We start from the raw sequence: 112,344 nt of genomic DNA on the forward strand, positions 1-112,344 counted from the left end.
TCTGGCGACGGATTTCGATCCGGCGCTGTTCGACTCAGTGCTGGCCGAGCAGGTGCGTTGCGTCGATCAACTGGATTGGGATGAGCGCGAAGGTGTGCTGCGGGCCGAGCGTCAGCGCAAGGTTGGTGAATTGATCCTCAGCCGTGAACCGCTCACCGGCCTCGACGAAAGCGCCCGCAGCCAGGCGCTGGTGAATCTGGTGCGGCGCAAAGGCCTGGAGCTGTTGCCATGGACCCCGGAGCTGCGTCAGTGGCAGGCACGAGTAGCGTTGTTGCGGCAGCTGGACCTTGCCGGCAAGGGCGAGAGTGAGTGGCCGGATGTCAGCGATGCAGCGTTGCTCAAAAGCCTGGAACACTGGCTGATGCCGTATCTGGGTAAAGTGTCGCGTCTCAGTCACTTCGCCAATCTGGACCTGTCGAGCATCGTCCACAACCTGCTGCCGTGGCCGCTGCCGCAGCGGCTGGACGAGTTGGCGCCGCATCATTTGAGCGTGCCGTCGGGCTCGTCGATTCGCCTGGACTACAGCGAACAGCCGCCGATTCTGGCGGTGCGTCTGCAGGAGTTGTTCGGCCTGGCCGAAACCCCGCGCATTGCCGGCGGGCGGCAAGTGGTCAAGCTGCACCTGCTGTCCCCGGCTCGGCGGCCGGTGCAGGTGACACAGGACCTGGCGAACTTCTGGCGCAGCACCTACGCCGAAGTGAAGAAGGATTTGAAGGGGCGGTACCCGAAGCATTACTGGCCGGATGATCCGCTGGTGGCCGAAGCGACTGCGCGGATCAAACCGCGTAAATAGCGGTTAACACCGTACTCTGTGGCGAGGGGGCTTGCCCCCGTTCGGCTGCGAAGCAGTCGCAATACATTGCATGCGGAGGATCTGACAGAACGCGGTAACAGGTTTTGGGGCCGCTTCGCGACCCAACGGGGGCAAGCCCCCTCGCCACAGGGGATCAGTCTGAGCTTTCGGACTTGGCGGTCAGTTGCTCGCGGCAATAGTCGGCGAACAGCTGCGCCGGCTTGGTCAGTTGCCCGCGCTTGAGCCAGGCGGCCACCAGCCCGGAGCCGGTGACGTCTTCGGCGATGTCCACGCACACCACTTTCTGCCCGTCGTAGGTGCACTCCGAATGTGGTTTGGTCACCAGGATCGAGAAACCAAAGCCTTGTCCGACCATGCCGCGCACCATCTCGATCGATGGCGAGCTGAAGGCAATGCGCGGGGTCAGGTCCAGCTCTTCGAACAGGCTGACGAAATAGGTCCGGCTCGGCTGCACGTCCAAAAGAATCATCGGCTCCAGGCATAGGTCCCGCAGTGAGACTTGTGCCTGCTGGGCAAAACGGTGATCGGCCGGCAGCAGCGCATAAGGCCGTTGCGCCGGCATCAAGGGTTCGGTTGCGATGGTGCCGTCGAGATCGTGCTCATAGAGGATCGCCAGATCGAAGGCGCCGGAGGTCAGGCCCTGCACCAGTTCTTGCTGCTCGCCGTCGCGGATGCGGATTTCCACTCCCGGGTACAACGCCGAAAATCCGGCGATCAATTGCGGCAGGTACAGCGGCGCGACGGTTTCGAAGCAGCCGATATCGATCTGCCCGGACACCACATCGTTGTCGGCCAGGGCGTTCTGCTCGAACTCCTTGGCCATACGCAGCAGTTCCTGGGCCTTGCGGTAGAAGCGTGCACCACTGGGCGTCAATGACACGCCCTGGGCGTGATGGCGAATCAGCAATTGCACACCGAAGCTGTCTTCCAGCCCTTTGATGGCCGTGGAGATCGACGGCTGGGCGATGTACAGCTTGCGCGAGGCCTCGGCGACGCTGCCGCACTCGACGGTGGTGATGAAGTATTTCAGTTGACGCAGATTGTAGGCAGCCACAGCAGACCTCGGGGGAGAACGAATCAGGCATCCAGGCAATTTGCGCGCCACCCCTATCCGCTCGGGTAGCGATTTGTTGTGGTTGAACAATAACCACATGCTGCGCCAGAAGGGAGATTGGCTACGTAGTTTTTTCTTGGCCTGCGAACACATTTTTACTGGTTTTCCACCGCTCGGGCCTGAGCGACTATCCAATACACAAGAATGTCCTCTGGAGCATCCGAACGTGTTCGAGCTTGAGTATTGGCAACGCAAAGCCGCTTCCCTGCGGTTTCCCGACCAGGCCGTGATCGATGGCCAGCGCCGAGCTGCGCAATCGTGGCAGACTTTCGCGGCGATCAACCCCGCCACCGGGCAATGCCTGGCCAATGTCGCGGCCTGTGGCGAGGAAGATGTGAATGCGGCGGTGCGCAATGCGCGGCAAGTGTTTGAAGCCGGCACCTGGTCGGCACGTTCGCCGACCGAACGTAAACAAGTGCTGCTGCGCCTGGCCGACTTGATCCTCGAAAACCGTGAAGAACTGGCGCTGCTCGATTCGCTGAACATGGGCAAGCCCGTCACGGATGCCTACAACATCGATGTGCCGGGTGCTGCCGGGGTGTTCCGCTGGTACGCCGAGAGCCTCGACAAACTCTACGATCAGGTCGCACCGAGTGCGCAGAATGTGCTGGCGACCATCACCCGCGAAGCCCTTGGCGTGGTGGCTGCCGTGGTGCCGTGGAATTTTCCGCTGGACATGGCCGCGTGGAAACTCGCCCCGGCCCTGGCCGCGGGTAACTCGGTGATTCTCAAGCCGGCCGAGCAGTCGCCGTTTTCGGCCTTGCGTCTGGCGGAGCTGGCGCTTGAGGCTGGTGTGCCTGCGGGTGTGTTGAACGTACTGCCGGGCCTGGGCGAGCAAACCGGCAAGGCCCTCGGCCTGCACCCGGACGTCGATTGCCTGGTGTTCACCGGCTCCACTGAGGTCGGCAAATATTTCATGCAGTACTCAGCCCAGTCGAACCTGAAACAGGTGTGGCTGGAGTGCGGCGGCAAGAGCGCGAACCTGGTGTTCGCCGATTGTCAGGACCTGGATCTGGCTGCCGAAAAAGCCGCGTTCGGCATCTTTTTCAATCAGGGCGAAGTCTGCTCGGCCAACTCGCGATTGCTGGTACAGCGCTCGATTCATGACGCGTTCGTGGAACGCCTCAAGGCCCAGGCTGAACGCTGGTTGCCGGGCGATCCGCTGGACCCGTCGAGCGCCGCCGGTGCCATCGTCGACAGCCGTCAGACCGCGCACATCATGAAGTTCATCCAGCAGGCCGAGCAGCAGGGCGCGACCAAGGTTTGTGGCGGTCGGCAGTCGATCTTCAACGGCTCCGACAACTTCATCCAGCCGACGATCTTTACCGGCGTGACGCCGGACATGCCGCTGTTTCGCGACGAAGTATTCGGCCCGGTTCTGGCCGTCACGGCGTTCGACGACGAGGCCCATGCATTGCAATTGGCCAACGACAGCGTCTACGGTCTGGCGGCTTCGCTGTGGACCGACGACCTCAACCGCGCCCACCGCGTGGCGCGACAATTGCGAGCGGGCACGGTGTCGGTCAACAGCGTCGATGCACTGGACGTGACCGTACCCTTTGGCGGCGGCAAGCAGTCCGGTTTCGGCCGCGACCTGTCCCTGCATTCATTCGATAAATACACCCAGTTGAAGACCACCTGGTTTCAATTGCGCTGATAACAAAACGGAGAACAGGCGATGACCACACCACGTGAAACCCGCGACTACCAGGCCGCCGACGCTGCGCACCACATCCATGCGTTCGTCGATCAGAAAGCCCTCAACGACGAGGGGCCACGGGTGATGGTCCGTGGCGAGCGCCTGCACCTGTGGGACAACGATGGCCGCCGTTACCTCGACGGCATGTCCGGGTTGTGGTGCACCAACCTCGGTTACGGGCGCAAGGACCTGGCGGCCGCGGCGAGCCAGCAACTGGAACAGCTGCCGTACTACAACATGTTTTTCCACACCACCCACCCGCAGGTGATCGAGCTCTCCGAGCTGCTGTTCAGCCTGCTGCCGGGTCACTACAGCCACGCGATCTACACCAACTCCGGCTCCGAGGCCAACGAGGTGTTGATCCGCACGGTGCGTCGCTACTGGCAGGTGCTCGGCAAGCCCGAGAAGAAGATCATGATCGGCCGCTGGAACGGTTACCACGGTTCGACCCTGGCCGCGACGGCGCTGGGCGGCATGAAGTTCATGCACGAAATGGGCGGCATGATTCCGGACATCGAGCACATCGACGAGCCGTATTTCTTCGCCCACGAAGGCAACCTGACGCCAGCCGAATTCGGTCTGCGCGCGGCCCGGAAACTGGAAGCGAAGATTCTCGAACTGGGTGCGGACAAGGTCGCAGGCTTCATCGCCGAACCCTTCCAGGGTGCCGGCGGGATGATCTTTCCGCCGGAAAGCTACTGGCCGGAAATCCAGCGCATCTGCCGCAAGTACGACGTGCTGCTGTGTGCCGATGAAGTGATCGGCGGCTTCGGTCGTACCGGCGAATGGTTCGCCCACGAGTACTTCGGATTCGAGCCGGACACCCTGTCCATCGCCAAGGGCCTGACCTCGGGTTACATCCCCATGGGCGGCTTGATCCTGTCGAAGAAAATGGCCTCGGTGCTGGTGGAGCAGGGCGGCGTGTTTGCCCACGGCCTGACCTATTCCGGACACCCGGTGGCGGCGGCGGTGGCGATTGCCAACCTCAAGGCCCTGCGCGATGAAGGCGTGGTGACGCGGGTCAAGGACGACATCGGCCCGTACCTGCAACAGTGTTTGCGCGAAGTGTTCGGCAAGCACCCGTTGGTGGGCGATATCCAGGGCACCGGCATGGTCGCGGCGCTTCAATTGGCTGAGGACAAATCCACTCGCAAACGCTTCGCCAATGAGAACGACATCGCCTGGCGCTGCCGGACGATTGGCTTTGAAGAAGGGGTGATCATTCGTTCGACATTGGGCCGGATGATCATGGCGCCGGCGTTGATTGCCAGCCGTGAAGAGATTGACGAATTGATCGCCAAGACCTTGAAGGCGGTGGATCGTACGGCGCAGGAATACGGCCGGCTCTGACATTCTCGCAAGGGCAATAAGCATAAAAGATCGCAGCCTTCGGCAGCTCCTACAGGGGATCGTATTCCAATGTAGGAGCTGCCGAAGGCTGCGATCTTTTTGCTGTTCTCAAGCTTTGCACCGACCTCGGGCATCCCCGCCCACAACGCCCTTTCGCAGTGCGCGCTAACGAGTTTTTTCATCGTTCGCATCCACATATTTCCTCATTTTCCTAATCCCGCCCTTGGGCCAACATCGATCTCGCCAGCCCGCCGAATGCTGCCCGCCGAAGGGTCCCTCAGAGACCACAGGTTGCAGCCGATTCAGGGCTCGCCGTACTGCCCATGACAAAACTAAATCAACAGCTTTGGGAGTGCTCCATGATCAAGTCCTTGCTTACGCGCGTTGTCCATCCACTGGCGGTCACCGCCATCGCCGCGACGGTCGCCACCAGCGCCCAGGCCGGCACCCTGTCCATCGGCCATACCACCTGGGTCGGCTACGGTACCCTGTACCTGGCCCAGGACCTGGGCTACTTCAAGGAAAACGGTTTGACCGTCGAATTGCCGGTGGTCGAAGAGGCGGCGATGTACATGGCCGCACAAGCGTCCGGCGAATTGTCCGGCTCGGCGTCGACCATCGACGAGGTGCTCAAGTACCGTCCGCAGTTCTGCTTCAAGGCCGTCGCCGCGCTGGACGACAGCCATGGTGGCGACGGCGTGCTGGTGGGCAAGGACGTCAAGAGCCTGCAGGAGCTCAAAGGCAAGGCCGTGGCGGTCAACGAAGGGTCGACCTCGCAATTCTGGTTGTCGTATCTGCTGAAAAAGAACGGCATGAAAATGAGCGACATCACCGTGCAGAACATGACGGCTGACGATGCCGCCACCGCGTTCATCGCCGGTCGCGTACCCGCTGCCGTGACCTGGGAGCCGCACTTGTCGATGGTGCGCGACAAGCAACAGGGCAAGGTGCTGGTCGACAGCAGCAGTACACCGGGGGTGATTGTCGACGTGGTGGCGCTGAACTGCACCGTCATCGAAAAACAACCGGAAGACGTCAAGGCACTGGTGGCCGGTTTGTACAAAGCCGTGCAGTACACCAAGGATCATCCGCAGGAAGCCTACAAGATCATGGCCAAGGGTGTCGGCGGGTATCTGGCCGATCCGAAGGAGCTCGAAGCGGCCGCCCAGGGCGTGCGTTTCTACGATCAGGCCATGAGCGAAAAACTGTTGGGCGCGCCGGGCAAGCCGGGTGACAGCGCACCGCTGATCAAACTGGCCAACGAGACCGCCAGCGAGCTGCAAGGCAAACCCTACAACGTCAGCAATGACGACCTGATCGACAACCGTTTCGTCACCCCGCTCTAGGAGGCTGCATGTTCAAGCGCAATTCGTGGCTGAGCCGCTGCATCACGCCCAAGACCGGTCTGCCGGTCTCGGTGATCTGGAGCGCGAGCGGCCTGGCCTGGGTGCTGTTGGTCGGTCTGTGGGCCGGGTTGTCCTACGGCGGTGTGGTGCCGGGCATGTTCCTGCCGACGCCGGGCGCGGTGGTCGAGGCCGCCGTACGCCTGGGTCGCGATGGCACCCTCGGCCAGCATGTGTGGGCCAGCGTCGAAGTGGTGATGGTCGGCTTCATCGTGTCGTCCCTGGTGGCGGTGCCGCTGGGGCTGTTGATGGGCAGCTTCCGCATCGTCCAGGCGTTCCTGGAGCCGATGGTCAACTTCATTCGCTACCTGCCGGTGACTTCGTTCGTACCGCTGTTCATCCTGTGGATCGGCATCGGCCTGGAGCAGCGGGTCTCGGTGATCATTTTCGGCGTGTTCTTCCAGCAACTGGTGATGATCGCGGACGTGTCCAAAGGCATCTCCAAGGACCTGATCAACGCCTCCTACACCCTCGGTTCCAATCGTCGCGATGCGGTACTGCATGTGATCGCCCCGGCTTCCCTGCCAGGCGTGCTCGACACCCTGCGGGTGACCATGGGCTGGGCCTGGACTTACCTGGTGGTGGCTGAACTGGTCGCCGCTTCCAGTGGCCTGGGCTACCTGAGCCTCAAGGCCATGCGCGGCTTCCAGGTGGATGTGATTTTCCTCGCCATCGCGATCATCGGCCTGCTGGGCCTGGTCACCGATCAACTGTTCCGCTTCCTTCGTCTGAGGATTACCGCATGGGCTCAGTAACCGCCGCCACTCATCGTTTTGTCGCCCCTCAGGCTGCCCCGGTGAACGCACCTCGGCTGCAGGTGGACAAGGTCAGCCTGCGTTACCAGAAACCGGATGGCGGGACCTTTACCGCGTTGGAAGAAGTGTCGTTTGAGGTGCCGGACCAGCAATTTGCCGTACTGGTGGGGCCGTCGGGTTGCGGTAAATCGAGCCTGCTGTACCTCACCGCCGGCCTGGCCGAACCGACGTCGGGGGAGATCTACGTCGGCGGCCAACAAGTGGAGGGCCCCGGCGCGGATCGCGGCATGGTGTTCCAGAGCTACACGCTGTTCCCGTGGCTGACCGTGCGGCAGAACGTCGAGTTCGGCCTCAAGCGGCGCGGCATGCCGGCGGCGCAGCGCAAGGATATTGTCGACTACTACGTCAATGAAGTGGGCCTGAGCGGCTTTGCCGACAACTACGCCAAGCAGTTGTCCGGCGGGATGATGCAACGCGTCGCCATTGCCCGCGCGCTGGCCAACGACCCACAGATCCTGTTGATGGACGAACCCTTCGGCGCCCTCGACAGCCAGACGCGCCTGCAAATGCAGCAGTTGTTGCTGCGGGTGTGGGGCAACAGCAAGAAGACCGTGTTGTTCGTGACCCACGACATCGACGAGGCGATTCTGCTCGGCGACCGGGTTTACGTCATGGGCGCCAGGCCGGGGCGGATCAAGCAGATCCTCGATGTGCCGATCGAACGACCGCGCAACCTGGACATGGTCATGGAGCGTTCGTTCATCGAGATGAAGCGCGAGATCTTCGGGCTGCTGCATGATGATCTGGAGGAGGTGCACTAAGTCAGGTTTGCACAGACCCTGTGGGAGCGGGCTTGCTCGCGAAAGCGGTGTATCAGACAACATTGATGTCGGATGTACTGGCCTCTTCGCGAGCAAGCCCGCTCCCACAGGATTTGCATCTGACTTGAGTGAGTCGCTACGGCGCAACCGGCAACAGGAACCGCGCAATCACCGGCAAGTGATCGGAGATACGCAACGTATCGTCCTGCCGCACCATGGCCTCCACCCGTTTGATCCGCGGACTGTAGAACAGGTAGTCGACGGTCCGGTCCGGGCCGTTCAGCCCGGGGTCGTTCGGATAGTGGGTCAGCCAGCGGTCGCGGTCGATCCCGCTGGCTTCGTTGTTGGTCGGGATCATCGGGTATTTGTCCCACAGCAGGTGCAACGGGCTGTCGGCGGAGTAGGGTGCGCGTTGCGCATCGGACAGGCGTCGATACTGACCCAGGGGCAACAGGTTGAAATCCCCGCCGATCAACCACGGCGTGCCACGGCTTTCGAGTTTATCGAGGGTCCTGGCCACGGCGTTCACCTGGTTTTGCAGGGTGTTGTCGGCTTGGGTCGCACGCTCCAGATGGGTATTGAGCACCGCCATCTGCCCATCGTCACTCAACGGCAAGTAACTCACCAGCAAGGCGTTTCTGGGTTTGAACTGGCGGCTGAGCGGATTGCCCGAGACAACGGGCAGTTGCAGGCGCTGGGCATGTTCGATCCGGTAACGGCTCAGGGTTGCCAGTTGCCGGCCGACGCTGCCGAAGATATGCGGGTCCGGGATGAAATCGGCCTTCCAGTCGAAAGCGCTGACGTTGCAGGGGTACAAATCGGCGAGCCGCTCCTGCAGCAGTTTGAACTGGTGCTGGTAATCGCTCGCCTTGGCGCCGTCGTCCATCTCCTGCAACAGCACGATGTCCGGTTGTTCGTCGCGAATCACCCGCGCCACTTCGTCGAGGCTGAAGGCAATGTCTTCCGCTGTGGGGCGTTCGTCGGTACCGGCGGCCAGGTCATTCCAGAACACGTAACGCTTGCCGGCCAGGAACTGGACGTTCCAGGTCATCACTTTCAGTGCCTGCCCGGGAACCAGGGTGGGTGCCTGGGGACTGCAACTGACGGGCAACTCTTCTTTGGCGTCGGGGCGCCAGGTCAGGCTGTAGGTTGTCACGGCGATCAGGCCGATCACGATCAGCAGGCCCAGCAGGGTGTGGCGCAGTAGACGGGTCATGGCTCGGCTTATTGGCGTTGCAAAATTGTTCCCGAGCATACCCGAGAGCAATGGGCGCACCCAAGGTCAGAGCGAGTTGTCATTGCTCTCAGGCAACGGGTTGATCAGCATGAACAAACGGAACAGCACCACGCTGGTAAACAGCTGCAGGAAACTGTGGGCGCTGTCGATCAGCAACGAGATCACCGGGTTCTGCGGTTCAGGGTACACCGCCAGTGTCGCCCCCTTGAGCAGCCACAGCGGGCCCATCACACACAGAATGCACAGCAGGATGCGCAGGAAGTGACCTTGGGTCATGCGCAGGCTTTCCTTCATGGCCGCCAGCGGCGCCATGCCGCGCAACACCAGCAGATATTCGCCAAACGCCAGGGTCACCATCAGATAGATGCCCGGCAGGAAATACAGCGACAGGCCCAGCAGAATCAGTACGGTATTGAGCGCCGTCAGCAGGGCGAAGCGTGGCCACAGGCTCGCCGCCATCGCAAGCAGGTCGCGGTTGCGCGGCGATTCGCCCCGGCTGCGGGCGTCAAGAAACAGAATCAGCGCGGCGGTGTACAGCGGGTACACCAGCAAGCCGACAATCACGCTGATGCCGGGGAAACTGTCCGGCTCCGTGGAGTGGTCGACCACTTGTTGCAGCAGCGCCTCAAAAATGACCAGCGGCAGGCACAGTTGCACGATCTGGCCCAGATTGCGCTTGAAGAAATACAGGGAGTCACGCAACACATCTAACGGATTCATCGGTTGGTATCGCAGGTTGAAAGCAGTGGTCCACTTTAACCGATCAAGTGCCGGGAGACGCAAACGTAAACGTTCAGTAAAGGTCATTGAAACAGTTTGTTTCAGCCTCCATTAAGGTCGGGCACCTTATCCTCATTGGATAAAGGCAACGATTTTCCCGGCAATCTACGAGGTCGCCATGAACAGCGAAGAACAAACCCTGATCGATGGACTGTTTTCCCGGCTGCAACAGGCCGAAACGGACTCAGCCCCGCGCGACGCCCAGGCCGAGGCGCGGATCAAGGAGCACCTGACGCGCCAGCCTGCGGCAGGATATTTCATGACCCAGGCGATTCTGGTGCAAGAGGCAGCGATCAAGAGCCTCGATGAGCAGAACCAGCAACTGACCCGGCAAGTCCAGCAATTGCAGGCCGAACTGCAACAGGCCAAGGCCCAGGCGACCCCGGCTCCAGCGTCGAGCGGCGGTGGCTTTTTGTCGAGTATCTTTGGCGGCGCTTCCCGTGATCCACAACCGGCACCGACCCAGAGCTCGGCGCCATCGAGCGGTGGCTGGCGTGAACCGGGGCGCTCGTCGTTCGGTTCGCAAGCGCCACAGCAGAACTTCGGTGCCCCGCCACAGAATTTTTCACAGCAGGGCTATGCCCCGCAGCAGCAAGCACCGGCAGCGGCCGGCAGCAGTTTCCTCGGTGGTGCGCTGAAAACTGCCGCTGGCGTGGCGGGTGGCGTGATGCTGGCTCAAGGCATCAGCAGCCTGTTCCATCACAATCAGCAACCGGAAGTCGTCGAAGTCATCAAGGAAGAGCCGGCCCAGGTCAATGACCAGGGCAACAATGGCTGGGGCGATGACCAGCGCATGGCCGGCAATGATTCCTGGAGCAATGATCAGGGCGGCTTCAGCGACGCTGACTACAGCGATGACTCGTTGTTCGGCGGCGACGACGATTCCTTCGTCTGACACCCAGTGGCGAGGGGGCAAGCTCCCTCGCCACATAGCCGATTATTCGCGGAACCATCCTCTGGGCTGGCATACTGGGCGACCTTTCGGGCCTGGTGCCTGATTCAGCCTTGAGGAAAGCCGGTGAAAAAAATCGCAGTGTTCGCCGATGTCCAGAACCTCTACTACACCGTGCGTCAGGCTTATGGTTGCCACTTCAACTATGCCGCGCTGTGGGCTGATATCAGCCAGCAGGGCGAGATCGTCGAAGCTTATGCCTACGCCATCGACCGTGGCGACAGCAAACAGCAGCAGTTCCAGCAGATCCTGCGTAACCTCGGTTTCACCGTGAAACTCAAGCCGTTCATCCAGCGCAGCGATGGTTCGGCCAAGGGTGACTGGGACGTTGGCATCACCCTCGACATCATGGATGCCGCCGACCATGTCGACGAGATCGTGCTGGCCTCTGGCGATGGCGATTTCGACATGCTGCTCGAACGCATTATCAGCAAGCATGGTGTGCAAGCCGTGGCCTATGGCGTGCCAGGCTTGACGGCCAACTCGCTGATCCGCGCCGCCAGCCGCTACGTGCCGATCGAAGGCGCGTTGTTGCTCAAGAATTGATTTTTACGGAGTTGAAACAGGTTTGGAACGCATCGCAGTCATCGACTTTGAAACCACCGGGATCTCCCCGAGCAGCAGCTGCCGAGCCACGGAAATTGCCGTGGTGATCCTTGAGCAGGGGCGCATCGTCGAGCGTTACCAAAGCTTGATGAACGCCGGCGTGCGCGTCCCGGCTTTCATCGAGCAGCTCACCGGCATCAGCAACGCCATGCTGCGCACCGCGCCGTCGGCGGAGCAGGTGATGAACGAAGTGAATGAGTTCGTCGGCACCACACCCTTGCTCGCGCACAACGCCGCGTTCGACCAGAAATTCTGGGACTTCGAACTCGGGCGAATCAAGCGCACCCGTTTGCAGAACTTCGCCTGTTCGCTGCTCTTGGCCCGCCGTCTGATGCCCGCCGCGCCGAACCACAAACTCGGCACCCTCACCACGTTTGCCAACCTGCCGCACACCGGCAAGGCCCACCGGGCCATGGCCGATGCCGAGATGGCGGCCAACCTGACGGCGCACCTGGAGGAAGAGTTGCTCCAGAAGCATGGCCTGCGCGAGCTGTCCCATGACTTGCTGTGCAAGTTGCAGAAGGTCCCGGCGGCGAAGGTGGGTGAGCATCTCAAGCGCTATCGCTGATCCCGAACTCACCACAAATCCCCTGTAGGAGCTGTCGAGTGCAACGAGGCTGCGATCTTTTGACTTTGATTTTTTAAGATCAAGATCAAAAGATCGCAGCCTCGTTGCACTCGACAGCTCCTACAGGGGGGAGTTATTTGCCGTTGCCTTCGATATGCCCCAACGGCACTCGCTTCTCTATCGCACTCGACAACACGATCGACGTCTTGCTGAACCCGAACGTGGCGATCCGGTTGATCAGATCCTCCAGCTCCGGCATCGAGCCCACCGCGGCTTGCATGATCACGCACGGATCGCCGGTCACCCGATGGCATTCGGTCAATTGCGGGATTTTGATCAGGTCGTCGTAGGCCTTCTGGTTGCCGTGCTGGTTCAGGCGCAGTTCGATCACGCACTGGATCGGCAGGCCGAGCTTGGCCATGTCGACCTTTGCCTGATAGCCGGTGATTACGCCACTGGCTTCGAGCTTGGCCACGCGCTCGGCCACCGCCGGGGCGGACAGGTTGACCTTGCGTGCCAGGTCGGCGTAGGACGCGCGACCGTTTTCCAGCAGGGCGCTGAGCAGCATGCGGTCGTATTTGTCCATGGTGCGACTCCTGAAAGTGGTCGACTTTCGAAAACACGGTTTATAGCGCTGAACTCCGTGTTTTGAAAAGTGTACTGGCGCTTTAAACAGGTTTTGTAACTTATTTTCCGTCACCAGCCTTTCTAGAATAGCCGTTCACTTGTCCTTGCCTGTGAGCTGCCCCCATGTCCGGCCTTCGTCGCTTTCCCTTACCTTTGATCGCTGCCTTTTTCGCCTTGTACGTGATTTGGGGCTCGACTTACCTGGTGATCCGTATCGGCGTGGAATATTGGCCACCGCTGCTGCTCGCCGGCATCCGTTTCGTCATTGCCGGGATCTTGATGTACGCCTTCCTGCGCTGGCGCGGGGCGCCGGCACCGACCTGGGCACAGTGGAAAGCCGCCGGAGTCATCGGGATTTTGCTGCTGGCGTGTGGCAACGGCGCGGTCAGTGTGGCCGAGCACACGGGCGTGGCCTCCGGGGTGGCGGCTTTGGCGGTGGCGACGGTGCCGCTGTTTACCCTGCTCTGTGGGTATTTCTGGGGTGCGCGCAATACCCGCCTGGAGTGGGCCGGGATTGTGCTCGGGCTGATCGGCATAGCCATGCTCAACCTGGGTTCCAACCTGCAATCGAGTCCATTGGGTGCGGCGTTGCTGATCTTTGCGGCGGCGACCTGGGCGTTTGGCTCTGTTTGGAGCAAACATTTGCCGTTGCCTCAGGGCGCGATGGCCAGCGCTGTGGAAATGCTGGTGGGTGGCGTAGTGCTGCTGATCGCCAGTGCGGTCAGCGGTGAACACCTGGACAAGGTGCCGCCCATCGAAGGTTGGGCGGCCCTGGCGTACTTGACCGTGTTCGGCTCGATCATCGCCTTCAACGCTTACATGTACCTGTTGAAGCACGTGCGCCCGGCGGCTGCTACCAGTTATGCCTACGTCAATCCTGCGGTGGCGGTGTTGCTGGGGATCGTGTTCGTCGGCGAGACCATCGGCATCGAAGAAGCGCTGGCGATGGCGGTGATCATCAGCGCCGTGGTCTTGATTGGCCTACCGCAGTGGCGTCGCGCGCCAGAGCGGCCGGTGGTGACGTCGGCAGTACCGACAGAATCCCGAGTGAATTAGGGTAAACTGCGCGGCATTGCATCTTGTTTTGCACACTTGTTTGAACAACCCGCGCAGAATTTTCCTACGGTACTCCCATGACTTTCGCCACCCTTGGCCTGATCGAACCCTTGCTGCGCTCCCTTGAGACGCTCGGCTACCAGACTCCGACGCCGGTTCAGGCGCAAGCTATTCCGGCGGTGCTGGCCGGTCGCGACCTGATGGCCGCCGCCCAGACCGGCACCGGCAAGACTGCCGGTTTCGCCCTGCCGCTGTTGCAACTGCTGGCCATGGAAGGGCCGAAAGTCACCGCCAACTCGGTCCGCGCGCTGATCCTGGTACCGACCCGCGAACTGGCCGAGCAAGTTCACGAGGCCGTGCGCCAGTACGCCGAAAATCTGCCGCTGCGTACTTACGCGGTGTACGGCGGCGTCAGCATTAACCCGCAAATGATGAAGCTGCGCAGCGGTGTCGACCTGCTGGTGGCAACCCCGGGCCGCTTGCTCGACCTGTTCCGCCAGAACGCATTGAAGTTCAACCAGCTGCAAACCCTGGTGCTGGATGAAGCCGACCGCATGCTCGACCTGGGCTTTTCCGAGGAGCTGGCGAACATTTACCGCGCGCTGCCGAAGAAACGCCAGACGCTGCTGTTCTCCGCGACCTTCTCCGATGACATCCGCCTGCTGGCCGGGCAGATGCTCAACGACCCGCTGAGCATCGAAGTCAGCCCGCGCAACGTGGCGGCCAATACGGTCAAGCAATGGATCGTGACGGTGGACAAGAAGCGCAAGCCGGAACTGTTCGTGCACCTGATGCGCAAGGGCAAGTGGAAGCAGGTACTGGTGTTCGCCAAGACCCGCAATGGTGTGGACGCGCTGGTGGAAAAACTTCAGGGCCTGGGCATCAACGCCGACGGCATCCACGGCGACAAGCCCCAGGCGACTCGCCAGCGCGCACTGGACCGTTTCAAGGCGAGTGAAGTGCAAATTCTGGTCGCCACCGACGTGGCCGCCCGTGGCCTGGACATCGAAGACTTGCCGCTGGTGGTCAACTTCGACCTGCCAATCGTCGCCGAGGACTACATCCACCGCATCGGTCGTACCGGCCGTGCGGGCTCGACCGGCGAGGCGATTTCCCTGGTGTGCGCCGACGAAGTGAATTTGCTGTCGGCCATCGAGATGCTGACCCGCCAGACCTTGAAGCGGCAGAACGAGCCGGACTTCGAGCCGGAGCACCGCGTACCGGACACCGATGCCAGCGGTCAGGTGATCAAGAAGCCGAAGAAACCGAAGAAGCCCAAGGCTTCCGGCGGTGGCGGTGGTAAGCGCAATCTTGGCAAGTGGGTGGATAGCGGAGAGGTTGCGCCGGCGGAGCCTTCGATCAAGCCAGTGCGCAAGGTGCCGGTTTTCAATACCGGGCCGCGTAAGCGCAAGCCTTAAGATACGCAGCGTTAATTAAGCCGCCTTCGCGAGCAAGCCCGCTCCCACAGGGGATTTGTGTCATGCACAAATCCCCTGTGGGAGCGGGCTTGCTCGCGAAGGGCGCGCCTCGGTCTTCAGCCCTCGCGCCGCAACCACTCCACCATCCCCAACCCCGCCGCTCGCCCACTGGCAAAACACGCGGTCAGCAGATAACCGCCCGTCGGCGCTTCCCAATCAAGCATTTCCCCGGCGCAAAACACGCCAGGCATTTGCTTGAGCATCAAGCGCTCATCCATCGCCTCGAACAACACACCGCCCGCGCTGCTGATGGCCTCGTCCAGCGGACGGGTTTTCACCAGTGTCAGTGGCAATGCCTTGATCGCCTTGGCCAGCAAGGCCATATCGGCAAAGCAATCGGCGCTGGTCAGTTCACGCAACAGCGCCGCTTTTACCCCATCGATGCCCAACTGACTGTGCAGATGCTTGGCCATCGAGCGTGAACCTCGTGGTTTGCTCAACGCCGCCAGAACTTTATCCACAGGCCGGCCCGGCAGTAGGTCCAGATGAATCGTTGCCGAACCTTGCTGGTTGATTGCATCGCGGATCGGTGCCGACAGGGCGTAGATCAAACTGCCCTCGATCCCGGTGGCAGTGATCACACATTCGCCGAGCCGGGGCACATCATCATTGAGACCGATGGCGATATTTTTCAGCGGCGCGCCGGCGAATTTACTGACCATCAATTCGCTCCAGGCCTGCACCTCGAAGCCGCAATTGCTCGGTTGCAACGGCGCCAGTCCTACGCCGTGCTGCTCCAGTGGCAGCATCCATGCACCGTCCGAGCCCAGGCGCGACCAACTGCCACCACCGAGGGCGAGCAGGGTGGCATCGGCCTGAACGGTTTTTTCGCCTTCCGGGCTGTCGATGCGCAAACCGCCATGCTCGTTCCAGCCGAGCCAGCGGTGGCGGGTGTGGATAACTACGCCGGTGTCGCGGAGGCGCTTGAGCCAGGCGCGCAGAAGCGGAGCGGCTTTCATGTCGGTGGGGAACACCCGGCCGGAGCTGCCGATAAAGGTTTCGATGCCCAGGTTGTGAATCCACTGGCACAACGCATCGGCACCGAAGCCGCGCAACAGTGGGGCGATTTGCGGGGCGCGTTCGGCGTAGCGCGAGAGAAACGCCGGGTAGGCTTCGGAGTGAGTGATGTTCATGCCGCCGACACCGGCCAGGAGGAATTTTCGTCCAACCGAAGGCATGCCGTCGTACAGGTCGACCTTGATTCCGGCCTGGCTCAGCACTTCAGCGGCCATCAAACCGGCAGGACCGCCGCCGATGATGGCGACGTGAGGGAGGAGGGCTGGTGAAGGTTGAGTCATGGGATGCACTGCGGTCTGGCGGGATAAGCCGGGCATTCTACCAGCCAGAATCCCTGTGGGAGCGGGCTGCTCGCGAAAGCGGAGTGTCAGTCGAAATCCATGAATCTGATGCACCGCCTTCGCGGGCAAGCCCGCTCCCACAGGGTTCGGTGGTGTTTGCCAGTGCTGGTTAAAAAACAACCACCGCTCTGTAGCCTTTACACCGTGTGGGCTGCAGGCCCTTTCACTCAGGTTATCCACAGGCAGCTCCACAGGCATTGTGGGTAAAGCATCCACAACTCAGTGACAGCCTGATGACTGCCAGACGCGCTGCGCGCTGTGATGGAGGATGCCGTGGCGCCGGGCCAGGGCCTGGCGGTCCTTGCTGTAGCCGCCGCCGATCACCCCGACTACAGGGATGTCGCGGCCCAGGCAATGGCGCATCACGCTTTCATCGCGGGCGGCGACGCCTTCGTCTGTCAGCTTCAGATAACCCAGGGCGTCGTCCTTATGCACATCGACCCCGGCGTCATACAGCACCAGATCCGGTTGGTAGAGCGGCAGCAGGTAGTTGAGCGCATCGTCCACCACCTTCAGGTAGTCGGCATCGCCCATACCGTTGGGCAGCGGAATGTCCCAGTCACTTTCGGCTTTGCGCGCGGGAAAGTTCTTTTCGCAGTGCAGGGAAACAGTTACCGCTTCCGGAGTGTGGTGCAGGATTCGTGCGGTCCCGTCGCCTTGATGCACGTCGCAATCGAAGATCAGCACCCGGTTCACCCGACCACTTTCCAGCAGGTAGTGGCTGATCACCGCCAGGTCATTGAAGATGCAGAACCCGGCCGGGTAGTCGTAATGCGCATGGTGGGTGCCGCCCGCGAGGTGACAGGCCAGGCCATGCTCCAGCGCCTGCTCGGCCGCCAGCAGCGAGCCGCCGACTGCGCGCACCGTGCGCCGGGCCAGGGCTTCGCTCCAGGGCAGGCCGAGGCGGCGCTGGTCTTCGCGGGACAATTCGCCACTCATGTAGCGTTCGATATACGAAGGGTCATGGGCGAGGGCGAGAATGTCCGCCGGACACAGATCCGGGCGCAGCAGGTCGGCGTCGCGGGTCAGGCCGCTGTCCACCAGGTGATCGCGCAGCAGGCGGAACTTGTCCATGGGGAAGCGGTGATCCGCCGGAAATTCGGGACTGTAGTCTTCGTGATAAATCAGCGGCAGTGGCATGGTCATTTCATGTAGGAATGAGAGAAGGATCCTACCAGCGTTGTAGACTGGCGACATTGTAATGGAGGGGCGGGGCACGATGGAGCCAATACTGGAGCTTGAAAGCGCTCGGCTGCTGTTGCGCCAGTGGCGCGATGAAGATTTGGCAGACTTTGCGGCGATGTGTGCCGATCCGCAGGTGATGCGCTATTTTCCAGGCACCTTGAGCCGCCTGGAAAGTGCGTCATTGATCGGGCGAATCCGTGGTCATTTCGCCGAGCATGGTTATGGGCTCTGGGCCTTGCAGCGAAAGGACTCTGGCCAGTTCATCGGGTTTACCGGGCTCAATGTGGTCGGATTCGACGCGCCATTCACTCCCGCGACGGAAATCGGCTGGCGCCTGGCCCGCGAGCACTGGGGCCTAGGTTACGCCAGTGAAGCGGCGTGGACCGCTCTGCGCTGCGGGTTCGACCGCTTGCCGCTGAAAGAGGTGGTGGCCTTCACGACGCAAACCAACCTGCCGTCAGAGAAAGTCATGCAGGCCATCGGCATGCACCATGACCCGGCGGATGACTTCGATCACCCGCGACTCGAGGCCGATCATCCGTTGCGTCGGCACGTTCTGTATCGCATCAGCCGCGAACAATGGCTGAAAACCTTGCATGGATAAGCTGGCACGGACGTTTACAATGGCCCCATGCTGGCCCGGGCCGGAAACTGAATCGACCGTTGCAGCCAAGACTGCGCGGCAATGTTTTGCGTGAGGAGAGTCTGAATGAGCCAAGTGTTGGAAGATCTGGTCGACTTGCTGACCCTGGAACCGATCGAAGAAAACCTGTTCCGCGGCCGTAGCCAGGACCTGGGTTTTCGTCAGCTGTTCGGTGGCCAGGTACTCGGCCAGTCGCTGTCGGCGGCGAGTCAGACGGTAGAAGAGGCGCGCCATGTGCATTCGATGCACGGCTATTTCCTGCGTCCGGGTGATGCCGGTTTGCCGGTGGTGTATCAGGTTGACCGGGTGCGTGACGGCGGCAGTTTCAGCACGCGCCGGGTGACGGCGATCCAGAAGGGTCACCCGATCTTCACGTGCAGTGCGTCATTCCAGTACGACGAGGAAGGCTTTGAGCACCAGAGCAAAATGCCGGTTGTGGTTGGCCCGGAAAATCTGCCTTCTGAGCTGGAAATCACCCAGCAGCGCGCGCACCTGATTCCCGAGAAAATGCGCGAAAAGCTGTTGTGCCCCAAGCCGATCGAATTCCGCCCGGTGACTGAAAAAGATCCCTACAACCCGCTGCCGTGCGATCCGGTCAAGTACGTCTGGTTCCGCGCCGACGGGGCCTTGGCCGATTCGCCGGCGCTGCATAAATACCTGCTCGCCTATGCATCGGACTTCGGCTTGCTGGTCACTTCGATGCAGCCCCACGGCAAGTCGGTCTGGCACAAGGACATGCAAGTCGCCAGCCTCGATCACGCACTGTGGTTCCACCAGAATCTGCGTGCCGATGACTGGCTGCTCTACGCGATGGACAGCCCGTGGGCCGGCAACTCGCGCGGATTCTCCCGAGGCAGTGTGTTCAACCGCGCCGGACAACTGGTGGCCTCGGTCACCCAGGAAGGCTTGATCCGTCACCGCAAGGATTGGGCGTGAGCCTGGCTGACGTGCGTCACTGGGTGTTCGACATGGACGGCACCCTGACCGTGGCCGTGCACGACTTTGCGGCGATTCGCGTAGCCTTGGCGATTCCTGCCGAAGCCGACATCCTGACCCACCTCGCCGCACTGCCGGCCGATGAAGCCGCTGCCAAGCATGCGTGGCTGCTGGAACACGAACGGGACCTGGCCCTCGGTTCGAAACCGGCGCCGGGCGCGGTGGAGTTGGTGCGCGAGCTGGCCGGGCGCGGTTATCGCCTGGGCATTCTCACGCGCAATGCCCGGGAGCTGGCGCATGTCACGCTGGAGGCCATTGGCCTGGCCGACTGCTTTGCGGTCGAGGACGTGCTGGGGCGTGATGAAGCACCGCCGAAGCCGCATCCGGGCGGGCTGCTGAAACTGGCCGAAGCGTGGAGGGTGCCGGCAAGCGAGATGGTGATGGTCGGTGATTACCGCTTTGATCTGGATTGCGGACGGGCGGCGGGGGCGCGCACGGTGCTGGTGAACCTGCCGGATAACCCGTGGCCGGAATTGACCGATTGGCATGCGGCGGATTGTGTCGAGTTGCGGCAGATGCTGTCGGCTTGAGGAAATGGTTGGCTGATCTGACGCCTTCGCGAGCAAGCCCGCTCCCACAAGGGATTAGTGAACGACACAGATCCAGTGTGGGAGCGGGCTTGCTCGCGAAGAGGCAGGCCCAGGCACTACAAGAGTCATTCCCCAAACAATGCCTTCTGCCCCTCCGGCGAGGTAAACATCCCGTCCCCGCTGTGCCCGACTCCGGGTACTTCAATCAGTTGCTGCTTCAACCCTTGCGGTTGCAGCCGCTTCAGATAATCAAAGTAAAAACGCCCGCGCGCCAATCGGTACGGCCCTTGCGCCATGGCCTCGCAGCTCTTGTCCAGCGCCGGATGATTCGGGTCTGTGTCCTGCTGGCCCAGTAGGTAAACGATGTCACGCTTAAGGTACTTTTCCTGCAGTTGTGCGGGCGTTTGTCCTTCGGCGTAGGCGGGCAAATCCGCTAGCCCATACTTCCAGCGATTGAATTGCGGGCAACCGGCGTGGCTGAACGCCACGGGCCGGCGCTCATCGAAATAGGCGTAGGACGACGGGTTGGCAATCACGTATCGAACCTGTACGCCGGCTGACTCGAGGGCTGGCTGATCATGACCGAGCACTGCATAGCGCTGAACCACCTGCGCGCCACCGGAGTGCCCGGCGATGACGATTTGCTTCACATCCGGAAACTGCTGGCGGTCACCCAAGCGAGCGATGATTTCGTCGAGCGCCGCATAGGAACTCAGCCGAAACGGTGCCGTGGATTCGCCCCCGGACATCCATTCATTGCCTTGCCAGCGCAATACCGTGTCGGCCACCGGATGAGCCGCAACATCGGTTTCATTAAGGAATTGCGGGGCGATCACCAGGGTCGTTGCGCTTTGCCCGGCCAGTTCGGCCGAGTGCTCACCGCTCTGCAGATAGGTTTGCGCGTTGCGCAAGCGACCGTGGAGGATGATCAGCACCCGTTCTATTTTTGCCGGGGCGGGGCTGATGCCCACCGCGATTTCACCTGATTTCAACAGCAGGCGTCCGGGACTGAGCTCCTTGACCTCATGCTCGGCGGCCTGGGACGTTGCGCAAGTAAACAGAACAACCAACAACCACTTCTTCATTTACAGATTTTTCGTCGCAAAGGTATCGCACTGGCTTACCTGGCCTTGGGCGAAACCGGTTTTGAACCAGCGCACCCGTTGCGCCGACGTACCGTGGGTGAACGAGTCCGGGACCACGCGGCCCTGACCCTGTTGCTGCAAGCGATCGTCACCGATGGCGTTCGCTGCGTTCAGTGCTTCTTCGATGTCGCCCGGTTCCAGCCAGTTCAGGCGTTTCTGCGCATTGTTGGCCCAGACACCGGCCAGGCAATCGGCCTGCAGTTCCTGACGAACCAGCAAACCGCCGTCGCCTTCCATCTGCCGGCCTTGTTGGCGGGCTGCCTGGATTTTTGCGGACACTCCAAGCAGGGTCTGCACATGGTGTCCGACTTCGTGAGCGATGACGTAGGCCTGGGCGAAGTCGCCCGCGGCGGAAAAACGTTGGGACATTTCCTGGAAAAACGCCATGTCCAGGTAGACCTTCTGGTCCGCCGGGCAATAGAACGGCCCGGTGGCCGAGGTGGCCAGACCGCAGGCCGAATTCACGCGGTTGCTGAACAGCACCAGGGTCGGCTCTTTGTATTGACGGCCGGCCTGCTGGAATATCGCGCCCCAGGTGTCTTCAGTGTCGCCGAGGATCGAGCGCACGAACTCCGCGCCTTCGTCATTGGCCGGTGGTGCCTTGCGGCTCTGGTTAGTGGCGGGTGCCGATTGCTGGCCCATTTGCCCGGTCAGTTGTCCGAGGATTTGCAGCGGATCCTGGCCGGTGATCCAGCCGATGCCGACGATCAGCAGGATCGCCGTCAGGCTCAGGCCCTTGCCCCCGCCGAAGCGCATCCCGCCGCCGCCACTGCCGACATCATCACCACGGGCATCGACCACGTTGTCGCTGCGTCGGCCTTTTTTCCATAGCATGTGCGAATCCTCTTCTGTTCCGGGTCACGAGCCGTGCGATGAGTGTTGCTGCCAAGTGGGAGCCGCGCCAGTCCGGTCGTCAGACTGCCGGTTGAGCGACTGGTTCCACATTTTGCTTCGTGGGGCTTCTCTTCTAGAATCAGCCAAATTTTGTTTGGGACATACCATGGCTGGCAGTCAGATCGAACGTGTCTTCAGCGTGCTGGAAAGCCTGACCGGTGAACCGCAGGGTTTGCCGATGCAGACGTTGGCCGAGCAACTGGGAATCCCTAAAAGCGCGACTCATCGTTTGCTCGCTGAACTGATTCGCCTGGGGTACGTGCGGCAGAATCCGGACAACCTGCGCTATCACCTGTCGACCAAGTTGGTAGCCATGGGCTTTCGATACTTGTCCGGCAGCGGCGCGGATATCATCCAGCCGGTGCTCGATCGTCTGGCCGGGGAAACCGGTGAGCTGGTGCGTCTGGGGGTGATCCAGGGGGAGCGCCAGGTGTGGATCGCCAAGTCCCAGGGGGCCCGTTCCGGTCTGCGCTACGACCCGGACATGGGGCGCGATGCGCCTTTGTTCTACACGGCTTCCGGGCACGCGTGGCTGGCGTGCATGAGCGATGCCGAGGCGCTGTTGCTGGTCGAGCGGCAAGGGACCGAGTTGCCTCAAGACGTCGGGCCTAATGCACCGCGTTCGAATATTGAACTGCTGGAGCGCTTGCGTCTGGCGCGGGAGCAGGGTTATGCCTGGGTCGAGGAAAGTTCGGCGGTGGGCACCTCGGCGATTGCCTCCGTGGTGCGTCATCCACTGGATGGCCGGGTCATCGGCGTGCTCAGTATTGCCGGGCCAAGTGCGCGAATGCCCGGCGCGCGATTGCATGAATTGGCGCCGACCTTGTTGGAATATGCCGATGAGCTTTCACTGGCGAGCCAGGCATCAGAGTTGTTCAGTTGAACCTGAAGTCTGCTTGAATAAACAGTGTGCGGTATTCGCCCACTTTCTTGAGTCGTAGATTTCATAAAATGGAACCAGGTTCTAAATTATTCATGTCTCGCCTCAACCCATAAAAGGACTTTGTCTTGACGTCGCCCAGCAGTACCCCGCTTTCCGGCGTCAATCAGCCCTTCAAAGGGATCCTGCTGATCGTTGTCGCGACTTTCCTGTTTTCCAGCCACGACGCCTTTTCCAAATACCTCTCCGGTTTCTATCCCATTGTCATGGTGGTCTGGGCGCGTTACGTGGTTCACACCTTGTTGATGGCCGGGATTTTCCTGCCGCAGTCCGGGCTGCGAGTGCTGCGTACCAAGCGGCCATTTCTGCAATTGATCCGGGCATTGTGCCTGCTGGGCACCAGTCTGTTTTTCACCACGGGGCTGATGTACATCCCGTTGGCGGAGGCCACGTCGGTCAACTTCCTGGCGCCGGTGTTGGTGACCGCGCTGTCGGTGCCGCTGCTTGGCGAGCGTGTGACGCGGGGGCAATGGCTGGCGGTGATCTGCGGTTTTATCGGGGTGCTGATCATCGTTCACCCGGGGGGAGATCTGTTTACCCCGGCAGTATTGCTACCGTTCTGCTCGGCGCTGTTTTTCTGCTTCTATCAACTGCTGACGCGCAAGCTCAGCGAGATCGACAGCCCGACCACCAGCAACTTTTTCGCGGGCCTGTGCAACACGCTGGTGATGAGCGCGCTGGTGCCGTTCTTTTGGCAGACACCGACCCTGGTGCATGGCGCAATGATGCTGGCGCTGGGGGCCTGCGGGATGACGGCGCACCTGTTCCTGACCCAGGCGTTCCGACTCGCCGCACCGGCGCTGCTGGCGCCGTTCAGCTATTGCCAGATCATCTTCGCCGGCCTGCTGGGCTGGCTGCTGTTTTCCCACACGCCGACACTGACCACCATGCTCGGCATTGCCGTGATCTGCTGCAGCGGGTTGGCAGCGGCCTGGCAGCAAAGCCGCCGCTAAGCTGCGGTAAAACGCAGGCAAAAAAAAGCGCAGACCCGAGATCGGGCCTGCGCCGAGGGAACATCAGTCTTCTACTTTCGGAATCTTGCGCGGTGCCATGAAGTACATCCAGGTCAGCGCAATGAAGTACATCGCCGGAATCAGTGTGAACAGCACGGTGTAGTTGTTGTTGGTGACGGTCAGGATATGGCCGACCAACTGGGTCATGAACATCCCGCCAATCGCGGCACACATACCGCCGAAGCCGAATACCGTGCTCATCATGTGCTTGGGCGTGTAGTCCATCACCAGGCTCCAGATGTTTGCAGTCCAGGCCTGGTGCGCGCCGATGGCCAGGGAGATGGCGGCTACGGCGACCCACAGATTGCTGGAGCCGGCCGCCATGACCACGCCGATGATGCAGCAGGCGAACAGCAGCATCGACATCAGCCGCGCCTTGATCGGGTTGACGCCGCGACCGATCAGGAACGAGGAGAGGATGCCGCCGCCAACGCTGCCGAAGTCGGCGGTGAGGTAGATGATGATCAGCGGAATGCCCATCTGGGTGACGTTGATGCCCAGGTTGTATTGCTGATTGAGGAACGGCGGCAGCCAGTACAGGTAGAACCAGAACACCGGCGCGGTCATCGAATAGGCGAGGGCGAAGGCCCAGGTGCCGCGCATGCGCAGGATCTTCGAGAACGGCACGCGGGTTTGTTCCGGTTCGACTTCGTTCTGGATGTAGTCCAGTTCCGATTGTTTGACGCTTGGATGCTCTTCCGGGTTGAAGTACTTCAAGGCCCAGCACACCAGCCAGATCCCGCCCAGTGCCGACATGCACAGGAACGCGGCCTGCCAGCCCCATGCGTGGAGGATCAGTGGCAGCAACATCGGGGTGAACATCGCACCGACGTTGGTCCCGGCATTGAATATCCCGGTGGCCACGGCGCGCTCGCCGGCCGGGAACCACAGGCGGGTGGTTTTCACGCAGGCCGGGTAGTTGGCGGCTTCGGTCAGGCCGAGGATGAAACGGCAGACCATGAAGCCGGCCGCCGAAGTGGCCAGGCCATGGGCGCCGGTCGCCAGGCTCCAGAGCAACACGGCGCAGAAAAACACGCGCTTGACGCCGACCCGGTCGATCAAGCGGCCTTGCAGCACGAAGCCGATGGCGTAACCGACCTGGAACCAGAAGTTGATGTTGGCGTAATCCATCGCCGTCCAGCTCATTTCCTTGGCCAGGATGGGCTGCATCACACCCAGTGCGGCGCGGTCGATGTAGTTCAGGGTCGTGGCGAAAAACACCAGCGCCAGCATGCCCCAACGGGTTTTACCGACCGCCATGGCGCCGCGGATCTTGTCGCCGATACCACCGGCAGTGACGCTCATGGCCGGAGCCATGCGTGAGCTTTGGGAAGGAAGCATATGTACCACCCGTTTTTTGAATTTGTTATTTGGTGTTTTGGACATCGCGGCCGGTGCTGCGAGTCCGGACTCAATGTGGGGTCGATGTTGGGCAGTGGACAAAAAATCGTCAATTCGCCAACCACCATTTTGTTCGATAATCGAACACAAAACTAACCGGATAGTACACTTTGAATTGCTGTGCGGGATCGCCAGGCCAATAATTTACCCAGGACAAACGCTACCCCCTGTAGGAGCTGCCGAAGGCTGCGATCTTTTGATTTTGCTTTTTCAAGATCAAAAGATCGCAGCCTTCGGCAGCTCCTACAGGGATCGGGCGTGCGATGCCCCCTAACAAGATGGTCCCCATTACCGGGAGTCGAATTATGCAGCGTTCCATTGCCACCGTATCCTTGAGCGGTACCCTGCCGGAAAAACTCGAAGCCATTGCCGCCGCCGGGTTCGACGGTGTGGAAATCTTCGAGAACGACCTTCTCTACTACGACGGCAGCCCACGGGAAATCAAACAGATGTGCGCCGATCTCGGGATCGCCATCACCCTGTTTCAACCTTTCCGTGATTTCGAAGGCTGCCGGCGTGATCGGCTGTCGCGCAACCTGGAACGCGCCGAGCGTAAATTCGACCTGATGCAGGAACTGGGCACCGACCTGGTGCTGGTGTGCAGCAACGCCTCGGTCGACTCCATCGGTGATGAACAGATTCTGGTCGACGATTTGCGCCTGCTGGCTGAACATGCCGGGGCCCGTGGTCTACGCATCGGTTACGAAGCGCTGGCCTGGGGCAGGCACGTGAACACGTATCAACAGGTGTGGAACATCGTGCGTCAGGCCGATCATCCAAGCCTCGGCGTGTTGCTGGACAGCTTTCACACCCTGTCGCTCAAAGGCGATCCGAGCGCTATCGCCGAGATTCCCGGCGACAAGATCTTCTTCGTGCAAATGGCCGACGCGCCAATCCTGGCCATGGACGTGCTGGAGTGGAGCCGGCATTTTCGATGCTTCCCGGGTCAGGGTGAGTTCGACTTGCCGGGGTTCCTCGCGCCGATCATCCAGAGCGGCTACACCGGGCCATTGTCGCTGGAGATCTTCAACGACGGCTTCCGCGCCGCGCCGCCACGGGCCAATGCCGCCGACGGCTTGCGCTCGTTGTTGTACCTGGAAGAGAAAACCCGCGAGCGTCTGACGCAGGAAGCCAAGCCAATGGCCAGCCCTGAGATTCTGTTCGAAACACCCAAGGCCAGCGAGTACAACGGCATCGAGTTTCTCGAATTCGCCGTGGATGAAAGCCTCGGCGCCAAGCTCTCCCATTGGCTGGAGCGACTGGGTTTCGTCAAGGCCGGGCAACATCGCTCCAAGAGCGTCAGCCTGCTGCGCCAGGGCGATATCAACCTGATCCTGAACTCGGAGCCTTACTCATTCGGCCACAGCTTTTTCGAAGCCCACGGCCCTTCGCTGTGCGCTACGGCGGTGCGTGTCAAGGACAGCGCCAGTGCACTGGCTCGTGCCGTGGCCTACAAGGGCCAGCCCTATCGCGGACTGGTCGGTCCCAACGAACTGGAGCTGGCGGCGGTGCGTGCACCGGATGGCAGCCTGATCTACCTGGTGGATCAGCACGCCGATGTTTATGGCACGGACTTCAATCTGTACCCGCAAGCGCCGGTCAGCGGAGGCCTCAAGCGCATTGACCACATGGCCATGGCGCTGCCGGCCGACAGCCTCGACAGTTGGGTGCTGTTCTACAAGAGCCTGCTGGATTTCGAGGCGGACGATGAAGTGGTGCTGCCGGATCCTTATGGTCTGGTGAAGAGCCGTGCCTTGCGTAGCCGCGACAGTTCGATCCGCCTGCCGCTGAACATTTCCGAGAACCGCAACACCGCGATCTCACACGCGCTGTCGAGTTATCGCGGCTCCGGAGTGCATCACATCGCCTTTGATTGTGATGACATCTTTGCCCAGGTCAGCCGTGCAAAAGAGGCGGGCGTGCCGCTGCTGGATATCCCGCTCAACTACTACGATGATCTGGCGGCGCGCTTCGATTTCGACGATGAGTTCCTCAGCGAACTGGCCTACTACAACGTGTTGTACGACCGCGACGCCCAGGGCGGGGAGCTGTTTCACGTGTATACGGAGCCGTTCGAGGGGCGGTTCTTCTTTGAAATCATCCAGCGCAAAAACGGGTATGCCGGCTACGGCGCGGCCAACGTGGCGGTGCGGCTGGCGGCCATGGCCAAATCCCGAAGCGGATCCACCCGTCAGGCCAAGTTGTAGGAAATTCGTAAACACGGGATTAAACGTGGGCCGCGCGGCTTCCTTCACCGTGCCGCGCAGCCCATAATCGCCAGCCTGTGCAGTGATGGCCGTGAGCCCGCAATGACAATGACTTCAGAACTCCCCGCAGCCTCCGTAGAACCCGGTACCGAGCCGCGCAAGAGTCGCAAGAACAACCCGGAAAAGACCCGCGAAAACATCCTGCAGGAGGCGATTGTCGAATTCGTCCAGCAGGGGCTTTCCGGGGCCCGCGTCGATGCCATCGCCGAGCGCATCCACACCTCCAAGCGCATGATCTACTACTACTTCGGCAGTAAGGAGCAGCTCTACGTCGAGGTCCTGGAAAAACTCTACGGCGATATCCGCAGCACTGAAAGCCGTTTACACCTGACCGAACTGGCACCGGTGGAAGCGATTCGGCGGATGGTTGAGTTCACATTCGATCACCACGATCGCAACGTCGATTTCGTGCGCATCGTCAGCATCGAGAACATTCACAACGCCGAGTACGTGAAGCGCTCCGATGCGATCAGGGCGATGAACAACACCGTTCTTGATTCCCTCGATGTAATCCTGCGTCGGGGCGTTGAAGAGGGCGTATTCCGCGCGGGCCTGGTGCCGCTGGATGTGCATCTGCTGATCAGTTCGTTCTGCTTTTATCGCGTCTCGAACCGCCATACCGTGGGTGAGATTTTCCAGATCGACTTGCCGGATGAGCGCATCAAGCAGCGTCATCGGGAGATGATTTGCGAGTCGGTGCTGCGTTATTTGCAGGCTTGAAAAGATCGCAGCCTTCGGCAACTCCTACGTCATCGCATTGATCTGTAGGCGCTGCCGAAGGCTGCGATCTGTTGATCTTCAGTCATTCATGCCCTGGAAATGCTCAAGCATTCTCTGGGCATCCGGCACCACGCCGCTGAACAACTCGAATGCCTTCACCGCCTGAAACACGGCCATGTTGCCGCCGTCCAGCGTCCGGCAACCGAGGGCGCGGGCGTTGCGCAGCAGTTCGGTTTCCAGTGGGAAGTAGACGATCTCCGCCACCCACAACTCGGCTCGAAGCAACTCGACCGGCACCGGCATGCCCGGCAGTTTTTTCATGCCCATCGGCGTGGTGTTCACCAGGCCGTCAGCCTGGGCCAAGGCGCTTGGCAGGTCATACCCGGCCACCGCCAGAGCGACACCGAAATGCTGGTTGAGGTTGTCGGCCAGATCCTGGGCGCGGCGGATGTCCACGTCAAAAATGCTCAGTTGCTGTACGCCTTCGCTCAACAGGGCGTGGGCCACCGCCGCCCCTGCGCCGCCGGCGCCCATCTGGACGACACGTTCAACGGCAACGCCTTTCAGACCCCGTCGGAAGCCTTCGGCAAAGCCCAGGCAATCGGTGTTATGGCCGATGCGTTTGCCATCCTTGAGCACCACCGTGTTGACCGCACCGATACCGCGGGCCTCCGGTGAGAGTTCGTCCAGCAGCGGGATGATTGCCTGCTTGCAGGGAAAGGTGATGTTCAAGCCGGTGAAGTTCATGCGCTCGGCAGCCATCAACAGGTCGGGCAGGGCGTTGCTGTCGAGTTTCAACTGATCAAGGTCAATCAGACGATAGAGGTAGCGCAGCCCTTGGGCATCGCCTTCATGTTCGTGCAAGGCCGGTGTGCGGGAAGCCTGGATGCCGGCGCCGATCAGCCCGGCCAGTACCACGTTGTTCTGAGTCACGGCGATCACCCCTTCAAACGATGACTGAAGTGTTCCAGCGCCAGGCGATAGCCGTGACTGCCGAAGCCGGCCATCACCGCCGTTGCAATAGCGGATACGAACGAGTGGTGGCGGAAGGGCTCACGGGCGTGCACGTTGGACAGGTGGACTTCGATGACTGGCAGCTCGCTGGCGACCAGGGCGTCGCGGATGGCGACCGAGGTGTGAGTCCATGCGGCGGGATTGATGATGATCCCGGCGCAGCGACCGCGGGCCGCGTGAATCCAGTCGAGCAATTCGCCTTCATGGTTGGTCTGGCGAAACTCCACCGCCAGGCCGAACTCATCGGCGGCGCGTCCGCACAGGGCCGAAATGTCTGCCAGGGTTTCGTGGCCGTAAGTCGCCGGTTCACGGGTGCCGAGCAGGTTCAGGTTCGGGCCGTTGAGCACCAGAACGATAGGGGACATCGGAATCTCTCCACTTTTTATTGTTGGAATCGGCCAGGTTTCAGCCTGTGGAGATAAATTGTACTAACTAGTTAATCCGGTCAATTGAAGAGAAGGTACGCTGGCGGTTTGTGGGCGATGATCGGACACTTTCTGTGTTCAGCGCGGCAAATGTTCCACCAGAAAATCAATGAACGCCCTCAAGCGCAGCGGTACATGCCGACTTTGCGGGTACAGCAGGGTGAAGGGGCGCGAGCGCCCGCCATAGGGCTTGAGCACTTCCACCAGTGAGCCGTCGGCCAGTTCCTTTTCCACGATAAAACGATAGGTTTGAAACAACCCTGCCCCGTGTTTGGCCAGCGTCACTCCGCCCAGTACATCATCGGAGCAACTGAGGTTGCCCTCGGCCAGAATCTCCCGGGGCACGCCTTCATCGTTGAACAACCAGGCAATGCGCCGGCCGCTGCTGGGCAATTCATACTGAATGCATTCGTGGTGTTCGAGGTCGTCGAGGGTTTGCGGAATGCCGGCCTGTTTCAGGTAATCGGGGCTGGCGATCAGCACCAGGGCGGCATCCTCCAACGGTCGGGCGATCAGGCCGGAATCCGGGATGGCCCGCACGCGAATCGCCATGTCGTAGCCTTCGCCGACGAAATCGATGTTGCGATTGCTGATATGCGACTCGACTTTCACCGCGGGATAACGCGCCCGGAATTCGGGCAGCAGCGGCAGGATTCGATGATGCGCGTAGGTGGTCGGAATACTGATGCGCAAAGTACCGGACGGCACTTGCTGCTGGCCCATGACCTCGCGTTGGGCCTCGACCAGTTGCGCAAGGGCCTGGCGACATTCTTCGTAGTAACGGCGACCACTGTCAGTGAGCTTCACGCTACGCGTGGTGCGCGCGAACAGGCGCACGCCCAGGCGTTCTTCCATGCGCGACACCGATCGGCTCACGGCAGCGGGCGTGACACCTGCCACCAGCGCCGCGGCAGTAAAACTGCCAGCCTCGGCGGCCAGGCAAAACAGCTCGATGCTGCCCAACTGAAGATCGTCGAATTGTCGCTGCATGATTGATTACACCAAGGATCAGATGAAGAAGCTGAATCAGTATTTATCAGGTGACAGCGCTGTAAAGAAAGGATTTCTTACCAATTCGCGTGGTGTTCCGCAGGTCCGGGAATTGCCGGGACGCTAGCCTGAGGACAGAAGAAATGATTCGGCTGCCAAGGCCAGCGGTCGGATTTTCCAGGGAATGTCGGATTCTCGGATTTAAAAACCTAACGGATGGGTTAGCATGAAGGTATGCAGTTTCAAGGGACTGTCGGTAGTGATCATGTTGCGAGATGAGCATTGTCCGCCTCATGCGCATGTGGAAGCGGGTACGTGGAGTGCAAGATTCAGGTTCAGCTTTTGGCACAACGGTGTCGAACTCTGGGATGTCGTTCCGCTATCGCGTCGGCCACCATTGGCGATGCTTGAGGGTTTGCGCCAATCGCTCAAGCAACCTGCCCATCTGCGACGCGCCCGCGGCATCTGGTGGCGAAAACTACAAACGGCCTGTCTTGATAATCAACTCTGGGACTGGCAAAGCAACGAAGTCGTTGTGGTGAAAAGGGTTGTCAGCACGACCAATATGATTGGATCGGCTTGCTACGTACCTGAATCGAACAAGACATTGCTGTCCCTGATCGGTGCACAGGAAGGTGTGGAGATCGAGTTATGAAAACGATAAAAGCCAAGGTTCAGGCCGATAATCCCGTAACGGAAAGTAGCCTGGACAAGGCCATCGAACTTGGTGAGTTACGTAGGAAAAATAGCCTGCAAGCGACAGCGGTTGCCTACCTGGCTCCCTGTCTGGCAGTGCTCTTCGAAGATGGCAGCGGCGTACTGTTGCCCGTGGCCAACTATCCGGAGTTCGATGATTTTGAGCTGGAGGACTACGCCAGCCTGACTGTCGGCTATGCGGGGACTGCACTGTGCCACGAAGGCAAGGACCTGCATGTGTCCATCGCCGGGATGATTTCTGCGAGCAAGCCGCTGATGGCCATGGCGACCTCGGTCGTCGCTTCGCGCAATGGTCGCCAGAGCAGCGCCGCAAAGTCTGAAGCCGCGCGGGCCAACGGCAGGAAAGGCGGGCGCCCGCGCAAGGTCGATGTTGTCGTGTAAGTACCCATAAAAAAGCCGTCGTGAAGACGGCTTTTTTTTATGCCTGGCAGATGCCATCAACGCCGGGTCAGCATCACCCCGGATTCCATGTGATGGGTCCACGGGAACTGGTCGAACATCGCGCACCGGCTGATGCGGTGGGTGTCGTGCAGTTGGGCGATGTTGGCTGCCAGGGTCTCCGGATTGCAGGAGATGTACAGGATGTTGTCGAAGCGCCGGGTCAACTCGCAGGTGTCCGGGTCCATGCCGGCGCGGGGCGGGTCGACGAACACGCTGCCGAACTCATAGCTCTTGAGGTCGATGCCGTGCAGGCGGCGGAACGGACGCACTTCGTTAAGGGCTTCGGTCAGCTCTTCGGCGGACAAGCGCACCAGGGTGACATTATCCACCGCGTTTTCGCTGAGATTGCTCAGCGCCGCGTTGACCGAGGTCTTGCTGATTTCGGTGGCCAGCACTTTGCGCACGCGGGTGGCGAGCGGCAGGGTGAAGTTGCCGTTGCCGCAATACAGCTCCAGCAAATCATCGGAGCGATCCCCGAGTGCATCGTATGCCCAGTTGAGCATCTTCTGGTTCACCGTACCGTTGGGCTGGGTGAACGCGCCTTCCGGTTGGCGGTAACTGAAGGTGCGACCGCCGACGTCCAGTCGCTCGACCACGTAATCGTGACCGATGACTTCGCGCTTGCCCTTGGAGCGCCCGATGATGCTGACGTTCAGGTCCGTCGCCAGTTTCGAAGCCGCCGCATGCCAGTGCTCGTCCAGCGGGCGGTGATAGCAGAGGGTGATCATTGCGTCGCCGGCCAGCGTGGTCAGGAATTCCACCTGGAACAGCTTGTGGCTCAGAGGCGCACTGGCTTGCCACGCTGCCTTGAGCTGCGGCATCAACTGGTTGATGCGCAGGCTGGCGATCGGGAACTCTTCGATCAGGATCGGCGTGCGTTTGTCTTCCTGGGAAAACATCGCGTAATGCCGCTCGCCGGCCTCGCGCCACAGGCGGAACTCGGCGCGCAGGCGGAAGTTTTTCAGCGGCGAATCGAAAACGGCCGGCTCGGGTGCATCGAACGGGGCCAGCAGGTCACGCAAGCGCGTGACCTTTTCTTCGAGTTGAACGGCATAGGTCTGGGAATCAAAAGTCATGCGTTGAACCAACCCAGCTTGATCACGAACAGAATCGACAGGATCACCAGCGCCGGGTTCAGCTCACGGCCACGACCGGACATCAGCTTGATGGCGGTCCAGGAAATGAAACCGAAGGCGATGCCATTGGCGATGGAATAGGTGAACGGCATCGCCAGCGCGGTGATCACCACAGGCGCTGCAACGGTGATGTCGTCCCAGTCTATTTCGGCCAGGCCGGATGTCATCAGCACGGCGACGAACAGCAGGGCCGGCGCGGTGGCGAAGGCTGGAACACTGGCGGCCAGTGGCGAGAAGAACAGCGCCAGCAGGAACAGGATCGCGACCACGACGGCGGTCAGACCGGTGCGGCCACCGGCACTCACGCCAGCGGCGGATTCGATGTAGCTGGTGGTGGTCGAGGTGCCCAGCAGGGAACCGGCCATGGCAGCGGTGCTGTCGGCGATCAGCGCCCGGCCCATTTTCGGCATGTGGCCGTCCTTGCCCATCAGACCGGCGCGCTTGGCAACGCCGATCAGGGTGCCGGAGTTGTCGAACAGGTCGACGAACAGGAACGCAAAAATCACGCTGACCAGACCGATGTCCAGTGCGCCCTTGATGTCCAGTTGCAGGAAGGTCGGGGCCAGGGACGGCGGCATCGACATCACGCCGCCGAACGGGGTGAAGCCCATCACGATCGAAACGATGGTCACCACCAGAATGCCGATCAGCACCGCGCCGCGCACGGCGAGGGCTTCAAGCGCGACAATCAGGGCAAAACCGAGGGTGGCGAGGATCGGAGCCGGTTGTTTCAGGTCACCGAGGCCGACCATGGTCGCCGGGTTGCTGACCACGATACCGGCGTTGTGCAGGGCGATCAGCGCCAGGAACAGGCCGATACCGGCAGCAATGGCCGAACGCAGTGGCAACGGGATGCTGTTGATGATCCATTCACGGATGCGGAAGATCGACAGCAGGAAGAAACACACTGCCGAGATGAACACCGCGCCGAGCGCCACTTGCCAGGTATGGCCCATGTGCAGGACCACGGTGTAGGTAAAGAAGGCGTTCAGGCCCATGCCCGGTGCGAGGGCGATCGGGTAGTTGGCGATCAGGCCCATGACGGTCGAGCCGATGGCAGCGGCCAGGCAAGTAGCGACAAACACCGCGCCCTTGTCCATGCCGGTCTCGCCGAGGATGCTCGGGTTGACGAACAGAATGTAGGCCATGGCCAAAAAGGTCGTGACGCCCGCCAGAATCTCGGTCCGCACGTTGGTGTTGTGTGCCTTGAGTTGAAACAGCCTTTCCAGCATGTCTGCTCCCCGTGGCGCGCCGGGCGCCGTGAATGTATCGACCTCAACAGCAAAGCACAGGCAGCAGAACGCGCCTGGAAATTACTGTGGGCCGGAAAAAGCCGCGCATCATACCAGTAGCTTGGGCATATGGCTGCTTATGGCGGTGATCGTCGTCGATGTTTTGCGACAAAGCCAAGTGCGCCATACTGCGCGCTGGTTTTTCGGGGTGGAACGTACTGCATGAAAAGGCGTCTGGTTAGCGTGTTCGGCGTATTGATGGCGTTGCTTCTCGGGGCGCAAACGGCCACGGCGGCATCGGCGCCGCCGTTGAGTCAATTGAAAGTGCTCAAAGTCGCTTCGCCGTCCTGTGGCGTTGAAAATATCGACGAAGGGCAAACCCGGACGCGCTGCGATCACAATGGCCCGAACATCACGGTGTACGTGCTGGAAGTGGGTTACGGGCGTGAGGCCCATGTCGCCCTGGACGGTTTTGAGGTGAACGGCACGCGTACGCCGGTCTGCGCGTTCAAGAACGGCAACCTGACCAGCTGCACCCCCGGGGAAAAAAACGTCGGCTATTTGTATGCACTCGATCTGGCTGGCAAACAGGAAGGCACTCTGACCTTCAGCAATACCTCGATCAATGCGCCCGGCAATACGATGTCGACGCAGCTTTACATCCAGTAGCCACATGTCTCGAACAAGGCGCGGGAAAGCTGACTACGCTTAAAAGATCATTCCGTGGACAGTACCCGATGACCTTTAGAGCCTTGATTGCCCTCGCCGAGGGTACCGATGACCTGCAAACCGTGACCCTGATCGACGTACTGCGCCGCGCCAAGGTAGAAGTGGTGGTGGCCAGTATCGAAGGGCGGCGCATGCTCACTTGCGCCCGCGGCACTCGGCTGACGTCCGATGCCATGCTGGTGGACTTGCTGGCGCAGCCTTTCGACCTGATTGCCTTGCCGGGTGGCGCGGTGGGGGCGCAGCACTTGGCAGCCCACCAACCCCTGCAACAATTGATCAAGGATCAGGCGGCAGCCGGTCGCCTGTTCGCCGGCATCGCCGAAGCGCCCGCCGTGGCGCTGCAAGCCTTTGGCGTTTTGCGTCAAAGGCGCATGACCTGCCTGCCATCGGCCAGCCATCAACTGTTGGGCTGTAACTTCGTCGATCAACCGGTAGTGGTCGATGGCAACTGCATCACCGCACAGGGCTCGTCTGGCGCATTGGCATTTGCCCTGGCACTGGTGGAGCAACTCTGCGGTAAAGCCACACGTGCGGCGGTGGCGGGGGAGTTGTTGGTTTAGCCTGCTTGGACTTTTGCCTCTTCCTTCTCTTCATCTTTAGCCACGTGCATGCGATCGCGGCTGGCCAGGGTCGGGAACAGTTTGACCCATACCCCGGTCACCACCAGCGTGCCGATCCCGCCCATGACCACGGCTGGCACGGTGCCGAACCAGTGGGCCGTCAGGCCCGATTCGAATTCACCCAACTGGTTCGAGGCCCCGATGAACAGACCGTTCACGGCGCTGACCCGGCCGCGCATTTCGTCCGGGGTTTCCAGTTGAACGAAGGAGGCACGGATCACCATGCTGATCATGTCTGCCGCGCCCAGCACCACCAACACTGCCAGGGAAAACCAGAACGAGGTCGACAGGCCGAAGGCGATGGTCGCCACGCCGAAGATGCCCACGGCGCTGAACATCACCCGCCCGACATTGCGCTCCACGGCAAACCGCGCCAGGAACAGCGACATCAGCAACGCACCCACGGCCGGTGCCGAGCGCAACAGGCCCAGCCCCCACGGGCCGGTCAGCAAGATGTCCTTGGCGAACACCGGCAGCAGTGCCGTGGCACCCCCCAATAGCACCGCGAACAGATCGAGGGAGATCGCCCCGAGAATGTCCGGACGACTGCGGATGAAGCGGATGCCCGCGAGCAGTGAATCCAGTGTGGCCTTGCCCTTGTTCAGCGGCGTCTGCCGGGCCGGCAGGTTGAGCATCAGCGAACAGGCGATGACATACAGCAGCACCGTCGGGCCATACACCCAGACGCTGCCGAAGGCGTAGAGCAAACCGCCGAGGGCCGGGGCGACGATGGTGGCTGATTGCTGGGCCGATTGTGCGGCGGCCACCGCCCGGGGAAACAGTGAGCTGGGCACGATGCTTGGCAGCAGGGCCTGGGTGGTCGGCATTTCAAAGGAGCGCGCGGCGCCGAGCAGGAAGGCCAGGATAAAGATCATTTCCCGAGTGACATGGTCGGTTGCGCTGCCGATGGCCAGCGACAGGGCGATCAATGCCTGCAGGGACTGGCAGATCGCCGCGACCCTGCGCCGGTCATAGCGGTCGGCAACGTGCCCTGTGTGCAGCATGAACAGCACGCGCGGGGCGAATTCGACCAGGCCGACCAGACCCAGGTCGAGCACATTACCGGTCAATTGATACAGGTTCCAGCCGATGGCCACGGTGAGCATCTGGAAGCCGCTGGCAGTAAAGATCCTGGCCAGCCAGAACGCGAGAAAAGGGCGATGGTGACGTAACAGCAAGGGCTCTTGGCTGGGCATCTGCGGGGAAATCTGGGGAGAGGGGAACAGCGAGATTATCACCAACCTGTAACAGAAAGTTGCCATGACAAAAAATTTAGTTAGCCAGACATCGATTTTCCTGTGGGAGCGGGCTTGCTCGCGAAGGCTGAGTGTCAGTCAACATTGATGTTGAAGCTGATGCCCCCTTCGCGAGCAAGCCCGCTCCCACAGGAAATGTATTTCAGCTCGTGACCAAGGCCATGAGGCAACTTGTCACGCGGCAATAGACCACGCGGTTCATCCCCGAAATTGGGACTACTCTTTCAACGTTGATTGATCCAGATCAAAACCCGCAAAAGGAATTGATCCGGCGGCCGCAAGGCCAGACTCCCTGCGTTGTGATGCGTGCAAAAAAAGAACAAACAGAGATTCGCCACACTCCATATCCGTGGGGGCCGTGGGTGCAGGCTTCCGGCCAGCAGCCGTACTACCTGACAGAGGAAGACTTATGTTCGGTTTAGAGGCACTTGATCTCGCCCGAATTCAGTTCGCGTTCACCATCTCGTTCCACATCCTGTTTCCGGCCATCACCATCGGCCTGGCGAGTTACCTGGCGGTACTCGAAGGCCTGTGGTTGAAAACCCATAACGACACCTACCGTGACCTCTACCATTTCTGGTCGAAGATCTTTGCCGTCAACTTCGGCATGGGCGTGGTTTCCGGCCTGGTCATGGCCTATCAGTTCGGTACCAACTGGAGCCGCTTCTCGGACTTCGCCGGATCGGTTACCGGGCCGTTGCTGACCTATGAAGTGCTCACGGCGTTCTTCCTCGAGGCCGGGTTCCTGGGGGTCATGCTTTTTGGCTGGAACAAGGTCGGGCGTGGCCTGCACTTCTTCGCCACCGTGATGGTCGCCATCGGTACGTTGATCTCGACCTTCTGGATTCTCGCCTCCAACAGCTGGATGCAGACCCCGCAGGGCTTCGAGATCGTCAACGGGCAGGTCATCCCCACCGACTGGCTGGCAGTCATCTTCAACCCGTCGTTCCCGTATCGCCTGATGCACATGGCCACGGCGGCGTTCGTAGCCACGGCCTTCTTCGTGGGTGCCTCCGCGGCCTGGCATTTGCTGCGCGGCAAGGACAACCCGGCGATCCGCAAAATGCTCTCGATGGCCATGTGGATGGCGTTGATCGTCGCGCCGATCCAGGCGGTCATCGGCGACTTCCACGGCCTCAATACACTTGAGCATCAGCCGGCGAAAATCGCCGCGATCGAGGGGCACTGGGAAAACAAGGGTAACGAGGCGACTCCGCTGATCCTGTTCGGCTGGCCGGACATGAAAGAGGAGAAAACCAAATTCGCCGTCGAGATTCCGTACCTGGGCAGCCTGATCCTGACCCACTCGCTGGACAAGCAAGTCCCGGCGCTCAAGGAGTTCCCGCCTGAAGATCGGCCAAATTCGACCATTGTGTTCTGGTCGTTCCGGATCATGGTGGGCCTGGGCATGCTGATGATCTTCACCGGGTTGTGGAGCCTGTGGCTGCGCAAGCGCGACACCCTCTACACCTCGCGGCCGTTCCTGTACCTGGCGTTGTGGATGGGGCCCTCAGGTCTGATTGCGATCCTCGCCGGCTGGTTCACCACCGAAATTGGCCGTCAGCCTTGGGTGGTCTACGGCCTGATGCGCACGGCGGATGCGTCGTCCAACCATAGCGTCATGCAGATGAGCATCACCCTGATCCTGTTCGTCGTGGTGTATTTCGCCCTGTTTGGCGCCGGACTTGGCTACATGATGCGCCTGGTGCGAAAGGGGCCGAAGATCGACGAAGGCAAGGAAACCAACGACGGAGGTCCCGGCCAGAAACGCACACCGGCCCGTCCGCTGTCCGCCGCCGACGACGATCACGCCGATGCGGGCCACAGCCTGACCAAGGAGATTTGAATCATGGGTATTGATCTTCCGCTGATCTGGGCCGTGATCATCATCTTCGGCATCATGATGTACGTGGTCATGGACGGTTTCGACCTGGGCATCGGCATTCTCTTCCCGTTCATTCCGGGCAAGACCGATCGCGATGTGATGATGAACACCGTCGCCCCGGTCTGGGACGGCAACGAGACCTGGCTAGTATTGGGGGGGGCGGCGTTGTTCGGCGCGTTTCCGCTGGCCTATTCGGTGGTGCTTTCCGCGTTGTACCTGCCGCTGATCCTGATGTTGATCGGGCTGATCTTTCGCGGCGTAGCCTTCGAGTTCCGCTTCAAGGCCAGGGACGACAAACGTCACCTGTGGGACAAGGCGTTCATCGGTGGCTCGATCACCGCGACGTTCTTCCAGGGTGTGGCACTCGGTGCGTTCATCGATGGGCTGCCGGTGGTCAATCGGCAGTTCGCCGGTGGTTCACTGGACTGGCTGACACCGTTCACGATGTTCTGTGGCGCGGCGCTGGTGGTGGCCTATGCGTTGCTCGGTTGCACCTGGCTGATCATGAAGACCGAAGGCAAGTTGCAGGAGCAGATGCATGACCTGGCACGGCCATTGGCCTTCGTACTGCTGGCGGTGATCGGCATCGTCAGCATCTGGACTCCGTTGGCCCACGCGGAAATTGCCGCACGCTGGTTCACCATGCCGAATCTGTTCTGGTTCATGCCGGTGCCAATTCTGGTGCTGGTGACAATGTACGGATTGATCCGTGCCGTGGCCCGCAATGCGCACTACACGCCGTTCCTGTTGACCCTGGTGCTGATCTTCCTTGGTTACAGCGGGTTGGGCATCAGCCTGTGGCCGAACATCATCCCGCCGTCGATCTCGATCTGGGATGCCGCCGCACCGCCGCAAAGCCAGGGTTTCATGCTGGTGGGCACGCTGTTCATCATCCCGTTCATCCTGGGCTACACCTTCTGGAGCTACTACGTGTTCCGCGGCAAGGTCACTCATGAAGACGGTTATCACTAGCCCTGTTGTGGGAGCGAGCTTGCTCGCGATGGCGTCGGATGCGACGCCATCAATCTTGAAGAGGATTGACGTTATGGCAGCCAAACATTCCCTGCACGACATTGAAAAAGCCGAAAAAAAACCGCTGTGGCAGCGGCTCGGCTGGTTGGCCCTGATCTGGGTCGGCAGCGTGGGTGCCTTGTTCATTGTCGCCAGCCTGATGCGTTTGTTCATGAACGCGGCCGGTCTGACGACGCACTGACATCTCCCCCGCAGCCTCAAGGCGCGGATTTACAACCCTCCGACCGGAGGGTTTTTTTTGCCTGTTACTTTCGCGCCTTGAGGATCACGAATTTCGGATTGGCTGCCACTTGCTCGACGCCACGGAACAAACGCGCCAGCTTGCTGTGGTAACCCAGGTGACGATTGCCGACGATGTACAGCGCGCCGCCCACAACCAGCGCCTCGCGCGCTTGCTGGAACATCCGCCAGGCCAGGAAGTCGCCCACGACCTGTTGCTGGTGAAACGGCGGATTGCACAGCACCACGTCAAGCGATTGCGGTTCCTGGCCGGCCAGGCCATCGCCGGCACGTACGATCACTTCCCGTTCACCCAACGCTGCGTGCCAGTTTTCGGCGGCCGACTGCACGGCCATGAATGATTCGTCCACCAGCGTGTAGTGGGCCTCGGGGTTTTGCAGGGCGCTGGCGATGGCCAGGACACCGTTGCCGCAACCGAGATCGGCGACCCGCGCCGAGCCAAGGTTTTTCGGCAGGTGTGGCAAAAACGCCCGGGTGCCGATGTCCAGGCCTTCGCGGCAAAACACGTTGGCGTGGTTGAGCAGTTCGATAGTCGGTTCGTCGAGTCTGTACCGCGTCGGGTAAGGCGACACAACCGGGGTTTTGTCTTCTGCCGTGGCAATCAATAACCGCGCCTTCTTCACCGCCAGCGAGGCTTGTACGGGGCCGATGTAGCGCTCCAGCAAGTCGCCCGCCGCCCGGGGCAGGTGCTTGATCATGGCCGCGGCGATCACTTGGGCGCCAGGTGCCAGTTGCCCTTGCAGACGGATCAGTTGCTCTTCCAGCAATGCCAGGGTTTTCGGTACGCGGATCAGTACGCAGTCGAATGGCCCGACAGGTGCCTCGCTGGCGGGGACGCTCGGTACCGCATCAAACGCCAGGCCGTTGCGCACCAGGTTCTTTTCCAGGCCCTGCAAGGCCAGGAACGAATCACCGCTGCTGACCACCCGCACCTTGCCCGCCAGGCTGGCCGCCAACGCGCCGAAACTGTCGTTGAGCACCAATACCCGCATCTCGGCCGTTGGCTGCTGCTCGGCAAGATAATTGAGCAGGTATTCATCAGCCGCATCGAAAGCTTGCAACGGTTCATTCTGCTGTTCTGGCTGGCGGATCAGGTCGAGGCTGGCGAAGGGTGTTTCGAGCAAAGGCATGGGGCGGGGCTCTGGGTAATCAACGGTTGTCCCGCTGCCCTGAGGCGTTGGCGCGGGCGGAGCCGTCCGAGTGTACTGCGTCGTGAAGGTCTACACGCCATCACTCAGGAGGGACCGCAAATGGTACGTTTTTTTTGATCGGATTACCCGCAGGTTTTCCCGCTGTCGGGCGCTTTCAGATGGCTCCGGAGCGGTTCGCGGCCATGACTGCCGCCATCTTGTTGTTGACGCCGAGCTTTTCGATAGCCCTGTGCACATGAAAGTTGATCGTGCGTTCACTCAAGTTGAGGATCCTGGCAATTTCATAAGCCGTCTTGCCATCGGCCGACAGTTTCAATACTTCGATTTCCCGCCGTGACAAGGAGGGGGCGTTAGTATGAACCGGTTTTTTTGGTTGCATCCCGATCGCCAGGGCGTGCAGGTGGCGACTGATGAACACCGAGAATCCAAGATTTTCGTACAGCTCATAGGCTGAAATCGGGCAATGGCTTCGGGCTAGGCTGAGAATGCTGCGCAGGCCGCTTTCTTCATCGTGGATTGCTTGCGACCAGCCATGGGCCAAGCCTTGCTGTTGCAGCAGTTGCCATAACCACGGGGTTGCGCAGAAGAGCTCTTTGCTCCAGAGCACGGGTAGCATGGAGTGATTGCAATAGGCCGCTACGGGGTCAATCTCTCTGGCGTTGCTTTGTTCATACTGTGTGTTCCAGTCGTGTGGATAGTTGTTCAGGTTGACGGGGCAGCAATCAGTGCGACTGTTCGCTGAAATGGTTGAAAAGGCACAAAATTTATATCCAAGGTTCCTGACGAAATTCAGTGATATTCGATAGGCCGTATTAATGTCCTGTGTTTGAGAAAGCAGTTGAAGCTGTGACTCCTTCCAGATTTCCATATACGGGGTCTCCAACAGTATGTTTCCGGAGGGTGCTTGTTTTGGATCCGAGATCCGGCACGTGACGGAGTGTAGGACATATCCGACAATTGTAGTTCGACGATTTTGCTCTTTTAACGGCTGAAAAAGTGTGTGCCAGGTTCTTAAACCGTGTGTTAAATATTAAATGCCATTTGTCATTTTATATTGTCTGGTGTTTCTCATATCGAATAATCAATAAGTTGCACACTCAATAACACTACAAAATGTCTGTGTTTATGCTGCCGTCTTTGCGGGACACTGAGGTATCTATTGATTGGAGCCTTCCATGTCCGTCAGCGAAGAAAAATTTACCCGTCAGACCTTGCTCGAGGTTCATCCGTTGACCCCGAACCTGTTTACCCTGCGTGCCACACGGGATGCGGGGTTTCGTTTTCGGGCGGGGCAGTTTGCCCGGTTGGGCGTCACCAGGGCTGATGGCAGCACGGTATGGCGCGCCTACTCGATGGTGTCCTCACCCTTTGACGAGTTCCTCGAGTTCTTTTCCATTGTCGTGCCGGGTGGTGAGTTCACCAGCGAGCTCAGCCGGCTGGTCGTTGGCGACAAATTGCTGGTCGACCGCCAGGCCTTTGGTTACCTGACGCTGGACCGTTTTGTCGATGGGCGCGATCTATGGCTGTTATCCACCGGAACCGGCGTGGCGCCGTTCCTGTCGATACTGCAGGACTTTGAAGTCTGGGAGCGATTCGAGCGGATCATCCTGGTGTATAGCGTTCGTGAAGCCCGGGAACTGGCTTATCAGGAACTGATCGCGGGGCTGACGCAACGTGACTATCTGGCCGAGTACGCACACAAACTGCAATTCATCACCACGGTCACTCGTGAACAGCATCCGGGCTCATTGAACGGGCGGATCACCACACTGATTGACAGTGGCGAACTGGAGCGCGCCGCAGGTGTTGCGCTGACGCCTGAACACTCACGGGTCATGCTGTGCGGCAATCCGCAGATGATCGATGACACGCGCAAGCTGCTTAAACAGCGGGACATGCACTTGAGCCTCAGCCGGCGACCCGGTCAGGTGGCGGTGGAAAACTTCTGGTAAAAAAAACGGCGCCTCGAAGGCGCCGTTTGATGCGGGGGCGGTCAAGGCCGGTTGTTCTGGGCCTTGAGCAAGTCGCGGATCTCTCCCAGCAACTCTTCTTCCTTGGTTGGAACCGGCGGCAGGCTCGGAGCCACGGCCTCTTCGCGCTTCAGGCGGTTGATGGCCTTGACGCCGACGAAGATCGCGAGGGCGACGATGATGAAGTCGATGATGGTCTGGATGAATTTGCCATAAGCCAGCACCACCGCCGGAGTCGCACCCTCTGCTGCCTTGAGCGTTATGGCCAGGTCACTGAAGTCCACACCACCGATCAGCATCCCGATTGGCGGCATGACCAGGTCACCGACAAACGATGTGACGATCTTGCCGAAGGCTGCGCCGATGATGATGCCGACGGCCATGTCGACCACGTTGCCTTTGACCGCGAAGGCCTTGAACTCGTTTAGCACGCCCATAGGTTATTTCCTTGTTACAGATGAGGTTGATGAACGCAGTGTAAATCAGCCAATCGCATTCTGCTCGAATCAACGGTCTGCCGAGCTTGCCAGCAATCGATCCGGGTGGTCATGGAGAACTCGTCGATTGATCTCATTTGTGGGCCGGCCAGCCCTTCTGCGGCGGTTCGCTTACGGCTTTTTTCAGCGATATGACTTCGCTGTGTGAGCGAACCAGGTTGAAGTACCCTCCTTGAGTTGGGATGTTGAAATTGTTCGGGTAATTGTTAAACAAAAAAGTCGGTGTTGAAAATTAATTGCAGTTGCAATGCTGTTAACTGTTTCGTTAGTTTGGGGTTCTCTCTATGTGAGCGTTTTTGAAGTTGTGCATCAGGTGTATAAATGAATAAAGCTTGTATAGGTTTTTAAAGGGGTAGTAAGGCATGTCTCAAGTGTTTGTTGAGTATGTTGGGTAAAAACTTATACAAGGATTTATCGCGGTCTTATTTCAAAAAAGTACGAATAGATTATGGCTATTTGAAATCATCCAGAAGATTGCAAATATCTGGCCGCACTCGCGTGCCTCAGCTGAGCTATCATCGCGTTTTTTTCCGGGAGTTCCGATGGCCAAGGCCAAGCGCATGTACGGCTGCACCGAGTGCGGCTCAACCTTCCCCAAATGGGCCGGGCAGTGCGGTGAATGCGGGGCCTGGAACACGCTCACCGAAACCATGGTGGAAAGCGGCGGGGCAGCCGCCCCCAGCGGTCGTACCGGCTGGGCCGGCCAGCAGGCGCAGATCAAGACGCTGGCTGAAGTCAGTGTCGAAGAAGTTCCGCGCTTCTCCACTGCTTCCAGCGAGCTCGACAGGGTTCTGGGTGGTGGTCTGGTGGATGGCTCGGTGGTGCTGATCGGTGGCGATCCGGGCATCGGCAAGTCGACCATTCTGCTGCAAACGTTGTGCAACCTCGCCAAGAGCATGCCGGCTTTGTACGTCACCGGTGAAGAGTCCCAGCAGCAAGTGGCCATGCGTGCGCGACGCCTGGGGTTGCCTCAGGATCAACTGCGGGTCATGACCGAAACCTGCATCGAAGCCATCATTGCCACGGCCCGCCAGGAAAAGCCCAGGGTGATGGTGATCGACTCGATCCAGACGATCTTTACCGAGCAACTGCAATCGGCACCGGGTGGTGTATCCCAGGTGCGTGAAAGCGCGGCGTTGCTGGTGCGTTATGCCAAGCAGAGCGGTACGGCGATTTTCCTGGTGGGCCATGTCACCAAGGAAGGCGCGCTGGCGGGGCCTCGGGTTCTGGAGCACATGGTCGACACTGTGCTGTATTTCGAAGGTGAGTCCGACGGGCGCCTGCGTTTGCTGCGGGCGGTGAAGAACCGTTTCGGTGCCGTCAATGAACTGGGCGTGTTCGGCATGACCGACAAGGGCCTGAAAGAAGTCTCCAACCCTTCGGCGATTTTTCTGACCCGTGCCCAGGAGGAAGTCCCGGGCAGTGTGGTCATGGCGACGTGGGAAGGCACGCGGCCGATGTTGGTGGAGGTACAGGCGCTGGTGGACGATAGCCATTTGGCCAACCCGCGGCGGGTCACGCTGGGGCTGGATCAAAACCGGCTGGCGATGTTGCTGGCGGTGCTGCACCGTCATGGTGGCATTCCGACCCACGATCAGGACGTGTTTCTCAACGTGGTCGGCGGGGTCAAGGTGCTCGAAACGGCGTCCGACCTGGCATTGATGGCAGCGGTGATGTCCAGTTTACGCAACCGGCCGCTGCCTCACGATCTGCTGGTGTTCGGCGAAGTGGGGCTTTCCGGTGAGGTGCGACCTGTGCCGAGCGGTCAGGAGCGTTTGAAAGAGGCTGCCAAGCACGGCTTCAAGCGGGCCATCGTGCCTAAGGGCAATGCGCCGAAGGAGGCGCCACCGGGGTTGCAGATTATTGCCGTAACCCGTCTGGAACAGGCCCTCGACGCACTCTTCGAATAACGCCTGTCTCCCTGTGTAGGAGCTGCCGAAGGCTGCGATCTTTTGATCTTGCATTTTCAAGATCAAAAGATCGCAGCCTTCGGCAGCTCCTACAGGGAGGTGCGTTCAAATTTCGATCAGTGCACCCAACTCTCGCTCGAGTTCGACCTCGTCGGCCAGGTTGAGCTCGATCAGTCGCCGCAACCGTTCTATGGATTCCAGGCCGATGTGCAGGCAGACAAAGCCGAGTTGGCCATGGTCATCGTGGGCCAGTTGCGCATCCATGATGATGTCGACGTCTTCGCTCAGATGAATGTCGACCAGAAAATCCTGCTGCGGATTGCCCAACCACGGATCGGGTCGCTCGATCAGCACCCCCTTGAGCGATAGATCAATCAACTGCACCGGCCAGGTGAACTCACCCTGACTCAAGTCAGTTCGGGCATCGAACGCAATACGTTTGAAGCGGCGACGGTCGGCAGGGTGCTCGCTCATGGCACGGTCCTCGTAGATGTACGCTGACTATAGACCTGCATTCTTCAAGGCTGCCAGCGCTGGCCGGTGTCCAGACCTATGTCGGGGTATGGTCTTTGCCGTCAGGAGCGCTAAACTCGGGGTGGCTGTCTTTCTTGTCCACTCTGGCTGGAATAATAAAATGAAAAATAATAATAGCCCGCTACGCCATCTGCCCTGGCTGGTGCTGGCAATCGTAGGTGCGTGCGCCCTGGGTGTCGTGGCATTGCGTCGAGGCGAGGCAATCAATGCCTTGTGGATCGTGGTCGCTGCCGTCGCCATCTATCTGGTCGCCTACCGTTACTACAGTCTGTTCATCGCCAACAGTGTCATGCAACTCGATGCGCGACGGGCCACTCCCGCCGTGATCAACAATGACGGTCTGGATTACGTTCCGACCAATAAACACATCCTCTTCGGTCACCACTTCGCCGCCATCGCTGGCGCGGGGCCGTTGGTCGGCCCGGTGCTGGCCGCGCAGATGGGCTACCTGCCCGGCACGCTGTGGCTGATCGCCGGCGTGGTGCTGGCCGGTTCGGTGCAGGACTTCATGGTCCTGTTCATGTCCACCCGCCGCAACGGCCGCTCCCTGGGCGACATGGTCCGTGAGGAAATGGGCCGCATCCCCGGCACCATCGCGCTGTTCGGTTGCTTCCTGATCATGATCATCATCCTCGCGGTGCTGGCGCTGATCGTGGTGAAAGCCTTGGCCGAGAGCCCGTGGGGGATTTTCACGGTGATGGCGACCATCCCGATCGCGATGTTCATGGGCATCTACATGCGCTACATCCGCCCGGGCCGCATCGGCGAGATCTCGGTGATCGGCGTGCTGTTGCTGCTCGGCTCGATCTGGCTCGGCGGGCAGATTGCCGCGGATCCGGTGTGGGCCAAGGCGTTCAGCTTTACTGGCGTAGAAATCACCTGGATGCTGATCGGTTACGGTTTTGTCGCGGCGGTGTTGCCGGTGTGGCTGATCCTGGCACCCCGTGACTACCTGTCGACCTTCCTGAAAATCGGCACCATCGTCGCCCTGGCCATCGGCATCCTGGTGACCATGCCCGAGCTGAAAATGCCGGCCCTGACCCAGTTCATCGACGGCTCCGGCCCGGTCTGGAAGGGCGGTCTGTTCCCGTTCCTGTTCATCACCATCGCCTGTGGCGCGGTGTCGGGTTTCCATGCGCTGATCTCTTCCGGGACCACACCGAAACTGCTGGATAACGAAACCAATGCCCGCTACATCGGTTACGGCGGCATGCTGATGGAATCCTTCGTGGCCATCATGGCCATGGTCGCCGCGTCGGTGATCGAGCCGGGTGTGTACTTCGCCATGAACAGCCCGGCGGCCGTGGTCGGTGGTGATGTGGTGGCCGTTGCGACAGCCGTCAGTAACTGGGGCTTCGCCATTACCCCGGAAGCCTTGCAGGCAGTGGCCCATGACATCGGGGAAACCACCATCCTGGCCCGTGCCGGTGGTGCGCCGACCCTGGCGGTGGGGATCGCACAGATCCTGCACAGTGTTCTGCCGGGCGAGAACACCATGGCGTTCTGGTACCACTTCGCGATCCTGTTCGAAGCGCTGTTCATCCTGACCGCAGTCGACGCCGGTACCCGTGCCGGGCGCTTCATGCTTCAGGATTTGCTCGGCTCGTTCGTGCCGGCCCTGCGCCGCACCGAATCCTGGACCGCCAACCTGATCGCCACCGCCGGTTGCGTGGCCATGTGGGGTTATCTGCTGTACCAGGGCGTGATCGACCCGCTGGGCGGCATCAACACCTTGTGGCCGCTGTTCGGTATCTCCAACCAGATGCTGGCCGGTATCGCGCTGATGCTCGGCACCGTCGTGCTGATCAAGATGAAACGCCAGCGCTACATTTGGGTGACCCTGGTGCCAGCCATGTGGTTGCTGATCTGCACCACCACCGCCGGCTTCATCAAGCTGTTCGACGCCAACCCGGCGATCGGCTTCCTCGCTCTGGCGAAAAAATACAGCGATGCCTTGGCTAGCGGCCAGATCCTCGCCCCGGCCAAGGACATCACGCAGATGCAGCACGTAATTTTCAACGCCTACACCAACGCCACGCTGACCGCGCTGTTCCTGTTCGTGGTGTTCAGCATCCTGTTCTATGCGCTCAAGATCGGTATTTCCGCCTGGGGCAGCAAAGAGCGTACGGATAAAGAAGCGCCATTCCAGGCTCTGCCGGAAGCGTGATCGAGGATTTGCATCATGTTCAATGACCTGAGTCGCCTCGGTAAATACCTCGGTCAGGCCGCGCGCCTGATGGTCGGCATGCCCGACTACGACAACTACGTCGAGCACATGCAGACCAGGCACCCGGACAAACCGGTGATGAGCTACGAGATGTTCTTCCGCGAACGTCAGGAAGCCCGTTACGGTGGCAAGGGCGGGCCGAAGTGCTGTTGATCTTGTGGGAGCGAGCTTGCTCGCGATGGACGTCAACGATAACGCGTGCTGTCTGAATGCTCGCGTTATCCTTGCGTTCATCGCGAGCAAGCTCGCTCCTACAGTTGTTTTTGCGTTTCCATTTCCAAGGAGAACCCGTTTGTCCTCCCCCATCCCGGTCACGATCCTCAGCGGCTTCCTCGGCGCCGGCAAGACCACCCTGTTGCGTCACCTGCTCAAGGCCGAGCACGGCCTGAAAATCGCCGTGATCGAGAATGAATTCAGCGACGCCGGAATCGATACGCAGTTGTTGGGCGATGAGCCGGTACAAGTAATGACGCTCTCCAACGGCTGCGTCTGCTGCACCATCCATACCGACCTGACCAAAGCGCTTTATCTGTTGCTCGAACGTCTGGACCAGGGCGATATCGCCTTCGACCGCCTGGTGATCGAATGCACCGGCCTGGCCGACCCGGCACCCGTGGCGCAAACCTTCTTCATCGATGAAGAACTGCGCGAGCGCTACATCCTCGACGGCATCATCACGCTGGTCGACGCGGCACATGCCGACTCGCACCTGACCCAGACCATCGCCCAGGCGCAGATCGGTTTCGCCGACCGCTTGCTGGTGAGCAAGCGCGATCTGGTAGACGAGCCGACCTTCAGCGCGTTGAGCGAGCGCCTGACCCGCATCAACCGTCGCGCCCCGATCCGCGTGGTCGACCACGGCAAGATCGACCTGGCCGAATTGCTTGACGTGCGCGGTTTCAATCTCAACGCCGACCTCGGTGGCGGTGTGAGTTTGCGACCGGTCAGCCAGGCACCGTCCATTGATCGCATTTCCAGCCTGGTCCTGCGCACTGAAAAGCCGCTGGATATCGACAAGCTCAGCGAGTTCATGAACGAACTGCTGGAGGCGCATGGCAAGCAGTTACTGCGGTACAAAGGCGTATTGAGCATCCTCGGTGAACCACGGCGCATGGTGTTTCAGGGGGTACTGAAGCTTTATGGGTTCGACTGGGACACCGAGTGGGCTGAAGACGAATTGCGTGAGAGCGTGATCGTGTTCATTGCTGACGATTTGCCGGAAGAGAAAATTCGTGAGGGGTTTGCACGGGTGGCGGCGGACTGAGGTTTTTATGGCGTCTTTGAGGACGCCATCGCGGGCAAGCCCGGCTCCCACAGGTTTCTGGTTGAACAGCTCATCCTCGAACACTGTGGGAGAGGGCTTGCCCGCGATGCAATCTAGCCGGCAACACAATGTTCACGGGTTGTATTGAGCAGTGTCTGTTCCAGATGATCCAGATGCCGGTTAATCAGCATGGTCGCTGTCGCAGTATTTCCACATTCAACAGCATCAACAATCGCCAAATGATCCTGCCAGGCACAACAACTGTGCATCTGCTCCTCACACTGCGCAATCGCCAACGAAGTCAATGGCACAAGGCTCTCAAGAAAATGCGCTAGCGGCGCATTTCCCGCCATTTTTGCCAACTGCAAATGAAACTCGCCCGACAAACGAATCGCCCGGCCACGCTCGGCGCATTGACGCTCTTTTTCGACCAGTGTCCGCAGGCGCTTCAAGTCTTGCGCGCACGCTCGCTGAGCCGCCAGGCGCAATAGCATGATCTCGGCCAGTCGCCGGGCATGCAGTGTCTGCCGGGTCTGCTCGGCATCGGGCTCGGTGACGCGGGGACGATGGTTGGCGCGAAGGAGGATGATGTGCTGATGGGACAGGCGCATCAGCACCTCACGCATGTCGCTGCGCCTTGCACCGAACATCAGTGCAAGGCTTTCTTCCGTAAAGCGACTGGCCGAATGGATGCGCTGTTCGAAAATGGCCTCGAGGACCCGCGAATACAGATCATCCACTGAAGGGCGGACGGGCAGGGTGGCGAGTGTTTGTGGCGAGGCGAAGCTGTTCATGGCCGATCTCCAGTTCGAAGAGGTTTCAACTGCCGAGGTTGTCTTCCGGGATGTTCAGTTCGATACCCATGCGTTGGCCTTCGCGCAGAATGTGCCGGCGCATCTCGGCGCTGGCCTGGGCGCTGTTCTTGCTGCGGATGGCCCGCACCACGGCTTCGTTTTCTTCAAGTCGCTCGGCCAGATGCTCCGGTGAGTTGCGCAACACTTCGGCGCTTTGCTTGAGGGCATTGCTGGTTTGCTGCACCACGCTCTGGAAGATCGGGTTCGACGTCAGCGTGAACAGTTCTTCGTGGAACGCAATGTAGGCGTTTACGCCCGCTTCACTGTCATTGGCCTCCAGGGCTTCGCGCATGTCCATCAGGGTCAGGCGCAGTTGCCCGACCTCCTTGCTGCTGATGGACTGCGCGACGAGGCCGACGATGAATGGCTCAAGGGTGTAGCGCAGTTGCAGCACGTCTTCCAGGCTCGCTGCGGCCACCGCGTTGTCATGCGCCTGGTTGTCGGCGAGATTGGCTTCGAGCACCACCACGCCTTTGCCCGGCATCGAGCGCACCAGTCCGAGGGTTTCCAGAACGATGACGGCTTCACGCAGGCTCGGACGGCTGATACCCAGTTGTTCGGCCAGTTCACGTTGCCCCGGCAGCATTTCGCCGGAGCGCCACTGACCTCGAGCCAAAGCGGCCCGAAGTTTTTCTACCACTGAGTTGACGACGGTTGATGAGGTAATCACTTGTTCGCTCCATGAGCCGTGCCCGCGGTCGGCAGGCACGGCGGTCATTCAGAATTCTTTGGCTGCCGCTTGAGCAACCGGTTTTCTCGGCTGAAAGGTGTAACCGGCCTGACCGGAAAGTACCTTGTTCGCCCGCTGCACATCGATGTCCTTTTCCCACCGCGCGATGGCCACGGTCGCCACACAGTTGCCAATCAGGTTGGTCAGCGCCCGACCGATGCCCATGAACCAGTCCACGGCCAGCACCAGTACCAGACCCACCACCGGAATTGCCGGAATGGCTGTCAGGGTGGCCGCCAGAATCACCAGCGCCGAGCCGGGAATACCGTGGGCGCCTTTGGATGTGATCAGCGACACCAGCAGAATGGTCAGCAGGTCAGTCATGGCCAGCGGCGTGCCGGTGGCGTTGGCGATGAACACGATGGCCAGGGTCAGGTAGATCGAGAAGCCGTCGAGGTTGAACGAGTAACCCGTTGGAATCACCAACCCGACCGTCGAACTGCCGATGCCCAGGTGTTCAAGCTTGCGCATGATTTGTGGCAGCACCGCGTCGGACGAAGCGGTGCCCATGACGATCAGCAGTTCTTCGCGCAGGTACTTGAGCAACGGCCACATCTTCAAGCCGGAAAGGCGCATCACCAGGCCGAGAATCAGGGCCACGAATGCAACACAGGTCAGGTAGAAGAGGCCGACCAGGCTGCCCAGGTGCTGCAGCGAGTCCAGGCCATATTTGCTGGTGGTGAAGGCGATCGCACCGAATACACCGATCGGTGCCAGTCGCACGATCATGCCCATGATGCGGAAGATCACGTGGCTGAGCTCATTGATCAGCCGCGAAATACCCGATGCCGCCTCGCCCACCAGATTCAGTGCACTGCCGAACAACACAGAAAACAGCAGGACTTGCAGGATATTGTTATCGGCAAAGGCACCGATCACCGAAGTCGGAATCAGGTCCATCAAGAACTGGGTAGTGGTGTGCATGTGCTGACTGCGCTGGGCAATATCGCCCATGTCGGCTGCGGAAAGCTGCTCCAGGTGAATGTTCGCGCCGCTGCCGATACCGGTGCTGAAGGCGAACACCAGGCCAATCACCAAGGCGATGGTGGTCAGCACTTCGAAGTAGATCACCGATTTCAGACCGATGCGCCCGACCTTTTTCAGGTCGCCGGCACCGCTGATGCCGCTGACCACCACGCAGAACACGATCAAGCCGATGAGCATCTTGATCAGCTTGATGAAGCCGTCGCCGAGGGGTTTGAGTTGGGCGGAGTATTCGGGAAGGGTCAGACCGCAGACGATGCCGAGCACCAGTCCGAGAACCACTTGAAGGAAGATTGAACGCGAGCACCATCTGAGCATGGGAGGAATCCTGGTCGGTGTCCTGGCTGCGGTGTGCGGGGCACATCAGATTCAGGACTTAATTATTGTGGTCTTACCGGTATGTCCAGTGCGGGTGCAGTTTAGGCGCTGATTTTGATGGGTCGCAAGCGAAATTTACAAAATTGGCATGACCGGTCATACCAGTTGGGCGGAATGCACGGTCTTGAGCGGTGCGGGAAAAATCGGATGCCGATTTTTTTGAGAATATGGGTGAGGCTGCCCCGAGAGGCAGCCTGCGGGCGACGTTATGTAAGCCGCTTTTGATGGTGTTTGTTCGAGCGTTATTGTGGGTAAAATCAGGTTCGAGGTGCTTTTCTTTCAAGGATAGTCAGGATGAAAGTAATTTTTGAGCGCTCTTCAGTTTTTCCAAGATAAACATAGGGCGAGCCATTTACTTTAAGTCCGCCCATGTAATGTTTGTCTTCTATTTTTAGTGAGATTTGTGAGTGAGTCGCCGGTAAATTATCCAGTGTAACCACTGCGCCTTGATGATTGAGAAGTGTAAAGGCTGTTGGTTCGTCAGTGTCTGAATCCATGGCTTCAAAGGTATCAATCCAGTTCTCGCTGATGATCCGATTATAATAATCACCCTTGTTTTTTATTGTAAGTATGTACCCGTCAGCGGTATGCAGAAAGTGCAGTTTCAAACTTGTCACTTCACCGATCTGCTCGTTGGGGCGTATTCCGAGCAGGTGGGAGTGGTCCTGAGGCTGCGGTCTGCCGATGAAAGAGCCTCCGCTGAACAGTCTGATGGTGGCCATCGCCGGTTTGCCGTGGAGCAGTTCAAGAACATTCACCTTATGGTCAAACATTCGCAGTATTGCGATGAAAGATTTTTCAATATTGCCATTCATGATGTAACCCATTCGTTATTGGTTGATGATTGAAGCGGGTTTTAGAATAAGCAGTTTTTGTTGGTTGAGGGTGCCGTGTGTGTTGCAAGGGTTTAAGTTTGCAAGTGGCAGGGTGTAATTTTTTTTTGCCTGGGTGTTGTGGTGCTGTTAGTTGGTTGTCTTGCGGGTATGAGTCGCTAATTAAACTCCAGGCAATAAAAAACCGGCCATCTCTGGCCGGTTTTCATTACTGCAGTTTAGCGGGGCTGATTAAGCGCCGTACACCGGCAGCTTCTTGCAGATGGCCTTGACCTTCTCACGAACGGCATCGATCACCGCTTCGTTGTTCAGGTCAGCCAGGATGTCGCAGATCCAGCCGGCCAGTTCCTTGCACTCTGCTTCCTTGAAGCCACGAGTGGTCACGGCCGGAGTGCCGAAGCGCAGGCCGGAGGTGACGAACGGGGAGCGTGGATCGTTTGGTACGGAGTTCTTGTTCACGGTGATGAACGCTTTGCCCAGAGCGGCGTCGGCGTCTTTACCGGAGATTTCCTGCTTGATCAGCGACAGCAGGAACAGGTGGTTCTGAGTACCGCCGGAAACCACGTCGAAACCGCGCTCGATGAATACGCTGGCCATGGCCTGGGCGTTTTTCACCACTTGTTGCTGGTAAGCCTTGAACTCAGGCTGCAGCGCTTCCTTGAAGCAGATCGCCTTGGCTGCGATCACGTGCTCCAGCGGGCCGCCCTGGGCGCCCGGGAATACTGCGGAGTTCAGCTTCTTCTCGATGTCGGCGTTGGCGCGAGCCAGGATCAGGCCACCACGTGGACCGCGCAGGGTCTTGTGGGTGGTGGTGGTCACGACGTCAGCGAATGGAACCGGGTTCGGGTAGACGCCAGCGGCGACCAGACCGGCCACGTGGGCCATGTCGACGAACAGGTACGCGCCAACCTTGTCGGCGATTGCACGGAAACGCGGGAAGTCGAGGATCTGCGAGTAGGCAGAGAAACCGGCCACGATCATTTTCGGCTTGTGCTCAACGGCCAGGCGCTCGACTTCGTCGTAGTCGATCAGGCCATTGGCGTCGATGCCGTACTGGATGGCGTTGTACAGCTTGCCCGAGGACGAAACGCTGGCACCGTGGGTCAGGTGACCACCGTGGGCCAGGCTCATGCCCAGGATGGTGTCGCCAGCAGACAGCAGGGCCAGGTAAACGGCGCTGTTGGCTTGCGAACCGGCGTGCGGCTGAACGTTGGCGTAGTCGGCGCCGAACAGCTCTTTGGCACGGTCGATAGCCAGCTGCTCGACGATATCTACGTACTCGCAACCACCGTAGTAGCGCTTGCCCGGATAACCTTCGGCGTACTTGTTGGTCAGTACCGAGCCTTGAGCTTCCATCACCGCAGGGCTGGTGTAGTTTTCCGAAGCGATCAGCTCAATGTGCTCTTCCTGGCGCTGAGCTTCTTGCTCCATGGCGGCAAAGAGATCTGCGTCGTACTTGGCAATAGTCAAATCACGGCTGAACATGGCGGTCCTCAGGGATCGGGGGCGGAAAAGGGGGGCATTCTAACCCAATGGGTTTTAGATGGCATATGAAACGGCATCATGTCGCAGACAAGTGGCGTTCATGACCTCAAGGTCAAAAAGATCGCAGCCTTCGGCAGCTCCTACATTGAGTTTCAGTCAAACATGAACAGCGCATCATTGCTGAACTGCCCTTCGAACCGCCCCGCCGGCATCGGCCGGCCGAACAGATAACCCTGCACCTCATCGCAGCCGTGCTCGCGCAGGAAGTCGAGCTGTTCATGGGTCTCGACACCCTCGGCGATCACCGCCAGGTTAAGGCTGTGGGCCATGGCGATGATCGCCCGGGCGATCTGCGCATCCTGTTCGCCCGACGGCAATCCGTCGACGAAGGTACGGTCGATTTTCAGTACGTCGATCGGGAACTGCTTGAGGTAGTTGAGCGATGAGTAACCGGTGCCGAAATCGTCGACTGCAATGCTCAGGCCGAGGTTCTTCAGGCCGTCGAGGATCTGCATCGCTTCGCTGACTTCGCGCATCAGGATACTTTCGGTGAGTTCCAGTTCCAGGCACGCCGGCGGCAGGCCGGTTTCCTTGAGGATGGTGGCGATTCGCGTACCGAGCTGGCCGTCGGAGAACTGCCGCGCGGAGATGTTCACCGACACCTTCGGCACCCGTACCCTGGCCTGATGCCAGGCCTTGAGTTGGCGGCAGGCTTCGCTGATCACCCAGTCGCCGACATCCACCACCAGCCCGAGCTCTTCGAGCACCGGAATGAAATCCCCCGGCGGCACCAGCCCGCGGCGGGGATGACGCCAGCGCAACAGCGCCTCGGCACCGGTCAGGCGCTTGCCGTCGCCGCTGAACTGCGGCTGGTAATACAGCACGAATTCGTTCTGTTCCAGGGCATGGCGCAAATCGCTTTCCAGTTCCAGTCGCTCCAGGGCGCTGGCGTTCATGTCCGCCTGATAGAACTGGAAGTTGTTCTTGCCGCGCTCCTTGGCGTGGTACATCGCGGTGTCGGCGTTCTTCATCAACTGGCTGAGTTCGTTGCCGTCCTGTGGACTCAGGGCGATGCCGATACTGGCCGTGACGAAGAACTCGCGGCCCTCGAGCACGAAGGGTTTCACCAGGCTGGCGAGAATCTGTTCGGCCACGTGAATGGCCCGGTTCAGGGCGATCTCCCGGTTGGCTCGCGGTTGCAGGAGCAAGGTGAATTCGTCACCGCCCATGCGCGCCACCGTGTCGTCATCGTCTACGCAACCGAGCAGGCGCGTGGCCATCTCCTTGAGCATGCGGTCGCCGGCGGCGTGGCCCAGGGAATCGTTGATCGGCTTGAAGCGATCGAGATCGAGGAACATCAGCACCACCCACGACTTCTGCCGTTCGGCCGATTGCAGTGCCGTGTGCAGACGATCCTGAAACAGCGTGCGGTTGGGCAGGTGGGTCAGGGCGTCGTAGTAGGCGAGGCGATGAATCCGCTGCTCGCTGGCCTTGCGCTCGCTGATGTCGCTGAAGAAACACACATAACTGGCCAGGTCGCCTTCGTCGTCGAGTACGGCGGTAATCCCGACCCAGGCCGGGTAATGCTCGCCGTTGCGGCGCTTGAGCCAGACTTCGCCTTCCCAGGTACTGTGCTGGCCCAATTGCTTGAGCACATAACGCAGGTGGGCTTCCTGCTGATCGTCCACGGTCAGCATGTTCGGCAACTGATCGAGCACCTGCTCCACGGCATAGCCGCTGACACGGCTGAAGGCTTCGTTGGCCTGGACGATGTAGCCGGCCGGATCGGTGATCAGGATCGCCGAGGTCGAGTGCTCGAATACCGTGGCGGCCATGCGCAAATCTTTTTCGGCCCGGCGTTGCTGGCTGATGTCGCGGCCGACGCCTAGTACGCCTTCGAACGTCCCGTGTTCGTCCCAGACCAACACCAGGCGCAGTTCGATGGGGATCTTGCGCCCGTCGGCCCGCAGGCAATCGAACAGGAACAGTTGGGTTTGTACCTGGCTGCGTAACACCGCCAGTTGGTCCGGCTGGTCCAGCGCCTTGCTGACCCGGTCCATCAGGTGGTAGATGCCGGTCAGTTGTTGGGGGTTGGCGATGGTCGATTGCCAGCCGTTCTGGAAAATCCACTCGGCGTCATAGCCCAGCACGGCTTGCACCGAAGGGCTGACGTAGTTGAGGTTAAGGCGGCTGTCAGTGGAGAAAATCACGTCGCTGATGCTTTCGGCGAGCATGCGATAGCGCTGCTCGCTGTCGCGCAGGGATTCGCTGGCTTCGATCTGGTCGGTGATGTCCTTGGCCACGCCGATGATCCGTGTGACCTGATCCTCGTTGTCCCGCGCCAGTGCCTGCTCGCGAATCTCGAAGCGTCGCCACAGGCCGTCCCGATGGCGGAAACGCAACTGACACTGCATCAACTGGCGATAACCGGCCTGGCGCTGGACCTGGCGGGAGCGGTGGTAATAGTCGGCGTCTTCGGGGTGCAGGAGGATTTCCCAGAAGTATTCGCCCATCTGGTGCAGTTCGGTGCGGTTGTAACCCAGCGTCTGGCCCAGATGGTGGTTGCTGTAGATCATGCGCTGGCTGATCACATCCTGCACATACAGATGGTCCGGTACGGTGCGCACCACGTCCGACCAAAACCCTTCGCGCTCTTGCAACGACAACTCGATGAGCTTGCGGCTGGTGATGTCGGTGATGCTCAAAATCACCGATTTATAATCGTCCTGGGTTTGCGGCAGGCGCAGTACCAGCCACAGGTGTTGGTCGCGACCGCCGGCATCCTGCAATTTGATTTCCAGCTCAAGCTGTTGCTGCTGATTGAGCACTGCATCGAGCACCTTGTTGCCGATGGCGGTGCCGTCCAGCGGATGGCCGTCGATCAGCAGCTTCCAGGCTTTATTGGCGTTATCGACATTGAGCAACTGCAGTGCGACCTGGTTGACCTCGGTGATCCGCAGTTCCTGCACCAGTTGTCGGCGTTTTTCCGGGATCGCCAGCCACGCTTGCAGTTGTTCGCTGTCCTGCAGGTGTGCCTTGTCGAAAAAGCTCTTCAGCCCGGACATGTCGAGGACACACAAGGCCACACCGGTGCCTTCGAAAATGTCCTGATAACGCCGGCGGCCTTCATTCAATTGGCGTTGACGCCGGCGCATGTTCAGCAAAGCGATGAACGGCAGCATGGAAAACGCCAGGCCCAGCAGGCATTTGCCGATGAACGCCGGCAGCAGTTCTTCCAGTACGCGCTGACGGTCAAATAAGCCGCGCAATTGCCAATCGCTGCTGCTCAGCGGAACCGTCAGCACACTGTTGGCGACATCGTCCTCGGTCAGCGTGCCCGGATTGACCGAGGGCAGCCCTTCGTCACGGCTGATGATCTGATGATTGATGCGGTTTTCCACCAGCCACAACGGACGGCTGCCGGTCTCGCTTTGCTTGGTCAAGGACGCAAAGAAGGTTGGTGTCAGGCGCAAGGCCCAGTAGCCCCGGGAGCTGCCGCTGGCCTGATGCAACAATAAATGCACCATAGAACCATCGGTGGCGTTGCTGAAGTAGTGCGCCTGAGCGTGGCTGCGGCGTACCAGTTCACCCAGGTAGTCGCTGTCTTCGCTGTCGGGAGCGCTGTCACTGATGACTTTCCCCGAGGGGCTGAGCAAGGCCAGGCTGCGCAGTTCCGGCAGCGACTGTTGCAGCTTGCGCAGCAGGGCCTGCAGTTCATCGGCATCCTGCGGTTGCTCGACGATGGGCAACAGGTTGAGGGCGATCTGCGCGTTGAGTGCCATGTTCAGGCTGACCTGAGCGGCCAGATCGGCGGTGTAGTCGATGGTGTATTGACGCTGGTTTTTCTGGGTTTCGCGCAACTGATCGAACAACTGCCAGAACAGCAATGCCAGCAACAACAACGCAAGTGTCGCCAAGGTGCCCTTCAAGGTTCCGCGCAGGGGGGAGCCGGGCGCTGTGGTCGGCGCACTGGAAGTCAAGGGCGGAGGGACATTGGACAAGCTGTAATCCTGCGGTTTGGCTGGACTGGCGCGACGTGCACTATAAGCCGGACGCCCGAAGGGCGGCTAGCATGCCTTGAGTTGTGGCGAAGTGCCAGCCCCAGCCCGTCGGCTGGACTGCCATCGGTCATTAAGGTAGCTTTGCCGGTTACGCGGGAGCGTTCCAGCTCCTAGACTCAGGCTTTTTCAGCGCGCACGTATTGATAGCCTCAAGCGAGCGACGCGCACGGTCTGGCCGGGCATTGCCTGCGCTCCAATCATTCATCAGTCACTGACCCTAGGTTCTCCATGGCTCAATACGTATTCACCATGCATCGGCTGGGCAAAGTTGTTCCGCCGAAGCGGGAAATCCTGAAAAATATTTCTCTGTCGTTCTTCCCCGGCGCCAAGATCGGTGTACTCGGCCTCAACGGTTCGGGTAAGTCCACGCTGCTGAAAATCATGGCTGGCGTTGACACCGAGTTCGAGGGCGAAGCCCGTCCGATGCCGGAGCTGAACATCGGCTACCTGCCGCAGGAACCACAGCTGGATCCGACCAAGACCGTGCGTGAAGTGGTCGAGGAAGCGGTCAGCGTGATCAAGGACGCCCAGGCGCGTCTGGACGAGGTCTACGCGGCCTACGCCGATCCGGATGCCGACTTCGACAAACTGGCCGCCGAACAGGCCAAGCTCGAAGCCATCCTGCAAGCCAGCGACGGCCACAACCTGGAACGCCAGCTGGAAGTCGCCGCCGATGCGTTGCGTCTGCCGGCCTGGGATGCCAAGGTCGAACACCTGTCCGGTGGTGAAAAGCGTCGTGTGGCTCTGTGCCGTCTGCTGCTGTCCGCACCGGACATGCTGCTGCTCGACGAACCGACCAACCACCTGGACGCCGACTCCGTTGCATGGCTCGAGCATTTCCTGCACGACTTCCCGGGTACTGTGGTTGCGATCACGCACGACCGTTACTTCCTGGACAACGTTGCCGGCTGGATTCTGGAACTCGACCGCGGCGCGGGCATTCCGTACGAGGGCAACTATTCGGGTTGGCTGGAAGCCAAGTCCGATCGTCTGGCTGCAGAATCCAAGCAGCAGTCGGCCCACGAAAAAGCCATGAAGGAAGAACTGGAGTGGGTGCGCAAAGGCGCCAAGGCCCGCCAGTCGAAATCCAAGGCTCGTCTGCAACGCTTCGAAGAAATGCAATCGCAGGAATTCCAGAAGCGCAGCGAAACCAATGAGATCTACATCCCGGCCGGTCCACGCCTGGGCGACAAGGTCATCGAATTCAAGAACGTCACCAAGGGCTACGGCGACCGCGTGCTGATCGACAACCTGTCGTTCTCCATGCCTAAAGGCGCCATTGTTGGCGTGATCGGCGGTAACGGTGCCGGTAAGTCGACCCTGTTCCGCATGCTGATGGGCAAGGAAACGCCGGATTCTGGCAGCATCGAAGTCGGCGAAACCGTGCAACTGGCTTGCGTGGATCAGAGCCGCGAAGACCTCGACGGCAGCAAGACCGTGTTCCAGCAGATTTCCGACGGTTCCGACCAGATCCGCATCGGCAACTACGAGATCCCGTCGCGCACCTACGTCGGTCGCTTCAACTTCAAGGGGGGCGATCAGCAGAAGTTCGTTAAGGACCTGTCCGGTGGTGAGCGTGGTCGCTTGCACCTGGCCCTGACCCTGAAAGAGGGCGGCAACGTCCTGCTGCTCGACGAACCGTCCAACGACCTCGACGTTGAAACCCTGCGTTCCCTGGAGGAAGCCCTGCTGGACTTCCCGGGCGCCGCCATTGTGATCTCCCACGACCGGTGGTTCCTTGACCGCGTCGCGACGCACATCCTGGCGTACGAAGACGACTCGCAAGCCGTGTTCTTCGAAGGCAACTACACCGAGTACGAAGCCGACCGTAAAAAGCGTCTCGGCGAAGCGGCTGCCCAGCCGCATCGTGTACGGCACAAGAAACTGGCCTGATATCGGGTTGGTTGCATAAAGAGCGGAGCCTTCGGGCTCCGTTTTTTTTTGCGTTGGTTTTTTCAGGGATACCGTGGCGCATTCATCGCTGGCAAGCCAGCTCCCACAGGGTTTGGGTAATGCCCAAAATGTGTGCTCGGCTACAAAACTTGTGGGAGCTGGCTTGCAGCGATGGCGATGTAACTGTTGGTGCAAGACTTGAGTTGCTCTCCCCATTCAGGTGCATAAATGACCTGGAAAACAGGGTTTATTTATATCCTGTGCACCATTTAATTTCATTAATGCGACATTTTGCTCTGTTCTTGTGCGCGAATCGTTTGTTACAGTCCGGCTCAATCTCCTCCAACGACAATAAATTTGCCGAGACTTTTCCATGATCGAATCCGTCGAATCCTTCCTTGCGCGCCTGAAAAAACGCGACCCGGATCAACCCGAATTTCACCAGGCTGTCGAAGAAGTCTTGCGTACCCTGTGGCCCTTTCTTGAAGCCAATCCGCATTACCTGACCTCCGGCATCCTGGAGCGCATCTGCGAGCCGGAGCGGGCGGTGGTGTTTCGCGTGTCATGGGTCGACGACCAGGGCAAGGTCCAGGTCAATCGCGGGTTCCGCATCCAGATGAACAGCGCGATCGGCCCGTACAAGGGTGGCCTGCGTTTTCATCCGTCGGTGAACATGGGCGTCCTGAAATTCCTCGCCTTCGAACAGACCTTCAAAAACTCCCTGACTTCATTGCCCATGGGCGGCGGCAAGGGTGGTTCCGACTTCGACCCCAAAGGCAAAAGCGACGCGGAAGTCATGCGCTTCTGCCAGGCCTTCATGAGCGAACTGTACCGCCACATTGGCGCGGACGTTGACGTGCCGGCCGGGGATATCGGTGTCGGTGCGCGGGAAATCGGCTTCCTGTTCGGTCAGTACAAGCGCCTGAGCAACCAGTTCACCAGCGTGTTGACCGGCAAAGGCCCGAGCTACGGCGGCAGCCTGATTCGTCCGGAAGCCACCGGCTTCGGTTGCGTGTACTTCGCCGAGGAAATGCTCAAGCGTCGCGGCCTGGCCGTGGAAGGCAAACGCGTAGCGATCTCCGGCTCCGGCAACGTCGCGCAATACGCGGCGCGCAAGGTCATGGACCTGGGCGGCAAAGTGATTTCGCTGTCCGACTCCGAAGGCACGCTGTATTGCGAAAGCGGTTTGACCGAGGAGCAATGGCTGGCGGTGCTGGAACTGAAAAACGTACAACGCGGCCGCATCCGTGAGCTGGCCGGCCGTTTTGGCCTGGAGTTCCGCGCCGGTGAGCTTCCGTGGAACCTGAGCTGCGATATCGCGCTGCCGTGCGCGACGCAAAACGAACTGGATGCCGAAGCCGCTCGCACCTTGCTGCGCAATGGCTGCATCTGTGTGGCCGAGGGCGCGAACATGCCGACCACCCTGGAGGCGGTGGACCTGTTCATCGAGGCCGACATTCTGTTCGCGCCGGGCAAGGCGTCCAATGCCGGTGGTGTGGCGGTGAGCGGGTTGGAGATGTCGCAGAACGCCATGCGCCTTGCGTGGACCGGTGGTGAAGTGGACAGCAAGCTGCACGCGATCATGCAGTCGATCCACCACGCCTGCGTGCATTACGGCGAAGAGAATGGTCGGGTCAACTACGTCAAGGGCGCGAACATCGCCGGCTTCGTCAAAGTTGCCGATGCCATGCTGGCCCAGGGCGTGGTCTAAGTCGGCTCGATACGGATCACTTCAATCAGTTGATCCCCGGCTGGGCGCTGCCACAGCACTTCATCGTTGAGTCGTGCACCGAGCAGTGCCCGGCCCAGCGGTGAACCCCAATTGATCAGGCCGTGGGCGGCATCGGCCTGATCTTCGCCCACCAGTTGTACCCGGCGTTCGGTGGCGTGTTCATCGGCGTAGGTCACCCAACTGCCGATCTGCACTTTTTCGGTCGACGTCGCGGCGGGTACCACCTGAGCGCTGCCCAGGCGCTGCTTGAAGTAACGCAGATCACGTTCGAGATCGGCCAGGCGCTGCTTGTCGGCCTGCTCGCCTTTTGCCGATTGTTCGGCGTGCAGGCTTTGCAGTTCGGCGACTTTACTCTGCAACAGGCTCAGGCCTTGCGGCGTGACGTAATTGGGCTGCGCGCTGACTTGCCGTTCGACGGGCTGATCGGCTTGCGCGGCGGCGTTATCTTCATTGACGAAGGCACGACTCATGAAAATCTCCCGATATAGGATTTGGGCCATGGTCGCAGGCATTTGGTTTCACTAGATGTCTGAAAGCGACTTACGGCGAGTGATAGGCCCGGGCAGCGTCCTGGTCTTTCTGTTGCTGCCAGGCTTTGTCGCGCTCTTGCAGATGACTATTGCGCCCATCCCCACTGTCCTGGTTATCCCGCATGGCCTGGCACTGGCGAAAGCCATCACTCCAGCCTTCGGCGTACAACGGATCCTTGAGGTAGCGCGGGACATTCTTGCGGAATTCGCCGGTGATCGCCCCGGCGGCCTGCCGGCCACTGCTGCAACCGTCATCGAAGCCATCGGCGAAGGCGGGCGGGTAACCTTTGGCGAGCAGGTCATCGTGGGTTGACTGGCAACCTGCGATCAGCAACAACACAGCCAACCATCCTACACGCCGCCACATTTCACTCTCCGGGGCCGATAAGCGGCTGATAGGGAAAGTCTAGAAGTGGATTCGTCGGGCGTCACATAACCCGTGTGGGAGCGAGCCTGCTCGCGAAGGTGGTGAGTCAGTCCAATAGATGTTGGCTGACACTACGCCTTCGCGAGCAGGCTCGCTCCCACAGGGATCTGTGGTGCGTTCGGGTCAGTAGTGATACCACTTCAGCTCAAGCATCACTTCGTTCTCGGCCGACGCCAGATGGCTGAACTCTCGCTGGGCGCTCAAGCGCAGTCCGAGATTGCGGGAGATTTCCCATTGCTGATTCAGGCTCAGGCTGCGGCGCACTTCACCATTGGTGAAGTAATCGCCCCTGGCTTCGAGGCTTAGATTGCCCAGCGGGTTTTTCCACAGCACCCCACTGTTGAAACCGGCGGCCGGCGCGATGAATTCGGCGAAGTCGTTGTTGTGCTCGATACGCACAGTGCCCAGGACAAATCCGAGCATGTCCTCGCTCAGTTGCCAGGTTCCACCACCACCGCCGTTGACATGGCTGACCAGGGTTTGGTCATCGTGCTTGCCCGGCACACGTTCCAGGCCACCCGTGACTTGCCATGACAACGGTTGCAGCAATTCGTTACGCGGAGTCAGGGAGCGAATGGTTGCCAGGTCCAGTTGCTGCACCTGCCAGTCGTTGCCTTCGTACTGGCGCAGTTTCAATTGCAGGATCTCGATCTGCGCGCCAAGTGGAAAGCTTTCGCTGTTGTCATTGAGGTCGTGATAAGCCATGCGCAAGCCGTACTCGCCAAAGGCTTTGTCTCCGCGGGTGCCGAGACCGAGCTGCCAGGTGCGCGACTCGTGACCGTCTTCAGGCAAGCCGGGTTGCGGGATATTCAGCTCCGGCGCCGGGTTCTGGTTGATTGCCCGCAACAGTTCAAAGCTGCGCTGGGCGCGCACCGGATCGCGCTCCTGGCCGTTGGCGCGATAGCGCTCCAGACGATAGGCGGCATCGATGATCAGCGCCTGGCGGTCGCGGGGTTGTGCCTTGAACGCCGGGTCCTGCAGTTGTTTCTGGTCGGCGCTGACTTTCAGCACCCATTGCTGCTCTTCAGGATTCAACGGCTCGGCGCGACTGAGCAACTCGCGTTCCCGGGACGGGCGATACTGGATCGATTCCACCAGCCCGGCCGCTTTCACGGCCTTGACGGTGTCGGTGGGGATGGCCGTGAGCGGGAATTGTTCGGTCAGGCGCAGGCCCGGGCGAGCCACTTGCAGCAGTTCCAGCAAGCGGTATGAGCAATTTTCGTCGAAGAAGAAATAGTCGAATTTGATCTGTTTCAGTTCCCAGACGTGTTCGACCATGCGCGCGGTTTCCTGTGGGGTCAGGTTAAGGCGGTATTCCCACAGGTCGCGGTTTTCCAGACTGCGGTATTCCGAGAGCTTTTCCTGGTAGGGCACCATTGCGAAGAGGCCGGGATAACCGCCCATCAGGCCTTTCCAGGCATAGATGATGCTGTTGTCCGAGCCCTCGATGTAGGCGCCGAAGTTGATCGCGTAACTGAGCAGCGAAGTCTTGTCGCTCTTCACTTCGGCCTGGTCGATGCGCAGCAGGGTATGGCCGAACATCGAGGATGGGCTGTTCAGGTAAGCCGCCGGGAAGATCATCACCGCGCTGTCGGGCGAGACGTCCTTGAACCATTGCTTGAACGCTGCGCAGTCCGGCGTTGGCAGACCGGTCAGGTCGAGTTGCTCTTTCAGCCAGCGGGTGCGCGCCGGGTAGACGCATTGCGCGTGCTGTTCCCCGGCACTGGCCGGGGCATACAAGGCTTGTACAGTCGCCGCCAGTTCATGATCCGGATGTTCATTGCCATCGGCGGCGAGGAAGAACTTCCGGTCGCTGACATAGCTGCGCCAGCCGCCGAGCTTGGCGGTTTCGTAATGGCCCAGGGATATCCAGAAAGGGTCGTTGGCCAGTTGCTGCAAACGTTGAGGGGCGATGTGAGGCGCGGCGGACAGTGGGGCGCAGACACACAGCGCCAGCCAGGCAAGGCGTTTGAACATAGATGGCAACTTAATCGATAGAAACTGAGCCCCGACCAGGATAGTGCCAGTCAGTCAAACCCGCTCCCACAGGTTTTGCGTGTTGACTTACCGACGCTCCCAAAGAGGGGCAGGTCCAAAAAACAAAACCCGCTTCCCGAAAGAAGCGGGGCGGGTCGAGCTTAAGCTTGAGTTGCGTACTTGGCCAGACGAGGGTCGGCTTTGAGCACGGCCAGGGTGTTGGTATGCACATCTTCGGCCGTCACGTCAGCCTTGCTGAAGATCTGCTGGAAGTGCTCGTGAGTGACGGCGGCGAAGTGCGCACGGTCTTCCGGCGCTACGCCCAGTACCACGGCATAAGTGGTCAGCGCTTCGCCCTGACCCTTGGCCATGTCTTCGGACAGTTCGTTCATCATGCCGTTCATGGCGAACCAGGATTTGCCGCCATAGGTCAGCGACGCATTGGTTGCGCAACCGTTGGTGCCGGATGTCATGCCGAAGGTTGCGTTGCCGGAAGTGCCGTTGGTGGTGGATGCCAGGAAGTGAGCCGGAGTACCACGCTGGCCTTCGAACAGCATGTTGCCCCAACCGCAATCCGGGCCGCCTGGCGCCTGAGCCATGGCGTTGATGGATACAGCGGTGAAGAGAGTACCAAGAAGAATCCGTTTCATAGCTTTGTTCTCTTTATGTGCATACCAATTTGACAAGGGGTTCTGGCCCGTCTGGTGCCAGTGGGCCGGTCATTAGTCCAGCCGCGCAGTTTGGAGTTTAGGCACGATCGCGGGGTTCCGTGATTTTTTGCAAAACATTCATGCGCAACGGCGGCGCAAGCCCGGCCCGCCTGGGGTTGGCCGACTGACGATGCCCAAGCCTTCGGCGCTCCTTGCCAGTCGGGCATGGGCAGCGCCAGAATGCTGCCATCTGCCCCGCCTGATTGTTAAGGAAGCCCGATGCCTGATCCTGTTGCTGCCAGCTTGCGTCTAGCGCCCGAAGCGCTGACCCGTCCGTTTTCCGCTGAACAGTTCAGCTTCTCTACCACCAATGATCTGGAGCCCTTTCGCGGTGTGCTTGGCCAGGAACGTGCGGTCGAAGCCTTGCAGTTCGGTGTGGCCATGCCACGCCCCGGTTACAACGTATTTGTCATGGGCGAACCCGGGACTGGCCGGTTCTCGTTCGTCAAACGCTACCTCAAGGCCGAAGGCAAGCGCCTGCAGACTCCGGCGGACTGGGTCTACGTCAACAATTTCGATGAGCCGCGCGAGCCGCGCGCACTGGAACTGCCGTCGGGCACCGCCGGTGCATTCATCGGTGACATCAACGGCTTGATCGACAACCTGCTGGCGACGTTTCCGGCTGTCTTCGAGCATCCGTCCTACCAACAGAAAAAAAGTGGCATCGACCGCGCCTTCAACCAGCGCTACGACAAGGCCCTGGACGTCATCGAGCGTCTGGCGCTGGAGAAAGACGTCGCGCTCTACCGCGACGCCAGCAATATCGCCTTCACCCCGATGGGTGATGGCAAGGCGTTGGACGAAGCTGAATTCGCCCAGTTGCCGGAAGCCGAACGCGAGCGCTTTCACGAGGATATTTCGGCACTGGAAGAGCGCCTCAACGAAGAGCTCGCCAGCCTGCCGCAATGGAAGCGTGAGTCGAGCAACCAGTTGCGTCATCTGAACGAAGAAACCATCACTCTGGCCTTGCAGCCCTTGTTGTCGCCATTGTCGGAGAAGTACGCCGAGAACGCGGCGGTTTGCGGTTATCTGCAAGCCATGCAGGTGTATTTGCTCAAGACTGTGGTCGAGCAACTGGTTGACGACAGCAAGACCGACGCTATCGCCCGCAAGTTGCTGGAAGAACAATACGCGCCGAGCCTGGTGGTCGGTCACTCGGCCAGCGGCGGTGCGCCGGTGGTGTTCGAGCCGCACCCGACCTACGAAAACCTCTTCGGACGTATCGAATACAGCACCGACCAGGGCGCGCTGTACACCACCTACCGCCAACTGCGGCCGGGGGCCTTGCACCGGGCCAACGGTGGTTTCCTGATCCTTGAAGCGGACAAGATGCTCAGTGAGCCATTCGTGTGGGACGCGCTGAAACGCGCCCTACAATCGCGCAAGCTGAAAATGGAATCACCGCTGGGCGAGCTGGGCCGTCTGGCCACTGTCACCCTGACACCGCAACACATTCCGCTGCAGGTCAAAGTCGTCATCATCGGTGCCCGTCAGCTGTATTACACGCTGCAAGACCTCGATCCGGACTTCCAGGAGATGTTCCGCGTCCTGGTGGATTTCGACGAAGACATCCCGATGGTCGACGAGAGCCTGGAGCAGTTCGCCCAGTTGCTCAAAACCCGTACTTCCGAAGAAGGCATGGCACCGCTGACCGCCGATGCGGTGGCGCGTCTGGCGACTTACAGCGCCCGCCTGGCCGAGCATCAGGGGCGCTTGTCGGCGCGTATCGGTGACTTGTTCCAGCTGGTCAGCGAGGCCGATTTCATCCGCCACCTGGCCGGTGATGAAATGACCGACGCCGGGCACATCGAACGGGCACTCAAGGCCAAGGCCACGCGAACCGGGCGGGTTTCGGCGCGGATTCTCGACGACATGCTGGCCGGGATCATCCTGATCGACACCGATGGCGCAGCCGTCGGCAAGTGCAACGGCCTGACCGTGCTGGAGGTCGGCGACTCGGCTTTCGGTGTGCCGGCGCGGATTTCCGCCACGGTGTACCCGGGTGGCAGCGGTATTGTCGACATCGAGCGCGAAGTCAACCTCGGCCAGCCGATCCATTCCAAGGGCGTGATGATCCTCACGGGGTATCTGGGCAGCCGCTACGCCCAGGAATTCCCGCTGGCGATTTCCGCAAGCATCGCCCTGGAGCAATCCTACGGTTATGTCGATGGCGACAGCGCGTCCCTGGGCGAGGCCTGCACCCTGATCTCGGCCTTGTCGAAAACCCCGCTCAAACAGTGCTTTGCCATCACCGGTTCGATCAACCAGTTCGGCGAAGTGCAGGCGGTGGGTGGGGTCAACGAGAAGATCGAGGGCTTCTTCCGTCTGTGCGAAGCCCGCGGGTTGACGGGCGAGCAGGGGGCAATCATTCCTCACGCCAACGTTGCCACACTGATGCTCGACGAGAAGGTGCTGGCTGCGGTGCGCGCGGGGCAGTTCCATGTCTACGCGGTCCGTCAGGCCGACGAAGCCTTGAGTTTGCTGGTCGGCGAGCCGGCCGGTGAACCGGACGAAAATGGCGAGTTCCCTGAAGGCAGCGTGAACGCGCGGGTCGTGGAGCGCTTGCGGGTTATCGCGGAAATGATCAGCGAGGATGATCTCAAGGAAGCCGAGAAGGAGTTGGCGCAGGAGGCACTGGCGGAAACCAAGCCTGCGTGATGCAGTAACCCATGTGGGAGCGGGCTTGCTCGCGAAAGCGGCCTATCAGCCAACATAAATGTTGAATGAAAAGACGCCTTCGCGAGCAAGCCCGCTCCCACATTTGTTTGTGTGAACATCGGAGAGCGTCGTCGAAATGACGTCAATATTCACGCTATGACCATTCGGCGCCTTTCGGTCTTGGCTCGGCCTGCAGGCCAGACTTTTCTTCTATTCTCTGCTCAGGGATATCGACAGTAATCACAGGATCGAAACAGCCTTCACATGGGGGCTGAATACCGGATCTACCGAGGGTCGCCGCCATGTCGCGCAACCTCTGCCTCACCCGTCAATGCCTGGGCCTTGTGACCCGTATCGAGTGTGCCATCCGTCCACTGGCAGGAGACACGGGCATGTGGACTCTGCTGTTCGCCGCCGGAATGGCCGGTGAACAACCTTCGGCCATCAAGGCCCAAGGCCCGTTTCATGGTCCAATCGCCGCTGAATCAATCCTCGACACCATCGTTGAAAGCCTGACCTTGCACGGTTACGAGTTGGCCGACGATCCGCAAATCTGGTGCCTGCACCTGCAAGCCCAATTGCGGGAAATCAACGGTGGTCGCTGCCGTAACCTGGGCGGCTTCGAGTTTCACCCCGAGCACTGAGTCGCACTATTGATCAAGGCGTGTCATGTCGGCCTTGTCGAGTTTGACCTCGAAACCATATTGCACGGTGGCGAGGTCAGTGCGCTGATAGGTTTCCAGGCGCGTAGGCTGCCCGTAGAAGTAATGCACGGCAAATTGCGCCCGGCCTTGTGCGCTCGCGCCATGGCTGACCGATAGAATTTCCTTCAAGTAATTGCCGCTGTCGTCTTTGGCGAAAAAGCGCCAGTCCTGGGCGGGAAACGCCTTCAGATTCACCACCAGCGCATTGTCCTTGAGTTCAAGGCCTTTGGGCAGTTGACGGGTATCGACGGTTTTTTGCTCGATTGTGGCCAGGAACAGTGGCATCGAGCCTACTGCATAGGCTGGCGTTTCCGGAAACAGATTCAGATCGTAGGTGATGGTGCCGCGCAGTGGATCGATCTGGTAGGCCTCGGGTGGCAGCTCGATCGGTTCGTCGCGTTTGCCACGCGTGTCTTCGGTAAAGAAACTCACCGGGCTTTCACCGGGGTTGAGCGATGTGCCCAGCAGTTCATCGTTGAAGCTGCGCAAATGGGTGAATTCGATTCGAGCAGCGCTGGGGTCATCGACCGACTGGCTGATGCTGACGTTCTTTTTCAGTTGATCCTCGCTCAGCGTTGCCCCTTTCAGCCAGGTTACCGCCTGGTCGTCATAGACCACCACGGGCAGGTTCAAGGGCTGAATGCCCTTGTCTGGGGTCTCGGCATCTAAGCGCCGGACCGGCAGATCGAGGTCCTTGCGGGTGACCGTGGCGGCGGAAAAATCCAGCATGCTGACTTCGAGGGTTTCGATCGTCCCGTTGAAATACACCTTCGAATAGCGTCGAGTCTGCCGTTTCTCAAAGGCGCGTTGTTCTTCGTCGAGTTGCTTTTCCAGCGCCTCGCTCCAGCTCTTTTGTTGCTGCATCTTGGCCAGTTGCTGCCGATAGAAGGCAATTTGTGCCGCGGTTTCGTTGATCGAGCCTGCGCGCGTGATGTATTGCCCGGTGCTGTCCCTGGCCTGGACGATCAACGGGTTCATTGGTGTTTCACTGACTTCAGGCGCCAGCGGTGCACTGTTGTTGTATTCGATTTCCGCGTAGTTGTTCGTCAGTGTGAGCAAGGTGACGCTCAGGTTGTCATTGGTGCGGGTCTGGCCGATGTCCTTTTTTGTCAGGTCGAAGCTGTAGAGCCGGCGGGGCGCGATGACTTCGACCTTACCCTGCAGGCTCACCGGCTGCGGCTGCTTTTTTTTGTCGATGTCGAGGCCTTCGATGAAGGGGTAGGCCACGGTCAGGTCATCGGGGTTGGTCAGGTTGGAACTCGATGGACTGAGTTGAATGCCGGGGTCGGTTTCCGACCATTCCGGCTGGAAGGCAATGACCCGTTTATTGCTCAGGGTGACGGACTGCCATTCCAGGCCGTGGGGAAACAAAAACGCGGCAGGAACGCTGAACGTGAAGGGAAACACCGGTTGCAGATCGATCAGGTAGTCGGAACTGGAATCCTTTTGCAGCACAAACAACCCATTGATGTAGGTGTCGACCAGAGCTTGCGGGGTCGGGTAGTGCTTGAGCATGGCAAGGGCGTCTTCGCCGTATTCGGTTTCCACCGGTTTGCTGTCGAGCTTGAGTTGCGCGCGCTCGAGCAGCAGTAGTGAACCGCCCAGCTCCGACACAGCGTCCTTGAGCTTCGGATCCTGGATGGCGTCCAGCGACTTTTCGAACTGCGCGGTTTTTTCTTCGAGGCTGACCTGGCGTTTTTCATCGCTGGGTGAGCAGCCACTTAGCAGCAGTGCCAAGCAAATTCCGGCACTCGTCAAAGGCAATCGCACATCCATTTCCAGTCTTCCTGTCCAATATCACTGAGCGTTCAATGATTTGGACACTAGCAGAAAAACCTTGATACACAGGCGCAGGTGGCGGATTTTTCGACGTTTTCTGGCAGCTTCTGGATAGGGGCAGGCGACTGATATACTCGCCGCCATTTACAGTCCACATGTGAGATTCAATGGAACGCTTTATCGAAAATGCAATGTACGCCTCGCGCTGGCTGCTGGCGCCGATCTATTTCGGCCTGTCCCTCGGGCTGTTGGCGCTGGCACTGAAATTCTTCCAGGAAGTCTTCCACGTCATCCCGAACGTGTTCTCGATGGCCGAATCGGACTTGATCCTGGTGCTACTGTCATTGATCGACATGGCGCTGGTGGGCGGTTTGCTGGTAATGGTGATGATTTCCGGCTACGAGAACTTCGTCTCGCAACTGGACATCGACGACAGCAAGGAAAAGCTCAACTGGCTCGGCACCATGGACTCTTCGTCGCTGAAGATGAAGGTGGCCGCGTCGATCGTGGCAATCTCGTCCATTCACCTGCTGCGCATCTTCATGGACGCCAAGAACGTCGACCCCGAGCATCTGCAGTGGTATGTGATCATCCACATGACCTTCGTGGTCTCGGCATTCGCCATGGGTTACCTGGATAAAGTCACCAAGCACTGATCCGGTCAGGCTCCCTTGTGACGAGGGAGCTTGCTCCCACTGGATTGCGAAGCGATCCCGCTTTTTTTAGGGCTGCTCCGCTGCCCAACGCGAGCAAGCTCGCTCGCCACAACCTCTCGCGATAACAGACAAACGGTCCTGCCACTGGCTTGTGCTTTGATGCATCGAAGCCTATCCCTGTAAGTATGTTGGCTCGCCATTGCGTGAGGTGCGTACATGAACCTGCAAGAGTTGAATGCCTATGCCGTCGCCGGGAAGGTCGATGAGCTGAACCTGATCTCCATGGAGGGCGGCATCTACCTGCTTGAGGCGCGGATGCATGGCGCGGCGTATCCCTTGAGCGATACGCACGGCCACATGATGAGCCTGCGTTCGGTGGAGCATGCCCGTGATGTGCTGCGCTCCTTTCCCAAGCTGCACTTCAACCTTGTGCACACTGTCGTGCATGACGAAATGTGCGGGCTGGTTGCCGATGTGCAGGATACCCTGAAGGTGCCGATCGCCTGACGTCCCTCATCAATGGCATGTCATCTGTGCTAGTCTGCTGGCCCTTTTGGTTCCGGGCGCTCCGGGACGCGCTGTGCACGCACGGCAAGTTCCAGGCCGTCCGCACAGCGGAGCAGTGTCATGTCCGAAGTAAATCTGTCCACCGACGAAACCCGCGTCAGCTACGGTATTGGCCGTCAGCTGGGCGACCAACTGCGTGACAACCCGCCACCGGGTGTCAGCCTGGACGCGATCCTGGCAGGTCTGACCGATGCATTCGCCGGCAAGCCAAGCCGTGTGGGTCAGGAAGAAATGTCCGCCAGCTTCAAGGTCATCCGTGAAATCATGCAGGCCGAAGCTGCAGCCAAGGCTGAAGCGGCCGCTGGCGAAGGCCTGGCTTTCCTGGCTGAAAACGCCAAGCGTGAAGGCATCACCACTCTGGCTTCCGGCCTGCAGTTCGAAGTTCTGACCGCTGGCGAAGGCGCCAAGCCATCCCGCGAAGACACCGTGCGTACTCACTACCACGGCACCCTGATCGACGGCACTGTGTTCGACAGCTCCTACGAGCGCGGTCAGCCTGCAGAGTTCCCGGTTGGTGGTGTGATCGCCGGCTGGACCGAAGCCCTGCAACTGATGAACGCCGGCAGCAAATGGCGCCTGTACGTGCCGAGCGAACTGGCTTACGGCGCTCAAGGCGTTGGCGGCATCCCGCCGCACAGCGTACTGGTGTTCGACGTCGAGCTGCTTGACGTTCTGTAAGACCTGGCCCGATATGGCGTCGGGCTAATGTGGGAGCGACGGTGCGGCGATCCGACTTGCTCGCGATGGTGGTGTGTCAGTCAATGTATCTGTGATGGAACATCCGCTATCGCGAGCAAGCTCGCTCCCACAGTTTTTTACGGTGATTCATAGTTCGATCTTGTGGTGCAGTTCACTGTGCGGGCGCAATGCCCGGGCATAGCAGAACAGAAACAGATTGCGCACCAGTTCCTTGAGCACCACCGGCTCGCTTGAGCTCAGGCCGTTGACGTCCAGGTCACCCTGGTCCTGCAGCTCGTTCAAGGCTTCTTCTTCCAGTACGGCACAGACTTCCCCGGTTTCCCGATGCAGGATCCTGAGGTAAGGGTGTGGGCGGTCCAGCCAGGCATCGATCAAATAAGTCATGGTTCTCATCTCCACTGAGGGTTTTATGAGAATAATTCCTATTCAATAAATAGCAAGGGCCTATTGGCGGTTTGCGCTTTTTCCTGGGTAAAGATTGCGTCAGGTCAAAAGGGCTGGCGTCTGGCTATTGCGTGGATTTACCGGGTGAAGCGGGGGGAGTTCCATCCCGTGCCGGGCGCGGGATGGATAACAGCAGGATCAGACTTTTCTGACGAATTCGGACTTGAGTTTCATCGGGCCGATGCCGTCGATCTTGCAATCGATGTCGTGATCGCCATCGCACAGGCGGATGTTCTTGACCTTGGTGCCGACCTTGACCACCAGGGACGTACCCTTGACCTTGAGGTCCTTGATCACGGTGATGGTATCGCCGTCCTGCAGGACATTGCCGACCGAATCCTTTTTCACGGAGTCATCGGACGCCGCTTCGGCTTCACCGCTGGCGGACCATTCGTGGGCGCACTCGGGGCAGATCAGTTGGGTGCCGTCTTCGTAGGTGTATTCGGAATTGCATTTTGGGCAGGGTGGCAGCGTGCTCACTAAGGCTCCTTGGATTCAGGATCGCTAAAAAGCGCACATTATATAGGGTTTTTCAGGCGGGGGGAGTTGAAAGCAAAAGATCGCAGCCTTCGGCAGCTCCTACAGGGTTGGTGTAGGAGCTGCCGAAGGCTGCGATCTTTTGATCTTAATGCGTACGGGCTACCGCGAACTCACTCAGTTCAACCAGCGCATCGCGGTATTCGCTGGCGGGCAGCGCTTCAAGGCACTTGATCGCGCGGGCCACATAATCGCGGGCCAGTTGCGCGGTGTACTCCAGCGACCCCGAGGCTTCCACGGCTTCGCGGATGCTTTCCAGATCTTCGATTCCGCCTTTCTGGATCGCCTTGCGCACCAGGGCGGCCTGCTCCGGCGTACCTTCGCGCATGGTGTAGATCAACGGCAAGGTCGGCTTGCCTTCGGCCAGATCGTCACCGACGTTCTTGCCCAGGGTCTCGGCGTCGCCTTTGTAGTCAAGCAGGTCGTCGACCAACTGGAAGGCCACCCCGAGGTGATCACCGAATGTACGCAGGGCTTCGGCCTGTTCCGGCGTGGCTTCGCAGAGGGCGGCGGCACTGTGGGTTGAGGCTTCGAAGAGCATCGCGGTCTTGCCGCGGATGACTTCCATGTAGGTTTCTTCGGTGGTGCTGGCGTCACGCACCTTCGACAGCTGCAACACTTCGCCTTCGGCGATGATGCGCGTGGCTTGCGAAAGGATCTTCATCACTGGCATGGAACCCAGTTCGACCATCATTTCGAAGGAGCGCGAATACAGGAAGTCGCCGACCAGCACGCTTGGCGCGTTGCCCCACATGGCGTTGGCGGTCGAGCGGCCACGACGCATGCCGGACATGTCGACCACGTCGTCATGCAGGAGGGTGGCGGTGTGCAGGAACTCGATGGTGGCGGCCAACAGGCGCAGTTCGTCGCCTTCACGGCCCAAGGCCTTGCCGCACAGCAGCACTAATAAGGGACGCAGGCGCTTGCCGCCGGCCGAGGTGATGTAATCGCCGATTTTCGATACAAGCGGCACGCGCGAAGTCAGCTGCTTCTTGATGATGCCGTCGACGGCGCTAAAATCGTCCGCCACCGCGCGGTAGAAAGCTTGGGGTTGCATCAGCGACAGTCGCTCCAGAAGGGTTGCGCGGCATGCTAGGACCCACGCCAGCAGGTGTCAAGGCGCGATGGACGGCCCCTTGCAAGGCTGGCGTGGCTTGCGTACAATCGCGCACCCTGAACTTCCTGGGCAGCACCTGCCTTACGCAATTGCAAGCGGGCCTTCCAGCCCCATGCAGCCATGCCAGCCAATACCTCTTCTTATAAAGAGCTGGGTGAGCAGGATTATCGGAGAAATACCATGTCTTATGCAGTAATCGTTACTGGCGGCAAGCAGTACAAAGTCGCCCCAGGTGAATACCTGAAGATCGAAAAACTGGAAATCGCTACCGGCGAATCCGTTACCTTTGATCGCGTTCTGTTGGTTGCCAACGGTGACGACGTGAATATCGGCGCTCCAGTTGTTGCTGGCGCTACCGTTGTGGCTGAAGTGATCTCCCAAGGTCGTCACGATAAAGTCCGCATCATCAAGTTCCGTCGCCGTAAGCACCACATGAAGCGTATGGGCCACCGCCAGTGGTACACCGAGATCAAAATCACCGGTATTCAGGCTTAATTTCAGCCTAATTCCTCACTAGGAGAATTGAACTCATGGCACACAAAAAAGCTGGTGGTAGTACCCGTAACGGTCGCGACTCAGAAGCCAAACGCCTTGGCGTGAAGATGTATGGCGGCCAGGCTATCAAAGCAGGCAACATCATCGTGCGTCAGCGCGGTACCCAATTCCACGCTGGCTACGGCGTTGGCATGGGTAAAGATCACACCCTCTTCGCTAAAGTCGAAGGCGTGATCAAGTTCGAAGTAAAAGGCGCCTTCGGTCGTCGTTACGTGAGCGTAGTCGCAGCTTAATTGCGCGATCGCTGGAAAAGCCCTGTCTCGCGACGGGGCTTTTTCGTTTGTGGGGTGAGTCTCTTGCAAAGCTGTTTGTATGGGCTGTCGGCGTACGATGTAGGTGTCGTGGTTTGGGGTCGCTGCGCTCATTTTTGCAAGAGTCTTATGTCTTGATTGTTTTTCGGCTCGTCCGTATGGCGAGAGGCGTTTGTTATGAAGTTTGTTGATGAAGTATCGATTCGAGTAAAGGCCGGTGATGGCGGCAATGGCGCCATGAGTTTCCGTCGGGAAAAATTCATCGAAAACGGTGGTCCGAACGGTGGTGATGGTGGTGATGGCGGTTCCATCTACATGATGGCCGACGAAAACCTCAATACCCTGGTGGACTACCGTTACACCCGGCACTTCGATGCCGAGCGTGGCTCCAACGGCGGCAGCACCGACTGCACCGGCAAGAAGGGTGAAGACCTGATCCTGCGCGTTCCGGTCGGCACCACGGTGATCGACTCCGCAACTCAGGAAGTCATCGGCGACCTGACCAAGGCCGGTCAGAAATTGATGGTAGTGCAGGGCGGCTGGCACGGTCTGGGCAATACCCGTTTCAAATCCAGTACCAACCGTGCGCCGCGCCAGACCACTCCGGGCAAGCCGGGTGAGCAGCGCGACCTGAAGCTGGAAATGAAAGTGCTGGCTGACGTCGGTCTGCTGGGTTTGCCGAACGCCGGTAAAAGTACCTTTATTCGCTCGGTTTCGGCTGCCAAGCCGAAAGTTGCCGACTACCCGTTCACCACGCTGGTGCCGAACCTGGGTGTGGTCAGCGTCGATCGCTGGAAGAGCTTCGTCATTGCCGATATTCCGGGTTTGATCGAAGGCGCTTCCGAAGGTGCTGGTCTGGGCATTCGCTTCCTCAAGCACTTGGCGCGTACGCGTCTGCTGCTGCACCTCGTGGACATGGCGCCGCTGGATGACGCCAGCGCACCGGATGCCGCTGAAGTGATCGTCAACGAGCTGATCAAGTTCAGTCCGTCCCTGGCGGAGCGTGATCGCTGGCTGGTCCTGAACAAGTGCGATCAGATCCTTGACGAGGAGCACGATGCTCGCGTCAAGGAGATCGTCGATCGCCTGGAATGGACTGGTCCGGTCTACGTGATCTCGGCCATCTCCAAGCTCGGTACCGAGCGTCTGTGCCGCGACATCATGCGTTACATGGAAGATCGTGCTGATCGCCTGGCCAATGACCCGGCCTACAAGGAAGAGCTGGCCGATCTCGATCAGCGCATCGAAGATGAAGCCCGCGCTCAGCTGCAGGCGCTGGATGACAAGCGTGCCCTGCGTCGCAGCGGCGTGAAGTCGGTCCACGACATCGGTGACGATGATTGGGACGAAGAAGATGTGGATGACGAAGATGGTCCGGAAATCATTTACGTGCGTGACTGATTCGTTGCGATAAACTTAAGCGCCGCTCAATCGAGCGGCGTTTTAGTATCTGTAAATCGTTGGTCGCAAATAGCCACGAATAACGTCACGGGCAGTGCCAGGTCGCGCTGTCCTCAAGCTAAGGTTGAAGATGATGCGGAGCAAGGTGACAGGTGCGCAGCGTTGGGTCGTGAAGATCGGCAGCGCTTTGCTGACGGCGGACGGCAAGGGCCTGGATCGCGCGGCAATGGGTGTCTGGGTTGAGCAGATGGTGGCCTTGCATGAGGCGGGTGTCGAGCTGGTGCTGGTGTCCTCCGGGGCGGTGGCGGCCGGTATGAGCCGCTTGGGCTGGACTTCGCGACCCAGTGCGATGCACGAGCTTCAGGCCGCTGCTGCAATCGGCCAGATGGGGCTGGTGCAGGCCTGGGAGTCGAGCTTTGCCGAGCACGGCCGGCATACCGCGCAGATTCTCCTGACCCACGACGACCTGTCCGACCGCAAGCGCTACCTGAACGCCCGCAGTACCTTGCGCGCATTGGTCGAGCTCAAGGTCATTCCGGTCATCAACGAGAATGACACCGTGGTCACCGACGAAATCCGTTTCGGCGACAACGACACCCTGGCGGCGCTGGTGGCGAACCTGGTCGAGGCGGATTTGCTGGTGATCCTGACGGATCGCGATGGCATGTTCGACGCCGATCCGCGCAACAATCCGGATGCCCAGCTGATTTACGAAGCGCGTGCCGATGATCCGGCGCTCGATGCGGTGGCGGGCGGTACGGGCGGGGCGCTGGGGCGCGGCGGTATGCAGACCAAGCTGCGCGCGGCGCGCCTGGCGGCCCGTTCCGGTGCTCACACCATCATCGTCGGAGGGCGGCTTGAGCGTGTGCTGGATCGCCTCAAGGCGGGCGAGCGCATCGGCACCCTGCTGTCGCCGGAGCGCGGCATGCTGGCGGCACGCAAGCAGTGGCTGGCCGGTCATCTGCAAACCCGTGGCACCCTGGTGTTGGATGCCGGCGCGGTGACCGCGTTGTCCCAGGGCAACAAGAGCTTGCTGCCGGTCGGGGTCAAATTGGTGCAGGGTAGCTTCCGTCGCGGCGAGATGGTGGTTTGCGTGGCGCCGGACGGTCGTGAGATTGCCCGCGGCCTGGCCAACTACAGCGCGCTGGAAGCGCAAAAAATCATCGGTCAGTCGTCCGAGGCGATTGTCGGTCTGCTGGGTTACATGGCGGAGCCGGAACTGGTTCACCGCGATAACCTGATCCTGGTCTGAAGGAATACCTGAATGCGCGTGGCAAAAGGATTGTTGGGATTGCTGTTGGCGATGCCGCTGCTGGCTTCGGCCGAGGAAATCGGTCAGGTGTCGACGGTGTTCAAGTTCGTCGGGCCAAATGACCGGATCGTGGTCGAGGCCTTTGATGATCCCAAGGTCGAGGGTGTGACCTGCTATCTGTCGCGCGCCAAGACGGGCGGGGTCAAGGGTGGTCTTGGATTGGCCGAGGATCGTGCCGAGGCGTCCATCGCCTGCCGGCAGGTCGGGCCGATCAGCTTCAAGGGTGAGCTCAAGGATGGCGACGAGGTATTCAAGGAGCGCACGTCCCTGGTGTTCAAGACCATGCAGGTGGTGCGCTTCCTCGACAAGAAGCGCAATACGCTGGTGTACCTGGTGTACAGCGATCGCTTGATTGAGGGCAGTCCGCAGAATGCGGTGACGGCGATTCCGATTCTGCCGTGGGCGCACGCCCAATAAGCTAGTGCAGATCCAAATGTGGGAGCGAGCCCGCTCGCGAAGGCGGCGTGACAGTCAGTGATGATGCTGAATGTGATGGCCTCTTCGCGAGCAGGCTCGCTCCCACAGTTTTTTTGTGGTGGGTGCATCAAATCACAGGCAATAAAAAACCGACCCTGAGGTCGGTTTTTTAATGAGCGTGTCGCTTAGGCAGCAGCGGCAACGTTCAGGGCCTTGACGTGGCCATTCAGGCGGCTCTTATGACGAGCGGCCTTGTTCTTGTGGATGATGCCTTTATCGGCCATACGGTCGATAACTGGCACAGCCAGAACGTAAGCGGCTTGAGCTTTGGCAGCGTCTTTTGCGTCGATGGCCTTAACTACATTCTTGATGTAGGTACGAACCATGGAACGCAGGCTGGCGTTGTGGCTGCGACGCTTCTCAGCCTGTTTTGCACGTTTTTTGGCGGAAGGTGAGTTGGCCACCGTCGAGCTCCTCGAAAGACTTTTTAGGAAATAGCAAACAAAATAGGCCGCGAATCATGCCGATGAGTTGAAGTCTTGTCAAGGGCGCTTGAAACGTTCCGCTAAGTGGTAGGCGTGGTGCGACGGGATATTTCTTTCCGGCGTGTGACCTGTAAACTCGCGAGCTTTGGCTCTGTGCTGTTGCGGCGCGGAGTATCGCACAAGTAGGCGCGTAGTTCGCCTGCTGTTTATCGACAGGCACAAACTCTTTCCATGAATCTGCTCAAATCGTTGGCCGCCGTCAGCTCTATCACGATGCTTTCCCGGATTCTGGGATTTGTCCGAGACACCCTCATCGCGCGCACATTTGGCGCAGGAATGGCGACTGACGCCTTCTTTATCGCCTTCAAATTGCCCAATCTGCTGCGACGGATCTTTGCCGAAGGAGCGTTTTCCCAAGCGTTCGTGCCGATTCTTGCCGAATATAAAAGCCAGAAGGGCGAAGAGGCGACGCGTACCTTCATCGCCTACGTCTCGGGCCTGCTGACACTGGTGCTCGCGCTGGTCACAGCGTTGGGCATGATCGCCGCACCGTGGGTCATCTGGGTCACCGCGCCGGGTTTCACCGACACGCCGGAAAAATTCGAACTGACCTCCAGTCTGTTGCGGGTGACCTTTCCCTACATCCTGTTGATTTCCCTGTCGTCGTTGGCCGGCGCGATCCTCAATACCTGGAACCGCTTTTCGGTGCCAGCCTTCGTGCCGACCCTGCTGAACGTCAGCATGATCATCTTTTCGGTGTTTTTGACGCCGTACTTCGATCCGCCCGTCATGGCGCTCGGCTGGGCAGTACTGGTCGGCGGCCTGGCGCAGTTGCTCTATCAGCTACCGCACCTGAAAAAGATCGGCATGCTCGTACTGCCGCGCCTGAACCTGCGTGACAGCGGTGTGTGGCGTGTCATGAAGCAAATGTTGCCGGCCATTCTCGGTGTCTCGGTGAGCCAGATTTCGCTGATCATCAATACGATCTTCGCGTCTTTCCTGGTTGCCGGTTCCGTGTCGTGGATGTACTACGCCGACCGTTTGATGGAGCTGCCGTCCGGGGTGTTGGGCGTGGCGTTGGGGACGATTTTGCTGCCGACCCTGGCCAAGACCTACGCCAGCAAGGATCGCCACGAATACTCGCGCATCCTCGATTGGGGCCTGCGTCTGTGCTTCGTGCTGGTATTGCCTTGCGCCCTGGCGCTGGGGATTCTGGCCGAACCGCTGACGGTTTCCCTGTTCCAGTATGGTCAGTTTGATGCCCATGATGCGGCCATGACCCAGCGTGCGTTGATCGCCTATTCCGTCGGGTTGCTCGGAATCATCGTGATTAAAGTGCTGGCGCCGGGCTTTTATGCGCAACAAAACATCCGCACGCCGGTGAAAATCGCAATTTTCACGCTGGTCGTCACTCAGTTGTTTAACCTGCTGCTGATTGGTCCTCTGGCTCACGCGGGCCTGGCGCTCGCCATCAGCGCCGGCGCCTGCCTCAATGCGGGGTTGCTCTTTTATCAGCTGCGTAAACAGCAGATGTACCAGCCGCAACCGGGCTGGGCAAAGTTCGGTTTCAGGCTGGTGATTGCGGTGGCGGTGATGTCTGGCGTGTTGCTGGCAGGGATGCATTTCATGCCGGCCTGGGGTGAGGGGCAGATGCTTGAGCGTTTCCTGCGTCTGGGTGCCTTGGTCGTTGCTGGTGTAGTGGCTTATTTCGGCATGTTAGTGTTGATGGGCTTCCGTTTGCGCGACTTCAATCGCAAGACGCTTGGCTGAGGTTCAGGCCTCGATAAACACGGGCGGGCCGGCGGTTTTGTCGGCTCGATCACTTTGGGTTACGGTGTTGCCTGTCGTCGGCCGCCGGGTGTGGTTATAATCGACCACTTTATGAGCAAGAAGCGCGTTATGCAGCTGGTTCGAGGCCTCCACAATCTGCGCCCCCAGCATCGGGGCTGTGTCGCCACTATTGGCAACTTTGACGGTGTACACCGTGGCCACCAGGCTATCCTGGCGCGGCTGCGTGAGCGTGCGCTCGAGTTGGGTGTGCCCAGTTGCGTGGTGATTTTCGAGCCGCAACCGCGCGAGTTCTTCGCTCCGGAGACCGCACCGGCCCGTCTGGCCCGTCTGCGGGACAAGCTGCAATTGTTGGCCGCCGAAGGCGTCGACCGCGTTCTGTGCCTGGCTTTCAACCAGCGCCTGAGCAAACTCAGCGCCAGCGAGTTCGTCGATACCATTCTGGTCGACGGCCTGGGTGTCCAGCACCTGGAGGTCGGTGATGACTTCCGTTTCGGTTGTGACCGCGCGGGAGATTTCGATTTCCTGCAACAGGCCGGCATCCTTCAGGGATTTACCGTCGAAGCGGCGCAAACCGTCGAGCTGGATGGTATCCGGGTCAGCAGTACGCAGGTCCGCAATGCCCTGGCCGCCGCGGATTTCGCCCTGGCCGAACGCCTCCTCGGGCGGCCGTACCGGATCGCCGGTCGCGTATTGCATGGACAGAAGCTCGCTCGGCAGTTGGGTACGCCTACGGCCAACATACAACTCAAGCGCCGTCGCGTACCGTTTACCGGGGTTTACCTGGTGGACGTCGAGATCGATGGCAAGACCTGGCCCGGCGTCGCCAATATCGGCGTGCGGCCCACGGTTCAAGGTGATGGCAAAGCCCACCTGGAAGTGCATCTTTTAGATTTTGCCGGCGATCTGTATGACCGGCGTTTAACGGTGGTTTTCCACCACAAGCTGCGTGAAGAGCAGCGTTTCGCCTCTCTGGAGGCACTGAAAACGGCGATCAGCGCGGATGTCGCCGCCGCCCGTGCACTAGCCGCACCTAGCGCCCATCGCTAATGAAGAGCCTTAAATGACCGACTATAAAGCCACGCTAAACCTTCCGGACACCGCCTTCCCAATGAAGGCCGGCCTGCCACAGCGCGAACCGCAGATCCTGCAGCGCTGGGACAGTATTGGCCTGTACGGTAAGTTGCGCGAAATTGGCAAGGATCGTCCGAAGTTCGTATTGCACGACGGCCCTCCGTACGCCAACGGCACGATTCACATCGGTCATGCGCTGAACAAGATTCTCAAGGACATGATCATCCGCTCGAAGACCCTGTCGGGCTTCGACGCGCCTTATGTCCCGGGCTGGGACTGCCACGGCCTGCCGATCGAGCACAAGGTCGAAGTGACCCACGGCAAGAACCTGGGCGCGGACAAGACCCGCGAACTGTGCCGCGCCTATGCCACCGAGCAGATCGAAGGGCAGAAATCCGAGTTCATCCGTCTGGGCGTGCTGGGCGACTTCGCCAACCCGTACAAGACCATGGACTTCAAGAACGAGGCCGGGGAAATCCGTGCCCTGGCTGAAATCGTCAAGGGCGGTTTCGTGTTCAAGGGCTTGAAGCCCGTGAACTGGTGCTTCGACTGCGGTTCGGCCCTGGCTGAAGCGGAAGTCGAGTACGAGAACAAAAAGTCCTCGACCATCGACGTGGCCTTCCCGATTGCCGACGAAGCCAAGCTGGCTGCCGCCTTCGGTCTGCCTGCCTTGGGCAAACCGGCATCGATCGTGATCTGGACCACCACCCCGTGGACCATCCCGGCCAACCAGGCGTTGAACGTCCACCCGGAATTCAACTACGCCCTGGTCGACGTCGGCGACAAGCTGCTGGTGCTGGCTGAAGAGCTGGTCGAGTCGTGCCTGGCGCGCTACTCGCTGGAAGGTTCGGTGATCGCTACCGCTGCTGGATCGGCGCTGGAACTGATCAACTTCCGTCACCCGTTCTACGACCGCCTGTCGCCGGTATACCTGGCCGACTACGTCGAACTGGGCGCCGGTACTGGCGTGGTTCACTCCGCACCGGCTTACGGCGTGGACGACTTCGTGACCTGCAAGAAGTACGGCATGGTCAACGATGACATCCTCAACCCGGTACAAAGCAACGGCGTGTACGTGCCTTCGCTGGAATTCTTCGGCGGCCAGTTTATCTGGAAGGCCAACCCGGCCATCGTCGACAAATTGACCGAAGTCGGTGCGCTGCTGCACACCACCGTCATCGAACACAGCTACATGCACTGCTGGCGCCACAAGACCCCGCTGATCTACCGCGCCACCGCGCAGTGGTTCATCGGCATGGACAAGCAGCCGACCACTGGCGACACCCTGCGCCAGCGCTCGCTCAAGGCCATTGAAGATACCCAGTTCGTCCCGGCCTGGGGCCAGGCGCGCCTGCACTCGATGATCGCTAACCGTCCGGACTGGTGCATCTCCCGTCAGCGCAACTGGGGTGTGCCGATCCCGTTCTTCCTGAACAAGGAAAGCGGCGAGCTGCACCCACGTACCGTCGAACTGATGGAAGAAGTTGCCAAGCGCGTCGAAGTCGAAGGCATCGAAGCCTGGTTCAAACTGGACGCCGCCGAGCTGCTGGGCGCCGAAGCGCCGCAGTACGACAAGATCAGCGACACCCTGGACGTCTGGTTCGATTCGGGCACCACGCACTGGCACGTCCTGCGCGGTTCGCACCCGATGGGCCACGAAACCGGCCCGCGCGTCGACCTGTACCTGGAAGGCTCGGACCAACACCGCGGCTGGTTCCACTCGTCGCTGCTGACCGGTTGTGCCATCGACAATCACGCGCCGTACCGCGAACTGCTGACCCACGGCTTCACCGTCGATGAATCCGGCCGCAAGATGTCCAAGTCCCTGGGCAACGTGATCGCGCCGCAGAAAGTCAACGACACCCTGGGCGCCGACATCATGCGCCTGTGGGTTGCCTCGACCGATTACTCGGGTGAAATGGCCGTTTCCGAGCAGATCCTGCAACGCAGTGCGGACGCCTACCGGCGTATCCGTAACACCGCGCGCTTCCTGCTGTCGAACCTGACCGGTTTCAACCCGGCCACCGACCTGCTGCCGGCCGAAGAAATGCTGGCGCTGGACCGTTGGGCCGTGGACCGTACACTGCTGCTGCAACGCGAGCTGCAAGAGCACTACAGTGAATACCGCTTCTGGAACGTGTACTCGAAGATCCACAACTTCTGCGTGCAGGAGCTGGGTGGCTTCTATCTCGACATCATCAAGGATCGCCAGTACACCACCGGCGCCGACAGCAAGGCCCGCCGTTCGTGCCAGACTGCGCTGTTCCACATCTCCGAGGCGCTGGTGCGCTGGATCGCACCGATCCTGGCGTTCACCGCCGACGAACTGTGGCAGTACCTGCCGGGCGAGCGTAACGAGTCCGTCATGCTCAACACCTGGTACGAAGGCCTTAGCGAGCTGCCGGAAGGCTTCGAGCTGGGTCGCGCTTACTGGGACCGCATCATGGAAGTGAAGGTTGCGGTCAACAAAGAGATGGAAATCCAGCGTGCAGCCAAGGCGGTCGGTGGCAACCTGCAAGCCGAAGTGACGCTGTTCGCCGAAGACGCGCTGACTGCCGACCTGGCCAAGCTGAGCAACGAACTGCGTTTCGTGCTGATCACTTCGACTGCCAGCGTTGCACCGTTTGTGAAGGCACCCGAGGACGCGGTCGTTACGGAAGTCAGCGGCCTGAAGCTGAAGATCGTCAAGTCGGCCCACGCCAAATGCGCCCGTTGCTGGCACTGCCGCGAAGACGTCGGCGTGAACCCGGAGCATCCGGAAATCTGCGGTCGTTGCGTGGACAACATCAGCGGCGCTGGCGAGGTCCGTCACTATGCCTAATGCCGTTGGCCGTTTCGGACGGCTGAGCTGGCTCTGGTTGAGTTTGCTGGTCCTGGTCATCGACCAGGCCAGCAAGTTCTACTTCGAAGGCAAGCTCCAGATGTACCAGCAGATCGTGATCATCCCCGATTACTTCAGCTGGACCCTGGCCTACAACACTGGCGCGGCATTCAGCTTCCTGGCTGACAGCTCCGGTTGGCAGCGCTGGCTGTTCGCCTTGATCGCAGTCGTGGTCAGTGCGGTGCTGGTGGTGTGGCTCAAGCGTCTGGGGCGCAACGAGACCTGGCTGGCGGTCGCGCTGGCGCTGGTGCTCGGCGGCGCGCTGGGCAATCTGTATGACCGCATTGCCTTGGGCCATGTGATCGATTTCATTCTGGTGCATTGGCAGAACCGCTGGTATTTCCCGGCGTTCAACTTTGCCGACAGTGCAATCACGGTAGGTGCTGTCATGCTGGCACTGGATATGTTCAAAAGTAAAAAGACCGGAGAAACCGTTCATGACTGAACAGGTATTGGCTGAGCAACGTATCGGCCAGAACACGGAAGTCACCTTGCATTTCGCATTGCGCCTGGAGAATGGCGACACGGTGGACAGCACCTTCGACAAAGCCCCTGCGACCTTCAAGGTCGGTGACGGCAATCTGTTGCCAGGTTTCGAAGCAGCCCTGTTCGGTTTCAAGGCCGGTGACAAGCGTACACTGAGCATCGAGCCGGAAAACGCGTTCGGACAGCCGAACCCGCAAAACGTGCAGATCATTCCGCGCTCGCAATTTGCAGACATGGAGCTGTCGCCGGGTTTGCTGGTGATCTTCAACGATGCGGCCAATACTGAACTGCCGGGCGTGGTGAAAGAGTTCGATGACGCGCAAGTGACCATCGACTTCAACCACCCGCTGGCGGGCAAGACGCTGACCTTTGACGTGGAAATCATTTCCGTCAAAGCGCTGTAAAAGTGTGGGAGCGGGCTTGTGTGGCGAGGGGGCTTGTCGGAACGCCGCATCGCCCCGTTGGGGGGCGAAGCGCCCCTGAAACCGGCCTCCGCGATTCTGAATGAGTCAGCGGTGACTGTTTTACGATTGCTGCGCAATCGAACGGGGGCAAGCCCCCTCGCCACAACAGGCTCGCTCCCACAGTGTTTTTCATTGTTTTCGCGCGCAAGACACGAGGCACAGCATGCAAATCAAACTCGCCAACCCCCGTGGCTTCTGTGCCGGTGTGGACCGGGCGATCGAAATCGTCAACCGCGCCCTGGAAGTCTTCGGGCCGCCGATCTACGTACGCCACGAAGTGGTCCACAACAAATTTGTCGTCGAGGACCTGCGCTCCCGTGGCGCGATCTTTGTCGAAGAGCTGGATCAGGTGCCGGACGACGTCATTGTGATCTTCAGTGCACACGGCGTTTCCCAGGCCGTGCGCAGCGAAGCGGCTGGCCGCGGGCTGAAAGTGTTCGATGCCACGTGCCCGCTGGTGACCAAAGTCCACATCGAAGTGGCGCGCTACAGCCGTGACGGCCGAGAGTGCATTCTCATCGGCCACGCCGGTCACCCGGAAGTCGAAGGCACCATGGGCCAGTACGATGCCAGCAACGGTGGCGCGATCTACCTGGTCGAAGACGAGAAAGATGTGGCGGCGTTGCAGGTGAACAACCCTGAAAAGCTCGCCTTCGTGACCCAGACCACCTTGTCGATGGACGATACCAGTCGCGTTATCGATGCCCTGCGTTCGCGCTTTCCGGCCATCGGCGGACCGCGTAAGGACGACATTTGCTACGCCACGCAAAACCGTCAGGACGCGGTCAAGCAACTGGCCGACGAGTGTGATGTGGTGCTGGTGGTCGGCAGCCCGAACAGTTCCAACTCCAATCGCTTGCGCGAGCTGGCAGAGCGCATGTCCACTCCGGCCTACCTGATCGACGGTGCCGAAGACCTCCAAAAGAGCTGGTTCGACGGCGTCGAGCGTATCGGCATCACGGCTGGCGCATCCGCCCCGGAAGTCCTGGTGCGCGGCGTGATCCAGCAGTTGCAGGCCTGGGGTGCCACCGGTGCCGATGAGCTGGCCGGTCGCGAGGAGAACATCACGTTCTCGATGCCTAAAGAACTGCGCGTTCGCTCGTTGCTCTGAATTCAGTCCTTTTCCCGCATAACGCCTGCTCAACCTTGTCGTTGCGCAGGCTGACGCGACCGGTCCGTGCCAAGACCACTTGGTGTCGGCTTACCGGTTCGCGAACGCCGCAAATGTGTAACGTTCCTCCAATCAGTGCTTCGCCCTGTCCTTTGAATCGTATTGAGCTTTCGACCGAACCGTTCCCTGCAATCGACACGCGTGCGCCGCTCTGGCGTTCGGCCAACAGTGGATTGTCGCTGTCCATCTCCCCCTTGCCGCTGATATCCAGGATCATCCGCCAGCCTTGGCTCCAGTCGCCATTGATGCCGTGAATCACCACGGCCTGGTTGCGGACGATGGCTTCGCTCCGGGCGGCGCGAATATCACTGAAAAGAGCCTGCGCCGCTTGCTGTCTTTGGTTCGACTCGATCAGCGTTGCGAACGCCGGAGTCACCAGAAGCAGAACAATTCCTGTAATTGCCAGTCCCATGAGCAGTTCGATCAGGCTGAAGCCGTATTGCCGCATGATATTTCCCTCCGTGGCGTGCTGTGGCTCGCGCAATCCGTGCGCGAGAAATGGCAACGCACAGCATCGTTCGAACGTTGTGCTGCGCAACAGCAGGTATAGCCGAAGGAAGCAGAAGGGCCCGATGGAGCATCGTACAAAAGGTTTCACGCTGATCGAGTTGCTGATCGCGCTCGCGATTCTTCTGATCCTGCTGACTATGGCCGTCCCGGCGTTTACCCGCTCGACCCAAACAACCAGGGCTGATACCGAAATCGCGGACCTGCAGCGAGCGTTGAATGTTGCCCGGCTCGAAGCCATCGATCGGGGCACTACCACACGGGTGCGGCCGACAGCCGGCGGGGATGTCTGGAGTGGGGAGCTGGCGATTTACGACGGTAATGGCACTTTGGCCAATGTATTGCGGGTTGTTCCGGCGATGAGCAACGGCGCAACTCTGGCGCTAACCTCTGGCGTCACTGCTATCGATTTCAACAGTCTGGGCGGATTGTCATCGCCGTCCTCGGAGGTGGTGATCAGCTATGGACGGGGAGCACAAAGCAGGACGCTGACAGTGTGTTTGAACGGACGAATTCTATTGGGTGGACGTTGCGGATGAGGGCAGGGATGCAAGGCTCGCAGGAGGGCATGACGCTGGTCGAAGTCCTGGTGGCGTTAGTCATTCTGGGAGTGGGGTTGCTGGGCGCAGCGGCGTTTCAGCTCAATGCGCTGAAGTACACGGACAGCGCGCGCATGACCAGTCAGGCCAGTTTTATCGCTTACGACATGCTGGACCGCATTCGCGCCAACGCCGCTGCGGACTACACCATTGCGCCTCCGGCTTCGGGCAATCCGGACGTTGCCCGGGATCAGGACCTCTTTGACTTCAACGCCAACATTGTCAGCTCACTCGGCGCCACCGCGACCGGCAGGGTCACCGTCAACCAGCAGGTGTACACCATCACGATCAACTGGGACGACTCACGGGCCGCGAATACTGCCGACTCGCGGCGCAGCTTCGTCCTGACCAGCCGCACGGCCGTCGATCCGGGGGCGACCCCATGACTCGTTGCAGCAAAGGCTTTGGCCTGGTCGAGTTGCTGATCGCCCTGGCATTGAGCCTGATCGTGGTGCTCGGCGTGGTGCAGGTTTTCATCGCGGCCAAGAACACCTATCTCAGCCAGAATGCGGCCGCGAACATGCAGGAGGATGCACGTTTTGTGTTGAGCAAAATGATCAAGGAAATCCGCATGGTCGGGATGTTCGGTTGTCTGAAAACGATCACTGATTCAAGTAAGAACGGTGATTTCCATGCCAGTCAGCAAACGCCGATTCGTTGGGACAACGGCGGCCGCCAGTTGACGCTGGTGATGTCGGATGTTGGCAGCAATGGCGACAAGCCGGACTGGACTGTGCTTTCCGATTGTAGAACCCATTCGACGGCCTACAGTGAAGGCCGGACGCCAGCGGCAGGGCAGCAGGCATTTCCGATCCGGCGGCTGACTTACAGGTTCAGTAACAACCAATTGCTCATGAAGGGCGGGGCCGCAGCAGACCAGGTACTGGTGGACAATGTCGGCGCCTTCGACGTGAGCTTCGGCTTGGCCAGCACGGCCACTGATCTGTCTGCATCCCGCTACAGCAGCAACCCGCCGGACCCCGCGCTGATTCGTAGCGTACGCCTGAGCCTGACCCTCACCGATCCGAACCGCCGGGTGAGCGATCAAACCTTCAACGTGGTTGCCGCACTGCGCAACCGCTTGCCATGAGGGGATGCCATTGAGTCGTTCTCCCATGACGTATTATTCCCAGCGCGGCATGGCGCTGCTGGTCAGTCTGGTGTTCTTGCTCTTGCTGACGCTGATTGGCCTCTCCTCGATGCAGAGCGCGACCCTGCAGGAAAAAATGGCCGGTAGCGTCGCCTTGCACAACCAGTCGTTTCAGAGTGCCGAGGCAGCATTGCGGGTGGGCGAGAGTGGCGTGCAACGGGACAGTTATGCGTTACCTGTTTGCAGCGGCATCGTTCAATGTGCACCACCGTCCGAGTCCTCGACTATTACCGCAGCCGGTTTCAACGCCACTTCCGGAGTGACCTGGATTGCATCGGGCAAGGGCTTTTATGGCGTGCAAAACATCGGTGTCAGCCGGGATGCGGTGAATGTGCCAATCAATACCCCGGCGACCTTGTATCGTGTAACGGCAGTCGGCATCGCGGGGCATTCGCGCAGTGTGGTGGAGAGTATCTATGCGAAGTACTGAGCGACCTGGCAGGTTATGGTTACACCTGTTCGGTGCCGTGGTCGCGCTTGACCTGTCGTTGTCGGCGCACGCAGCCACGCCAGCGGATTCGCCAGCGCTGAACCGGCCAACCTGTCTGGCGAATGGCAACTGGTACGGTTTCTATCATGGCAATCAGGGCTTGAAAGCCGTCTGCCTGAAGCTGCCCGAAGCGATCAGCGTTAAGATGCTCGACAGCAACGCCGATGGAGTGGTCGACAACCTCGACACGCTGTCCGAGGGTGTGATCTTTGTCGGAGAGCATTCGACCCAGGATCCCGGTGACAATGGCGGGGCCGTAAACGATTCCACTGGCGACGATGCGCCGGGGATGGAAAAATCCGGCGGCAGCCGTCGCATCATGTGGCGACAAATACAGTAAGTGAGAGTTGAGGCATGCGTAGTTCCAACCGCGGTTTTACCCTGATCGAAATCATGATCGTGATTGCGATCATCGGGATTGTCATGACCATTGCCGCCCCGAGTTTCACCGAGTACCTGAACAAGGGCCGTCGCGCGGAAGTGGCGGGTCTGCTTTCGGAGCAGGCGCAACTCCTGGAGCGCTTCTACTCGCAGAAAAATGTCTACACCGATGCGACGGGCCTCAGCGCCGGCAATGACTACTACAGCATCATTCCAGCCCTGACCGACCAGACCTTTCTGCTGACGGCGGTACGCAAGGCTGACTCAGGCATGGCCACTGACAAATGCGGTGATCTGACTATCACCAACACCGGTGTACTGGGTATGGTCAATGCGAAGTCCGGCCTGACCAGCAAAGACTGCTGGGGGCGCTGAGTTTCCTTTTCGGGTGCCTTTTTGCACCCTCTGTCTATTTAACGATTGGATCAGAACATGACCAGGCAACAGAAAGTGGTGATTGTCGGCGGTGGGGTGATTGGCTTGCTGACGGCCTTCAATCTCGCCTCCGAAGTGCAAAGCGTTGTGCTGCTGGATCGCTCGAGCGTCGGTCAGGAGTCGTCCTGGGCCGGTGGCGGCATCGTTTCGCCGCTTTACCCGTGGCGCTACAGCCCGGCGGTCACCGCGTTGGCTCACTGGTCCCAGGACTTTTATCCACAACTGGGCGAGCGCTTGTTCGCCGCCACCGGTGTTGATCCTGAAGTGCATACCACCGGTCTGTATTGGCTGGATCTGGATGACGAGGCACAAGCGCTGGCATGGGCCGCCCGGGAACATCGTCCGTTGAGTGCCGTTGATATCTCGGCGGCACACGACGCGGTGCCAGTGCTGGGCAGCGGTTTTTCCCGGGCGATCTACATGGCCGATGTCGCCAACGTGCGTAACCCGCGCCTGGTGAAGTCGCTCAAGGCCGCGTTGCTGGCGCTGCCGAACGTGACGATCCATGAGCAGTGCGAAGTCAGCGGGTTTGTTCGTGACGGCAACAAAGTGGTCGGTGTGCAGACCGCCACAGGTGCTGTTCTCGGCGATCAGGTCGTCCTGACGGCAGGGGCCTGGAGCGGTGATTTGCTCAAGCTTCTTGATCTGACGCTGCCGGTCGAGCCGGTGAAAGGGCAGATGATTCTCTACAAGTGCGCGGCGGATTTCCTGCCAAGCATGGTCCTGGCCAAGGGCCGTTATGCGATTCCCCGGCGCGACGGACACATACTGATCGGCAGTACGCTGGAGCATGAAGGTTTTGACAAGACGCCGACCGGGGCGGCACTGGAAAGCCTGAAGGCGTCGGCGGTGGAATTGATCCCGGCACTGGCCGATGCCGAAGTGGTGGGGCACTGGGCCGGATTGCGCCCGGGATCACCCGAGGGCATTCCCTATATCGGCCCGGTGCCGGGGTTTGACGGGCTCTGGCTCAACTGTGGGCATTACCGTAACGGACTTGTGTTGGCGCCGGCGTCCTGTCAGTTGTTTGCCGATGTGATGCTGGGTCGTACGCCGATTATCGATCCGACGCCTTATGCGCCTGCTGGGAGACTTTGAAACAAGCGAAAAAGATCGCAGCCTGCGGCAGCTCCTACATGATTGGAGCGCACCTCCTGTAGGAGCTGCCGCCGGCTGCGATCTTTTTAAAGCCTCAATCCAGTCCCAGTTTCTTGAGCCTGTAACGCATCGACCTGAATGACAGATTCAACCGCTGAGCCGCCGCCGTGCGGTTCCAGCGGGTTTCCTCCAGGGCCTGGAGCAGCAGTTGGCGTTCGACGTTTTCCAGATAGGTGTCCAGATTGTCGATCCGGGTCAGGTCCGGCATTCCACCTTCAGCTGAGCAATTGCCTTCAGCCAGGCGCAGGTCACCGGCTTCGATCTGGTTGTCCTCGCACAAGGTGTGAGCCCGTTCGAGCATATTTTCCAGTTCCCGCACATTGCCCGGGAAGCGATAGCTTTTCAGCGCATCGAGGGCTTGGGGGTGGAGTCTGGCTGCCGGTTGACCCGTATCGTCGGCCAGGCGCTTGAGTATGTGGCTGGCCAGCACCTCGATGTCATCGCGACGCTCGCGCAAGGGCGGCACCCGGAGTTCGATCACATTCAAACGGTAGTAAAGATCATGCCGAAATCGCCCGGCGGCGACTTCGGCGTCAAGGTCCTTGTGTGTGGCGCAGAGAATGCGCACATCCACCGCCACTTCCTGCTGCCCGCCGACGCTGCGTACGGCTTTCTCCTGAATGGCGCGTAGCAGTTTGACTTGCATGGCCAGCGGTAGGTCGGCCACCTCGTCGAGGAGCAGGGTGCCGCCGTGAGCGGTCTGGAACAGACCGGGTTTGTCTTCGATGGCGCCGCTGAAGCTGCCTTTGCGATGGCCGAAAAACTCGCTCTCCAACAGTTCCGAGGGAATCGCCGCGCAGTTGATCGCAATGAACGGCTGCTTGGCGCGGGGGCTTTGATCATGGATCAGGCGCGCGACCAATTCCTTGCCACTGCCGGATTCTCCGCTGATGTATACCGTTGCATGACTGTTGGCCAGTTTGGTGATGTGCTTGCGCAGGTTGCGCATGGGTAATGAGTCGCCCAGCAAACGGCGATCGATGTCGACCCCGCGGGCAGGAAGCAGCAGGGCGTTGGTGACCAGTTCACGCAGGCGCGGAAGGTCCACCGGTTTGGTGAGGAGGTCGAATGCACCGGCCTTGAGCACATTGATTGCGGTTTCGAGGCTGGCATAGGCGGTGATCATCGCCACCTGGACCTGAGGGTGGCGTTGCTGGATGTGCTGGACCAGTTCCAGGCCGGTGCCATCCGGCAATTGCATGTCGGTCAGGCAGAGATCGAATGTTTCGCTTTTCAGCAGCGATTGCGCTTCGCCGACATTGCGGGCGTTGAACGTCTCCAGTTTCATCCTTCCCAGGGTGATTTCCAGGAGTTCGCGTATGTCTGGTTCGTCATCGACGATCAAGACTTTTTGTCGTGGTCTCGTGTTCAAACTAGGTTCCGTCCGTGAGCAAAGGTCATGCAAAAGCAGCCGCTTTCCTGGCGTGCCTTGAAGTCTAGGCGGGACGGAGTGCTTTCGCCCGGCTGGCCGGACAGATAAAGCCCCGGGCCCTTGATAGGCGGGGCGGGGGCTTCGTGATGGAGTATTTCCAGTGATTTCAGGTCAAGCCATGGCGGCGACATTGGCGCGCGGCGATGCAGGTGCAGGACGTTTTCGATTACCCGGTTCATTCGCAGAGAGTGGTCTTGAATAATCTGCGTCAGACGTCACTCGATGCCTTTCAGTTCCTTGGGTGCCAATGATAGTCCTCGATCGGTCGCCAGTTCGGGAGAGTGTCAGCGGCCGCTGGAACCCTTGTCCTGCTCGAGATGAGCCTGGCTGCAATACCACCGTTGGTCGAGACTCAGCGCGCGGTCACGGGGCAGGTGAACGCCGCAATGGGCGCAGCGGACCATGGGCGCCGCGTCCCGTTCGGCAGGGGACCGGGGGGTGGAAGCCTGACCCTTGAATTTGCGCCAGAACCATACGGCAGCGGCAATCAGGACAATCCAGAACAATAAACGAAGCATGGTGAGCTGCTTTTCGACTGATGATCCGGCAGTTTAGCCAAGGACCTGACAGGCGCACAGTGTAATAAAGCGTTGAAATAAAAAAGGGAGACCCGAGAGTCTCCCTTTTGCACAGCCCAAGGTGTCAGTCGAACACGCCGAAGGTCATGTAGCTGAACCACGAGCGGTCGCTGTTGTTGCCTTCCGCTTCGTGATTTTCTTCTTCGACCGCGTCGCCATTGTCGTCTTTAGGCTTGAGCTCGGCCGGAATCGCATCCTTGGCGTCCTGGAACTGCTTCTGCACGTCCTGGTTGGCGCGGGTTTCGCCCGGTGGCAGTGGCGGACGGGATTCGATCAGGCCCAGGGTCGCCTTGCTCAACCACGAACGGTTGTCGGCTTCGGCCACGGTCGGCACGAACTGGCCGTCAACCAGCGTCGGGTGGTTCGGGTAGTTGAGCTTCAGGGTTTCCAGGCTGGTGGCAGCCAGCTCGTCCAGGTGCAGGCGCTGATAGGCCTCGGTCATCACCGCCAGGCCGTCGCCGACCGAAGGGGTTTCCTGGAAGTTTTCCACCACGTAACGACCGCGGTTTGCCGCAGCGACATAGGCCTGACGGGTCAGGTAGTAGTCGGCCACGTGAATTTCGTAGGCCGCCAGCAGGTTGCGCAGGTAAATCATGCGCTGCTTGGCATCTGGCGCGTAACGGCTGTTCGGGAAGCGGCTGGTCAGCTGGGCGAACTCGTTATAGGAGTCGCGGGCGGCGCCAGGGTCACGCTTGGTCATGTCCAGCGGCAGGAAACGCGCCAGCAGGCCGACGTCCTGGTCGAAAGAAGTCAGGCCCTTGAGGTAGTAGGCATAATCGACGTTCGGATGCTGTGGGTGCAGACGAATGAAGCGCTCAGCCGCAGACTTGGCCGCTTCTGGCTCGGTGTTCTTGTAGTTGGCGTAGATGAGTTCGAGTTGCGCCTGGTCGGCATAGCGACCGAACGGATAACGCGACTCCAGAGCCTTCAGCTTGGCAATGGCGGAGGTGTAGCTACTGTTGTCCAGGTCATTTTGAGCCTGTTGGTACAGCTCGACTTCACTGAGGTTTTCGTCTACGACTTCCTTCGATGAGCAAGCAGCGGTCAATGCGAGGATGGCGATCAGCAGCAGGTGTTTCACTTGCATGGCGGCTTGCGTCCCTATGACGGCCGCTGTCTTGGGCGTGGCCGTCCTGTTATGATGAGCGCCCCGTTGAAAAGCCTCGGGGCAAAAGACGCCGTATTTAACCACAAGCGCGCAGCCGAAACCAAAGGCTGTGCCGACGCCTAGTCTGAGCATGTCCGATAAAATTGAACTTCGCGCAGAGGTGCCGTCCGAATTGGGCGGCCAACGCCTCGATCAAGTCGCCGCACAATTATTCGCTGAGCACTCGCGCTCGCGCCTTTCCGCCTGGATCAAAGACGGCCGCCTGACTGTGGATGGGGCGGTTATCCGCCCGCGAGACATCGTCCATGGTGGAGCCATCCTTGAGTTGACTGCCGAGCAGGAAGCTCAGGGCGAATGGGTCGCTCAAGACATAGCCCTGGACATCGTCTACGAAGACGACGACATCCTGGTGATCAACAAGCCTGCGGGCCTGGTGGTGCACCCGGCTGCCGGTCATGCCGACGGCACCTTGCTCAACGCCTTGCTGCACCACGTGCCGGACATCATCAATGTGCCCCGCGCCGGTATCGTGCATCGCCTGGACAAGGACACCACCGGTCTGATGGTGGTGGCCAAGACCATTCAGGCGCAGACGCAGCTGGTGACACAGTTGCAGAGCCGCAGCGTCAGCCGGATCTACGAGTGCATCGTGATCGGTGTGGTGACAGCTGGCGGCAAGATCAACGCGCCGATCGGTCGTCACGGCCAGCAACGCCAGCGCATGGCCGTAATGGAAGGTGGCAAACAAGCCGTCAGCCATTATCGCGTGCTCGAGCGCTTCCGCTCCCACACTCACGTGCGGGTGAAGCTGGAAACCGGTCGTACGCACCAGATTCGCGTGCACATGGCGCACATCAACTACCCGTTGGTCGGAGATCCTGCCTACGGCGGTCGTTTCCGTATTCCGCCGGCCGCCAACCCGACCATGGTCGAGTCGCTGAAGAACTTCCCGCGTCAGGCGCTGCATGCGCGTTTCCTGGAACTGGATCATCCGACCACCGGTAAACGCATGAGCTGGGAATCGCCGTTGCCGGAAGACTTCGTCTGGCTGCTGACCTTGCTCAAGCAAGACCGCGAGGCGTTCATCGGATGAGTGACTGGCTGATTCCTGACTGGCCCGCGCCGGCCGGGGTCAAAGCCTGTGTGACCACCCGTGCGGGCGGCGTCAGTGTGGCGCCGTTCGACAGCCTCAACCTCGGCGATCACGTCGACGACAGCCCTGAAGCGGTTGCCGAGAATCGCCGTCGTTTGACCGATCATTTTTTCATTCAACCGGCCTGGCTGCAGCAGGTCCACGGCATTGTCGTGGCTCATGCCGATCCGGGCCGGGTGGACACGGCTGATGCCAGTTGGACATCAACGCCGGGGGTCGCCTGTGCAGCGATGACTGCGGACTGCCTGCCTGCGCTGTTTTGCGACCGTGCCGGGACGCGTGTCGCGGCAGCCCATGCCGGTTGGCGTGGATTGGCGGCAGGTGTGCTGGAAGCGACTCTCGACAGCCTCAATGTGCCATCCGCCGAAGTACTGGTCTGGCTCGGCCCGGCCATCGGCCCGCAGGCCTTTGAAGTCGGCCCGGAGGTGCGCGAGACTTTCGTCGAGCAATTGCCGCAAGCGGCTGAGGCTTTTGTGCCGAGCCAAAACCCCGGCAAGTTCATGGCCGACATCTATAGGCTGGCGCGCTTGCGTCTGGCCGCTCGCGGTGTCACCGCCGTTTATGGTGGCGGGTTCTGCACCGTGACCGACCCGCGCTTCTTTTCTTACCGCCGTGCGCCTCGCACTGGTCGGTTTGCCTCCTTGGTTTGGCTCGAACGCTAGACTTGTCTGATCTGTATCAACGTCACGACGCTTGAAACTCCCAGAATCGACCGCATCTATTGTGGTATCTGGCAGGTTTCTTCATTCAGGATGTTTTATAGGTCCGGCCTGCTCAAAAGGAAGGTGACCCATGCGTATAGACCGTTTAACCAGCAAATTGCAGTTAGCGTTGTCCGATGCCCAATCCCTGGCTGTCGGCCACGATCATCCGGCCATTGAGCCGGCGCACTTGATGCAAGCCTTGCTCGAGCAGCAGGGCGGCTCGATCAAGCCCCTGTTGATGCAGGTGGGCTTCGACGTCAACAGCCTGCGTAAAGAGCTGACCAAAGAGCTCGACCAGCTACCGAAAATCCAGAATCCGACCGGCGACGTCAACATGTCGCAGGATCTGGCGCGCCTGCTCAACCAGGCTGACCGTCTGGCCCAGCAGAAGGGTGACCAGTTCATCTCCAGCGAACTGGTGCTGCTCGCCGCCATGGACGAGAACAGCAAGCTCGGCAAGCTGTTGCTCGGCCAGGGCGTGAGCAAGAAAGCCCTGGAAAACGCGATCAACAACCTGCGTGGTGGCGAGGCCGTCAACGACCCGAACCACGAAGAAGCACGCCAGGCCCTGGACAAGTACACCGTCGACCTGACCAAGCGCGCCGAAGACGGCAAGCTCGATCCGGTGATCGGCCGTGACGATGAAATTCGCCGGACCATCCAGGTGCTGCAACGTCGTACCAAGAACAACCCGGTGCTGATCGGTGAACCTGGCGTGGGTAAAACCGCCATCGCCGAAGGCTTGGCCCAGCGCATCATCAATGGCGAAGTGCCGGATGGCCTCAAGGGCAAGCGACTGTTGTCCCTGGACATGGGGGCGCTGATTGCCGGTGCCAAGTATCGCGGTGAGTTCGAAGAGCGCCTGAAATCCCTGCTCAATGAGCTGTCGAAGCAGGAAGGGCAGATCATCCTGTTCATCGACGAACTGCACACCATGGTCGGCGCCGGTAAAGGCGAAGGCTCGATGGATGCGGGCAACATGCTCAAGCCGGCCCTGGCCCGCGGTGAACTGCACTGCGTGGGTGCCACCACGCTGAACGAATACCGCCAATACATAGAGAAGGACGCCGCTCTCGAGCGACGTTTCCAGAAAGTACTGGTGGACGAGCCGAGCGAAGAAGACACCATCGCCATCCTGCGTGGCCTCAAGGAGCGTTATGAGGTTCACCACAAGGTGGCCATCACTGACGGCGCGATCATTGCGGCGGCCAAGCTCAGTCATCGCTACATCACTGACCGGCAGTTACCGGACAAGGCCATCGACCTGATCGACGAAGCCGCCAGCCGCATCCGCATGGAGATCGACTCCAAGCCCGAAGTGCTGGATCGTCTGGAACGTCGCCTGATTCAGCTGAAGGTGGAATCCCAGGCGCTGAAGAAAGAAAGCGACGACGCAGCAAAGAAGCGTCTGGAAAAATTGCAGGAGGAAATCGCTCGTCACGAGCGTGAGTACTCGGATCTCGAAGAAATCTGGAACTCGGAAAAAGCCGAAGTCCAGGGCTCTGCGCAGATCCAGCAGAAAATCGAGCAGTCCCGTCAGGAACTGGAAGCGGCCCGCCGCAAAGGCGACCTGAACCGCATGGCCGAGTTGCAGTACGGGGTGATCCCGGACCTGGAGCGCAGCCTGCAAATGGTCGATCAGCATGGCAAAGCCGAAAACCAGTTGCTGCGCAGCAAGGTGACTGAAGAAGAAATCGCCGAAGTCGTGTCGAAGTGGACCGGTATTCCGGTGTCGAAAATGCTCGAAGGCGAACGCGATAAGCTGATGAAGATGGAAAGCCTGTTGCACCAGCGCGTGATCGGCCAGGATGAAGCGGTGGTGGCCGTTTCCAACGCGGTGCGGCGTTCGCGTGCCGGGTTGTCCGACCCGAATCGCCCGAGCGGCTCGTTCATGTTCCTCGGCCCGACCGGTGTCGGTAAAACCGAGCTGTGCAAGGCGCTGGCCGAATTCCTCTTTGATACTGAAGAGGCGATGGTGCGGATCGACATGTCCGAGTTCATGGAGAAACACTCCGTGGCTCGCCTGATCGGTGCGCCACCAGGCTATGTGGGGTATGAAGAGGGCGGTTACCTGACCGAGGCCGTACGTCGCAAGCCGTATTCGGTGATCCTCATGGACGAAGTCGAGAAGGCGCACCCGGATGTGTTCAACATCTTGCTGCAAGTGCTCGAAGACGGCCGTCTGACCGACAGCCATGGCCGCACGGTGGATTTCAAGAACACCGTGATTGTCATGACCTCCAACCTGGGGTCGGTGCAGATCCAGGAACTGGTCGGTGATCGTGAGGCGCAGCGCGCGGCGGTGATGGATGCGATTTCCGGCCACTTCCGGCCGGAGTTCATCAACCGGGTCGACGAAGTGGTGATTTTCGAACCGTTGGCGCGGGATCAGATCGCCGGCATTACCGAGATCCAGTTGGGTCGTCTGCGTAGCCGCCTGACCGAGCGCGAGCTGAAGCTTGAGCTCAGCCCTGAGGCCATGGACAAGCTGATAGCGGTCGGTTACGACCCGGTGTACGGCGCACGGCCGCTCAAGCGCGCTATCCAGCGATGGATCGAGAACCCGCTGGCGCAGCTGATTCTGTCCGGTCGGTTCATGCCGGGCGATACCGCTCATGGTGTGGTGGAAAACGACGAAATCGTCTTCGTCTGATCCATAACGGCAACAAAATCGAAAAGGCCTCGCATAACGAGGCCTTTTTTTCGTTAGGCTGTTGAACTCAAAGGAAAAGGCTTGTAAAGTGCGCCCCGCAGTCAGTCACCCACCAGGGTTTCCGCTCCCCAAGCTGGAATCCAAAATAAGTTGCAAATCATTAACTTGAAAGCAATTTAGGGGGTTGACAGAGGTGCTGAAGATTGTAGAATAGCGCGCCTCAGACACACGAACGCAGCGATGCGAACGGGTCGAAGAGAACGCAGTAAAGCTTCAAAGTTGTAAATTGAAATGTGTAGTTCCGTGATAGCTCAGTCGGTAGAGCAAATGACTGTTAATCATTGGGTCCCAGGTTCGAGTCCTGGTCACGGAGCCAATTTCAAACCGGGGTATAGCGCAGTCCGGTAGCGCGCCTGCTTTGGGAGCAGGATGTCAGGAGTTCGAATCCCCTTACCCCGACCATATTTGGGTCGTTAGCTCAGTTGGTAGAGCAGTTGGCTTTTAACCAATTGGTCGTAGGTTCGAATCCCACACGACCCACCATTTTTGAAACCAGTTAACGCTGGAATCGAATCTTAAGATCAGACGCCAAAAGCTCTGTTCGCAGAAGGCGCCTTTGGAAGGTGCCTTTTTTTTACCGGGGTATAGCGCAGTCCGGTAGCGCGCCTGCTTTGGGAGCAGGATGTCAGGAGTTCGAATCCCCTTACCCCGACCATATTAAAAATCCTCGTATCGAAAGATACGGGGATTTTTTTTTGCTTTTTTCCTGATGTGAGCACTGCGGCCGCAATGGTTCCGCCCGGTCGGTGTACACGTACCTCTGTAGGAGCTGCCGAAGGCTGCGATCTTTTGATCTTGCCCTTCAAAAAGCAAAGTCAAAAGATCGCAGCCTGCGACAGCTCCTACAGTGAGCAGTTATCAGTGCAGCTTCAGGCGTGGCTCGGTACCGCGACCGATCTTGCTGCCCAACATCAGCATCGCCGTGCGGAACGGGCCGTACAGTGCCATTTGGTGCATGCGATACAGCGACACGTAGAACATCCGCGCCAGCCAGCCTTCGAGCATCACGCTGCCGGTGAGGTTGCCCATCAGGTTACCCACAGCCGAAAAACGCGACAGTGAGATCAGCGAGCCGTAGTCGGTGTACTTGTACTCCGGCAGGGGCTTGCCTTCGATGCGCAGTTTCAGCGATTTGGCCAGCAACGAAGCCTGTTGGTGTGCGGCCTGGGCGCGTGGTGGCACATTGCGGTCGCTGCCTGGTTGCGGGCAGGCGGCGCAGTCGCCGAAGGCGAAGATGTTCTCATCGCGAGTGGTTTGCAGCGTCGGCAGCACCTGCAGTTGATTGATGCGGTTGGTTTCCAGGCCATCGATGTCCTTGAGGAAACCCGGCGCGCGAATCCCCGCGGCCCAGACTTTCAGGCTGGCCTTGATTTCGTTGCCGTCGGCGGTGATCAGGCTGTCGGCCGTCACTTCGCTGACCGCGGCATTGGTCATGACGTTGACCCCGAGTTTCTCCAGGGTTTTATGCACAGGCCCGCCAATCCGCTCCGGCAGCGCCGGCAGCACCCGTGGACCGGCTTCGATCAGGGTGATGTGCATGTTTTCCGGTTTGATCCGGTCCAGGCCATAGGCCGCCAGTTCGTGGGCGGCGTTGTGCAGCTCGGCGGCCAGTTCGACCCCGGTGGCACCGGCGCCGACGATGGCCACGCTGATTTGTTCGACTGCGTCGGTCTGGCCGGCGTGTGCGCGCAAATAGTGATTGAGCAGTTGCTGGTGGAAACGCTCGGCCTGTTTGCGGGTGTCGAGGAACAGGCAGTGTTGCGCTGCGCCCTGGGTGCCGAAATCGTTAGTGGTGCTGCCGACGGAGATCACCAGCGAGTCGTAAGGCACTTCGCGGGCCGGGACCAGTTCCAGACCGGCCTCGTCGTAGGTGGCGGCCAACTGGATTTTCTTATTCGCGCGATCGAGCCCGCTCATGCGCCCCAGCTGGAACTCGAAGTGGTTCCATTTGGCCTGGGCGACATAGTTGAGTTCGTCTTCGGAGGAGTTCAGGGATCCGGCCGCCACTTCGTGCAACAAGGGTTTCCAGATGTGGGTCAGGTTGGCGTCGACCAGCATCACGCTGGCCGTACCGCGCTTGCCCAGAGTCTTACCCAGACGGGTAGCCAACTCCAGACCGCCGGCGCCGCCGCCGACAATGACAATACGATGGGACATAAGGATAACTCGCAAGGCTAAAAGAAATCGGTGCAATTACCCAAGCGAGCGCAAGGCAGCTCATAGCGTCAGGTAACTGATAAGTCGGCTCAACAGGCCCAGGCCAATGGTCACTGCCAATACCAGAACAAGGAGCATCCACGGCCGGAAAGGCCGGCGCTCGACTTGGTGCTGGGACAACTGCAGGTACTCTTCGACATGCTTTTGGTCGTCGGGGTTCAGGCGGCTGGTCATATCGGGCCTCGTCAAAGGTAGACGTTGCTGAATGTGTAGAAGCTACAGTGTTTTTACCCAGGGTTGAACGCAGCATAGCCGCTGTCTGGAACGGGTTCGACGCTGACGATATCGTCCAGGCGAATGATTCCACTTTGTAACACCCGGGCAGTGATTCCGCCATGTCCTCGAACGGCCTGAAAGGTGCCGATGCCCAGGTTGCTTTCAAGGCGCGCGCAGGGTTGGCACCAGCCGGTGGTTTCGAACGTTGCCTGGCCAATCCGGAAGCGGCGGCCCTTGAGGCTGAACAGATTGATGCCACTGATAACGAGATTGCGCCGCAGATCTTCAGGCCGGACCGGATGATCCTGTGCACGCCCCATCAGCGAACTGATCACCGCCAGGTGCTCCCACTGAATCAGTGTGACCTGCCGCGCATTGCGCACGCCGGGGCGGGCGTGGTCACCGGTCAGGCCGGCCTCCAGGCGCGCTTCCACGGCATCGAGTTCAAGCATCGCCGAACGTGATTGCGGGCGCACGCCGATCCAGCGCACACGACCTTGTTGCGGCACCTCGGCGATCAGCGCCTGCAGCGGGCTCACAGGCTGATCCCGACGTCAAAGACAATGCTGCGCCCCAGGTTGCTGCGCAAGAAGTCCGGCGCATCCGGGTGGGCGAACAGCACGCGGGCGAATGTCGGCCCAACCAGGGACAGCGAACGCCAGCCCTGGCGCAGGTACTCGGTCGGCGGTGGGAAATGGCTGTTGAGGTCCAGTACTTCGCGTTTGAGACTGGCGAAGGCAATGATGTCCAGTTCACCCAGATCCATGCCGCGCTCTTTGTAGTTGTGCGCTTTTTTGCGCAAGGTCGGCGCCAATCGCAGCAAGAACTCGTTGGCGGGGATGCGTCGTGGCTTGGCCTCGCGGCGTACCAGCTGGCTCAGGGAAAACGCGCTGCGTCGGCGTTGCAGTTCGTCGCGCCATTCATCGTTGAGGCGCCGGCCCTCGTCGAGCACGAAGAACACCTCGAAACTGGCATCGCGAAACAACACGTCCGGCGGCTCCCCGGCGGGGGCGAATTCATCGGCACGATAGGGGATGTTCAAACCTTGCAACAGGCGCTGGCACACCCAACGCTCACGCTCCCATTTGCGGGCATTGGATAGAAACGCGTTGGCTTGCTCGGCCGCGATGGTCAGCAGGCGTAAGTAATCTGAGTCATCCATAGGCCCAAGCTTAGCGTTCAATTGCGACAAGCAGAAAGCGTTAAGCATCAATCAGCAACGCTGGGCACACGGAACGGGCGGTGTAGACTGATAGCCATTACGCGCCTGCGATAGAACAAGGGGGGGCAAGGTGAAATATTGGTCGCTATTAGTACTCAGTCTGCTGCCGCTGTGGGCCAATGCGCTGGAGGTCGGCGAGCGGTTGGCGCCATGGACATTGCTCGACCAGTTCGATCAGGCCTTCACCCTCGACAGTCGCACTCAGACGCTGCTGGTGGCGCGCAGCATGGAGGCGGCGAAACTGGTCGATGCGGCGTTGCAAGGTCAGCCCAAAGGCTATCTGGAGGCCCGGCACGCAGTCTTTCTCGCGGACATCCAGCGAATGCCACGCTTGATCGCGAAAATGTTCGCAGTACCGGCCATGCGCGATTATTCCTATCGGGTGATGCTGGATCGTGAAGGTCGTGTCGCACCGCGTTACCCCGGCGCTGTGGATAAAGTGTTGTGGTTACAGCTCAAGGATGGTCGATTGATGGACCAGCACGAATACGCCACAGCTGCGCAATTGCGTGAAGCGCTGGAGACGTCTGGTCCATGATAGGTGCTGAGCTGCTGTCACCGCAGAGCCTGACAGTCGGCTGGATGATCTATGTACTGGTGCTGCTTTGGGCGATGTGGCGCGCGCCCTGGGTTGAACTGTTCACCGACAGCCGTCGCCAGCATTTATTGTTCGGCACAGTGTTCGCGTTGTTCATGCTGTGGCTGGTGCGGCGGGATTTCGATACCGGCGTGTCGTACCACTTCATTGGAATGACGGCGGTGACATTGCTGCTGGACTGGCCGCTGGCGATCGTTGGCGGGCTGGTCGCGCAGTTGGGGCTGGTGTTGCTCGGGCGTCAGGATCTGGTTGCGGTCGGGGTCAACGGTGCGTTGTTGATTGCACTGCCGGTGCTGGTCACCGAGTGCTGCGCGATCCTGGTGGAGCGGGCGCAGCCACGAAATCCCTTCGTGTATATCTTCGTTTCCGGATTTTTCGCCGCCGCGCTGTCGGCGTTGCTGTGCCTGCTGCTGGCGCTTTGGTTGTTATGGTTCGACGAGCGTTTTGCCATGCCGTACTGGCTGGAAGATTTTGTCGGATATCTATGGCTGATCATTTTTCCCGAAGCCTTTATCAACGGCATGATCGTCAGTGCGCTGGTCGTGTTTTGTCCGGAGTGGCTTGAGACGTTCAACCGCACCCGCTACCTCTCGGCCCCCTGGAAGGACGACGATCCCAAGCCCTGAAATCGTCGACCCGGTGGATCAGTGGCGCGGCTCGAAGTCACCGCTGAACATCTCGTCCTCGGCATCGGGGGCCACTGGAATCTTGTGTTCTTCGGACGCCCAGGCGCCCAGGTCGATCAGTTTGCAGCGATCGGAGCAGAATGGCCGGAATTTGCTTTCGGCGGTCCATTCCACGGGGGCGCCACAGGTTGGGCATTCGACGGTTGTTGGTTGGCTCATGACTGGCCTCCACGCAAAGTAAGATAAAAGTGATGCAGGCGTTCGACCTCGCTATGTAGCCAGGCAAGGTCGCGGTCGTTGACCACGACGTCGTCAGCATGGCTCACGCGATCCTGGCGGCTGGATTGGGCCTTGAGGATCGCCTGGACTTGCTGCTCGCTGGTCTGGTCACGTTGCAGGGTGCGTTCGATCTGCAATTGTTCCGGGGCATCGATCACCAGCACCCGTTGGGTCATGGCGTACTGGCCGGACTCGATCAGCAGCGGCGATACCAGAATCGCATAAGGTGATTTTGCCAGCGCCAGGTGATGAGCGATTTCCTCGCCGATCAGTGGATGCAGGAGGGCCTCCAGCCAGCGGCGCTCTTCAGGCACTTCGAAGATCAATTTGCGTAGCGCAGCGCGGTCCAGTTGTCCGTCGTTCTGCAACACGCCTGGGCCGAAGTGTTCGGCGATTTGTGCCAGTGCCGGGCGACCAGGCTCAACGACCCAGCGAGCGGCATGATCGGCGTCGACCACATGCACGCCCAGATCGATGAAGTGTTGGGCGGCCGCGCTTTTACCGCTGCCGATGCCGCCGGTCAGGCCGAGAATCCAGGGTTTTTCCACAGGGGTATTCATTTCAAACCGACATACTGCCAATAGAGGTCGGTTATTTGACCACCCCAGAGCAAGGCAATCCAGCCGGCAATGGCCAGATAGGGACCGAAAGGGATAGGCGTCGAGGTTTTTGCATGGCGCAAGCGCAGGGTGATCAACCCGATGATTGCCCCCACCAGCGAGGACAGGAGGATGGTCAGCGGCAAAATCTGCCAGCCACCCCAGGCGCCTAGCATCGCCAGCAGCTTGAAATCACCGTGACCCATGCCATCCTTGCCGGTGATCAGCTTGAACAGCCAGAACACCGACCACAGCACGCTGTAGCCGGCTATCGCCCCCCACAGCGCCTCGTGCAACGACACGAACAGGCTGAAACTGTTGACGACCAACCCCAGCCACATCAATGGCAGCACCAGTACGTCCGGTAATATCTGATGTTCGGCGTCGATAAGGCTCATCGCCAGCAACCCCCAGCTCAGGACCAGTATCAGGCAGGCCGGCCAACCGAAGCCGAAGTGCCAGGCAACAAACGCCGACAACAGGCCGCAGGCCAATTCGGTCAACGGATAGCGCGGGCTGATCGCCGCCGCGCAGGCTGAACAACGGCCGCGCAAAAACACATAACTGAGCAGCGGGATGTTTTCCCAGGCACGGATTCGGTGATCGCAGTGTGGGCACTGGGAGTGGGGCAGCAACAGGTTGTAGGTCGGCAGCGGCGTTTCTTCAGGCAGTCCGAGAATGTCATGGGCCTGCTCACGCCAGTCGCGTTCGAGCATTTTCGGCAGGCGCCAGATCACGACATTGAGGAAGCTGCCGACCAGCAGGCCGGTGATGCCTGCGAGAAGGACAAAGGCCAGCGGAGAGTGAATCAGGATTTCATTCAAGGGCATGTCAGATCGCTGAGCCAAGTTGGAAGATGGGCAGGTACATGGCAACTACCAGTCCACCGACGATAACACCCAGCACCACCATGATGAACGGCTCCATCAGGCTGGTGAGGTTATCGACCATGTTATCGACGCTGTCTTCGTAGAATCCCGCGACTTTGTCGAGCATGGCATCCAGGGTGCCTGACTCTTCACCGATGGCCGTCATCTGTATCGCCATGTTCGGAAAGACGCCGGAGGTACGCATGGCGAAATTCAATTGCATGCCGGTCGAAACGTCTTGCCGGATGCGCAACACAGCGCGCTTGAACACGCTATTGCCTGTCGCGCCGGCCACTGATTGCAGGGCCTCCATCAGCGGCACGCCGGCAGCGAAAGTGGTCGACAGTGTGCGGGCGAACCGGGCCACGGCGGACTTGTGCATCAGGGTGCCCACCAGCGGCAGTTTCAGCAGCCAGGTGTCCATCCGGTCACGCAAGGTCGGGGACTTCCCGAGGGCGTGGCGCACGCCGAAGGCCATCGTGAGCAGCGCGCCAAGGACCACCCACCACCAGGCCTGCATGAATTGCGACAGGCCTATGACCATCACGGTGAAGGCCGGCAGTTCGGCGCCGAAGCCTTTGAACACCGACTCGAACTGCGGCACGACATTGACCAGCAGAATCCCGGTGACAATCGCCGCGACGAACACCACCACCAGCGGGTAGGTCATGGCTTTTCGGATCCTGGCCTTTAAGGATTCGCTTTTTTCCTTGTAGGTCGCGACCCGCTCCAGAAGGGTGTCGAGGGCACCGGCCTGCTCGCCGGCATCCACCAGGTTGCAATACAGCTCATCGAAATACCGGGGCTTCTTGCGCAGGGCGGCGGCGAAGCTGCTGCCTGCTGCAACTTCCTGTTTCAGTTCGTCCACCAGCGTGCGCATGGCCGGATTGTCGAAGCCCTCGCCGATGATGTCGAAGGACTGCAACAACGGCACGCCGGCCTTCATCATCGTCGCCATTTGCCGGGTGAACAGGGCAATGTCCTGGGCCTTGATACGCTTGCCCATGCTGAAAACCGATGGGTTTTTTTTGCGAACCTTGCCCGGACTGATGCCTTGCTTGCGCAGTTTCGCCTTGATCAGCGCAGGGTTTTGAGCGCTGAGCTCGCCGGTCACTTTTGTGCCTTTGCGGTCGATGCCTTCCCATGCATACACGCTGATTTTCGCTGCCTTGACCGCCATGTTCAGTCCTGGGGATTCCGATTGAATTGCTCTTATAGCCTAGTCAAAGGATGAGGCCAAACCCGCCAGGGTGAGGTGACAAAAAACGTCAGATAGTGCTGGTCCTGGTAGGAGGAAAAGGCCTGGCGGTTACCAGATCCCTTGCCAACAGGGGCTTCCGGCCTTGGCACAGGCTGTGCTGTCGTGGGGCAGGTCATGAGCCTTCGACTCATGCATGGAGCTTGTACATGAACAATCAGAAAGGTTTTACCCTGATCGAGTTGCTCGTCGTGGTGGCGATCATCGGGATCCTGGCAACACTGGGCCTGCCGATGTATTCCAAGTACCAGGCCCGGGCCAAGGTCACGGCGGCGATGGCCGAGCTGACTGCGATGAAGGTGCCGTTCGAAGATGTGATCAATCAGGGGGAAACGCCGACAATTGCCAACGTGGCGCCCGCCGGTGAGGCATCGACCACCCATTGCACCCTGTCTGTGACGGCTACAACGCCGGAGGGAGCGGGATCAATCGTTTGTACGTTGCACAATGCCCCGGGGGTGGTCCAGGGCAAAACCGTCACCCTGACACGGGACGAAGCCAAAGGCTGGTCATGCAAGAGCAGTGTTTCCCCGGATTACTTGCCTAAAGGGTGTTCCGGTTCTGCGGCATGAGTTGCTGAATCAATTCCCCGCTTTTGCGGGGTTTTTCCTGTTTGTCGACTGGTCGTCAAAAGCCGCTCATAAAGCACAGAAATTTCAGCATCTTAGGAACTTTTCATAAACCCGCAACTTGCATGCAGTGTTTGTGCATCTCGTGCATTTTGCATGATTACGAAAATTGGCTGATTTTATAATTAATTGATTTATAAGGTTTTATTCTCGGTTTCAAAGTTGGCACAGCGTTCGCAATATCCTTGGTAACCCTGCCGACAAGACACCCGGCAGACTTTCCGAAAAACAGGAGTTACTCGTATGAAGAAGTTCGCTATCACTGCCGCTGCTGCTACCGCGCTGACCCTGACCATGGCCAACGCCGCGTTTGCTCAAACCACCCAGGCAACCCAGTCGCCAATGGTGCTGGCTGCCGGTGAGATGACCGAAGCGAAAGAAGCTACTTCCGATACCTGGATCACCACCAAAGTCAAAGCTGACCTGATGACCGAAAAAGGCATTCCAGGTAGCGACATCAAGGTTGAAACCAACAAAGGTGTGGTATCGCTGTCGTCGACCACCGCCGTAACCGATTCGCAAAAAAAAATGGCTGTGGCCATTACCAAGAAAATCAAAGGCGTCAAGGCGGTCTCCGCTGACGGCCTGAAAGCCGAGTAAGGCAAGACTTCTCGCCTGGACCGGGAGGAGGCGCGACAGACGGGCCGAGTCATACGTCTGTTGCAACCTGAGTGTTCATGCGAAGGGCCAAACGGATGTTGGCCGCCACAGGCCCCGCGCATTTTTGCCGGGGCCTGTTTTATGTGGTGCGCCGTAAACAATAGTGGGAGCGGGCTTGCTCGCGAAAGCGGTTTTTCATTCAACGCCTGTGTTGAATGTCAGTCCGCCTTCGTCGGATCGCCGCCCGGAGCAAGCCCGCTCCCACTTTGAATCGTGGTTAATCAATTGCCGCGTTTGCTGGTGATCTGCTTCAGCCGATTACCTTCGAACCGCAAGTATTGATACATGCCGCCATTCGGTCCGTAGGTCCATTCCTCGACCTGAAACTCTTCGCGCCGGTCTGCACTGCGCTTGTAACCCAGCTGGTCGCGACTCACCGGTTCGCCGCATTTCTGCACCACCTCACTCGAGCGATCGCCGACGCTGATCAATTGGCTGCCGCAGCGCAGGGTATCGGCCGCCCAGGCCTGGCTGGCGGATAGCGCCAGGACCAGGCCTGCCAGCCGCCGCATCATCACTCGGCATCCAGATGCATCGGTGTCACCACGCGGCCGTCACTTTCCGCTTCGCCCAGGTTGGCGTCGATGAAGTACACCCGCTCATCTTCCAGTTTGGCCTTGTCGACCAGGTAATCCTTGATGCTGCTGGCGCGCTCCTGGCCCAGTTGACGCAACAGTACGTCACTGGAGCTCCAGAACTTGATCACCTCGGCGCGCATTTTCGCGGTGCGCTCTTCCTTGCCCAGGTCCTTCCATTCGGCAGGGGGCTGGGTTTTCAGGCGGGTGCGGTAGATACCTTCGAGCAAGGGGCCTTTTTCCCCGTCCGGCACTTCCAGCAACGAAGCCTGGGCCGGGACCTTGTCACCGCGGCGCTGGAGCATTTTGTAGTAGTTGTACTGGTATTCCCGTTCCAGGCGTTGCTCGGCGATCAGCGGGCCATCGCTGCTCTGGGCGGCGGTGCCTTCGATTTCCAGGCGCAGGGCCGGGCGCTCCTTGAGCGCATTGGAGAGTTTGTCCAGGGCGACTTCGGCGTCCTTGCCCAATTCGCTGGAACCTGCCGCGAACGAAACGCTGCCCAGGTCCTCCGAGCCGCCACCGCTGACCAGCCCGCCTATGAGCTTGAACGGTGCCGCCGCGGCTTTGACGATCAGGTTGCGCAGGGTCTGCCAGATAATCGGCATGACGCTGAACTGAGGGTTGTTCAGATCGCCGGTGACCGGCAGCTCGATGGAGATCTTGCCGTCGACGTCCTTGAGCAAGGCAATCGCCAGTTTCAGCGGCAGGCTCACGGCATCCGGGCTGTCGACTTTTTCCCCCAGCTGCAGTTGCTCGACCACCACTTTGTTTTCGGCTTTGAGTTGCCCCTTGGTGATCTGGTAATGCAGGTCGAGATTGAGCCGGCCCTTGCGGATACGGTAGCCGGCGAACTTGCCGGAGTAGGGGGTCAGCGTGGTCAGTTCCACGCGTTTGAAGCTGGTGGCGATGTCGAGGCTGGCCATCGGGTCGAACGGATTGACCGAGCCCTTGATGGTCACCGGCGCGTAGCGGTCGACCTTGCCCTTGACGTCGACACTGGCCGGTTTCGGCTGGCGGCTGTCGATGGTGCCGATCTGCCCGTTGAGTTGCTGGATGGCGGTGGCGAAATTCGGGGTGAGGCTGAAGTCGGCGAAGTTGGCCGAACCGTCATTGATGAAAATGCCGCCGATGTGAATGCCCAGCGGTTTTTCGTTGCTTGTCGGTTTGCTCGCTGCCGGTTTTGCCCCGGAGTCCGCCGGTTGCGGGATCAGCAGATCGTCGATGTTGGTGGTGCGATCATCGTTGATCATGAAACGCGCATAGGGCTGGAACAGATTGACCTTGTCGATCGACAGGCTTTCCCCATGCTGATAGTTCAGGCCTTCGACCACGACCTGTTGCCATTTGAGGAAGTCGCGGGTTTTCAGGGTGTCCAGGGTATGCAACTGATCGACCTGGGCGCGACCGGTGACGTTGAAGGCCAGGGGCTCGGTGCTTTTGAGGTTGACCGCCAGATCGCTGCCGAGCATGCCGCTGCGCAGTTCCAGGCGAATGAATGGCGTGATGTAGGACTGGGCAACCCGCAGGTCGATGTCCCTGGTCTGGACCTTCAGTCTGGCGCTGATCGGGGCCAGGTTGACCTCGCCGTCGGCCATGATCTTGCCTTGCTTGCCCACGCCGGTATCGAGCTTGAGGGTAAAGGGCGAGCCGTTGAGGCTGTCGAAATTTTGCAGGTCGAGGTTCAGCGGAGCCAGGTCCAGGGCGACGGCAGGCTGTGCCTTGCGGTCAGCCAGATGCACCTTGTAGTCGCGCAGCTGCACATCCTTGATCAGCACCTGCCAGGGTTTGTCGGGTGCGGCCGGTTCGGGTTTCGGTGAGTCTGCCGCCGCCGGAGTGCTGGTCGGTTCGGCATCCGCCTTGGCTTTTGCGGTGGATTTTGACGGTTGGCTGGCGAACAGTTTCTGCCAGTCGAGTTGGCCGTCCGGTTCCAGCGCGGCCCAGGTTTCCAGTTTGTGGCTGCGGATCTTGCCGACCACCACCTGCTGTTTGGCCAGGTCCACCGTGGTTTCGCTGACGTCCAGTCGCTCAAGCTTTACCAGCGGCCGGCCATCCGGCGCCTTGATCGCGAAGGGGGCGACAGTGACCGCGACATTGCTCAGCAGCAGCTCGGTTTCCTTGGACAGACTGAGTTTGTAGTCGGTGCTGATGCTCATGACGCCGTTTTCGAGATCCAGTGGAACGGCATCGCGCACATAGGGCCAAAAGGCTTTCATCTTGCCATCAGTGATTTTCAGCTTACCTTCGGAGGCGATCGGGATCAGGCTGAAATTGCCCGTCCAGTCGATCTGTCCGCCATTGGGGCCGACGGCCACCAGGGTCATGTCGGCACTGTCATCGGGCAGGGTGCTGAGGTTCTTCAGCTCGAAATCGAGGGAGTCGTAGAGAAACTCGATGGGCTCGCTGGGCCGGGCGTCTTCAAAGTGCACGGCGCCGCCAGCCAGCTTGATGCGCTCGATGCGCAGCGGAAACGGCTGGGCGTTCGGGTCGGCAGGCGTGGGTTCGCTTTCTGGCAGTTTGAACAGCCCA

Annotated in this window: 110 protein-coding genes and 4 tRNA genes (2 of these 114 running past the window's edge); 66 read left to right on the top strand and 48 right to left on the bottom strand. The window is 59.8% G+C overall.

Features of this window, described 5'->3' with window-relative positions; genetic code table 11:
• Nucleotides 1-793, top strand: partial view of an ATP-dependent helicase HrpB gene (gene hrpB, locus KW846_RS26085; RefSeq protein WP_218486017.1) — the 3' end only. Its footprint begins 1,724 nt before the window's first position; only the last 793 of its 2,517 coding nucleotides appear in the window; the start codon falls outside the window, past its left edge; the stop codon is at nt 791-793.
• A 154-nt stretch (nt 794-947) separates the two neighbouring features.
• On the opposite strand, the gene KW846_RS26090 is transcribed toward hrpB, so the two are convergent.
• Nucleotides 948-1,868 carry a LysR substrate-binding domain-containing protein gene (locus KW846_RS26090; RefSeq protein WP_007975825.1) on the bottom strand — a complete coding sequence of 307 codons (921 nt, stop codon included), beginning with the start codon at nt 1,866-1,868 and terminating at the stop codon, nt 948-950.
• Nucleotides 1,869-2,094: 226 nt separating this feature from the next.
• Between KW846_RS26090 and KW846_RS26095 the strand changes: the two genes are divergently transcribed.
• The 5 genes from KW846_RS26095 to KW846_RS26115 all read left to right on the top strand — a co-directional run bounded on the left by KW846_RS26095 (nt 2,095) and on the right by KW846_RS26115 (nt 7,956).
• Complete coding sequence (locus KW846_RS26095; protein ID WP_218486018.1) at nt 2,095-3,585, top strand: aldehyde dehydrogenase; 1,491 nt, start codon at nt 2,095-2,097, stop codon at nt 3,583-3,585.
• Nucleotides 3,586-3,606: 21 nt separating this feature from the next.
• Entirely contained in the window at nt 3,607-4,977 is a 1,371-nt protein-coding gene (locus tag KW846_RS26100) for an aspartate aminotransferase family protein (RefSeq protein ID WP_218486019.1), read from the top strand.
• A 359-nt stretch (nt 4,978-5,336) separates the two neighbouring features.
• A complete protein-coding gene (locus KW846_RS26105) occupies nt 5,337-6,323 on the top strand; it encodes an ABC transporter substrate-binding protein (RefSeq protein WP_007975819.1) in 987 nt (328 codons plus the stop codon).
• Between the two features lie 8 nt (nt 6,324-6,331).
• The gene (locus KW846_RS26110) at nt 6,332-7,135 is read left to right on the top strand and encodes an ABC transporter permease (RefSeq protein WP_007975817.1); all 804 of its coding nucleotides are present in this window, start codon (nt 6,332-6,334) and stop codon (nt 7,133-7,135) included.
• Nucleotides 7,123-7,956, top strand: a complete 834-nt coding sequence (locus KW846_RS26115) for an ABC transporter ATP-binding protein (protein ID WP_218486020.1) — start codon at nt 7,123-7,125, stop codon at nt 7,954-7,956. Before KW846_RS26110 ends, KW846_RS26115 begins: the two co-directional genes overlap by 13 nt.
• Nucleotides 7,957-8,092: 136 nt before the next feature.
• Here the strand turns inward: KW846_RS26115 and KW846_RS26120 are convergent, their stop codons facing one another.
• Nucleotides 8,093-9,172: an endonuclease/exonuclease/phosphatase family protein gene (locus tag KW846_RS26120; protein ID WP_218486021.1), complete on the bottom strand. Its 1,080-nt coding sequence runs from the start codon at nt 9,170-9,172 to the stop codon at nt 8,093-8,095.
• A gap of 66 nt (nt 9,173-9,238) precedes the next feature.
• Complete coding sequence (locus KW846_RS26125; RefSeq protein WP_007975811.1) at nt 9,239-9,913, bottom strand: YciC family protein; 675 nt, start codon at nt 9,911-9,913, stop codon at nt 9,239-9,241.
• A 178-nt stretch (nt 9,914-10,091) separates the two neighbouring features.
• Here KW846_RS26125 and KW846_RS26130 point away from each other — a divergent pair, with 178 nt between their 5' ends.
• The 3 genes from KW846_RS26130 (at nt 10,092) to KW846_RS26140 (ending at nt 12,099) form a co-directional block, all read left to right on the top strand.
• Entirely contained in the window at nt 10,092-10,868 is a 777-nt protein-coding gene (locus KW846_RS26130) for a DUF2076 domain-containing protein (RefSeq protein WP_218486022.1), read from the top strand.
• A gap of 123 nt (nt 10,869-10,991) precedes the next feature.
• Nucleotides 10,992-11,471, top strand: coding sequence for an NYN domain-containing protein (locus KW846_RS26135; protein WP_007975807.1), 480 nt, complete (start codon nt 10,992-10,994; stop codon nt 11,469-11,471).
• A 22-nt stretch (nt 11,472-11,493) separates the two neighbouring features.
• Nucleotides 11,494-12,099 carry a PolC-type DNA polymerase III gene (locus KW846_RS26140; RefSeq protein ID WP_007975805.1) on the top strand — a complete coding sequence of 202 codons (606 nt, stop codon included), beginning with the start codon at nt 11,494-11,496 and terminating at the stop codon, nt 12,097-12,099.
• Nucleotides 12,100-12,232: 133 nt separating this feature from the next.
• Here KW846_RS26140 and KW846_RS26145 read toward each other — a convergent pair whose 3' ends face one another.
• Nucleotides 12,233-12,685 carry an Lrp/AsnC family transcriptional regulator gene (locus KW846_RS26145; RefSeq protein WP_046041720.1) on the bottom strand — a complete coding sequence of 151 codons (453 nt, stop codon included), beginning with the start codon at nt 12,683-12,685 and terminating at the stop codon, nt 12,233-12,235.
• 164 nt (nt 12,686-12,849) lie between these two features.
• Between KW846_RS26145 and yedA the strand changes: the two genes are divergently transcribed.
• Both yedA and KW846_RS26155 read left to right on the top strand, forming a co-directional pair.
• Nucleotides 12,850-13,782: a drug/metabolite exporter YedA gene (gene yedA / locus KW846_RS26150; protein ID WP_218486023.1), complete on the top strand. Its 933-nt coding sequence runs from the start codon at nt 12,850-12,852 to the stop codon at nt 13,780-13,782.
• A gap of 77 nt (nt 13,783-13,859) precedes the next feature.
• On the top strand, nt 13,860-15,200 hold the full coding sequence (locus tag KW846_RS26155) for a DEAD/DEAH box helicase (RefSeq protein WP_007975800.1): 1,341 nt from the start codon (nt 13,860-13,862) through the stop codon (nt 15,198-15,200).
• A 116-nt stretch (nt 15,201-15,316) separates the two neighbouring features.
• On the opposite strand, the gene KW846_RS26160 is transcribed toward KW846_RS26155, so the two are convergent.
• Nucleotides 15,317-16,558, bottom strand: a complete 1,242-nt coding sequence (locus KW846_RS26160) for a TIGR03862 family flavoprotein (protein ID WP_218486024.1) — start codon at nt 16,556-16,558, stop codon at nt 15,317-15,319.
• A 279-nt stretch (nt 16,559-16,837) separates the two neighbouring features.
• Entirely contained in the window at nt 16,838-17,758 is a 921-nt protein-coding gene (locus tag KW846_RS26165; RefSeq protein WP_104451362.1) for a histone deacetylase, read from the bottom strand.
• A gap of 79 nt (nt 17,759-17,837) precedes the next feature.
• Between KW846_RS26165 and KW846_RS26170 the strand changes: the two genes are divergently transcribed.
• The 3 genes from KW846_RS26170 to KW846_RS26180 all read left to right on the top strand — a co-directional run bounded on the left by KW846_RS26170 (nt 17,838) and on the right by KW846_RS26180 (nt 19,972).
• Nucleotides 17,838-18,407: a GNAT family N-acetyltransferase gene (locus tag KW846_RS26170; RefSeq protein WP_218486025.1), complete on the top strand. Its 570-nt coding sequence runs from the start codon at nt 17,838-17,840 to the stop codon at nt 18,405-18,407.
• Nucleotides 18,408-18,512: 105 nt separating this feature from the next.
• Nucleotides 18,513-19,382, top strand: coding sequence for an acyl-CoA thioesterase II (gene tesB, locus KW846_RS26175; protein WP_218486026.1), 870 nt, complete (start codon nt 18,513-18,515; stop codon nt 19,380-19,382).
• Nucleotides 19,379-19,972, top strand: coding sequence for an HAD family hydrolase (locus KW846_RS26180; RefSeq protein WP_218486027.1), 594 nt, complete (start codon nt 19,379-19,381; stop codon nt 19,970-19,972). Before tesB ends, KW846_RS26180 begins: the two co-directional genes overlap by 4 nt.
• A 125-nt stretch (nt 19,973-20,097) precedes the next feature.
• Here the strand turns inward: KW846_RS26180 and KW846_RS26185 are convergent, their stop codons facing one another.
• Together KW846_RS26185 and KW846_RS26190 are read right to left on the bottom strand one after the other, a co-directional pair.
• A complete protein-coding gene (locus KW846_RS26185; RefSeq protein ID WP_218486028.1) occupies nt 20,098-21,057 on the bottom strand; it encodes an alpha/beta hydrolase in 960 nt (319 codons plus the stop codon).
• A complete protein-coding gene (locus KW846_RS26190) occupies nt 21,058-21,951 on the bottom strand; it encodes a neutral zinc metallopeptidase (protein ID WP_007975791.1) in 894 nt (297 codons plus the stop codon).
• 166 nt (nt 21,952-22,117) lie between these two features.
• Between KW846_RS26190 and KW846_RS26195 the strand changes: the two genes are divergently transcribed.
• Together KW846_RS26195 and KW846_RS26200 are read left to right on the top strand one after the other, a co-directional pair.
• The gene (locus KW846_RS26195) at nt 22,118-22,894 is read left to right on the top strand and encodes an IclR family transcriptional regulator (RefSeq protein ID WP_218486029.1); all 777 of its coding nucleotides are present in this window, start codon (nt 22,118-22,120) and stop codon (nt 22,892-22,894) included.
• A 125-nt stretch (nt 22,895-23,019) separates the two neighbouring features.
• Nucleotides 23,020-23,904: a DMT family transporter gene (locus KW846_RS26200; RefSeq protein WP_218486030.1), complete on the top strand. Its 885-nt coding sequence runs from the start codon at nt 23,020-23,022 to the stop codon at nt 23,902-23,904.
• Nucleotides 23,905-23,967: 63 nt separating this feature from the next.
• Here KW846_RS26200 and KW846_RS26205 read toward each other — a convergent pair whose 3' ends face one another.
• Nucleotides 23,968-25,305 carry an MFS transporter gene (locus KW846_RS26205; protein WP_218486031.1) on the bottom strand — a complete coding sequence of 446 codons (1,338 nt, stop codon included), beginning with the start codon at nt 25,303-25,305 and terminating at the stop codon, nt 23,968-23,970.
• Between the two features lie 365 nt (nt 25,306-25,670).
• On the opposite strand from KW846_RS26205, the gene quiC reads away from it, so the two are divergent.
• Both quiC and KW846_RS26215 read left to right on the top strand, forming a co-directional pair.
• Entirely contained in the window at nt 25,671-27,572 is a 1,902-nt protein-coding gene (gene quiC, locus KW846_RS26210; protein ID WP_218486032.1) for a 3-dehydroshikimate dehydratase QuiC, read from the top strand.
• Between the two features lie 102 nt (nt 27,573-27,674).
• Entirely contained in the window at nt 27,675-28,352 is a 678-nt protein-coding gene (locus KW846_RS26215; RefSeq protein WP_218486033.1) for a TetR/AcrR family transcriptional regulator, read from the top strand.
• 78 nt (nt 28,353-28,430) lie between these two features.
• On the opposite strand, the gene KW846_RS26220 is transcribed toward KW846_RS26215, so the two are convergent.
• The 3 genes from KW846_RS26220 to KW846_RS26230 all read right to left on the bottom strand — a co-directional run bounded on the left by KW846_RS26220 (nt 28,431) and on the right by KW846_RS26230 (nt 30,781).
• On the bottom strand, nt 28,431-29,285 hold the full coding sequence (locus tag KW846_RS26220; protein WP_116581887.1) for a shikimate dehydrogenase: 855 nt from the start codon (nt 29,283-29,285) through the stop codon (nt 28,431-28,433).
• A 5-nt stretch (nt 29,286-29,290) separates the two neighbouring features.
• Entirely contained in the window at nt 29,291-29,731 is a 441-nt protein-coding gene (gene aroQ / locus KW846_RS26225) for a type II 3-dehydroquinate dehydratase (RefSeq protein ID WP_218486034.1), read from the bottom strand.
• A 138-nt stretch (nt 29,732-29,869) separates the two neighbouring features.
• Entirely contained in the window at nt 29,870-30,781 is a 912-nt protein-coding gene (locus KW846_RS26230) for a LysR family transcriptional regulator (RefSeq protein WP_218486035.1), read from the bottom strand.
• Between the two features lie 226 nt (nt 30,782-31,007).
• Here KW846_RS26230 and KW846_RS26235 point away from each other — a divergent pair, with 226 nt between their 5' ends.
• Nucleotides 31,008-31,436, top strand: coding sequence for a DUF4160 domain-containing protein (locus KW846_RS26235; RefSeq protein WP_116581840.1), 429 nt, complete (start codon nt 31,008-31,010; stop codon nt 31,434-31,436).
• Nucleotides 31,433-31,879, top strand: coding sequence for a DUF2442 domain-containing protein (locus KW846_RS26240; protein ID WP_116581839.1), 447 nt, complete (start codon nt 31,433-31,435; stop codon nt 31,877-31,879). Before KW846_RS26235 ends, KW846_RS26240 begins: the two co-directional genes overlap by 4 nt.
• Nucleotides 31,880-31,935: 56 nt before the next feature.
• On the opposite strand, the gene trmA is transcribed toward KW846_RS26240, so the two are convergent.
• Both trmA and KW846_RS26250 read right to left on the bottom strand, forming a co-directional pair.
• Entirely contained in the window at nt 31,936-33,015 is a 1,080-nt protein-coding gene (gene trmA / locus KW846_RS26245) for a tRNA (uridine(54)-C5)-methyltransferase TrmA (RefSeq protein ID WP_218486036.1), read from the bottom strand.
• Nucleotides 33,012-34,307, bottom strand: coding sequence for an NCS2 family permease (locus tag KW846_RS26250; RefSeq protein ID WP_116581837.1), 1,296 nt, complete (start codon nt 34,305-34,307; stop codon nt 33,012-33,014). Before KW846_RS26250 ends, trmA begins: the two co-directional genes overlap by 4 nt.
• Before the next feature lie 222 nt (nt 34,308-34,529).
• Between KW846_RS26250 and KW846_RS26255 the strand changes: the two genes are divergently transcribed.
• Nucleotides 34,530-34,976 carry a DUF4879 domain-containing protein gene (locus tag KW846_RS26255; protein WP_218486037.1) on the top strand — a complete coding sequence of 149 codons (447 nt, stop codon included), beginning with the start codon at nt 34,530-34,532 and terminating at the stop codon, nt 34,974-34,976.
• Between the two features lie 68 nt (nt 34,977-35,044).
• Nucleotides 35,045-35,596, top strand: coding sequence for a DJ-1 family glyoxalase III (locus KW846_RS26260; protein WP_218486038.1), 552 nt, complete (start codon nt 35,045-35,047; stop codon nt 35,594-35,596).
• Here the strand turns inward: KW846_RS26260 and KW846_RS26265 are convergent.
• Complete coding sequence (locus KW846_RS26265; RefSeq protein ID WP_218486039.1) at nt 35,593-36,852, bottom strand: MFS transporter; 1,260 nt, start codon at nt 36,850-36,852, stop codon at nt 35,593-35,595. The two genes, KW846_RS26260 and KW846_RS26265, sit on opposite strands and share 4 nt — an antisense overlap.
• A 469-nt stretch (nt 36,853-37,321) precedes the next feature.
• Between KW846_RS26265 and KW846_RS26270 the strand changes: the two genes are divergently transcribed.
• The 3 genes from KW846_RS26270 (at nt 37,322) to KW846_RS26280 (ending at nt 40,010) form a co-directional block, all read left to right on the top strand.
• Nucleotides 37,322-38,758: a cytochrome ubiquinol oxidase subunit I gene (locus tag KW846_RS26270; RefSeq protein ID WP_007975777.1), complete on the top strand. Its 1,437-nt coding sequence runs from the start codon at nt 37,322-37,324 to the stop codon at nt 38,756-38,758.
• A gap of 3 nt (nt 38,759-38,761) precedes the next feature.
• Nucleotides 38,762-39,769, top strand: coding sequence for a cytochrome d ubiquinol oxidase subunit II (gene cydB / locus KW846_RS26275; protein WP_218486040.1), 1,008 nt, complete (start codon nt 38,762-38,764; stop codon nt 39,767-39,769).
• A 73-nt stretch (nt 39,770-39,842) separates the two neighbouring features.
• Nucleotides 39,843-40,010: a DUF2474 domain-containing protein gene (locus KW846_RS26280; protein WP_218486041.1), complete on the top strand. Its 168-nt coding sequence runs from the start codon at nt 39,843-39,845 to the stop codon at nt 40,008-40,010.
• Nucleotides 40,011-40,074: 64 nt separating this feature from the next.
• Here the strand turns inward: KW846_RS26280 and KW846_RS26285 are convergent, their stop codons facing one another.
• Both KW846_RS26285 and KW846_RS26290 read right to left on the bottom strand, forming a co-directional pair.
• Nucleotides 40,075-41,199, bottom strand: coding sequence for a methyltransferase (locus KW846_RS26285; protein ID WP_218486042.1), 1,125 nt, complete (start codon nt 41,197-41,199; stop codon nt 40,075-40,077).
• A 175-nt stretch (nt 41,200-41,374) separates the two neighbouring features.
• Nucleotides 41,375-42,088, bottom strand: a complete 714-nt coding sequence (locus KW846_RS26290) for an autoinducer binding domain-containing protein (protein WP_218486043.1) — start codon at nt 42,086-42,088, stop codon at nt 41,375-41,377.
• Between the two features lie 307 nt (nt 42,089-42,395).
• On the opposite strand from KW846_RS26290, the gene KW846_RS26295 reads away from it, so the two are divergent.
• A complete protein-coding gene (locus KW846_RS26295) occupies nt 42,396-43,172 on the top strand; it encodes a ferredoxin--NADP reductase (RefSeq protein ID WP_007981041.1) in 777 nt (258 codons plus the stop codon).
• Nucleotides 43,173-43,213: 41 nt separating this feature from the next.
• On the opposite strand, the gene mscL is transcribed toward KW846_RS26295, so the two are convergent.
• A complete protein-coding gene (gene mscL / locus KW846_RS26300; RefSeq protein ID WP_007981043.1) occupies nt 43,214-43,627 on the bottom strand; it encodes a large-conductance mechanosensitive channel protein MscL in 414 nt (137 codons plus the stop codon).
• Between the two features lie 602 nt (nt 43,628-44,229).
• On the opposite strand from mscL, the gene radA reads away from it, so the two are divergent.
• The gene (gene radA / locus KW846_RS26305) at nt 44,230-45,597 is read left to right on the top strand and encodes a DNA repair protein RadA (RefSeq protein WP_007981045.1); all 1,368 of its coding nucleotides are present in this window, start codon (nt 44,230-44,232) and stop codon (nt 45,595-45,597) included.
• 105 nt (nt 45,598-45,702) lie between these two features.
• On the opposite strand, the gene KW846_RS26310 is transcribed toward radA, so the two are convergent.
• Entirely contained in the window at nt 45,703-46,071 is a 369-nt protein-coding gene (locus KW846_RS26310) for a PilZ domain-containing protein (RefSeq protein WP_218486044.1), read from the bottom strand.
• A gap of 160 nt (nt 46,072-46,231) precedes the next feature.
• On the opposite strand from KW846_RS26310, the gene KW846_RS26315 reads away from it, so the two are divergent.
• From KW846_RS26315 to yjiA, 3 genes are all read left to right on the top strand, one after another.
• Nucleotides 46,232-48,298 (top strand): carbon starvation CstA family protein, encoded by a 2,067-nt coding sequence (locus KW846_RS26315; RefSeq protein WP_218486045.1) that lies wholly within the window; start codon nt 46,232-46,234, stop codon nt 48,296-48,298.
• Between the two features lie 15 nt (nt 48,299-48,313).
• Complete coding sequence (locus KW846_RS26320) at nt 48,314-48,511, top strand: YbdD/YjiX family protein (protein WP_095633526.1); 198 nt, start codon at nt 48,314-48,316, stop codon at nt 48,509-48,511.
• A 139-nt stretch (nt 48,512-48,650) separates the two neighbouring features.
• On the top strand, nt 48,651-49,622 hold the full coding sequence (gene yjiA / locus KW846_RS26325) for a GTPase (protein WP_218486046.1): 972 nt from the start codon (nt 48,651-48,653) through the stop codon (nt 49,620-49,622).
• 113 nt (nt 49,623-49,735) lie between these two features.
• Here yjiA and KW846_RS26330 read toward each other — a convergent pair whose 3' ends face one another.
• From KW846_RS26330 to KW846_RS26355, 6 genes are all read right to left on the bottom strand, one after another.
• Entirely contained in the window at nt 49,736-50,416 is a 681-nt protein-coding gene (locus tag KW846_RS26330; protein WP_218486047.1) for a GntR family transcriptional regulator, read from the bottom strand.
• A 25-nt stretch (nt 50,417-50,441) separates the two neighbouring features.
• On the bottom strand, nt 50,442-51,146 hold the full coding sequence (locus KW846_RS26335) for a FadR/GntR family transcriptional regulator (RefSeq protein ID WP_218486081.1): 705 nt from the start codon (nt 51,144-51,146) through the stop codon (nt 50,442-50,444).
• A gap of 48 nt (nt 51,147-51,194) precedes the next feature.
• Nucleotides 51,195-52,508 carry a C4-dicarboxylate transporter DctA gene (locus tag KW846_RS26340; protein ID WP_102702058.1) on the bottom strand — a complete coding sequence of 438 codons (1,314 nt, stop codon included), beginning with the start codon at nt 52,506-52,508 and terminating at the stop codon, nt 51,195-51,197.
• 317 nt (nt 52,509-52,825) lie between these two features.
• Nucleotides 52,826-53,383 (bottom strand): hypothetical protein, encoded by a 558-nt coding sequence (locus tag KW846_RS26345; protein ID WP_256356872.1) that lies wholly within the window; start codon nt 53,381-53,383, stop codon nt 52,826-52,828.
• 249 nt (nt 53,384-53,632) lie between these two features.
• Entirely contained in the window at nt 53,633-54,886 is a 1,254-nt protein-coding gene (glyA, locus tag KW846_RS26350; RefSeq protein ID WP_007970889.1) for a serine hydroxymethyltransferase, read from the bottom strand.
• Nucleotides 54,887-55,038: 152 nt separating this feature from the next.
• Nucleotides 55,039-58,887 (bottom strand): EAL domain-containing protein, encoded by a 3,849-nt coding sequence (locus tag KW846_RS26355; RefSeq protein ID WP_218486049.1) that lies wholly within the window; start codon nt 58,885-58,887, stop codon nt 55,039-55,041.
• A 288-nt stretch (nt 58,888-59,175) separates the two neighbouring features.
• Between KW846_RS26355 and ettA the strand changes: the two genes are divergently transcribed.
• Both ettA and gdhA read left to right on the top strand, forming a co-directional pair.
• Nucleotides 59,176-60,840, top strand: coding sequence for an energy-dependent translational throttle protein EttA (ettA, locus tag KW846_RS26360; RefSeq protein ID WP_007970893.1), 1,665 nt, complete (start codon nt 59,176-59,178; stop codon nt 60,838-60,840).
• Between the two features lie 373 nt (nt 60,841-61,213).
• Nucleotides 61,214-62,551 (top strand): NADP-specific glutamate dehydrogenase, encoded by a 1,338-nt coding sequence (gene gdhA / locus KW846_RS26365; RefSeq protein WP_116581822.1) that lies wholly within the window; start codon nt 61,214-61,216, stop codon nt 62,549-62,551.
• Here the strand turns inward: gdhA and KW846_RS26370 are convergent.
• From KW846_RS26370 to KW846_RS26385, 4 genes are all read right to left on the bottom strand, one after another.
• Complete coding sequence (locus tag KW846_RS26370; protein WP_116581821.1) at nt 62,548-63,042, bottom strand: GreA/GreB family elongation factor; 495 nt, start codon at nt 63,040-63,042, stop codon at nt 62,548-62,550. The genes gdhA and KW846_RS26370 overlap by 4 nt on opposite strands.
• Before the next feature lie 70 nt (nt 63,043-63,112).
• Nucleotides 63,113-63,469, bottom strand: coding sequence for a hypothetical protein (locus tag KW846_RS26375; protein ID WP_218486050.1), 357 nt, complete (start codon nt 63,467-63,469; stop codon nt 63,113-63,115).
• 183 nt (nt 63,470-63,652) lie between these two features.
• A complete protein-coding gene (locus tag KW846_RS26380; RefSeq protein WP_218486051.1) occupies nt 63,653-65,506 on the bottom strand; it encodes a DUF4105 domain-containing protein in 1,854 nt (617 codons plus the stop codon).
• A gap of 161 nt (nt 65,507-65,667) precedes the next feature.
• Nucleotides 65,668-66,156 carry a DUF3015 domain-containing protein gene (locus tag KW846_RS26385; protein WP_007970900.1) on the bottom strand — a complete coding sequence of 163 codons (489 nt, stop codon included), beginning with the start codon at nt 66,154-66,156 and terminating at the stop codon, nt 65,668-65,670.
• A gap of 279 nt (nt 66,157-66,435) precedes the next feature.
• On the opposite strand from KW846_RS26385, the gene KW846_RS26390 reads away from it, so the two are divergent.
• Together KW846_RS26390 and KW846_RS26395 are read left to right on the top strand one after the other, a co-directional pair.
• Nucleotides 66,436-68,874: a Lon protease family protein gene (locus KW846_RS26390; protein WP_217836409.1), complete on the top strand. Its 2,439-nt coding sequence runs from the start codon at nt 66,436-66,438 to the stop codon at nt 68,872-68,874.
• 302 nt (nt 68,875-69,176) lie between these two features.
• Nucleotides 69,177-69,518, top strand: a complete 342-nt coding sequence (locus KW846_RS26395) for a hypothetical protein (protein ID WP_007970902.1) — start codon at nt 69,177-69,179, stop codon at nt 69,516-69,518.
• 6 nt (nt 69,519-69,524) lie between these two features.
• Here KW846_RS26395 and KW846_RS26400 read toward each other — a convergent pair whose 3' ends face one another.
• On the bottom strand, nt 69,525-71,354 hold the full coding sequence (locus tag KW846_RS26400) for a hypothetical protein (RefSeq protein ID WP_218486052.1): 1,830 nt from the start codon (nt 71,352-71,354) through the stop codon (nt 69,525-69,527).
• A gap of 170 nt (nt 71,355-71,524) precedes the next feature.
• Here KW846_RS26400 and KW846_RS26405 point away from each other — a divergent pair, with 170 nt between their 5' ends.
• The 3 genes from KW846_RS26405 to KW846_RS26415 all read left to right on the top strand — a co-directional run bounded on the left by KW846_RS26405 (nt 71,525) and on the right by KW846_RS26415 (nt 73,258).
• Complete coding sequence (locus tag KW846_RS26405) at nt 71,525-72,013, top strand: TIGR00645 family protein (protein WP_007970904.1); 489 nt, start codon at nt 71,525-71,527, stop codon at nt 72,011-72,013.
• 216 nt (nt 72,014-72,229) lie between these two features.
• A complete protein-coding gene (locus tag KW846_RS26410) occupies nt 72,230-72,520 on the top strand; it encodes a DUF6482 family protein (RefSeq protein WP_218486053.1) in 291 nt (96 codons plus the stop codon).
• A gap of 120 nt (nt 72,521-72,640) precedes the next feature.
• The gene (locus KW846_RS26415) at nt 72,641-73,258 is read left to right on the top strand and encodes an FKBP-type peptidyl-prolyl cis-trans isomerase (protein ID WP_007970907.1); all 618 of its coding nucleotides are present in this window, start codon (nt 72,641-72,643) and stop codon (nt 73,256-73,258) included.
• 147 nt (nt 73,259-73,405) lie between these two features.
• Here KW846_RS26415 and KW846_RS26420 read toward each other — a convergent pair whose 3' ends face one another.
• From KW846_RS26420 to KW846_RS26430, 3 genes are all read right to left on the bottom strand, one after another.
• The gene (locus KW846_RS26420) at nt 73,406-73,663 is read right to left on the bottom strand and encodes a hypothetical protein (RefSeq protein ID WP_095965651.1); all 258 of its coding nucleotides are present in this window, start codon (nt 73,661-73,663) and stop codon (nt 73,406-73,408) included.
• Between the two features lie 198 nt (nt 73,664-73,861).
• A complete protein-coding gene (locus KW846_RS26425) occupies nt 73,862-74,203 on the bottom strand; it encodes a zinc ribbon domain-containing protein YjdM (RefSeq protein ID WP_104451398.1) in 342 nt (113 codons plus the stop codon).
• Between the two features lie 145 nt (nt 74,204-74,348).
• Nucleotides 74,349-75,317 (bottom strand): polyprenyl synthetase family protein, encoded by a 969-nt coding sequence (locus KW846_RS26430; RefSeq protein ID WP_007970914.1) that lies wholly within the window; start codon nt 75,315-75,317, stop codon nt 74,349-74,351.
• A gap of 240 nt (nt 75,318-75,557) precedes the next feature.
• On the opposite strand from KW846_RS26430, the gene rplU reads away from it, so the two are divergent.
• The 5 genes from rplU to KW846_RS26455 all read left to right on the top strand — a co-directional run bounded on the left by rplU (nt 75,558) and on the right by KW846_RS26455 (nt 79,313).
• Complete coding sequence (gene rplU / locus KW846_RS26435; RefSeq protein ID WP_003176051.1) at nt 75,558-75,872, top strand: 50S ribosomal protein L21; 315 nt, start codon at nt 75,558-75,560, stop codon at nt 75,870-75,872.
• Between the two features lie 35 nt (nt 75,873-75,907).
• The gene (gene rpmA, locus KW846_RS26440; RefSeq protein ID WP_003281574.1) at nt 75,908-76,165 is read left to right on the top strand and encodes a 50S ribosomal protein L27; all 258 of its coding nucleotides are present in this window, start codon (nt 75,908-75,910) and stop codon (nt 76,163-76,165) included.
• A gap of 195 nt (nt 76,166-76,360) precedes the next feature.
• Complete coding sequence (cgtA, locus tag KW846_RS26445; protein ID WP_218486054.1) at nt 76,361-77,584, top strand: Obg family GTPase CgtA; 1,224 nt, start codon at nt 76,361-76,363, stop codon at nt 77,582-77,584.
• A gap of 133 nt (nt 77,585-77,717) precedes the next feature.
• Nucleotides 77,718-78,836, top strand: a complete 1,119-nt coding sequence (gene proB / locus KW846_RS26450; protein WP_033047437.1) for a glutamate 5-kinase — start codon at nt 77,718-77,720, stop codon at nt 78,834-78,836.
• Nucleotides 78,837-78,848: 12 nt separating this feature from the next.
• Nucleotides 78,849-79,313, top strand: a complete 465-nt coding sequence (locus tag KW846_RS26455; RefSeq protein ID WP_015096894.1) for a CreA family protein — start codon at nt 78,849-78,851, stop codon at nt 79,311-79,313.
• 185 nt (nt 79,314-79,498) lie between these two features.
• On the opposite strand, the gene rpsT is transcribed toward KW846_RS26455, so the two are convergent.
• Complete coding sequence (gene rpsT, locus KW846_RS26460) at nt 79,499-79,777, bottom strand: 30S ribosomal protein S20 (RefSeq protein ID WP_007970922.1); 279 nt, start codon at nt 79,775-79,777, stop codon at nt 79,499-79,501.
• A gap of 252 nt (nt 79,778-80,029) precedes the next feature.
• Between rpsT and murJ the strand changes: the two genes are divergently transcribed.
• From murJ to ispH, 6 genes are all read left to right on the top strand, one after another.
• Nucleotides 80,030-81,568, top strand: a complete 1,539-nt coding sequence (gene murJ / locus KW846_RS26465) for a murein biosynthesis integral membrane protein MurJ (protein WP_218486055.1) — start codon at nt 80,030-80,032, stop codon at nt 81,566-81,568.
• A 129-nt stretch (nt 81,569-81,697) separates the two neighbouring features.
• Nucleotides 81,698-82,636, top strand: coding sequence for a bifunctional riboflavin kinase/FAD synthetase (gene ribF / locus KW846_RS26470; protein WP_104451400.1), 939 nt, complete (start codon nt 81,698-81,700; stop codon nt 82,634-82,636).
• 13 nt (nt 82,637-82,649) lie between these two features.
• Nucleotides 82,650-85,481 carry an isoleucine--tRNA ligase gene (gene ileS, locus KW846_RS26475; protein WP_218486056.1) on the top strand — a complete coding sequence of 944 codons (2,832 nt, stop codon included), beginning with the start codon at nt 82,650-82,652 and terminating at the stop codon, nt 85,479-85,481.
• Nucleotides 85,474-85,986, top strand: a complete 513-nt coding sequence (gene lspA, locus KW846_RS26480) for a signal peptidase II (RefSeq protein ID WP_007970932.1) — start codon at nt 85,474-85,476, stop codon at nt 85,984-85,986. Before ileS ends, lspA begins: the two co-directional genes overlap by 8 nt.
• Before the next feature lie 7 nt (nt 85,987-85,993).
• On the top strand, nt 85,994-86,431 hold the full coding sequence (gene fkpB / locus KW846_RS26485) for an FKBP-type peptidyl-prolyl cis-trans isomerase (RefSeq protein WP_172435717.1): 438 nt from the start codon (nt 85,994-85,996) through the stop codon (nt 86,429-86,431).
• Nucleotides 86,432-86,654: 223 nt separating this feature from the next.
• On the top strand, nt 86,655-87,602 hold the full coding sequence (gene ispH / locus KW846_RS26490) for a 4-hydroxy-3-methylbut-2-enyl diphosphate reductase (RefSeq protein ID WP_015096888.1): 948 nt from the start codon (nt 86,655-86,657) through the stop codon (nt 87,600-87,602).
• On the opposite strand, the gene KW846_RS26495 is transcribed toward ispH, so the two are convergent.
• A complete protein-coding gene (locus tag KW846_RS26495; protein ID WP_218486057.1) occupies nt 87,571-88,110 on the bottom strand; it encodes a GspH/FimT family protein in 540 nt (179 codons plus the stop codon). The two genes, ispH and KW846_RS26495, sit on opposite strands and share 32 nt — an antisense overlap.
• A 124-nt stretch (nt 88,111-88,234) precedes the next feature.
• Between KW846_RS26495 and KW846_RS26500 the strand changes: the two genes are divergently transcribed.
• From KW846_RS26500 to thiO, 7 genes are read left to right on the top strand one after another with little or no spacing between them, the layout of a single operon-like run.
• Nucleotides 88,235-88,708, top strand: a complete 474-nt coding sequence (locus tag KW846_RS26500) for a GspH/FimT family protein (RefSeq protein WP_218486058.1) — start codon at nt 88,235-88,237, stop codon at nt 88,706-88,708.
• The gene (gene pilV / locus KW846_RS26505; protein WP_218486059.1) at nt 88,705-89,154 is read left to right on the top strand and encodes a type IV pilus modification protein PilV; all 450 of its coding nucleotides are present in this window, start codon (nt 88,705-88,707) and stop codon (nt 89,152-89,154) included. The genes KW846_RS26500 and pilV overlap by 4 nt, the downstream gene beginning before the upstream one ends.
• Entirely contained in the window at nt 89,151-89,858 is a 708-nt protein-coding gene (locus tag KW846_RS26510; protein WP_218486060.1) for a PilW family protein, read from the top strand. The genes pilV and KW846_RS26510 overlap by 4 nt, the downstream gene beginning before the upstream one ends.
• A gap of 10 nt (nt 89,859-89,868) precedes the next feature.
• Nucleotides 89,869-90,348 (top strand): PilX N-terminal domain-containing pilus assembly protein, encoded by a 480-nt coding sequence (locus tag KW846_RS26515; RefSeq protein ID WP_218486061.1) that lies wholly within the window; start codon nt 89,869-89,871, stop codon nt 90,346-90,348.
• Nucleotides 90,335-90,748, top strand: coding sequence for a hypothetical protein (locus tag KW846_RS26520; RefSeq protein ID WP_218486062.1), 414 nt, complete (start codon nt 90,335-90,337; stop codon nt 90,746-90,748). The genes KW846_RS26515 and KW846_RS26520 overlap by 14 nt, the downstream gene beginning before the upstream one ends.
• 14 nt (nt 90,749-90,762) lie before the next feature.
• On the top strand, nt 90,763-91,164 hold the full coding sequence (locus tag KW846_RS26525; protein WP_218486063.1) for a type IV pilin protein: 402 nt from the start codon (nt 90,763-90,765) through the stop codon (nt 91,162-91,164).
• Between the two features lie 57 nt (nt 91,165-91,221).
• Nucleotides 91,222-92,322 carry a glycine oxidase ThiO gene (gene thiO / locus KW846_RS26530; RefSeq protein ID WP_218486064.1) on the top strand — a complete coding sequence of 367 codons (1,101 nt, stop codon included), beginning with the start codon at nt 91,222-91,224 and terminating at the stop codon, nt 92,320-92,322.
• A gap of 94 nt (nt 92,323-92,416) precedes the next feature.
• On the opposite strand, the gene KW846_RS26535 is transcribed toward thiO, so the two are convergent.
• From KW846_RS26535 to KW846_RS26545, 3 genes are all read right to left on the bottom strand, one after another.
• Nucleotides 92,417-93,754, bottom strand: a complete 1,338-nt coding sequence (locus tag KW846_RS26535; protein ID WP_218486065.1) for a sigma-54 dependent transcriptional regulator — start codon at nt 93,752-93,754, stop codon at nt 92,417-92,419.
• A gap of 344 nt (nt 93,755-94,098) precedes the next feature.
• Nucleotides 94,099-94,332: a PP0621 family protein gene (locus KW846_RS26540; protein WP_218486066.1), complete on the bottom strand. Its 234-nt coding sequence runs from the start codon at nt 94,330-94,332 to the stop codon at nt 94,099-94,101.
• A 124-nt stretch (nt 94,333-94,456) separates the two neighbouring features.
• Entirely contained in the window at nt 94,457-95,479 is a 1,023-nt protein-coding gene (locus tag KW846_RS26545) for an outer membrane protein assembly factor BamD (protein ID WP_116581804.1), read from the bottom strand.
• A gap of 151 nt (nt 95,480-95,630) precedes the next feature.
• On the opposite strand from KW846_RS26545, the gene rluD reads away from it, so the two are divergent.
• From rluD to KW846_RS26580, 7 genes are all read left to right on the top strand, one after another.
• On the top strand, nt 95,631-96,593 hold the full coding sequence (gene rluD, locus KW846_RS26550) for a 23S rRNA pseudouridine(1911/1915/1917) synthase RluD (RefSeq protein ID WP_007990414.1): 963 nt from the start codon (nt 95,631-95,633) through the stop codon (nt 96,591-96,593).
• On the top strand, nt 96,590-97,315 hold the full coding sequence (gene pgeF / locus KW846_RS26555) for a peptidoglycan editing factor PgeF (protein ID WP_218486067.1): 726 nt from the start codon (nt 96,590-96,592) through the stop codon (nt 97,313-97,315). The genes rluD and pgeF overlap by 4 nt, the downstream gene beginning before the upstream one ends.
• A 130-nt stretch (nt 97,316-97,445) precedes the next feature.
• Complete coding sequence (clpB, locus tag KW846_RS26560) at nt 97,446-100,010, top strand: ATP-dependent chaperone ClpB (protein WP_218486068.1); 2,565 nt, start codon at nt 97,446-97,448, stop codon at nt 100,008-100,010.
• Between the two features lie 300 nt (nt 100,011-100,310).
• Nucleotides 100,311-100,386 (top strand) — tRNA-Asn (locus tag KW846_RS26565).
• 9 nt (nt 100,387-100,395) lie between these two features.
• A tRNA-Pro gene (locus KW846_RS26570) sits at nt 100,396-100,472 on the top strand.
• 5 nt (nt 100,473-100,477) lie between these two features.
• Nucleotides 100,478-100,553: transfer RNA gene (locus KW846_RS26575), tRNA-Lys, on the top strand.
• Nucleotides 100,554-100,648: 95 nt separating this feature from the next.
• Nucleotides 100,649-100,725: transfer RNA gene (locus KW846_RS26580), tRNA-Pro, on the top strand.
• Between the two features lie 203 nt (nt 100,726-100,928).
• On the opposite strand, the gene KW846_RS26585 is transcribed toward KW846_RS26580, so the two are convergent.
• From KW846_RS26585 to KW846_RS26600, 4 genes are read right to left on the bottom strand one after another with little or no spacing between them, the layout of a single operon-like run.
• Nucleotides 100,929-102,227 (bottom strand): NAD(P)/FAD-dependent oxidoreductase, encoded by a 1,299-nt coding sequence (locus KW846_RS26585; protein ID WP_007970529.1) that lies wholly within the window; start codon nt 102,225-102,227, stop codon nt 100,929-100,931.
• Nucleotides 102,228-102,287: 60 nt separating this feature from the next.
• Nucleotides 102,288-102,461, bottom strand: a complete 174-nt coding sequence (locus tag KW846_RS26590; protein ID WP_007970531.1) for a DUF3094 domain-containing protein — start codon at nt 102,459-102,461, stop codon at nt 102,288-102,290.
• A gap of 53 nt (nt 102,462-102,514) precedes the next feature.
• Nucleotides 102,515-103,042: an MOSC domain-containing protein gene (locus tag KW846_RS26595; protein WP_116581802.1), complete on the bottom strand. Its 528-nt coding sequence runs from the start codon at nt 103,040-103,042 to the stop codon at nt 102,515-102,517.
• Nucleotides 103,039-103,665: a DUF1780 domain-containing protein gene (locus KW846_RS26600; protein ID WP_007970534.1), complete on the bottom strand. Its 627-nt coding sequence runs from the start codon at nt 103,663-103,665 to the stop codon at nt 103,039-103,041. Before KW846_RS26600 ends, KW846_RS26595 begins: the two co-directional genes overlap by 4 nt.
• A 130-nt stretch (nt 103,666-103,795) precedes the next feature.
• Here KW846_RS26600 and KW846_RS26605 point away from each other — a divergent pair, with 130 nt between their 5' ends.
• Nucleotides 103,796-104,263, top strand: coding sequence for a hypothetical protein (locus KW846_RS26605; protein ID WP_007970535.1), 468 nt, complete (start codon nt 103,796-103,798; stop codon nt 104,261-104,263).
• Nucleotides 104,260-104,949 (top strand): energy-coupling factor ABC transporter permease, encoded by a 690-nt coding sequence (locus KW846_RS26610; RefSeq protein WP_104451416.1) that lies wholly within the window; start codon nt 104,260-104,262, stop codon nt 104,947-104,949. The genes KW846_RS26605 and KW846_RS26610 overlap by 4 nt, the downstream gene beginning before the upstream one ends.
• A gap of 18 nt (nt 104,950-104,967) precedes the next feature.
• On the opposite strand, the gene yacG is transcribed toward KW846_RS26610, so the two are convergent.
• The 4 genes from yacG to KW846_RS26630 are packed head-to-tail and all read right to left on the bottom strand — an operon-like array spanning nt 104,968 to nt 107,876.
• Nucleotides 104,968-105,168 carry a DNA gyrase inhibitor YacG gene (yacG, locus tag KW846_RS26615; RefSeq protein ID WP_218486069.1) on the bottom strand — a complete coding sequence of 67 codons (201 nt, stop codon included), beginning with the start codon at nt 105,166-105,168 and terminating at the stop codon, nt 104,968-104,970.
• Nucleotides 105,165-105,788: a dephospho-CoA kinase gene (gene coaE, locus KW846_RS26620; RefSeq protein WP_218486070.1), complete on the bottom strand. Its 624-nt coding sequence runs from the start codon at nt 105,786-105,788 to the stop codon at nt 105,165-105,167. Before coaE ends, yacG begins: the two co-directional genes overlap by 4 nt.
• Entirely contained in the window at nt 105,785-106,657 is an 873-nt protein-coding gene (locus tag KW846_RS26625) for an A24 family peptidase (protein ID WP_218486071.1), read from the bottom strand. Before KW846_RS26625 ends, coaE begins: the two co-directional genes overlap by 4 nt.
• A gap of 1 nt (nt 106,658) precedes the next feature.
• On the bottom strand, nt 106,659-107,876 hold the full coding sequence (locus KW846_RS26630; protein ID WP_218486072.1) for a type II secretion system F family protein: 1,218 nt from the start codon (nt 107,874-107,876) through the stop codon (nt 106,659-106,661).
• 227 nt (nt 107,877-108,103) lie between these two features.
• Here KW846_RS26630 and KW846_RS26635 point away from each other — a divergent pair, with 227 nt between their 5' ends.
• Together KW846_RS26635 and KW846_RS26640 are read left to right on the top strand one after the other, a co-directional pair.
• Nucleotides 108,104-108,526, top strand: coding sequence for a pilin (locus KW846_RS26635; RefSeq protein ID WP_218486073.1), 423 nt, complete (start codon nt 108,104-108,106; stop codon nt 108,524-108,526).
• Nucleotides 108,527-108,826: 300 nt separating this feature from the next.
• Entirely contained in the window at nt 108,827-109,183 is a 357-nt protein-coding gene (locus tag KW846_RS26640; protein WP_218486074.1) for a BON domain-containing protein, read from the top strand.
• 281 nt (nt 109,184-109,464) lie between these two features.
• Here KW846_RS26640 and KW846_RS26645 read toward each other — a convergent pair whose 3' ends face one another.
• Both KW846_RS26645 and KW846_RS26650 read right to left on the bottom strand, forming a co-directional pair.
• Nucleotides 109,465-109,758 (bottom strand): DUF2845 domain-containing protein, encoded by a 294-nt coding sequence (locus KW846_RS26645; RefSeq protein ID WP_218486075.1) that lies wholly within the window; start codon nt 109,756-109,758, stop codon nt 109,465-109,467.
• Nucleotides 109,758-112,344 carry the 3' portion of a DUF748 domain-containing protein gene (locus tag KW846_RS26650; protein WP_218486076.1) on the bottom strand. The gene runs 371 nt beyond the window's last position, so only the last 2,587 of its 2,958 coding nucleotides appear in the window; the start codon falls outside the window, past its right edge; its stop codon occupies nt 109,758-109,760. Before KW846_RS26650 ends, KW846_RS26645 begins: the two co-directional genes overlap by 1 nt.

The sequence above is a fragment of the Pseudomonas sp. PDM32 genome, from assembly GCF_019219225.1.
In the GTDB taxonomy this organism is placed as follows: Bacteria; Pseudomonadota; Gammaproteobacteria; order Pseudomonadales; family Pseudomonadaceae; genus Aquipseudomonas; species Aquipseudomonas laurylsulfatiphila.

What these genes read in the sequence shown, in the direction of transcription:
- KW846_RS26100 (WP_218486019.1), top strand. Translation starts at nt 3,607, where the DNA reads ATGACCACACCACGTGAAACCCGCGACTACCAGGCCGCCGACGCTGCG.
- KW846_RS26105 (WP_007975819.1), top strand. Translation starts at nt 5,337, where the DNA reads ATGATCAAGTCCTTGCTTACGCGCGTTGTCCATCCACTGGCGGTCACC.
- KW846_RS26110 (WP_007975817.1), top strand. Translation starts at nt 6,332, where the DNA reads ATGTTCAAGCGCAATTCGTGGCTGAGCCGCTGCATCACGCCCAAGACC.
- KW846_RS26115 (WP_218486020.1), top strand. Translation starts at nt 7,123, where the DNA reads ATGGGCTCAGTAACCGCCGCCACTCATCGTTTTGTCGCCCCTCAGGCT.
- KW846_RS26120 (WP_218486021.1), bottom strand. Translation starts at nt 9,172, where the DNA reads ATGACCCGTCTACTGCGCCACACCCTGCTGGGCCTGCTGATCGTGATC.
- KW846_RS26125 (WP_007975811.1), bottom strand. Translation starts at nt 9,913, where the DNA reads ATGAATCCGTTAGATGTGTTGCGTGACTCCCTGTATTTCTTCAAGCGC.
- KW846_RS26130 (WP_218486022.1), top strand. Translation starts at nt 10,092, where the DNA reads ATGAACAGCGAAGAACAAACCCTGATCGATGGACTGTTTTCCCGGCTG.
- KW846_RS26145 (WP_046041720.1), bottom strand. Translation starts at nt 12,685, where the DNA reads ATGGACAAATACGACCGCATGCTGCTCAGCGCCCTGCTGGAAAACGGT.
- yedA (WP_218486023.1), top strand. Translation starts at nt 12,850, where the DNA reads ATGTCCGGCCTTCGTCGCTTTCCCTTACCTTTGATCGCTGCCTTTTTC.
- KW846_RS26155 (WP_007975800.1), top strand. Translation starts at nt 13,860, where the DNA reads ATGACTTTCGCCACCCTTGGCCTGATCGAACCCTTGCTGCGCTCCCTT.
- KW846_RS26160 (WP_218486024.1), bottom strand. Translation starts at nt 16,558, where the DNA reads ATGACTCAACCTTCACCAGCCCTCCTCCCTCACGTCGCCATCATCGGC.
- KW846_RS26165 (WP_104451362.1), bottom strand. Translation starts at nt 17,758, where the DNA reads ATGCCACTGCCGCTGATTTATCACGAAGACTACAGTCCCGAATTTCCG.
- KW846_RS26170 (WP_218486025.1), top strand. Translation starts at nt 17,838, where the DNA reads ATGGAGCCAATACTGGAGCTTGAAAGCGCTCGGCTGCTGTTGCGCCAG.
- tesB (WP_218486026.1), top strand. Translation starts at nt 18,513, where the DNA reads ATGAGCCAAGTGTTGGAAGATCTGGTCGACTTGCTGACCCTGGAACCG.
- KW846_RS26185 (WP_218486028.1), bottom strand. Translation starts at nt 21,057, where the DNA reads ATGAAGAAGTGGTTGTTGGTTGTTCTGTTTACTTGCGCAACGTCCCAG.
- KW846_RS26190 (WP_007975791.1), bottom strand. Translation starts at nt 21,951, where the DNA reads ATGCTATGGAAAAAAGGCCGACGCAGCGACAACGTGGTCGATGCCCGT.
- KW846_RS26195 (WP_218486029.1), top strand. Translation starts at nt 22,118, where the DNA reads ATGGCTGGCAGTCAGATCGAACGTGTCTTCAGCGTGCTGGAAAGCCTG.
- KW846_RS26205 (WP_218486031.1), bottom strand. Translation starts at nt 25,305, where the DNA reads ATGCTTCCTTCCCAAAGCTCACGCATGGCTCCGGCCATGAGCGTCACT.
- quiC (WP_218486032.1), top strand. Translation starts at nt 25,671, where the DNA reads ATGCAGCGTTCCATTGCCACCGTATCCTTGAGCGGTACCCTGCCGGAA.
- KW846_RS26215 (WP_218486033.1), top strand. Translation starts at nt 27,675, where the DNA reads ATGACAATGACTTCAGAACTCCCCGCAGCCTCCGTAGAACCCGGTACC.
- aroQ (WP_218486034.1), bottom strand. Translation starts at nt 29,731, where the DNA reads ATGTCCCCTATCGTTCTGGTGCTCAACGGCCCGAACCTGAACCTGCTC.
- KW846_RS26230 (WP_218486035.1), bottom strand. Translation starts at nt 30,781, where the DNA reads ATGCAGCGACAATTCGACGATCTTCAGTTGGGCAGCATCGAGCTGTTT.
- KW846_RS26235 (WP_116581840.1), top strand. Translation starts at nt 31,008, where the DNA reads ATGAAGGTATGCAGTTTCAAGGGACTGTCGGTAGTGATCATGTTGCGA.
- KW846_RS26240 (WP_116581839.1), top strand. Translation starts at nt 31,433, where the DNA reads ATGAAAACGATAAAAGCCAAGGTTCAGGCCGATAATCCCGTAACGGAA.
- trmA (WP_218486036.1), bottom strand. Translation starts at nt 33,015, where the DNA reads ATGACTTTTGATTCCCAGACCTATGCCGTTCAACTCGAAGAAAAGGTC.
- KW846_RS26250 (WP_116581837.1), bottom strand. Translation starts at nt 34,307, where the DNA reads ATGCTGGAAAGGCTGTTTCAACTCAAGGCACACAACACCAACGTGCGG.
- KW846_RS26255 (WP_218486037.1), top strand. Translation starts at nt 34,530, where the DNA reads ATGAAAAGGCGTCTGGTTAGCGTGTTCGGCGTATTGATGGCGTTGCTT.
- KW846_RS26260 (WP_218486038.1), top strand. Translation starts at nt 35,045, where the DNA reads ATGACCTTTAGAGCCTTGATTGCCCTCGCCGAGGGTACCGATGACCTG.
- KW846_RS26265 (WP_218486039.1), bottom strand. Translation starts at nt 36,852, where the DNA reads ATGCCCAGCCAAGAGCCCTTGCTGTTACGTCACCATCGCCCTTTTCTC.
- KW846_RS26270 (WP_007975777.1), top strand. Translation starts at nt 37,322, where the DNA reads ATGTTCGGTTTAGAGGCACTTGATCTCGCCCGAATTCAGTTCGCGTTC.
- cydB (WP_218486040.1), top strand. Translation starts at nt 38,762, where the DNA reads ATGGGTATTGATCTTCCGCTGATCTGGGCCGTGATCATCATCTTCGGC.
- KW846_RS26280 (WP_218486041.1), top strand. Translation starts at nt 39,843, where the DNA reads ATGGCAGCCAAACATTCCCTGCACGACATTGAAAAAGCCGAAAAAAAA.
- KW846_RS26285 (WP_218486042.1), bottom strand. Translation starts at nt 41,199, where the DNA reads ATGCCTTTGCTCGAAACACCCTTCGCCAGCCTCGACCTGATCCGCCAG.
- KW846_RS26290 (WP_218486043.1), bottom strand. Translation starts at nt 42,088, where the DNA reads ATGGAAATCTGGAAGGAGTCACAGCTTCAACTGCTTTCTCAAACACAG.
- KW846_RS26295 (WP_007981041.1), top strand. Translation starts at nt 42,396, where the DNA reads ATGTCCGTCAGCGAAGAAAAATTTACCCGTCAGACCTTGCTCGAGGTT.
- mscL (WP_007981043.1), bottom strand. Translation starts at nt 43,627, where the DNA reads ATGGGCGTGCTAAACGAGTTCAAGGCCTTCGCGGTCAAAGGCAACGTG.
- radA (WP_007981045.1), top strand. Translation starts at nt 44,230, where the DNA reads ATGGCCAAGGCCAAGCGCATGTACGGCTGCACCGAGTGCGGCTCAACC.
- KW846_RS26310 (WP_218486044.1), bottom strand. Translation starts at nt 46,071, where the DNA reads ATGAGCGAGCACCCTGCCGACCGTCGCCGCTTCAAACGTATTGCGTTC.
- KW846_RS26315 (WP_218486045.1), top strand. Translation starts at nt 46,232, where the DNA reads ATGAAAAATAATAATAGCCCGCTACGCCATCTGCCCTGGCTGGTGCTG.
- KW846_RS26320 (WP_095633526.1), top strand. Translation starts at nt 48,314, where the DNA reads ATGTTCAATGACCTGAGTCGCCTCGGTAAATACCTCGGTCAGGCCGCG.
- KW846_RS26330 (WP_218486047.1), bottom strand. Translation starts at nt 50,416, where the DNA reads ATGAACAGCTTCGCCTCGCCACAAACACTCGCCACCCTGCCCGTCCGC.
- KW846_RS26340 (WP_102702058.1), bottom strand. Translation starts at nt 52,508, where the DNA reads ATGCTCAGATGGTGCTCGCGTTCAATCTTCCTTCAAGTGGTTCTCGGA.
- KW846_RS26345 (WP_256356872.1), bottom strand. Translation starts at nt 53,383, where the DNA reads ATGAATGGCAATATTGAAAAATCTTTCATCGCAATACTGCGAATGTTT.
- glyA (WP_007970889.1), bottom strand. Translation starts at nt 54,886, where the DNA reads ATGTTCAGCCGTGATTTGACTATTGCCAAGTACGACGCAGATCTCTTT.
- ettA (WP_007970893.1), top strand. Translation starts at nt 59,176, where the DNA reads ATGGCTCAATACGTATTCACCATGCATCGGCTGGGCAAAGTTGTTCCG.
- gdhA (WP_116581822.1), top strand. Translation starts at nt 61,214, where the DNA reads ATGATCGAATCCGTCGAATCCTTCCTTGCGCGCCTGAAAAAACGCGAC.
- KW846_RS26370 (WP_116581821.1), bottom strand. Translation starts at nt 63,042, where the DNA reads ATGAGTCGTGCCTTCGTCAATGAAGATAACGCCGCCGCGCAAGCCGAT.
- KW846_RS26375 (WP_218486050.1), bottom strand. Translation starts at nt 63,469, where the DNA reads ATGTGGCGGCGTGTAGGATGGTTGGCTGTGTTGTTGCTGATCGCAGGT.
- KW846_RS26380 (WP_218486051.1), bottom strand. Translation starts at nt 65,506, where the DNA reads ATGTTCAAACGCCTTGCCTGGCTGGCGCTGTGTGTCTGCGCCCCACTG.
- KW846_RS26385 (WP_007970900.1), bottom strand. Translation starts at nt 66,156, where the DNA reads ATGAAACGGATTCTTCTTGGTACTCTCTTCACCGCTGTATCCATCAAC.
- KW846_RS26390 (WP_217836409.1), top strand. Translation starts at nt 66,436, where the DNA reads ATGCCTGATCCTGTTGCTGCCAGCTTGCGTCTAGCGCCCGAAGCGCTG.
- KW846_RS26395 (WP_007970902.1), top strand. Translation starts at nt 69,177, where the DNA reads ATGTCGCGCAACCTCTGCCTCACCCGTCAATGCCTGGGCCTTGTGACC.
- KW846_RS26400 (WP_218486052.1), bottom strand. Translation starts at nt 71,354, where the DNA reads ATGGATGTGCGATTGCCTTTGACGAGTGCCGGAATTTGCTTGGCACTG.
- KW846_RS26405 (WP_007970904.1), top strand. Translation starts at nt 71,525, where the DNA reads ATGGAACGCTTTATCGAAAATGCAATGTACGCCTCGCGCTGGCTGCTG.
- KW846_RS26410 (WP_218486053.1), top strand. Translation starts at nt 72,230, where the DNA reads ATGAACCTGCAAGAGTTGAATGCCTATGCCGTCGCCGGGAAGGTCGAT.
- KW846_RS26415 (WP_007970907.1), top strand. Translation starts at nt 72,641, where the DNA reads ATGTCCGAAGTAAATCTGTCCACCGACGAAACCCGCGTCAGCTACGGT.
- KW846_RS26420 (WP_095965651.1), bottom strand. Translation starts at nt 73,663, where the DNA reads ATGACTTATTTGATCGATGCCTGGCTGGACCGCCCACACCCTTACCTC.
- KW846_RS26430 (WP_007970914.1), bottom strand. Translation starts at nt 75,317, where the DNA reads ATGCAACCCCAAGCTTTCTACCGCGCGGTGGCGGACGATTTTAGCGCC.
- rplU (WP_003176051.1), top strand. Translation starts at nt 75,558, where the DNA reads ATGTCTTATGCAGTAATCGTTACTGGCGGCAAGCAGTACAAAGTCGCC.
- rpmA (WP_003281574.1), top strand. Translation starts at nt 75,908, where the DNA reads ATGGCACACAAAAAAGCTGGTGGTAGTACCCGTAACGGTCGCGACTCA.
- cgtA (WP_218486054.1), top strand. Translation starts at nt 76,361, where the DNA reads ATGAAGTTTGTTGATGAAGTATCGATTCGAGTAAAGGCCGGTGATGGC.
- proB (WP_033047437.1), top strand. Translation starts at nt 77,718, where the DNA reads ATGCGGAGCAAGGTGACAGGTGCGCAGCGTTGGGTCGTGAAGATCGGC.
- KW846_RS26455 (WP_015096894.1), top strand. Translation starts at nt 78,849, where the DNA reads ATGCGCGTGGCAAAAGGATTGTTGGGATTGCTGTTGGCGATGCCGCTG.
- murJ (WP_218486055.1), top strand. Translation starts at nt 80,030, where the DNA reads ATGAATCTGCTCAAATCGTTGGCCGCCGTCAGCTCTATCACGATGCTT.
- ribF (WP_104451400.1), top strand. Translation starts at nt 81,698, where the DNA reads ATGCAGCTGGTTCGAGGCCTCCACAATCTGCGCCCCCAGCATCGGGGC.
- ileS (WP_218486056.1), top strand. Translation starts at nt 82,650, where the DNA reads ATGACCGACTATAAAGCCACGCTAAACCTTCCGGACACCGCCTTCCCA.
- lspA (WP_007970932.1), top strand. Translation starts at nt 85,474, where the DNA reads ATGCCTAATGCCGTTGGCCGTTTCGGACGGCTGAGCTGGCTCTGGTTG.
- ispH (WP_015096888.1), top strand. Translation starts at nt 86,655, where the DNA reads ATGCAAATCAAACTCGCCAACCCCCGTGGCTTCTGTGCCGGTGTGGAC.
- KW846_RS26495 (WP_218486057.1), bottom strand. Translation starts at nt 88,110, where the DNA reads ATGCGGCAATACGGCTTCAGCCTGATCGAACTGCTCATGGGACTGGCA.
- KW846_RS26500 (WP_218486058.1), top strand. Translation starts at nt 88,235, where the DNA reads ATGGAGCATCGTACAAAAGGTTTCACGCTGATCGAGTTGCTGATCGCG.
- pilV (WP_218486059.1), top strand. Translation starts at nt 88,705, where the DNA reads ATGAGGGCAGGGATGCAAGGCTCGCAGGAGGGCATGACGCTGGTCGAA.
- KW846_RS26510 (WP_218486060.1), top strand. Translation starts at nt 89,151, where the DNA reads ATGACTCGTTGCAGCAAAGGCTTTGGCCTGGTCGAGTTGCTGATCGCC.
- KW846_RS26520 (WP_218486062.1), top strand. Translation starts at nt 90,335, where the DNA reads ATGCGAAGTACTGAGCGACCTGGCAGGTTATGGTTACACCTGTTCGGT.
- KW846_RS26525 (WP_218486063.1), top strand. Translation starts at nt 90,763, where the DNA reads ATGCGTAGTTCCAACCGCGGTTTTACCCTGATCGAAATCATGATCGTG.
- thiO (WP_218486064.1), top strand. Translation starts at nt 91,222, where the DNA reads ATGACCAGGCAACAGAAAGTGGTGATTGTCGGCGGTGGGGTGATTGGC.
- KW846_RS26540 (WP_218486066.1), bottom strand. Translation starts at nt 94,332, where the DNA reads ATGCTTCGTTTATTGTTCTGGATTGTCCTGATTGCCGCTGCCGTATGG.
- KW846_RS26545 (WP_116581804.1), bottom strand. Translation starts at nt 95,479, where the DNA reads ATGCAAGTGAAACACCTGCTGCTGATCGCCATCCTCGCATTGACCGCT.
- rluD (WP_007990414.1), top strand. Translation starts at nt 95,631, where the DNA reads ATGTCCGATAAAATTGAACTTCGCGCAGAGGTGCCGTCCGAATTGGGC.
- pgeF (WP_218486067.1), top strand. Translation starts at nt 96,590, where the DNA reads ATGAGTGACTGGCTGATTCCTGACTGGCCCGCGCCGGCCGGGGTCAAA.
- clpB (WP_218486068.1), top strand. Translation starts at nt 97,446, where the DNA reads ATGCGTATAGACCGTTTAACCAGCAAATTGCAGTTAGCGTTGTCCGAT.
- KW846_RS26585 (WP_007970529.1), bottom strand. Translation starts at nt 102,227, where the DNA reads ATGTCCCATCGTATTGTCATTGTCGGCGGCGGCGCCGGCGGTCTGGAG.
- KW846_RS26590 (WP_007970531.1), bottom strand. Translation starts at nt 102,461, where the DNA reads ATGACCAGCCGCCTGAACCCCGACGACCAAAAGCATGTCGAAGAGTAC.
- KW846_RS26600 (WP_007970534.1), bottom strand. Translation starts at nt 103,665, where the DNA reads ATGGATGACTCAGATTACTTACGCCTGCTGACCATCGCGGCCGAGCAA.
- KW846_RS26610 (WP_104451416.1), top strand. Translation starts at nt 104,260, where the DNA reads ATGATAGGTGCTGAGCTGCTGTCACCGCAGAGCCTGACAGTCGGCTGG.
- yacG (WP_218486069.1), bottom strand. Translation starts at nt 105,168, where the DNA reads ATGAGCCAACCAACAACCGTCGAATGCCCAACCTGTGGCGCCCCCGTG.
- coaE (WP_218486070.1), bottom strand. Translation starts at nt 105,788, where the DNA reads ATGAATACCCCTGTGGAAAAACCCTGGATTCTCGGCCTGACCGGCGGC.
- KW846_RS26625 (WP_218486071.1), bottom strand. Translation starts at nt 106,657, where the DNA reads ATGCCCTTGAATGAAATCCTGATTCACTCTCCGCTGGCCTTTGTCCTT.
- KW846_RS26630 (WP_218486072.1), bottom strand. Translation starts at nt 107,876, where the DNA reads ATGGCGGTCAAGGCAGCGAAAATCAGCGTGTATGCATGGGAAGGCATC.
- KW846_RS26635 (WP_218486073.1), top strand. Translation starts at nt 108,104, where the DNA reads ATGAACAATCAGAAAGGTTTTACCCTGATCGAGTTGCTCGTCGTGGTG.
- KW846_RS26640 (WP_218486074.1), top strand. Translation starts at nt 108,827, where the DNA reads ATGAAGAAGTTCGCTATCACTGCCGCTGCTGCTACCGCGCTGACCCTG.
- KW846_RS26645 (WP_218486075.1), bottom strand. Translation starts at nt 109,758, where the DNA reads ATGATGCGGCGGCTGGCAGGCCTGGTCCTGGCGCTATCCGCCAGCCAG.